The following is a 115,343-nucleotide window of genomic DNA, read 5'->3' on the forward strand; positions in this document are numbered from 1 at the left end:
TTGGCGCTGGACTAAACAAAGGCCCCCTTTTAGGGGGCTCACACAAAGCCACCTTCTTTAGAAGGTGGTAATTTACTATCTATTATTCACATTTGGAACGAAAATAGTTACATTGTCACATTGAGTTGAAATTAAAACAGAGTGAAATCGATTGCTTTTAAGCGGTTAGTTACGATTTTTATCGCAGAAACTTGATTGTAATTGTTTGTTTTATATTTGAAAATCTTATAAAGATATAGGTTTTTACTTATTACGTTCATTTTCATTGAATTACGATGAAAAACGGTAAATAATATTGTCCCGTTTATACGGGGCTTTTTTCTTTCGGAGGCACAATGCTTTACCGTCTAGCCAGAACTGGCTTTTTCCAACTCGATGCCGAGAAGGCACATGATCTTGCAATCAAGAACTTCCAACGCTTTAACGGCACACCACTTGATCTCTTTTACCGCCAACAGTTACCAACTCGTCCAGTTGAGTGTATGGGTCTAACATTCCGTAACCCTGTTGGTCTTGCGGCTGGTTTAGATAAAAACGGCGAATGTATTGAAGCATTTGATGCCATGGGCTTTGGCTTTGTCGAAGTCGGCACTGTAACGCCACGACCACAACCAGGTAATGATAAACCACGCCTATTCCGTTTAGTGGAAGCAGAAGGGATCATCAACCGCATGGGCTTTAATAACCTAGGCGTTGATAATTTGATCGAGAATGTTAAACGAGCAAAATTCAATTGTGTTCTCGGAATTAATATCGGTAAAAATAAAGATACGCCAATTGAGAAAGGGGCAGAGGACTACCTGATTTGTATGGAAAAAGTGTATGAGTATGCTGGCTATATTGCAGTAAACATCTCATCGCCAAACACTCCAGGTCTTCGTTCACTTCAATATGGTGAAGCCCTTGATGAACTGCTTTCCGAATTAAAGGCGAAACAAGCGGAGTTATCAGAGAAGTACAACAAGTACGTCCCGTTAGCATTAAAGATTGCGCCAGATTTAAGTGACGATGAAATCTGCCAAATTTGCGATTCTTTATTGAAAAACAATATAGATGGTGTGATCGCGACTAACACAACTTTGGATCGCACGATCGTAGAAGGGATGAAACACGCCAATGAGGCAGGTGGCTTGAGTGGTCGCCCTGTGCAATCACGCTCTACGGAGGTCGTACGTAAGCTTCATGAAGAGCTTGGAGACAAACTTCCAATTATCGGTGTTGGTGGTGTAGATTCCTATGTTGCAGCCAAAGAAAAGATCATGGCAGGCGCTAAGCTTGTTCAAGTCTACACTGGCTTTATTTACCACGGCCCAGGTCTCGTACGTGATATTGTTAAGAATCTTTAACATATACATCAAAAACTACTGAAAAATCAGTACCTGTTACATAAAAAAGAGGACTTTGTTTCCTCTTTTTTTTTATCCGTTCGTTTGTAGAATTTAAAAATCACGAGTAGGTAATTAAGCGTCTTACCTCTTTACCACTGATTTAACTAGTCAAGAGAGAACGGAATAATGCTTAAACCCAGCGACAAATGGAATTGGTATTTTGACGAGCAAAAAGCTTGCTTAATGCTGGATCTGGGGGAGGAAATGATTTTCCAAACCAATCTATCCCGAAAATTGTTGGTTAACTGTGCCTTCTCAAACAGTGAATTTACCGTTGATGACGCCAGCGCATTTCAAACGTTTAATGAGCGCATTCGCTGTCTCGATATCAGTGAATATCGCCAAGCTGAATTAACGCTGTATTGTGTTGCTGCAAAGCGTTTTCATAAACCTGTACAGCCTAAGAGCTGGTTCTTCGATGCACAGTCCTCTGATTATGAACCTCAAGAAGGGGACATGGTCTTTCTCACAAATCAATATTCTGATGGTATGTTCATCGTTCTAGAACCAGGCGAAACATCGAGCTTATGTGCTTATGTTAACCAAGAAGCCTTTGTTCTTGATGGCAATAAGGCGCTTCAATTTGGGCAGCCGATTAAAGTAATGCATGATCGCATGGCTTGTGCAAATCACCTCTTTGCAATGACCCCTATGGCAATGGTGGGTTAAAGCGGTTTAATTTTTCTTTATTTCGTTCCTTTGTTTGCCTTAATCGACCTTATTGGGTCGATTTTTTTTGTCCTTTCCTCTGACACTCCAATCCGAAAGACCATGAAACTGTTTGTTTTCTATGCATGCAAACATGAAGCTGGTCACTTTTATTTTACTTATTTCAATTTGATTACTCCTTTAATTAGGCAACCTAGCGCCTAAAACAACCCTATTTATTCCCCTATAAAGGGCATTTGTAAGTAATTTACATCAACCAATCACGACTGGTATATACCAAAATGCATGTAAATAAGTATTCACTTCTTCTAAAGGAAACAAAATACGTTCATGAATGAAAAACATTCAAACTAAAGATGTTGAAAGTTTTAGATCATTTGAGTGGTGATGATTTGAACTAACGGGTGGGAAAATACCTTTAAAAACGAGGCATTGATCGTAAAGTCAGGTATAATTGAAGCCATTTTTTATCAGCGAAAGAACACTATGAATCAATATCTCGCGGTAACTTCAAATGGCATGGAAAATTTGCTTGTTGAAGAACTGACTAAACTAGGCATTGAAAATGCGAAACCAGTACAGGCAGGCGTAAAATTTAAAGCGACAAACGAACAGGTTTATCGCTGTTGTTTGTGGAGCCGTTTAGCGTCTCGATTTGTACGTGTTTTATCTGAGTTCACGTGTAACAACGACATGGACTTGTATCTATCCACTTCCACTATTAACTGGGTTAACCAATTTCATAGCTCTAAACGCTTTGTTGTGGACTTTAACGGCACAAACCGTGAGATTAGAAATAGCCAATACGGAGCTATGAAGGTCAAAGATGGCATCGTAGATTGCTTTGAGAATAAAGACTTGCCACGTCCTAATATCAGCAAAGAACGCCCAGATATTCGTATTCACGTTCGTTTGCATAAAGATAAAGCGTTGCTTGGGATAGACATGGTAGGTAGTGGTCTTCATCAGCGTGGTTATCGACCAGAATCGGGTCGTGCGCCATTACGTGAAACGCTTGCTTCTGCGATTATCATGCGTTGTGGCTGGGATGGGCATCAACCATTACTCGATCCAATGTGTGGTTCTGGTACTTTGCTTATTGAAGCGGCAATGATGGCAGCCAACATGGCACCTGGCGTTAAGCGCAAACAATGGGGCTTCGAAGTTTTGGAAGATTTTGAACCGGAGACCTGGGCTGAGATTAAATCAGAGGCTAATGTTCAAGCTAGACGAGGTGTCAAGAAAGTTGACGCTAAGTTTTTTGGATTCGATAACGACTCCAAAGTATTAAAAGTTGCTCAAGAAAACGCCCGCAGAGCAGGTGTTGAAGAGTTGATTGAGTTTGCGCAAGGTGATGCTGCAACTATTACTCGTCCCGCAGGATTTGAACACGGTGTTATCGTTTCAAACCCACCTTACGGTGAGCGTCTAGGAACTGAGCCGGGGCTGATTGCGCTATATACCGCATTCGGTGGACAGCTAAAATCTGAGTTTGGCGGATGTAAAGCATCTATCTTCTCTAGCTCAGACGAGCTCTTGAGTTGCCTTCGTATGCGCGCTGATAAACAGTTTAAATTGAACAACGGTGCGTTACCGTGTCACCAAAAGAACTACAGCATTGCCGAGCGCAGCGCTGATGAAGTTAAAGGTGCAGATACTAACGTTCAAATCGCACCAGACTTCTCAAACCGTTTGAAGAAAAACATTGGCAAGATTGGCAAGTGGGCGCGTAAAGAGAAACTAGACTGCTATCGTATCTACGATGCAGACCTTCCAGAATACAACGTAGCGATCGACGTGTACGGCGATCAAATTGTGATTCAAGAGTACGCAGCACCTAAGAACATCCCTGAAGAAAAAGCCAAGCGTCGTCTAACGGACATTATCCGTGCGACGATTCAGGTGACCGGTGTCGAAGCGAACAAAGTTGTACTGAAAGTTCGTGAGAAGCAGAAAGGTCGAAGCCAGTACCAAAAATTAGGTCAGGTATCAGAGACGCTCGAAGTAAACGAGTACGGTGTGAAGCTGATCGTGAACCTCCATGACTACCTAGACACAGGCCTGTTCTTGGATCATAAGATCACTCGTCGTCGTCTTGGCGAAATGGCACAGGGTAAAGATTTCCTTAACTTGTTTGCTTACACTGGTAGTGCAACAGTGCACGCTGCAGTTGGTGGTGCGCGGTCCACTACAACTGTCGATATGTCAAACACCTACTTGAATTGGGCGAAAGACAATATGCAGCTTAATGGCTGTGTAGGGCGCCAACATAAATATGAACAAGCGGACTGTTTGCAATGGCTAGAAAACGCAGAAGGTGAGTACGACTTGATCTTTATTGACCCACCTACGTTCTCTAACTCTAAGCGTATGGAAACATCATTCGATGTACAACGTGACCACATTAAGCTGATGAAGAATCTCAAACGTTTACTGAGAAGTGAAGGCACAATCGTATTTTCAAATAACAAACGTCATTTCAAGATGGATGAAGAATCACTCGCTGAATTGGGTTTGAAGGCTCAGAATATTTCTTCTCAAACGTTACCATTAGATTTTACGCGTAATAAACAGATTCATAACTGTTGGCTAGTAACGCACGCGTAGTATAAACAAAAGGATTAATACGTGCTGATATTGTATAGCACGGAGGGATGCCATCTTTGTGAGATGGCATTTGCTCTAGTAGACCAAGTCGGTTTGGCCGAGCAAACAGATATCATCGATATTGCGTTCGATGATGTACTATTTTCTCGTTACGGCGTCACAATACCCGTATTAAAATATCAAGATTCTGAGTTGAACTGGCCGTTTGACTTAGAACAACTCACACATTGGTTGGATAATAATGGCATTACTTACCATTCATAACGCACAACTTGCATTTGGTGACCACCCATTGCTAGACAAAGCGGAGTTCGCTCTTCAAGAAAACGAACGCGTTTGTTTAGTTGGTCGTAACGGAGCAGGTAAGTCCACGTTAATGAAAGTGCTTGCCGGCGACATTTTGTTGGATGATGGCAAGATTCAAATAACTCAAGACGTAGTAGTTTCTCGGCTTGAACAAGATCCACCGCGCAATCAAGAGGGTACGGTTTACGAATACGTATCTGGCGGTTTGGCTGAAATCGGCGAACAATTGAAGATCTATCACGATTTTCTCGATCTTGTTGCTCAAGACCCAAGTGAGAAGAACATTAACCGTTTGGCGAAAGTTCAAGAGCAACTTGATCATTCTAACGCTTGGCGCTTTGATGACCGTGTTAAGAACGTACTTGGCGCTTTAAAACTAAGCCCAGAAACCAAACTGACCGATCTATCCGGTGGCTGGCAACGTAAAGCTGCTTTAGCTCGTGCGCTGGTTTGTGATCCTGATGTATTGCTTCTTGATGAACCAACAAACCATCTCGATGTGACAACGATCGAATGGTTAGAGAACTTCTTAAAAGACTTCAAAGGCTCGATCATCTTTATTTCTCACGACCGTGCATTCATCAAGTCGATGGCGACACGCATCGTTGACTTAGATCGCGGTCAATTAGCTTCTTTCCCTGGTAATTACGAACAGTATTTGAATGACAAAGAAGAAATGCTTCGCGTCGAAGAAATGCAAAATGCTGAGTTCGATAAGAAACTAGCTCAGGAAGAAGTGTGGATTCGTCAAGGCATTAAAGCACGTCGTACTCGTAATGAAGGCCGTGTTCGAGCCCTTAAAAAACTTCGTGAAGAGCGTCGTGACCGTCGTGAAGTTCAAGGTAAAGTTAACCTAAATATCGATGATGCTTCTCGTTCAGGTAAGATTGTATTTGAAGCAGAAAATGTATCTTTTGCTTACGAAGGTAAGACAATTGTCGACGACTTTAGCTTTAACATCATGCGTGGTGACCGTATTGCACTTATCGGACCAAATGGCTGCGGTAAGAGTACGGTACTTAAATTGCTACTAGGGCAATTGGAAGCGCAGTCTGGTCGTTTACACTGCGGAACAAAATTAGAAGTCGCGTACTTTGATCAGTACCGAGAGATTTTGGATCCAGAAAAGACAGTGATCGATAACTTAGCGGATGGGAAACAAGAAGTAATGGTTGGGGGGCGTCAGCGTCATGCGCTGAGTTACCTTCAAGACTTCTTATTTGCACCTAAGCGCGCCAGAACCCCGGTTAAGGCACTTTCTGGTGGTGAGAAAAACCGATTATTGCTAGCCCGTATCTTGTTGAAACCAAACAACTTACTTATTCTTGATGAACCAACTAACGATTTGGATATCGAAACGTTGGAACTTTTAGAAGAAATGCTTGCCAATTATCAGGGTACATTATTGTTAGTGAGTCACGACCGTGAGTTCGTAGACAACACAGTGACAACCAGCTGGATTTTTGAGGGTAACGGTATAATCGAAGAGTTCGTTGGTGGTTATCATGATGCTAAACAGCAGCGTGACCAAGTTCTTGCTTCGCGCAGTCAGGTTGAAAAGCCAACGAAGAAAGAGAAAGTGGTTGAGGAAACTCCCAAAACTACGCAACCTAAGAACAATTCGAAGAAGTTATCGTATAAGCTGCAAAGAGAATTAGAGGCTCTACCAGCTAAACTTGAACAATTAGAGTCGGATATCGAGAGCCTTCAGGAGCAAGTGAACGATCCAGAGTTCTTTGCTAAACCTGTAGAGCAAACTCAGCCGGTATTGGAACAGCTTGCTGCACTAGAGCAGGAGTTGGAAATCGCATTCGAGAGATGGGAAGAACTCGAAGCAATGCAACAGGATAGTTAAGAATTCAATGAATTGTAGTAATAAATTCAAATTGACCGCCATTGCAATGATGGTTGGTACCACAATGAACGCACAGGCGGCATTGTATCAAGTTGTTGAGGTTTCACCTCAGGATCATGGTTCAAACGGTGACTACCAAACGGCTTACGGGGTTGCAATTCAACAGGGCGATGCAGGTACAGATCCTTCAACAGGTTCACCTTTCGCTTTAGGCTGCTTTGATGCAGCAGCAAACTGCACGCCAGAGCAGTTTAAACTTGCAATGGAAACTCGCACTACACCGATTTCAGCGACACAAGCCGTGGATGGGAACAGCTATCGTGAAGAAATCCCATTCGGATTAGACGCTGGCTTTTATTACATCCAAGAACTCAAAGACTTTGAGCGTTACTGTTACAACCAGCTTCGCTATTCCACCTGTGACTCTTGGGCTTCAGTAAACTGGACGCCGTGGAATAAAGAACGTAGTAAAGACTTTACTTCTAATGCGTTAGCGTTCATAGAAGAAGATTCTGCTGCTTATAAAAATGAATATAACAATGTTATCAACCAGCTTACCGAGGATGGTGCAGCTGTCGGTAATCAGAGTAAAGTTAGCACAGAAAATGCTTCTACATTAGAAACACGAAATACCGTAGTTGCACCAGTAGAGCCAAATATTCTTACTGGCGATAATGACGCAAGTGTTGTGCAAAGCCATGCTTGGAGCACAGACGGCATTTTTACTGTTGGCAGTGTTTCTCGAACAGCAAGCAATACCAATGGATCTCACCACACATCAAAAGCAGCGATTTGGGATCAAAGCGGAACCGTCAGTGAATTGGCTTGGCCTAGTGGCACATCTAAAGATGGAGAAAGGTTAGCTCAAGGGAGCATGCGTGACCTTGTCACTGATGGAACAACGGTCTATGGCGTAGGTTACAACACTTACAGTGATGATAACTACCTGAATGCGACCGTCTTTGTCGGAACTCTAGAAGCCGAAGGTAGCGTTGAAAACGCAACTTGGAAAAATAAAGTTGTTGTAGGAGCTAGACAGCGCGAAGGTGATGATACGGTTCATACAAACTCACGCTTAACCGACGTTAACTCTAATTTTGTTGCTATTGGTGAAGCGAAACGTTCGGGCGGATACTTAATGCCAACGGGCTCTGCTCCGAATCGTCTCTTTATCGTAGATGATGTTCGTAAGGATTCTATTAGCGCTTTTTACCCAACTACTGGCATTTTCTTTAGCGGTGCGGGCGGTAAGATGGGCGGTATCAACTCTTACAATGAGATCGTCGGGCAACTTGATGCAGAAACGACTCGTGAAGACGATGGCAAGCCACGTCGTAAGCGCGGTTTTATCTATCCATATAGCCTAGGTGGCGAGACTAGTGAACGTGCTGCAACATTGTTTAATGGAAAAGCTTGGTTCCTAGACAGTTTGACTAATGGCGGTGATTACTCTGAACAAAACAATCAGTTTCGTATTATCGACGCAACTGATATCAATGATGCAGGTGTGATCTCTGGTACTGCTATGAAATGTGCAGGTGGTTATAGCACAACAGCAAACAATGCGACATGTAGCTCTGAAGAGCAAATTGTAGCCGTCAAACTAGTACCTATTGCTGACGCAACGAAGGACGACATCGTATCTCGAAGCATTGACTCAACGACGACAGAGCGTCAAGGTGCAGGTCTTGGTTGGTTAGCTTTGACCATGCTTGGATTGTTTGGGTTCCGTAGAAAATAGTTAAAAATCGTCAGTAATTTTTAAATCAAGCAGAGGCTCACACATTTGAGTCTCTGCTTTTTTTATGCCTTGAGAAATTGCCTACTTTGATCGATTCTTATAAGTGGAGTCATAAAAACTCCATCAAAGTTTCACAATAACAGCTGTACGTTAGTAAATGGACCTGTATGAGGAATTAACTATGAAGAGACAAAAGCGTGATCGCCTAGAACGAGCTCAATCTCAAGGCTACAAAGCTGGGTTGAATGGAAGGTCTCAAGAGGCTTGCCCATATCAACAAGTTGATGCTCGGTCGTATTGGTTAGGTGGTTGGCGTGATGCCAGAGATGAAAGACAATCTGGTCTCTACAAATAAACTCTCCACATACAAAAAGAAGGATTCGAAAGGGCTCTACGGAGCCTTTTCTACATTATAGGGACATAGGGAAGTAGGTTAACACTCGATAACAAAAAGGCTCCTAACTAGGAGCCTTAATAAATCGATTAAAATCGTGATTAGAAGCTTGAAGTATCTTGGAACAAGCCAACTTTCAAATCTTTTGCTACGTAGATTTCTTTGCCGTCCACACATACACGACCGTCAGCCAAACCCATCACAAGCTTACGGTTTACAACGCGTTTCATGTGGATTTCGTACGTCACTTTTTTCGCTGTTGGCAGGATCTGACCTGTAAACTTCACTTCGCCAACACCCAGAGCACGACCTTTTCCTTTGCCACCAACCCAGCCAAGGAAGAAACCAACAAGTTGCCACATCGCATCAAGGCCAAGACAACCCGGCATTACAGGGTCGCCAGGGAAGTGGCAGTCAAAGAACCACAAATCTGGAGTAATATCCAATTCCGCCAAGATCAAACCTTTACCAAAATCGCCTTCAGTCTCAGACATTTTAGTAACACGATCCATCATTAGCATGTTTGGCGCAGGAAGCTGAGGGTAACCAGGCCCAAACAGTTCGCCTTGGCTAGAAGCAAGTAGATCGTCACGGTTATAAGAATCACGTTTGTTTTGCATTATCAATTACTCCAATTTTTGATAGCTGCATCTTAGTGAACACGTGTACGCTAAACAACTCCGATCAGTACTAGACAAACCAGTTTTTGATGCGCTGCACAATTCCTTCTGGATGCTCATGTCTTTCAAAGTTTTCAATACGTTCCGCTATTTTGCCAATAATGCTATCGTCTTCACCTCTAAAAGGTTTATTCATTACAATCGGAATAGCTTCATCTACGGTAGAAACGGACCAAATATGGAACTCACCATTTTTAATGCTTTCTATTACATCTTTATGTAATGCAAGGTGTTTAAGGTTTGATTTTGGCATCACAACACCTTGATTTCCTGTAAAACCTTGATGTTTACAAACCTGATAAAAGCCTTCAATTTTTTCGTTCAAGCCACCGACGGCTTGCACTCGACCAAACTGATCAACAGCTCCTGTAACAGCAACTTGTTGATTAATTGGAGATTCAGATAAAGCACTCACCAAGCAACAAAGTTCTGCAAGAGATGCGCTGTCACCATCAACTTCACTATAAGACTGTTCAAATACGATGGAGGCAGAGTAAGGCAGTGGTTCATCCAGTTTCAGAGCAGAGCTCAAGAAAGCTTGCATAATCATCATGCCTTTTGCATGTAGATTGCCTCCAAGCTCAGCTTTGCGCTCAACATCGGAAACATCGCCATCACCAAAATGAATCACACAAGATATTCGTGCAGGCTCACCATAGCTGACAGGGTGCCCAGCCATATCAATAACGGTTAGGCCATTGATTTGACCAACTTGTTCCCCAGTTGTCTCAATGATGACTTGGCCATCTAAAATATCGTACACGGCACGCTGAGGAAGGTAAGATTCTCGGTAATACTTGTCGTCAATCGCTTTATCTAACGACTTGTAATCTAATGCGTGACCATCACTGAACTGGCTGGCAAGCGTTAGAAGTTGAGAGTGCCACATTACTCCTAAAGGCAGATAATGTTGATCTTCAGTAAATCTCATACCGGCTAGCAACAATCTTCTAAAACCACATTCAGTTAAGTGAGGCAGCTGATATTGAGAACATATCCAGTTCACTAAACCAAAGTAATCTGTCAAATTCTGCTCTGACAGATGAATATCTTCTTCAACTTCCGTATACATGGCAAAGCCAGAACAGAAGTCTTCATCGATGTATTCTAGCTCTGCTAACTGACTTCTTTCTCCTGTTACAATCAGTTTTACTTCATAAGCTTTAGCTTGCGGTACTGAAGTAGGTAAACGAGTAGGGCTTAGGTTCAGTGGCTCGATAAGGTTTTGTTGAATTGCAGACTTTATATTTGGCCAAAACCCTGGGTTAGCCAAAATTAGATTAGCCGGTACAATTAAGTAACCGTTATCTGCCTGTGAAATTAAACCAGGTTGGAAGGCAATATCACCACTTACATCAACACTGTAACGGTCAAATAAACGTTTGGCATCAAGTGATTCCGAAAAAACTATCGCAGCGTTAGACTGGCTCTGAAGAGCTTTACTGATGAACTCTCTATATACAGAATTATCTACGCAGTTAATGAGTAGTACTCGCGTCAATCCGGAAATTTTTGAAAAACGAGATATCGTTGCCGACATTCTCGGTTGGAGATCAGTAAAAGACTTCTTTGGTAACGAAGGTGCAGACTTTAAAAGTGCTTCGTACTGCTCAAGTGAAGGTGTTACGTCTTGCCAATTAAGTTGGTTCATTAAAATTCATCGTAATTCAATCTTGCCGACATTATAACGAAACGGACTATAACACCCTAGCACCAATTTGGTTTGCTCTCGGCATTCATCTCTCAATGAACAATACTTAGACAAATGAGTGATCAACATCGATACTTCTAAGAGTTTTATTTGCCCAAGTAAACCATCTGGGTTACGCTGTCACTAGGTTATGTTTATGGGTCGGAACAAATGAAATATCAGCAGCTTGAGAATCTAGAATGTGGGTGGAAATGGAAGTATCTCATCAAAAAATGGAAAGATGGTGAAGCGATTACCCGACATATTGATACAAGCGAAGCAGATGCAGCGGTCGCAGAACTAAAACGCCTTGAACACGAGCCTACACTTGTCTTAGCTTGGATAGAAAACCACATGTCAGAAGAGTTAGATAATAAACTCAAGCAGGCTATCCGAGCGAAACGGAAACGTCACTTCAATGCAGAGCAAGTCCATACAAAGAAGAAATCCATTGATTTAGATTACCGAGTTTGGGAAAAGCTTTCTAGTAGAGCGAATGAACTTGGTTGTACGTTATCTGACGCAATTGAATATTTGCTTTCCGAAGCGTCGAGAAGTGAAAAAGCGAGTCAAAAAGTTACCTCAATTAAAGAGGATTTGAGTAAATTGCTATCTAGCTAGGATAGGGAGTGCCAAATGTTATATGTAATCTTAATTGCAGCCATCGTGATCTTTTGGTTGATCGCAGTCGATAGGCCGGTGTTAAAAGTAAAGTTCGATAATGGCCATATTAGTAACGTAAAAGGGCATCTACCTCCTTCTTTCAAACACAACTTACAGGATATTAGTGAGCATAACCCGTTTACTGGTGAAATGAAGGTGTATAGCCAACGAACAGGAATGCGCTTAAGCTTTTCCAAAGGCATTCCCAAAAAAGTTCAACAGAGGATTCGTAACGTTTTTCCGCACCAGGGCTTCAAAGCAAACAAAGGCAAGAAGCGCGCTTAATTACATATCAGTTACTTCATCATGTTAAATGGGACGCAATGTGGCGTCCCATTTTCGTATCTACAGAAAAATTACTTATCATCGAACAATCAACAACATAAACGGACCAAAACGATGAGATACGTTGTAACTTTAATGGTATTGATCTTTGCAAGTAATTCAGTTTTTGCTGACGATTCAGAAACGAACCTGTTGGCTAAAAAGATTAAGACTAAGCTTCAAAAGAAAGTAGACAATAAGTTTGATGGCTATCAAGGTTATTGTGACGTCATGATAGAAATGGAGCACAAAAGTAAAAACGCAGTAATAAAAAGAGTAACCAGCAGTGGTGACCAAAAAGTGTGTAGGTACGTTAAGTCCAACTTGAAGAAAGGAAAACGCTATCGTTACAAATACCCCGAAAAGTACATTCGCCTCCATATAACCACAGGCTTATAAATGTTTCAGAACGCAACTGAGCTCGTGATTTTTGGCAGATTTCGTTGCGGAGCGATTAGAGCGTTTAGCTGATTTTTGCTGTTGTACGAGGCGAGTATGAAAGGCTTTTTTGTTTGGTAGCGCTTAAGTTAGTAATCGTGATGCCATTGAATGGCAAATTCAGTGAGTTGGCCATCATCACCATACATAGATTGATTCAGGTGCTTACGGAAGGACACGCCAGTAAGTCGGGGACTAAGCGCGCATCAATTTTCAATAAGAGATTTGATTTGCTTCGTAAGCATAACCACAAACCAAACTAGCGATTGCAAGTCCACAGGAACCTCGGTTAAAGCCTCAAAAGCAAACAATGTTGTTAATCTTAGGAGGACATTTTAAAGTAGCTAAAACCGGACATTATTGCTTTGAGATCTTACTCCTTGATGCGCATTATATGTGTTATGTTAAATTATGTATTGCTGTACGCTAAATGTTGTCTGAGTATGCTCCTATTCCCTTGCAGATTTTAAATTTAAGGGCTTTAGCATTAAACATAATGGTTATTTACCATAAAATACTTAATATAGATCTTAATAATCTATCGATTGTTAAGATCTATATTAACGCCTTTTTACTTATTGAAATGACTGTATAGCTTCAAAGATATCTTGTCTTCTAACTGGCTTGGAAATGAATCCGTCCATACCAGCATCCAGGCATTTATCTCTATCGCTTTCTAGCGCATGTGCAGTTAACGCTATAATTGGGGTCCTGAGACCTTTATCTCGAATAAGTCTTGTTGCGGTAATTCCATCCATCACTGGCATCGAGACATCCATGAGAATCAAATCGATTAAAGCCTCATTCTCTTCTAAAAATGTTAATGCCTCTGCTCCATGGCTTGCGATATGAACATTATGGCCAAGCTTATTTAAGATAAGCTTTATTACGAACTGATTCGATTCGGTATCTTCTACGACGAGAAGTTCCATTGCTTTTGTCGGTTGATTGGTTTCGATTCTAACTGGACGATTTTGATTACAACGAGTCAAAACTGGAATCGAAATCGTAAAGGTTGAACCAACATGCTCATCACTTTTAACGGCAATCTTTCCACGCATCATTTCGACTAAATGCTTGGTTATTGCGAGCCCCAGTCCTGTACCACCGAAGCGTCTCGTGATGGAACGGTCTCCTTGATGAAATGCCGTAAACAAGTGCTCTTGCTTTGCTTTAGATATACCAATTCCAGTGTCAGATATTGAGATCACAAGTTCAGCATCTTGCTCAGATACAGAAACTTTTACTTCACCTTCGTCTGTAAACTTTATTGCATTCCCTATTAGATTAAACAGAATTTGAGATAACCGCGTGGAGTCAATCCAAAATTGTTTGTCATTAGTGACAGTACAGTTGAGCTTGAATTTAAGATTTTTCTTCTTAGCTATTTGTTTTTGCTGAGAAATAACAAAAGTGACAGTGTCTCTTAAGTTAATCCATTGTTCATTGAGCTGAAAGCGACCTGACTCGATTTTAGAAAGATCAAGAATGTCACTGATTATCGCGAGAAGTAACTCTGCAGAGCACTCCATTTGGCTCAAAGCATCAATTTGTTCTTCTGACAAGGTTGATTGCTTCAGTATATCTAGCATTCCAAGAACGGAATTTAAAGGGGTTCTTATTTCATGACTCATCATCGCTAAGAACTCCGACTTAGACCGGTTCGCAAGCTCTGCTTCTTCTCTTGCTTTAGCGAGCTGAGTTGTTCTTACTTCAACGATACGTTGTAACTTCTCTTTGGTCTCGATATCAATGACCGCCCTTTCAATTAAGGGACGAAACCGCCTCAAGGTTTCCTTATTCTCTATGCTAAAGTGCCCTTTCTGAGCTCCAATAAGTAGGATTACGGTTTGCGTTACTTCTGAACGTATACCAGTTAAAACGACCGAGTTTACATGGCTTTTTATAAAGCTGTTTAAGTTAACAAACTCAGCGAGTTTATCTGGCTCGAACAGTAGAATGCATTCACCATTGAGAGCTCTTTGATAGGTGTTACCGTGTAACCAGGATACATTATCAAATACGCTATTAGTTGATATCAATGTCTTGAAGGGATATCGTTCACCATCACGAGTCAGTACAATAAAATCATCGAAGTTGATGTACTTTTTGAGGACATTGTTTAATCCCGTAAATATCTCATGCCGATTCTTTGCCTCACTCATCGCAGATATCGCGGAAAGAATGGCCTTGTTTTCATCGGCGAGTAGTCGTTCTCTTTGTCTAGCCTGCTTTAGCTCAACTAACGCTTCTTGAAGCGCTTCCTGTTGATATATGTCTAAGTATTTATCTTTCATAAGGTTTATGGAATATAGCCGATGAAATCATCAGGTTTCCATGTCCATTCTCACCACCAATAAATCTACCTTGCTCGCCGAAAGTAAAAGGGCAAATAAAAGGCAAATGTTCTAGTTCTTGGTTAATTTGTTCACAAACGCTATTCATGTCTTGCATTAAGTGCAACATGGGACCTGCGCAAAAGATATTTATCACTCCAATTTTTCGAGACTCTTCTAATTTTTGGTTAAAAGCGGCATTGACGACTTTTGCAGCGCGCGCAACGAGATGCTCACGACTTCCTTTCATTAATGTGAGCTCGTCACCCTCTTCTATTCGTGTAAACAACTCGATTCCACCATCTGGCGTCTCACGGATCGGATGGGATAACTTGTAATATGGGCGATCATAGAGATGACCTGCGATCCGCCCTAATGGATAAGCACTCGAGTTTGTAAACAGCATATTATCTTTACCTACTTGGTTATCCTGGTGATTTGTCCACCTTCTATAAACATTGAGCGCAGGTTCATTATCAATTTCAAGTAAGCATCTATCGTTGGTCTTGGTTGCAACACCTTTGATATTAGTTGGTGTATGCCCAGCGCTAAAAGCGATATCAACAGGTTGAGAGGAGTAAAAGAGAGTTAAGCTTAAACCTGAAGTTTGAGAGCCTTGGGCGGTTATCACAGACCATTTCCCAGCGATGTTATTATCAGCGGCCGAACCACCAATAATTGGAATTAGAGTTCCAAATCTTTCATCTATAGACGCAATGATTGATTCCTCTTGCCCTGGTGTAGCATGAAGTAGAATTAAGTTTGGTACCTCTCCTACACGGTTTGCGTTCTCAAGGGCCATATCCAAAGCCTTGGTGACGCTGTCACCTGAGTTGTGATTAGAAATACCAGTACCATAAGCATGAGGACCTGTATCATAAACAGCAAGTGCCGCAATTACTGGTCCTGTATGAAAGCCCTGATCTGTCATTACGGCTTGACATGAACTGGCGCCATGAAAAGGCACACCAGGAAAATGCGCAAGAAACGCTTCTCGAATCAACTCGAAATTGTATTCTTCCGTGTAGTAACACATCACGTAAGACAAGTTCTGTTGTGTCAATTCGGACCTGAGCGTTTTTATCGCTGAGTCTTCATCTTTAATATGAGTAAAAACTGATTGGCAATGCATACGATTTTATAATTGGATATCACTCTGCTGTTATACCATTCCAACCAATTTTCTCTAGGTAAGAAGGTGTTAATTTCATTAATAAGTTACGATTATCTCGTGATAGATCGTATTTATAATTGAACTACAACAATGTTTTCACCTTTTTTAAAGGTGATTTTTTTCGATTCAGGCATGATGTCCCATTCTACTGACTTATGCTTTTCGTTGAGATTGATAAAATTACCAGATTGATTTAGATCAATTTTTAGAGTGCTACTTTCTGTCGTTTCGAGCGAAATTCCCATTGAGTCACGATTAATCGTGATTATTTCTCCTTCAATTGTTACATCGCATCGTTCTTTTTGTGAACAGTCAACGCTATTAACACTCTCGTGTGTAAAGGTACGCCAGAAAAATGCGCCTATTAAAACACTGAGCATGATTAAGATTTGTGCAAGTCGCGCCTTTGTTAACTTTTGTGCAGGCATAATTACTAATATCCTTGTTACAAACTTCAAACTTTTTAAATAAAAAATGATTTCCAGAGGTCCAGTAAGGTTACTACCCTGTCATTGAATTGTTAATTCAAGTATAGTGTCACGCTGAAAATGCCACTTTTTATTAAAGTCAGCAATGGAAATAAGGTGATGATAACACTTGAATTCTAGAGTTTACTTGGGTGGTGTTACGACGCAAGTCGTGTTGGAAGTAAAAGTGTAGTTAATTAGAAATTGGAAGCATGCAAATGAGCCAAGTAAAGCAGCTTGAACAAAACTACAACTATACAGTCGTTCGCCAATTTACCCTTGTGACCATTTTATGGGGCATAGTTGGTATGGCTGTTGGTGTTTTGATTGCCGCTCAATTAGTTTGGCCACAGCTAAACTTTGATACGCCGTGGTTGACGTACAGTCGCTTACGTCCACTGCATACTAATGCGGTAATTTTTGCGTTTGGTACCAGTGCTCTGTTCGCAACGTCTTATTATGTTGTACAGCGCACATGTCAAACACGTCTTTTTGGTGGCCCACTCGTTGCCTTCACCTTTTGGGGTTGGCAAGCAATCATCCTGGCAGCAGCCATTACTTTGCCTCTCGGTTTAACATCGGGTAAAGAGTATGCTGAGCTAGAATGGCCTATTGATATCGCAATTGCGCTAGTATGGGTATCATATGCGGTGGTGTTCTTCGGCACACTAGTGAAGCGAAACACGTCACATATTTATGTGGCAAACTGGTTCTTCGGTGCCTTTATTATCACAGTAGCAGTACTTCACATCGTGAACAGCATGGCTATTCCTGTGTCACTTGGTAAATCTTACTCGATTTACTCGGGCGCAGTGGATGCGATGGTTCAGTGGTGGTATGGACACAATGCGGTAGGTTTCCTACTGACCGCTGGTTTCCTAGGTATGATGTACTACTTCGTTCCTAAACAAGCTGAACGTCCTGTTTATTCTTACCGTCTATCTATCGTTCACTTCTGGGCACTTATTTCTCTATATATTTGGGCAGGCCCTCACCACCTTCATTATACAGCGCTACCAGACTGGACTCAGTCTCTAGGTATGGTTATGTCGCTGGTTCTATTTGCTCCTTCTTGGGGTGGTATGATCAACGGTATTATGACGTTATCTGGTGCATGGCATAAGCTTCGTTATGACCCTATCCTACGTTTCCTAATCGTTTCACTGTCGTTCTACGGTATGTCTACCTTTGAAGGCCCGATGATGTCGATTAAGACGGTTAACGCACTTTCTCACTACACAGACTGGACCATTGGTCACGTTCACTCTGGTGCGTTAGGTTGGGTTGCGATGGTTTCTATCGGCTCTGTATATCACTTGGTACCTCGCCTATTTGGCCAAGAGCGTATGTACTCTGTTGGTCTAGTTAATGTGCATTTCTGGCTAGCAACAATCGGTACCGTTCTTTACATCGTTGCGATGTGGATCTCTGGTGTAATGCAAGGTCTTATGTGGCGCGCGGTTAACTCTGACGGTACGCTAACTTACAGTTTTGTTGAATCTGTAGAAGCGTCTTATCCGTTCTACTTTGTACGTTTCCTAGGCGGATTTATCTTCCTATCTGGTATGTTCCTAATGGCATACAACACGTACAAAACGGTAAGTGCACCTAAAGAAAGCCTAAAAGCTATCCCACATCCGGCATAAGGAGATTTAAGAATGAGTAATAATTCTAATAATCGCCATGAAATCTTAGAACGTAATGTCGGTTTGTTGGCTATTTTTATCGTGTTTGCTATCAGTTGGGGTGCTCTTGTAGAGATCACTCCTCTGATTTTCCAAAAGCAAACGACTGAACCTGTAGAAAATCTGCGTGCTTACACTCCTTTGGAGATGGAAGGCCGTGATATCTACATCCGTGAAGGTTGTAACGTTTGTCACAGCCAGATGGTTCGTCCTTTCCGCTCAGAGACTGAACGTTACGGTCACTACTCTGTTGCTGGTGAGAGTGTTTGGGAACACCCATTCCTTTGGGGCTCTAAGCGTACAGGCCCGGATTTAGCTCGTGTTGGTGGTCGTTATTCTGACGAATGGCACCGTGTTCACCTGTTAGATCCTCGTGAGCTTGTACCTGAGTCAAACATGCCAGGTTTCCCGTGGCTAGCTGAAAACGTTTTAGACGGTAAGTTAACTCAGAAGAAACTTGAGCTATTTCGTGATCAGTTCGGCGTTCCATACACTGATGAAGAGATCGCGAATTCGGCTAAAGAAGTAGAAGGTAAAACAGAGATGGATGCAATCATCGCTTACCTTCAGTCTCTTGGTCATGCAATGAAGTAAGGGGATCATATGGATTTCGGTACAATTCATAGTATTTATACCGTTGTACTCTTCGCTAGTTTTATTGGCATCGTATGGTGGGCATTTAGTAAAAAGCGTAAAGCACGCTTTGAAGAAGATGCCAACTTGGTGTTTGCTGACGAAGAACAAAAGACCCCTAATAACCAAGGAGTGAAGAAGTAATGACTACATTCTGGAGTCTCTGGATTATCGTGATTACTGTCGGTACGCTAGTAGGCTGTGCGATTCTCCTGACTTGGTGCGCTAAAGATAAAATGGGCGTCGAGGAAGGGGAAGACATGGGCCACGAGTACGATGGTATTCGCGAGCTAAACAACCCTCTACCAAAGTGGTGGACTTACCTGTTTGTAAGCACATTTGTGTTCGCAGCAGTTTACCTTGCCCTATTCCCAGGTCTAGGTAGCTTCAAGGGCTTTTTAAACTGGCAGAGTTCGGCTCAAACCGTTCGCTCACTAGAAGAGTCAAAAGAAGCCATCGCTGCAGCACAAGAGAACAAGCAACTAAACCAATATGCAAAAGAACTGGATGATGCCGACGCTTACTTCGGCGAAGCATTCCGTAAACTTGCGCACAATGACAGTGGTCTACGCCCAATTCCTGAAATTGCGCAAGATCCTGAAGCATTAAAAGTTGGTCAGCGTTTGTTTTTGCAAAACTGTTCTCAATGCCATGGCTCTGATGCACGTGGTCAGAAAGGCTTCCCTAACCTGACTGATGATGCATGGCTATATGGTGGCGAGCCAGCAGCGATCGTTACAACCATCATGCACGGCCGTATTGGTCAAATGCCAGCATGGAAAGATGCCCTTGGTGAGCAAGGTGTTCAAGAAGTTGTAAGTTACACACTTAGTCTATCTGGTCGTAAAGTAAATGCTCGTGAAGCCGCGGCAGGTAAAGCACGCTTCGTAGTGTGTGCAGCTTGTCATGGTACCGATGGTAAGGGTAACCCTGCAGTCGGTGCGCCTGACCTTACAGACCAAGACTGGTTGTTTGGTGACTCTCGTGCAGCTGTAACAGAAACCGTAATGAACGGACGCTCAGGCGTAATGCCTGCGTGGAAAGACATTTTGGGTGAAGATAAAGTTCAGCTTGTTGCCTCATATGTCTGGAGTTTAAGTAACTCAGAGAGTAAGTAACTGAGATATTACGTAACATAGCAATAACAGCCCCTTTCATAGGGGCTGTCTTTCCTTTAAATTTAACGCCTTACATTTTTTCATTTAGCTGTTGAGAACTTTTTTATGGTAAAGCCTTGGTATAAACAATTTTGGCCGTGGTTCCTAATCATCCTTCCTCTTACTGTCGTAGTTTGGACTGTGATTACTGTGGTCGTTTTCTCGAACAACTCTGTTTCTTTAGTCGCCGAGGATTACTATAAAAAAGGCAAAGGCATTAATATCGACATTAGTAAAATGAATGTCGCTCGTGACCTAGGTCTTAACGCTGAGATTTCCTCTGAAAATAACAATGTTGTGATTGTTTTCGCTAAAGGGAAGCTACCTCATTACCCTGCTCTAACGGCCACTTTCACTCATCGTACTCTTCCTGATCGTGACTTCACAAAGCTTGTAACAGCGGATGCATCTGGTAATTACCGACTAAAAGCTGAGGAATCTATTCAAGGACCATGGTTTGTTGAACTACAACCACACGACAAGCAATGGATGATCCAAGGTAAAGTTGAGTTTCCTGCCTCTTCAACACCGTTAATGAAGTAAGCATATGTGTAAATCCTGTTATCACTGCGGTGAAGATGTACCAGCCAACACGGATTTCAAAGTAGAAATATTGGGTGAAATTCGCGACATGTGTTGTCCGGGCTGCGAAACTGTGGCGCAGACTATTGTCGATAGTGGTCTTGTATCATATTACCAATACCGCACTGCGCCTGCAGAAAAGGCAGATCTAATACCAGAGCAACTCCAAGCTTTAATTCATTATGACAATGCGGATGTACAATCTGAATTCGTACGAAATCGCGAAAATGTTTCTGAAGTAACCCTTTCTTTGGAAGGCGTTTCATGTGCCGCTTGTGCGTGGTTAATCGAAAAGCAAGTTTCTAATACGGCCGGGTTGGTATCTATCCGTGTTAATACAACCACCAATCGAGCGTTACTAGCCTGGGATAAAACTCAGGTACGGTTAAGCGAGCTCCTTTCCGTTATTCATAAACTTGGTTACAAAGCTGCACCTTTTGAAGCAGATAAGCAAGAAGCCTCTTACCATCGAATGATGAAGCAATATCTATATCGGCTAGGTATTGCAGGTTTAGCAACCATGCAGGTCATGATGCTCGCCGTTGCACTGTATCTCGAAGTCTTTGGTGATTTAGAGCCAGAGTTTAAAAGTTACTTTCGTTGGGTAAGTTTGATTTTTGCTACTCCTGTTTTGCTTTATTCCGCTCTTCCATTTTACTTAAACGCATGGCGCAGTATCAAAGGCCGAACCCTTGGTATGGATGTCCCGGTTTCTATCGCGTTGATCTTTGCCTATGTTGCAAGTTTAGTTGCAACAGTAACTGAACAAGGCGAAGTCTTCTTTGAATCTATCTCGATGTTTACCTTCTTTTTGTTAGTAGGTCGATTCTTAGAGATGCGCGCTCGTCGCAAAGCTGCTGCAGCGAGTGGTAACCTTCTTAAGTTGATTCCTGCAATTGCTACAACGCTGGACGGTGATCAGATACCCGTGAAGACGCTAAAAGTTGGCGATCGTATTCGCGTTCTACCTGGTGAACATATCCCCGCTGACGGTAAAGTTATTTCAGGCCGTATTCATATTGATGAATCCATGTTAACGGGTGAGTCAGTGCACGTTGTGAAACGAGAAGGCGATGTCGTCTATGCGGGAACGCTAAACGGAGACGAATCATTTGAACTTGAGGTAGTAAGCTCAAAGGCCGATTCAATGATTTCTAACATCGTGCGTTTACAAGATGAAGCTCAACACTCCAAACCTAAAATTGCGGAAATTGCAGACATTGTCGCCCGTTACTTTGTTGGTGTGATTCTTATTATCTCTGCTGGTACTTGGTTTTACTGGCATCAAACAAAACCAGATGATGCGTTTTGGATCATGCTGTCTGTGTTAGTCGCTACATGCCCATGTGCGCTATCTCTGGCTACTCCGACCGCTCTCACTTGTGCTACCTCTAGAATGGGTAATTTTGGCATTTTGCTTCGTAAAGGCCATGTGTTTGAGACACTATGTAAGATCAACCACTTAGTTGTAGATAAAACAGGCACTCTAACGAAAGGTGATATTGAGATCTGTGAAACAAAGGTACTTAGTGATCTCCCACAGAAAGATTGTCTATCACTAGCTGCAGCTTTAGAGGCTCATGCAAACCACCCTATCGCTCGTTCTTTTGCAACTTACACCAATGATGACTTTATCGTGTCTGACGTGCAAAACGTGATTGGTTCAGGGATTGAGGGTATGTGGAATGGCAAAATCGTTAAGATAGGTAGTGCTGCTTTTGTTCAAGGCAAAGAAAGTGGTGAAAGCCAGGCGGTCTATCTGTCGGTTGATGGCAAGCATGTCGCTAGCTTTTACTACCGCGACCCTATCCGAAAAGAAAGCAAAGCCTTTATTCAACGTTTTGCTGACGCTGGAATTAAGACAACCCTGCTAACTGGTGATTCTCTCTCAAACGCCCAACCAGTGGCGAATGAAATTGGTATCGATCACATCGTCGCGTCAGCAAAGCCAGAAGATAAGCTTGCATACCTTAATAGCTTGGACGAAAACAGTATCACTATGATGGTTGGTGATGGAATCAATGACGCGCCGACTCTCGCCGGAGCTCACCTTTCTGTCGCAATGGGCGGTGGTACAGATGTCGCTAAAGCTTCTGCAGATATGACGTTACTTGGGGATAATCTCGAAAAGCTACTAGAAGCACGTTTGCTTGCACTGCGTACAAGAAAGATTATTCGAGAAAACTTGGCTTGGTCTTTGGGTTACAACCTGTTAATTTTGCCTTTGGCGGTCGCAGGTTTAGTGGCTCCCTACATTGCAGTAGTTGGCATGTCTGCAAGCTCAATTATCGTTGTATCTAACTCTTTGCGCCTGCTCAAAGAGAAATAAGTAGAGAAAGCAAACATGGAAAGTCTTTATATATTGATTCCCATCGCTATCGTTCTCGTTTGTGTTGCTGTCGCCGTTTTTCTTTGGGCGGTAAGAAGCGATCAGTTTGAAGATCTTGAACGGCAAGGGCACAACATTCTTCTCGACGAAGAAGACCAACCTAATAGTGATAAAAAGTAGCGACCTTTATGACTCCTGATTTTATCGGTGCGTTGATGATCGGCTTAGTAGGAGCCGGTCATTGTATGGGTATGTGTGGTGGTATCGCGTCTCTACTTACCATGGGCTCTTCTGCTAAAAATAAAACTACCCCTCTTATCCCCCTCTTCTACAACCTCGGACGATTGATCAGTTATACCTTAATAGGTGCATTAGTGGGTGGTGCTATATCAGGTTTATCTGAGCTTAGTGGGTTAACGCACTCTCTTGCTTGGTTAAGGCTGATTGCTGCGTTATTCATGATCCTGGTCGCGCTGTATATTGCTAAATGGTGGCAAGGCTTACTTTTAATAGAAAAGCTAGGGCAGTATATCTGGCGCTTTATCTCGCCGGCAGGGAAGAATCTGTTGCCACTAAAGCATCCTCTTCACGCGTTGCCATTTGGCTTTATTTGGGGTTGGTTACCATGTGGCTTAGTTTATTCAGCGCTTACTTGGTCGGCGGTTTCTGGTAGTGCGATGAACGGCGGCCTAATTATGCTTGCGTTTGGGCTTGGAACGCTACCTGCAATGCTTATTATTGGATATGGTGCCAATCATTTTCAGAAATTACAAAAATCATTAATATTTAGAAATATTTCAGCATTAATCCTTATTGGGTATGGTACGTATACCGCTGTAGGAGCCTTAGCGTTACTCGGTTTCATATAACGTTAAACTCTATTGAGGTGACATTTTTGCTACCCTTTAGGATTAAGCGATGCTAAAATATTGATGTATATCAAATAGTGAAAGGTTGTTATGATTTCTGAAAAACCTGCAACAAAGCGTATCCAATCAGGCGGTTGCGCCATTCATTGCCAAGATTGTAGCATTAGTCAACTGTGTATCCCGTTCACTCTAAATGAGGCAGAACTTGATCAGCTTGACCAAATCATCGAACGTAAGAAGCCTATTCAAAAAGGACAAGAGCTTTTTAAGGCCGGTGATGAGCTAAAATCGCTATACGCTATCCGCTCTGGTACCATCAAGAGCTATACGATCACAGAGCAAGGTGATGAGCAAATCACAGCGTTTCACTTAGCTGGAGACTTAGTCGGTTTCGATGCTATCACTGGTGACTCCCACCCTAGCTTTGCTCAAGCACTCGAAACGTCGATGGTATGTGAAATCCCATACGAAATTTTAGACGATCTATCGGGTAAGATGCCTAAGCTTCGCCAGCAAATCATGCGTTTGATGAGTAACGAAATTAAAGGTGATCAGGAAATGATTTTGCTTCTTTCTAAAAAGAATGCAGAAGAGCGACTAGCTGCTTTCCTTTACAACCTATCAACGCGTTTTTCTCAGCGTGGCTTCAGCCCTAGAGAGTTTCGTTTAACTATGACTCGTGGTGATATTGGCAACTACCTTGGTCTTACAGTCGAAACGATCAGTCGTTTGTTAGGTCGTTTCCAGAAATCAGAGATCCTAAGCGTAAAAGGTAAATATATCACTATCTTAGACCACGATGCATTGATGGAACTTGCTGGTGTAACTAAAGAATAATACACCCTAATTATTGATGTAGCTCGAAAATGAGCTACATCATATTTCTCATAAATTCCTTTCGAAAGTCCTCAAAAAGTTCTCCAAACTAAGCTACAGTAAAAATGTACGGTGAGTACTCCAAAATACTGATTTAATTTACATTCAGTATCTGGTTTTGCAATAGAAGTGGGCTTAGTTATGAGTATATACAGTAAGATCCTTGTTGTCGCTGACATCAATAATGATGAGCAGCCCGCACTTGCAAGAGCTGTTCAATTAGCTCAGAAAAGTGTATCTAGAAGCCGAATCACTTTCTTTTTATCCATTTACGATTTCTCGTATGACATGACGTCAATGCTGTCAGTGGATGAAAGAGATGCTATGCGTCGAGGTGTCATTCATCAGCGTGAGCAGTGGATGCGTAAAATTGCTCAACCATACCTAAACGATGGCTTCGACTTTGATGTTTGTGTTGTCTGGCACAACCGCCCTTATGAGGCGATTATTGCTGAAGTCTATGCAGGCAATCATGACCTAGTCATCAAAGGCACACGTAAGCATGATGTTTTAGAGTCTGTCATTTTCACACCGACAGATTGGCACTTGTTGCGAAAATGCCCTATTCCAGTGCTTCTTATTAAGAATGCTGCTTGGCCGGAACAAGCAAGTATCCTTGCCTCAGTACATGTGGGCTCAGAAAACCCGACTCATATTGATCTCAACGATACGATGGTCGAGCGATTAAAAGAAATCACCACTCGGCTTGAGGCCAAGCCATATCTTGTTAACGCCTACCCCGTTACACCGGCGAACATTACGATTGAACTTCCTGAATTTGACCCAACGACTTATACCGATGCGGTGCGAGGTCATCATTTAACGGCTATGAAAGCACTACGCCAAAAACATGGTCTTGATGAAGAACAAACGATAGTTGAGCAAGGTTTACCTGAAGATGTCATTCCGGCAGCTGCAGAGCGCTTGAACGCAGCAATGGTTATTTTAGGTACCACAGGGCGAACAGGGCTTTCTGCTGTCTTTATTGGTAATACAGCGGAGCACGTAATTGATAAAATAAATTGCGATGTGTTGGCTCTAAAACCAAAAGGCTACATTAGTCCTCTAGATCCAAATACAGCAACCTAATCTCTCTTTAGTATTGTTATGTATTGAGCGCTTTCAAATAAGCGCTAATAAATCCCCCCAATACAGGGGGATTTTTGTTTGGGAACAGTTAAAGCATTGGGTACAAAAAAGGAGGTCTAATTGACCTCCTTTTTTACGAGTTAGATGTTCGTAACATCGATGAACATTGATTCATCAATATTCGTCGAAGAAACGACAGCCTCATTAAATTCATACTCTTCGCGGTTACCTTCACGATCTAGCGGTAAGTTAACAAAGTCGAACAATTCGCGGTCTGCTAGTTGGCTTGGGCTTACGTTTTGAATTGATTTAAAAATTGCTTCCACACGCCCTGGCGTCTTCTTATCCCATTCAATCAACATTGCTTTTATAGATTGACGCTGAAGGTTCTCTTGAGAGCCACAAAGGTTACACGGAATTATTGGGAAATCCTTGTGCTCAGCGTATTTGATCAAATCTTTTTCACGACAGTAAGTCAATGGACGAATGACCACGTTACGACCATCATCAGAGCGTAGCTTTGGTGGCATCGCTTTAAGGCGAGAGCCGTGGAACATATTCAAGAACATTGTTTCGACGATGTCATCCATGTGATGACCTAGCGCAAGCTTAGTTGCACCAATCTTCTCTGCAAATGAATACAGCGTACCACGTCGCAGGCGTGAACACAGACCACAAGTGGTTTTGCCTTCTGGTACCTTCTCTTTTACGACGGAATACGTGTCCTTATCGACGATATAGTAAGGGATATTCAGTGTTTCGAAATACTCTGGCAGAATGTGCTCAGGGAAGCCCGGTTGTTTTTGGTCTAGGTTTACCGCAACCACTTCAAATTTGATCGGTGCGGCTTTTTGAAGATTCAGCAGGATATCAAGCATCGCGAATGAATCTTTACCACCGCTAATACATGCCATTACAACATCGCCTTCTTCGATCATGTTGTAATCAGTAATGGCATTTCCAACATGTCTTCTTAGGCGTTTCTGAAGCTTGTTGAATTCTAGGGTTTCTTTTCTTGTATCTATTTGGTTCATTGCGGGCTCTCACATCGCCGATAAATCGACTAGGACTTCCTAACATGGGTTTCTTTGGGGCGTGGATTATACGAGCTTTTTACGCAGGATTAAATGTTTGTCTTATTGAGTCTTTAAGAAAAGAGTGTGAAAGATACTTTAGTTACGGTCAAAATTAAAAAAGAGCTGCGATTGCAGCCCTTTCTAAACGTTCAGTGTTCATTTCTTTGCGTTAGGTAGATAAGGTAACACTCGCATCGTCGGTTCTGGTAGTGTCATTGTGCCACCTTGCCCTATTTCACTTAGTGCGACTTGTATCTTGCCATTGACAATTGGCTTTTCGGTTCCGTTTGAGAAAATCACTTTATCATTCAGTTGATTTGCAAACTCCATCGTCACACCTTGAACCTCCGGTGTAAACCAACCCGCAAACATACCGCCTAAATCTTCCAGCATCGTCTGCATTTGAGGTAAAAGAGGCTTAAGTTGGTCGTAAGAAACGTTACCCTGTAATGGTTCTTTGGTCATCACAACAAGTGAGTAATCGCAACGTGTATCTTTTGGGGTATCGACAAAAACCAACGGATTCGCTGACTTTAAGTTTTTATCAACAGGTAAAGGCAACTCTTGTGAAGCAGGGATAACAAACTCTTCATAGTGCTCTTCTTTTTCCATCCAAGCTTTTTCTATCATACAAATTTGTTTAGTTTTTGCGTCCACAAAAAAGACACCAACTTTCACATCGTCATGCCCTTCTTTATTGTTGTTTTTTAGTTGAGTATATAACTTTGAGTACGTGAACATGTACTCTTGAGCTTGGGTTATCGGCGATGCAAGAATTAGCGCCGCACTTCCCAACAGACTTAGGCTTAACTTTTTCATTTTATCCGTTATTTTATTGCGTCCAGTAGGCGTTGTTATGACGAATCATAGCGCGAAGATCGTGTACATAGGCGATGCCACGTTCAGAATAGGCTAGCAACCCATGCGTTAACTCTGACGCGGTTGCGACCGTTAACAAGCCCTTGTTCTTTTCAGCCAGAGATGTTCTGATTTCACGCAGGTCTGCATACGCTGGGTTTCGATTAACGTTCATAAAGTAGCCATGAACAGACTGTTGTACAGAATCGAATTTTTCAACTTCATGAACTTTGTTAGCGCCACGTTGCGCTGGAACAATTCCACAGCCCTTTTTATAACACCATTGGCCGAACAAGTTGTTTGCTTGAGTAGCAAAACGAGAAGTGCCCCACGCAGATTCATTTGCCGCTTGAGTTAGAACCAAGGCTTCAGGTAAGACGTTCACTCGCACAAGCATCTCGTCTAGCCATGCTTGATCAATCTTATCGTTACTCAAGGGCAACGAATACAGAGATGATAACCGCTGAGCATACTCTTGTTGTTCTTGCGTCATTTGTCCCACCTTTAAAGAGGTAAGAAAGGCCCGCTCATGACGAATTCGTTGATTCTCAAGAGCAATTTTAGGCCTTAAAAAATCAAAAAAAGCAGCTTTTTTCTCTTTCGTATCTTTTATTGAATTGAAGTCTGGGATATCACCGATGTATGGCAAGTGTGATAAATCGACATGCTTAATCTTGCCAGAGAGTACGTCAGGATTTTCCACATATTTAAACTGTTTCTCGTAGTGTAAATATGGGCCTATAGAAATAAAAGTGGCGGCTATACAGGTTGCCGCCACTCGTAAACTTATTGATTTCAAAGAATTAGGCATCAAACACCTGTGAGTTACCATCGTGATCATTATCGTTTTTCTGTGTTGTAACGATCTTAAGCTTAATTCCAAACATTTCGCGGTAGAGTATGCCTTTCAAATGGAAGAAGAATGGCAGCACAAAAATCAAGCCAATACCGTAGAACATTGCTGCAATAATAAACATTAACATCACGCCTAAGTAAAGCCCCGCGACCACAAAAATCTTCTTGTTGATTGCGCGAAGTGATAACAGCAACGCTTGCATTGGTGGCACCCTTTTCTCACAAATCAACAAAATAGAGTGACTAAATGCCAAGGAAAGATACAGCGACAGTAAAGGAAAAATCATACCAACCACACCTTGTAGCATTAAGCTCATGAGCGTTGCTAGAATAACAGGAATGGTGAACTGCAACCCCTTTCCAACATGGCGCAACTTAGTCTTCAGGCCGGCGACATGGCTCATAGCCATCAAGCTGATCCCCGCATAAATTGGTGCGCTAATCACCTCATAACTGAAATTCGCGACATAAATAGAAGACACAATATCGTTTGTGAACGACTCTGGGTTCTCAAATGCATCAAGAATAACGCTCAAATCGCCCAACTGCAGTTTTAATGCAATATAGAAAATACCTAACTGGACAAAAAGCAATACAATAATGGCAGGAGAAAATGATAAAAAGTGCTGGATGGTTGCTCGCCAAGCTTCGTTAAAAACCGCGCCAGCTTTAAGCTCGTAGTTGCCAGACAAAGCTCGCTCTACACTCCCCCCAAGATTGAAATCTTTCTCAAAATCGTCGTTCATAGTTTATCCAAGACTAACTTGTAAAATTTTGACTGGAATTCCAGTCAATTAATGTAATCGTCATTATAAAGAAATCTTTCCACATCTAACATCACAACTCACCTACAATCCTTGCAATCTCAACTGTATGGTTGATAATTAACCACTTTCAAGGTCATGAAATTGAAACAATTGTTGAACAAAGTTTAGTGCTATCAAACTGTGTCTAGATGCCAATTAATCTCATAAAAACAGTATGGTAAGGAATGATGGCTTTTTCCTGCAAAATTATTTCTGTTTCAAGATAAGAAAATGCTTTAATTTCACACTTTTGGTGATTATGATGCGCGCCTCAAAAGTGAATGGTTAGTGTCACATCAGCTGGGATAATCCCGGCTTGAACGTGGGGGAAATACAGACGTTGAACGCAAAACCGCAAGCAGGAAAGCCAGTTATTCGTTTATCTGGTATTAGTAAAAGTTTCGATGGTAAGGAAATCATCGGTAATTTAAATCTGGATGTTAATCATGGTGAATTTCTGACGATTCTCGGGCCTTCTGGTTGTGGTAAGACAACAGTTTTACGCATGATTGCAGGTTTTGAAACGGCAGATAACGGTCAAATTATTTTGGATGACCAGGATGTAACACAGGTTCCTGCAGAGCAAAGGCACGTCAACACGGTATTTCAAAGTTACGCATTGTTTCCACACATGACCGTATATGAGAATGTCGCTTTTGGTCTTCGTATGCAGAAAACGCCTACTGCGGACATTGAACCACGAGTAATGGAAGCGCTACGCATGGTGCGCCTAGAAAAAATGGCTCAGCGTAAGCCTCATCAGCTTTCTGGCGGTCAGCAACAACGTATCGCCATTGCGCGTGCGGTTGTTAACAAACCAAAAGTACTGCTGCTAGATGAATCTCTATCTGCACTTGATTACAAACTGCGTAAGCAAATGCAAATCGAGCTTAAACAGCTTCAGCGTCAACTTGGTATTACCTTTATCTTCGTTACGCACGATCAGGAAGAGGCCCTATCGATGTCTGACCGCATTATTGTTATGCGCGACGGTGTTATCGAGCAGGATGGTTCTCCACGTGAGATTTACGAAGAGCCGAAGAACCTATTTGTTGCTCGCTTTATCGGTGAGATCAACGTATTCAACGCAACCATGCTAGAGCGTATCGACGAGAAACGTATCCGTGCAGAAATCGAAGGTGTCGAGTCTGTTGTTTACTACGATCAGGAAGCGCAAGCAGGTGAAAAACTGCAAGTACTACTTCGCCCAGAAGACTTACGTATCGAAGAGATCAAAGAGTCTGAAGAAAAAGGCATCGTAGGTCACGTAACAGAGCGTACCTATAAAGGTATGACGCTTGATTCCGTTATCCAATTGGATTCAGGCATGCGTGTAATGGTTAGCGAATTCTTTAACGAAGATGATCCTGATGTGGACCACTCACTTGGCCAGAAAGTCGCTATCACTTGGGTTGAGAGTTGGGAGGTAGTCCTCAATGATAAGCAAGAAGATTAATCTTCAAAACGCGATCATTACCTTAATCGTCGGTTGGTTAACACTTTTCGTGTTGGTACCAAATGTGATGATTATCGGTACGAGTTTCTTAACGCGTGATGAAGCAAACTTAATCGAAATGACATTTACTTTCGACAACTACTTACGTCTACTCGACCCCTTGTATGCGAAAGTGCTGATGCACTCGTTCTACATGGCGATTGTGGCGACGTTGTTGTGTTTAGTAATTGGTTACCCATTTGCTTACATCATAGCGAAAATGCCAGAGAAATGGCGCCCATTCATGTTGTTCTTAGTTATCGTACCTTTTTGGACAAACTCTCTTATCCGTACTTACGGCCTGAAGATTGTTCTGGGTACACAAGGTATTTTGAACAAATCATTAATGGCGATGGAAATCATCGATAAGCCATTACGTATTATGTACACCGAAACAGCAGTAATGATTGGTCTTGTGTACATCCTGCTTCCATTTATGATTCTGCCGCTTTACTCGGCAATCGAGAAGTTGGACAACACTTATATCGAGGCGGCGAAAGATCTTGGTGCGAACAAGTTCCAAACCATTACGAAAGTGATTCTACCTCTTACAATGCCTGGCATTATCGGTGGTTGTTTGTTGGTTCTGCTACCAGCACTAGGTATGTTCTACATCTCTGACCTTCTTGGTGGTGCGAAGAACCTACTGATTGGTAACGTTATTAAGAGCCAAGTATTGAACGCTCGTGACTGGCCATTTGGTGCTGCGACCAGTATCGCCCTCACCTTCGCAATGGCTGTGATGCTTTACGCTTACTACAGAGCAGGCAAACTATTGAATAAGAAAGTGGAGCTAGACTAATGGGACGCACAGTTAGATTTAGCTTTATGGCGCTGGTGTATGCATTTTTGTATCTGCCAATCATCGTCTTAATTGTTAACTCATTTAATGCCAACAAATTTGGTATGAAATGGGGTGGTTTCACCACGAAATGGTACGAAACCTTAGTAAATAACGACAGCCTAATGCAAGCTGCATGGCATTCATTGAACGTAGCGGTATTCTCAGCGACAGCAGCAACCATCATTGGTAGCTTAACGGCCGTTGCCCTATTCCGTTACTCGTTCAAAGGTAAAGGTGCGGTAAACGGCATGCTGTTTGTCGTGATGATGTCTCCAGATATTGTTATGGCGATTTCATTGCTTGCTCTGTTCCTAGTATTAGGCGCGCAGCTTGGCTTCTTTACTCTATTGATTGCTCACATCACCTTCTGTCTACCATTCGTTGTGGTAACAGTGTACAGCCGCTTAAATGGCTTTGATGTGAAAATGTTGGAAGCTGCAAAAGACCTTGGTGCAAGCGAATGGGTAATCTTGAAACAGATCATCCTTCCTCTTGCTAAACCAGCGGTTGCTGCAGGTTGGCTACTGAGCTTTACCCTGTCTTTGGACGATGTGATCATCAGCTCGTTTGTAACGGGTCCAACATACGAAATCTTACCATTGAAGATTTACTCCATGGTTAAGGTGGGCATTTCACCGGAAGTGAACGCCCTAGCAACGGTGATGTTGATTGTTTCTTTGGTCTTGGTAGTAATTTCTCAGTTGCTAGCAAGAGAAAAAGTGAAGTAGAATCCGCACCTGTTAACATCACGAAACAGAATGGTTACATGCCATTCTGTTTTTCTATCTATCGTCCAAAATTGGACAACGTTTGGTTTGGAGCTAACGTCAATGAAAAAATGGGCTACTCTATTAGCTGGTAGTGCATGTGCGCTTTCTCTGTTCTCTGGTACAGCGACAGCGGATGATAAAGAACTAGTATTTATGAACTGGGGTCCTTACATCAACAGTAATATCCTAGAGCAATTTACTAAAGAAACTGGCATCAAAGTGATCTACTCGACTTACGAGTCGAACGAAACTTTGTATGCAAAGCTAAAAACCCATAACCAAGGTTATGACCTAGTAGTACCTTCAACGTACTTCGTGGCGAAGATGCGTGACGAAGGCATGCTACAAAAGATCGATAAGACTAAGCTGAAAAACTTCGGCAACCTAGATAAAAACTACCTAGACAAGCCTTACGATCCAAGTAACGACTACTCTATCCCACACGTTGTTGCGATTACAGGCCTAGCGGTTAACGCAGATATGTACGATCCAAACGACTTCCAAAGCTGGGCTGACCTATGGAAGCCTGAGCTTGAAGGTCAAGTAATGTTGATGGACGACACTCGTGAAGTGTTCCATATCGCTCTGCGTAAACTTGGCTACTCAGGTAACTCAAAAGACCTTAAGCAAATCGATGAAGCGTACGCTGAGCTACAAAAGTTGATGCCTAACGTTTTAGTTTTCAACTCTGACAACCCTGGCGCACCTTACATGTCTGGTGAAGTGGGCGTTGGTATGCTTTGGAACGGTAGCGCCGCAGCGGCACAAAGTGAAGGCCTGAACCTTAAACTCGTTTTTCCTAAAGAAGGCGGTATCGGCTGGGTTGATAACTTCGCTATCTCTTCCGGTGCGAAGAACGTAGAAGCCGCTCACAAGATGATTGACTTCCTACTGCGCCCAGAAATCGCAGAGCAAATCTCTCGTGATACTGGCTACCTAACGGCGGTGGAAGAATCGAATGCTAAGTTTAAAGACGTTGCCCCACTGTTCCCTTCTCAAGAAGACCTTGACCGCGTTGAATGGCAAGATGCGGTTGGTGATCTAACCGTTAAGTACGAAGATTATTTCCTCAAGCTGAAAGCGGGACAATAATCTAGCTTGTGTAACAAGTCATCAACCATAGGAAAATAGGCAGCAATACGCTGCCTATTTTTGTCTTAGGCTGATATAATCGCGCGTTGCTAGGTTTATTTGTCTTGGTATCATAGATTTATCGTCTCATAACAAGGAGACAACGATATTCAAGCTAAATGAACATATTTGTGCTTACTGCGATTTGGCTCAAATTGATAACTCCAACTAGTATTGACTTGTCCAATCGCGAAACAAAACGGAAAACAAATGAAAAGTAAATTCTACGCAAGCGCTCTATGTGCAGCGACGCTCATCGCTACCCCTGCAATGGCTGCTGATCAAGAACTGTATTTCTACAACTGGTCGGAATACATTCCAAACGAAGTTCTTGAAGACTTTACAAAAGAAACTGGAATCAAAGTTATTTACTCTACATACGAATCTAACGAGAGTATGTATGCAAAACTAAAAACTCAAGGTTCTGGTTACGACTTGGTAGTACCGTCTACCTATTTCGTCTCTAAAATGCGTAAAGAAGGCATGCTACAACAGATCGACAAAGAGAAATTATCTCATTTTGCCGATCTTGATACTAACTTCCTAAACAAACCGTTCGATCCGAACAACAACTACTCTATCCCATACATTTGGGGGGCGACCGGTATTGGTATCAATGCTGACATGCTAGACAAGTCATCGGTTTCTAAATGGGATGATTTCTGGGATAGCAAGTGGGAAGGTCAACTAATGCTGATGGATGATTCTCGCGAAGTATTCCACATTGCATTGACTAAGCTTGGTTACTCACCAAACACGACTAACCCAGAAGAAATCAAAGCCGCTTACGAAGAACTGAAAAAGCTAATGCCAAACGTATTAGTATTTAACTCAGACTTTCCTGCAAACCCTTACCTTGCGGGTGAAGTTTCACTAGGCATGCTTTGGAACGGTTCTGCATACATGGCTCGTCAAGAAGGCGCGAACATCGACATCATCTGGCCAGAAAAAGGCACTATCTTCTGGATGGACAGCCTAGCAATTCCAACTGGCGCAAAGAACGTTGACGCCGCTCATAAGATGATCGATTTCCTACTACGTCCTGAGAATGCAGCTAAAATCGCACTAGAGATTGGTTACCCTACTCCAGTTAAAACGGCACACGATCTGCTACCGAAAGAATTTGCTAATGATCCAAGCATCTTCCCACCACAAGAAGTGATGGACAGCGGTACTTGGCAAGATGAAGTTGGCGAAGCGAGCGTAATGTACGATGAGTACTTCCAAAAGCTAAAAGTGAACAACTAATTCGTTAGTTTTAAAGATATGAAAAAGCGGCTCATGAGCCGCTTTTTTGCTCTTAATGACAAGACAAAAACTCTTCCTGTTGAAGTTATTACGCTCTTTCTTTTCCTTCTAGAGCCAGTATCTCGTCAACTAATTTTGGAACCTCAACGCTTGCTTTTCCGTAGCGTTTTTCCTCAAATTCACTTTCTACCGCACTAGGTTCTAGGTTAATTTCAATGGTATGTGCGCCGTGCATTTTTGCATCATGAACAAAACCTGCTGCGGGATACACAACGCCAGAAGTCCCAATCGAAATAAACAAATCTGCTTCTTCTAATGACGCGTAGATATCACCCATTCGCAGTGGCATTTCACCAAACCAAACAATATGTGGTCGCATTTGTGAAGGGATCTGACAACAATGACAAAGCTCGCCGGTCTTAATGTCCTCATTGTGCTCTACTACTTGGTTAGATTCACTACAGCGGGCCTTGAGCAACTCACCATGCATGTGAATCACATTCTGACTGCCTCCTCTTTCGTGAAGGTTGTCTATATTTTGAGTGATGACCGTCACTTTACCTTCTAACTCAGCCTCTAAACGACCCAATGCTTCATGCGCTGCATTAGGCTTTATCGCATTATCTTGAAGTTTCTTGCGGCGTTGGTTGTAAAAATCTTGAACAAGGTCCGGATCGCGAGCAAACCCTTCAGGCGTTGCTACATCTTCGATACGGTGATTCTCCCATAGGCCATCTTGCGCACGAAATGTTTGAATACCAGATTCGGCCGAGATACCTGCACCAGTAAGTACTACAATATTTCTATAAGGGAAATTCATAACTCATCCTTGCTGTTTTTTCATTAGCTTAACACTGAAAGAATAGCAACAGTAGTAATATGGATTAGACCATAGTCGTAATGGTCACTATTAGAATTACAATTTAAGAGGAACAGCAATGAGACAAGTATCTCTAGCGTTTATATTGCTTATGACTTTGGCAGGCTGTCAACTTACCAATGTTGAAGGCGAAGTCGATGATGTAAAGGTAAGAGTCAGCTCCAATGATGATGACCATCGAGGTAATGGTAATTTCTGTCCTCCAGGCCAAGCCAAGAAAGGCAATTGCTAAAAGAGCGGCTTTATGCCGCTCCCATATTGGCCTCAATCCTCGTTGGTCGAAGATATTTTATGAATGGCTAGGTCAGCGCCATTGAATTCGTCTTCTTCTGAAAGCCTTAGTCCCATACTGGTATTAATCGCGCCGTAGACTGCAAGTGCCCCAAGCACAGCGATGGAAATGCCCAAAAGCGTTCCTAGAAACTGAACGATAATGCTCACGCCCCCTAGCCCACCCAACGAGCTTTGGCCAAAGATCCCCGCAGCAATACCACCCCAAGCGCCACATACACCGTGTAAAGGCCAGACACCCAGCACATCATCAATCTTGGTTTTGTTTTGTAGGTGGGTAAAAAGATAAACAAATAGCACGCCAGCAATCGCACCTGTCACTAAAGCACCGATAGGATGCATTAAGTCTGAGCCCGCACATACAGCAACTAAGCCAGCCAGTGGGCCGTTATGAATAAAGCCAGGGTCATTCTTACTAGCCAACAATGACGCAACAATGCCTCCGACCATTGCCATCAATGAGTTCATAGCCACCAAGCCACTTATGCCTGACACAGTTTGAGCTGACATGACGTTGAAGCCAAACCACCCCACACATAAGATCCAAGCTCCCAAGGCCAAAAAAGGAATATTCGAAGGTGCAAAGTTGGTGTGCTTTCCTGCTCGAACTCTGCCTTTTCTCATGCCCAAAAACACGACGGCAACAAGCGCTATCCAGCCGCCAACACCATGTACAACGACTGAACCTGCAAAATCGTGGAAGCCATAACCAAAGGTATTTTCAAACCAAGCTTGAACACCAAAGTTTCCGTTCCAGATCATTCCCTCAAATAACGGGTATACGATGCCGACAGTGAAAAATGTTGCGATTAGAATCGGATAAAAACGAGCTCGTTCTGCGATACCACCTGAAACAATAGCGGGAATCGCTGCAGCGAAGGTCAGCAAGAAAAAGAACTTCACTAACTCGTAACCATTGCCTTGAGATAATGTCTCAGCATCAGCAAAGAAGGTGCCGCCATAAGCGACCCAGTATCCAATAAAAAAATACGCGATGGCGGATATACCGAAATCAACCAATATCTTAACTAAAGCATTAACTTGGTTCTTTTGGCGCACGGTTCCTACTTCAAGAAAAGCGAAACCAGCATGCATCAAAAAAACCATGATTGCGCCAAGTAGTAAGAAAAGTGTGTCGGAACTTTGCGTGAGAGTTTGTACAGCGCCGTGTACCTGATTGGCAGTTACACTCATTATAATTGTCTCCATTGATCTGTAGCGCACTTATCCTGTGCATCAAAGTTAGGCTCATCACCAATTTGGTGAACTTGATTTATAGAGCGTCTAACAGAGCAATTCTCATTCCATAATTTATATTTCTAACACTTACGCTTTAATTTATTGTTTTGTATGAACTTTAATAAAATTAGGTATTCTTGAAATGGTGTTTAACATGCTAATAAATGCACCAATGTGGTTTTAGTGCACCAACATAATGCGCACCATATAGCTCAACAAACAGCAAACTTTATACGATAAACGTAAAAGCCACCCCATGAGAGGTGGCTTATATACGGAATTGCTAACTAAAGGAGTTTATCGAGTGATCTTCCCTGCTTTTACTTCTTCTAACCAACGTCCTTCGACAAGATAGGGAGGGAGCCAACCAGTTTCAACAGATATACGGTTACCTTTGTCATACCACATGCAAGCCATGCCAAGCAGAGGGAAAGAGATGAAAGTTTCTATAGAAATCAAGTCCTCTGACTTATCGAGCCTCATTTGGTATTTCTCTTGGAACTGAAGGTTCTTAATAAGTACTTCTTCAAAGTCATAACCGATGTCAGTTGTCAGGGCAGCAAAAGTTTCCAAAATACCCATGGCGATTTCTAACGCCCAATTATCACCCTGAGCAACTGCCGCGTCCATCGCGGCCACCAGTTTATCAGGGTAGTCCGATGTGCGGTTATGGAACGACTGGATGACATCTACTAGCATATAAGACAACTTACCCGCCCTAGTGGCACTTTGTTTCATCAGAGAAATGGGAAAGTTCGCCAATACATCCATACTTGGCCTGTCACGCACAATTGCCGATATAAAATAAGCATCCAGCCACATTGAAGGACAAATGAAGCCCATTTCTAAGATACCTTCACCATCCCATGTTACTTCTGGATAATCTAGTATCTGAACAGTTAATGGCTCATTAGGAAACATAGCCAGCCGATGATAACAAGCCCCCATTAATGAAGTTTCATAAAGGCGTAATGTACAAATTTGTTCGTCTTCATGTGAGGTTTGAAACCATGTATACCAGCGAACCTGGTCGATGGCAAAATCACCAAGACTGACTAGGTTTTCCCGCCTGACTTTAAGACCTTCTTTTCTGTTATCTAGGACTCTATTTATAAATTTTTTTTTACTCACAATTGCTTGTGTGTCAAGTTCAGGATTTGCTTTGCGTTCTACAACCTTGCTCGATTCATTACTTTGCATTTTTACTTTAATCCTTTGGAATTAATTTTAAACTCTGCCACTTCTAGCTTTAAGTCCGAGGCCTTTCCACTTTCAGGGATGCTTGCTTGCGTATGTATATATCGAATAGGTCTACCGGATAAAGCGGCGTATTGAATTTCGTCGGCAGCTACTTTTTCTGTTGTTCCTTCTAAATTTTTCGACATTAGCTTAACTATTTCCGCCGTATATTTACTTGTCCCTTGCTGATACGCCTCGTTTCCAATCTTACGGCTGCCCAGCGGGCTGCTACCCCCTTTGGCCTCAACAATTATAATTTCACCTGGTGGCGGCTCTTCCACCTCGTAAACCATATCAAAATCGCCCGGCTTCGAAATTGAGGTTCCAATATCTTTGGGATGAAGCAGCTTAGCATTAGGACGTTTACTCCGGACAAAGTCATCCGCGGCTAACTCACCAATTTTTGCGGACTGTTGGTTAATATTGCCAATTTGAGCGTTATATCCCTCTTCGCCAGTTCGAGCGTCCATTGCCTCTTGACGCTGTTTCAAGCATTCGTCAATTTTTGCTTTGTTTCTTTCTGTTAGCTCATAATCACTCGTATTGAGTTCAGAGTTTTCTTTATACTCTGCTTTATTCAGCACAAGATCTTCAGTGAAGATCGTACAACCTTCCTCTCCACCAACTTTCTCTGAGTCAAAAACATGCGCATTTACAAACTCCTCAATCCCAACAACATACTGCACTTCGTGTCTGGTGCCATCTGAGTGATTGATATGACGGTAAAAAGTAATCTCGTTTCTCTCGCAATCAATATGGTCTAAATCGTATTCATATCGAATATGATTTTTACCTTTGGGTTTGCGGATTTTGACTTGCGAGCGAACGCCATCTTCTCCGACGGATGACTCTTTTGCTGCTTCTAAAATCTGATCGCAAACCTCTTGGGGAACATCGCTTTGCGCCTGATACTCTGCCAACATTTGACCCAAGCGTTTTAGCCCTTCTTCACATAGGAAACCTGTTGGGTCAATCCATTGGATAGGGTTGACTGCATATTGGTAATGATTAATACCACCAGCAATAGATATCGGATCTTGTTGGATAAAACGTCCTAGCTTAGGGTCGTAATACCGAGCGAGGTTGTAATGTAAGTTGGTTTCTTGATCGAAATACTGTCCTTGAAAACGCAATGGATTTACTACTTTTTCAATATGTACATGAGCAAAGCCGTGAGCATCGTAGCTGGCACTCCATACAACATTCCCTTCGCAATCGATCAGTCGCTCTGGTTTACCAACTTGATCGCACTGGTACCAATAAATAACGTCATTTTCTAGCAGTGCCACTGGCGTGTAGGTTTCTGGTTGATATAGGTACCAACGGAAAGCACCTGAAGAACGTTCACCAATTAAACGTTCACCTTCCCACAGGAACTCTGTAACGCCTTGTTGTGTAATTTTCTTCGTTCTGCGCCCTAATGCATCATATTCATATTGACTGATACCATCGTCGGTGTGAACTTCAATGAGCTGATTTAACGCATCAAATACGCGAGTCTGAACGTGTCCTTGCCCTTCACGTTTTGTCTGGTTTCCTTGCGCGTCATATTTGAACCGGACATCATCGTGTACTTCAATACGATCAGCGAATACCTCTGAAGATGGCAAAGTAGGATTGCCAAAACTATCGTATTCAAACTTAGTCACTTCTCCGGAAGCATTGACTCGTTTCAGTTGCCCTAAGGTATCGTACTGATAGTGCGTTGCTCCTGCCATATTATTAATGATTGATGAAATACGGTTTTGCGCATTGTAAACGTACTTTTTCTCTCTATCCGGCCAATGTTGTTCGACCAAACGACCAACACCATCATAAATGATGCGCTCATTAAAATGTGCCGTTTCAATTTGGGAAACTCGTCCCATTTCATCGTAATGAAATTTGATTTGAGGTAAATCTAGGTTTCCAAACCGAATCGCTGAAAAACGCCCATATCGATCATAAGAGAAGTTCAGCTCCGTATTATCTGGCAGTACCTGAGATACGCGTTGGCCAACTCTGTTAAACTCCTGCGCTATCTCAAACTGGCCTTGAATGCGCTTTGTTAAATGCCCGAATGAAGAGTATTGGTATTGCAATGTGTGATGGCGATTGGATGCGAAAGTAAGTCGCCCACCAAGCGTATAATTGAAGTGGTTCTCTACAATACTGCTACCATTTCCTGCTTTGACGTGCTTGAGATAACCCGCAGCGTCATAGCGATACAGCACCGTCCTATCTGCGACTTGCTTACGATGGATTCGCCCCATATGATCATAATCAAATTGGCTTTGTAGATTATCAAACCCGACAGTTCCTGACAGCTGGCCTTCATCGTCATACAGGAATTCGAATTCTAAGCCGTCACTCCGAACTAATTTAGTCAGGTTACGTTGTTGATCGTATTCGTAAGAAATATGGCTGCCATCGGGAAAGATGACTGCTTCTTGTTGCGCGAGTGCTCCCCATTGATACGAGGTAATGCCTGCTGGCGTTCGAATCTGAGCAACACGGCTGTGCTCATCGTAAGAATATTCTTCGCTATAACCGACTTTGTCTTCGTCGTTAAAATAACGAACTGATGTACGCCTGCCAAATTGATCATAAGCGAGTTGAGCAATACACCCATCGGGATAAGCAACGCCATTCACTAAATCTTCTTCATTGTAGCTATAACGAAGTAATGTACCGTCTATTTCATTCGCGATAAGTCTTTGTTGTTCATCCCACCACCACTGACTTTTCTTACCATCTTCAGACTCTTTTTTGACGACTTGACCGTGTTTATCGTAATCATATTCCGTGACACAGCCGAACTGATCGGTATCCCAAACTCTTTGACCGAGGCTATTGTAGTAAGCCTTCTCGATATCCCCGTCAGGTGAAACCGTTTTAACTAACTTACCTAAGCCGTCATAACCATATTGAATTTCTTTGCCAGAGGAATGAAACTTAGAAACTAATTGACCATGCTGATTATATTGATAATTGACCGTTGACTGATCAGGATAGATAGCTTGCGCTTTTCGCCCTAATTCATCATATTGCCATCGCCAAGTTCTACCTGTGGGGCTTATTTTCTCGAGTAAGTTACCCTGCTCGTCATGCAAGAAAGACCATTGATGATCTAACGAGTCAGAATAAGAAGAGTGATTTCCTTGATAATGGAAGCGATAGTCATAAATTCCTGCGTCCCCAACGTTTCTGATGCATTTCGCTTTTGCACCTTCGCCATCCCATTCAAAATAATGAGTAAAGCCAGTTGGTCGTACACGTTTAACAATTAAATGGCCGCGGTATTGATACTGTTCCTTTAAGCCTAAATGATTAGTTGCACTGACCAAATCATCGTGCTCATCATAGGTATAAGTTGTCAGAACTTTTTGGGACTTTGCATTAAGCAGTTCTACAAGGCGTCCTTGCTTATCATATTGACATTCAAGAACCGGACGCTTGTTATATGCGATCTCGATCAATCGATGGTTTCGAGAATACTGCAATTGAAACGTTGAAAACGTGCCATTTCTAACTTGTTTAACAAGCCAGCGATCATCTTTTTGCTCAAACCGATATTGATGCCCATTAGCGAGCGTTACAATCCGAGTTGTTGAGCTCAGGAAATAACAGCTCGCACCAGCGTATATTTGATAACTTGTTGCTCCAATATCTACTGGCTCAAATTCTGTGATATCGGCCTTATCGTCAACAAACTCCCAAGCGATAACATTGTCTTTCTCGTTCGTCTTTTCGCGTAATTCAAACTGAAATGCATGTCGCCAACCAAAGCCCATTCCATGATTTACATCCGACTGCGAAGAGCGGTAAGTACGCTGCCAAGTAGTACCTTGTTGTAGCTCGATATCATAGAGTTCGAGAATTTCTTCACCCGTCACAAGTGATACAGGATCACCGGCTTTCTCATGTTTTTCGCTGCTTTGTTGCTGAGGCTTGGCGGATGCGGCACTTCTGCCACTCTTTTTATTCGACTTCCCCTTTCCCTTCGATGGTTTTGCATTGACGGTATTTTGAGTCGGTGGAGGCGTAACCGCCGACGAGAGTGCGTAGTTTTCGCCGGTAGGTACAATTCGAGCGACATGCAAGTCACCGTTCACCAAAGCATTGGCAAACGTTGAATTATAGTGTTGGGAAGTAAGCTCACCGTCAGGTATGTTTGGCTTGAATTGACCAATCGCATAGAACAAATCCTCGACATAGCGAAGGTCAAGCTCACCAAAGCTCTCAAGAAACTCTATTGCCTCTTGTTTGGTCACGAATGTTTTAGGTTCGCCGCTAGTAAGTAACTGACCAGAGAAGTGATAACTTTCGCCAAAGCGATTCGTGATAGGAATGACGAATTGAGGGATCATAGCCGTAACGTGTTTGTCCTTTTCTTACCTTGCCGCATCATTTAATGCTCGTTTCGCTCTTTTTATTTGTGAGAGCAAGATGCCTTAATCAAACATCCTCCGATAGAGATTCCTCTGTATGCGTAGACTGAATGTATTGATGGCAATTTTCACGTATGCAACTCTTTGAATTTCTGAGCGCAGCGTACTTTAACGGGACGATGAATCCTGAGTAAATGAACAATAGCGTGAGTGAGACTAATGTCTCATCGTGACGCGATTTTTTTACATGTTTCTTACTTAACTATGATTTTCTGCCCAGTTACGTAAATTCACTCAATAAGTTGCATCAAGTATCACCACTGCGACTCAACGCTTCATATTTGAGACAAAACAGCAACAAAAAAACCGCCTATTACGGCGGTTTTGCTTAAAGAATACTGATTAAAGGTTTGGACCTGTCGATGGTCTGTGTGGTTGGTTATTGAGCAGTTGCTGCATCCCTTGAAACATTCGCATAAACCACACCAAGATGGCTAATGCAGCAAACACCATCCCTACCCAAGGAATAAAGTAAGCGATGGTTTCAAGCAAAGTACTATGCAACCAATAATCACTCACGCCAACGAGTACACCGTTAGAAGTCGCGACGGTGACGATCAACACAACAAAAAACGTCAGGTAGAGAAAGAAGGTGCGAATTAAACCGTAGTAATGAGAAATCACTACGTCGCTGTCTTCTCCCTTATCTAATCGGTAACCCGCATAGATAATTGCGATAACGCCTGAGATCAGAAACGTAAACGGGGTCAGACAGCTCAGGATGTACGCAACCCAAATCCCGTTATGAGGTTTGTTCATTCGCTTTCGCTCCTTTTACTTCCGTTTGTGCCGTATCTGTTTCACCCATCGCTTCTTTGGACTTCACTTCCTCATACCAAAGATCGTGATGCTCTTTCGCCCATGTTTCATCAACTTCACCTGTCACCATGCCTTCTAGCGCACCTTCCATACCGAATAGACCAATATAGATGTGGAAGATAAAGCCACAGATTAGAATCAGCGCCGAAATCGCATGAACTAAGTTAGAAAGCTCCATGTCACGGCGAGTTTGGCCAAAGATAGGAAAGTCCAGAACTAAGCCACTCACTGCCGCGATAGCACCAAAGAAGATTAACAACCAATAGATTGCCTTCTCACCACCGTTTGAGAAACCAGCTGACGGATGTGTGCCTTTGTGTTTACCAACCATGCCGCCCATTTTCATAAACCAACGAACATCTGTCATGTTTGGAATCGACTTGCGCCACCATTTAAAGAGCACGAGCATCAGTAAAATGAAGAACAATGGTCCCATGTAATTGTGGTACTGCTTCGCCAACATGACGATAAAGCCCCAGAACTCAGTAGGAACGTACGGTTTTAAGAAGTGCTTACCGTAAACCAGCATCAAACCACTGAATGCCAGCGTTAAGAATGTAAACGCCATACTCCAGTGAAGCGCGCGGTCTAAACGAGACCAACGCTTCATTTTTTTACCAGTACGCGGCTTGCTAAGCATCAAAGGACCAACGAATACGTAAGCCATGATTACCATTGCAATACTGCCGAAAATCGCGACAGCACCCGCTGGAGACATCCATTTCTCTTTTAGAATGTACCAAGTCTCACCAGGTTTACTGATCAATACGCCATGTTCTGGCGATTGAGACGTGGTGTAGCCTTCTTGCCCCTCTCTGACTTCGCGCCAATAGTCTGCCCCGGCGAGTTGCGTGATCTCCTGTTGAATAACTTTAGAAGATTGTTCCTCTGCTGAAGCAGGCATTGCGAAAGTCAGCAGCAATGCTGTCATCATTGACAGCATTGCTAAAGATGCACGTTTAAGCGTGTTTAACATGTACCTCTCCTTACTTAGCTTTTCGTCGCATCGTAAGAAAGATCGTTTCCGTCTGTCCAACCTGCGTTTTTCGCGCCGCGTTCTACCACACGTTGACGGAAAATGTCAGATACTTTCTCTGCGTCACCCGCAAGCAGCGCTTTAGTTGAACAAAGCGATGCACACATCGGTAACTTGCCTTCTGCGATACGGTTCGCACCGTATTTTTGACGTTCTTCCTCAGAGCCAGGCTCTGTTTCTGGGCCGCCCGCGCAGAAAGTACATTTATCCATTTTGCCACGTTCACCAAACGCTTCTTGTTTAGGAAATTGAGGTGCGCCAAACGGACAAGCAAACAAACAGTAACCACAACCGATACACAGATCTTTATTGTGAAGAACGATGCCGTCTTCGGTATGTTCGAAACAGTCTGCTGGACAAACTGCCATACAAGGTGCATCGGTACAGTGCATACAAGCAACAGAGATAGAGTTTTCACCAGCTTCACCGTCGTTTAGTGTTACCACGCGGCGACGTTGAATGCCCCATTCAAGCGCATCGTCGTTTTCGTTCTTACATGCAGTAACACAGCCGTTACACTCGATACAGCGTTTGGTGTCACATAGAAATTTCATTCGTGCCATTGTCAGACTCCTTACGCTTTACGAATGTTACATAGGGTTACTTTGGTTTCCTGCATCAAGGTAACCGGGTCGTAACCGTAAGTGGTTGCCGTGTTAGCCGATTCGCCAACAACGTAAGGTTGTGTACCTTCTGGGTATTTAGGGCGTAGGTCTTCACCTTCGAACTTACCGCCAAAGTGGAACGGAATGAACGCCAAACCAGGTTTCACACGACGTGTTACCATCGCTTTCACCTTGATTCGTCCTTTCTCTGCACCTTCAACCCAAACATCATCACCATCTCTAAAGCCAAGATCGTTCGCGTCTTTCGGGTTCACTTCAACAAACATTTCTTGTTGAAGCTCGGCAAGCCAAGGGTTTGAACGCGTCTCTTCACCACCACCTTCGTATTCAACCAGACGGCCAGAAGTCAGAACGATTGGGTACTCGCCCGATTTGTCTTGCTCTTGAATGGATTTATACAACGTAGGAACACGGAAGATTGCATCTTTGTCTTCCCAAGTTGGGTAATCCGTTACAAGGTCACGACGTGGTGTGTAAAGTGGTTCACGATGCAGTGGCACACGGTCTGGGAACGTCCAAACAATCGCACGCGCTTTCGCGTTACCAAATGGAATACAACCGTGCTTGATCGCGACACGCTGAATACCGCCAGAAAGGTCAGTCTTCCAGTTTTTACCCTCTGCTGCCACTTTCTCTTCAGCAGTTAAGTCGTCCCACCAACCAAGTTGTTTCAACAACTTGTCAGTGAACTCTGGGTAACCGTCTTTGATTTCACAGCCTTTCGAATAACTGTCTTCTGCAAGAAGGCTCTTGCCTTCAAATTCCACACCAAAGCGCGTACGGAAGTTACCGCCACCTTCTGCAACCGTCTTAGACGTATCGTACAGAATGTGTGTACCTGGGTGTTTCATTTCTGGTGTGCCCCAGCATGGCCAAGGTAGACCATAGGTTTCACCGTTGACAGGGCCACCTTCCGCTTCCAATGTGGTTTTGTGGAACGTATGCCAGTTTTGTTGGTGCGCTTTCAAACGCTCTGGGCTTTGGCCTGTGTAACCAATCGTCCACATGCCTTTGTTGAATTCACGCGTTAGGTCTTCAATCACCGGCTGGTTGTTTTCAACACGGATGTTTTTGAACAGAAGATCGGAATAGCCCAGTTTCTTCGAAAGCAGGTACATGATTTCGTGGTCTGGTTTTGATTCAAACAAAGGTTCAATCACCTGATCACGCCATTGTAGAGAGCGGTTAGATGCGGTAACGCTGCCGTGTGTTTCAAACTGTGTTGTTGCAGGAAGCAGGTAAACGCCGTCGGTACGGTCGTTCATTACCGCAGCAACCGTTGGGTATGGGTCCACAATCACCATCATGTCCAACTTCTGCATCGCTTTTTTCATCTCAACACCACGTGTTTGAGAGTTCACTGCGTGTCCCCAGTAGAACATTGCACGGATGTTTTCGCGTTGACGAATGTTGTCTTTGTTTTCCAGTACACCATCAACCCAACGAGATACAGGAATACCTGCACTGTGCATTGGTTTCTGACCGCTATAAGCGTTGTCATCGAAACGACCTTTGATCCATTCGTAATCGATTTCCCACACTTTTGACCAATGACGCCAAGCGCCTTCAGAAAGGCCGTAGTAGCCCGGTAGCGTGTCAGAGAGCACGCCAAGGTCGGTTGCGCCTTGTACGTTATCGTGACCACGGAAGATGTTTGCACCGCCGCCTGATTTACCAATGTTTCCAAGCGCTAGCTCAAGCACACAGTAAGCACGTGTGTTGTTGTTACCAGTAGTATGCTGAGTACCACCCATACACCAAACAATACAGCCCGGGCGATTTTCAGAAAGCAGTTTTGCTGTTTGGTAAACGTCTTCTTCGCTTACGCCTGTTACGCGCTCAACTTCTGCTGGCGTCCATTTCGCCACTTCAGCACGGATCTCATCCATACCGAATACACGTTGACGGATGAACTCTTTATCTTCCCATTGGTTTTCGAAGATGTGCCACAACACACCCCAAATGAATGCTACGTCAGAACCAGGACGAAGTGAGACATAGTGATCCGATTTTGCTGCCGTACGTGTACGACGAGGATCCGCTACGACGATCTTACAGTTGTTCTTCTCTTTTGCGATCAGAATGTGCTGCATCGCTACTGGGTGTGCTTCAGCTGGGTTTGAACCAATGAATAGCATCGACTTACAGTTGTGCATGTCATTGAAAGAGTTGGTCATCGCACCGTAACCCCAAGTATTCGCTACACCCGCCACGGTTGTTGAGTGACAAATACGCGCTTGGTGGTCAACGTTGTTCGTACCCCAAAGTGATGCCATTTTTCGGAACAAATACGCTTGTTCGTTGCTGTGCTTTGCGCTTCCCAAGAAGTAAACCGAATCAGGGCCGGACTCTTTACGGATGTCCATCACCTTGTTACCGATTTCTTCGATCGCTTGATCCCAAGAAAGCTTTTTCCACTTACCGTTTTCAAGCTTCATTGGGTATTTAAGACGGCGCTCACCGTGGCCATGTTCACGCAGTGCTGCACCTTTTGCACAGTGACCACCGGCGTTAAATGGGTGGTCGAATGCAGGCTCTTGACCCGTCCAAACACCATTTTGAACTTCTGCGTAAATACCACAACCCACTGAACAGTGAGAACAGATAGTACGTTTTACTTCTGTTTTCGCTTCTGGATCGACTGATTTTGCTTGCGCTTTTTTCATCATTCCCGGTGCGAATAGACTAGCACCAACCACTGCGCCACCAGCGGCAAGCGAAGTGTTTTTCATGAATGCACGACGAGATACGCCAAGCTGGTTCGTTTCTTTGCTCACACTGTCGGAGCGTTTGACAAGTTTCATCCGTTATCTCCTAAAGTGTGTCGTAGTAATCGCGAATGTGTTGAGTTTCACGATACCCTTTCTTCTTCACGTCGTTTTCAGAAGGCTCAACCGTTTCTGAAGCAACGGCCACTTTCGTGGTTCCCGCAACAACAGCACCGGCAACGGCAGCGGTTGTGAAGCCTTTTAGGAGATCCCTACGGCTTGTGTTTATTTCTTTATTATCTTTCATCATTGCTTCCTTACCTTACGGTAGATCTTTGGAGACTCATGCCTCTCTATCGATATGACCAAGTACTGCTCGATTACTCGTAATCAGTGACGTTTTTCACATCAATTTTTAATTTGTTCTTACTGCTTTTGGTGTTCACGCTAAAGCGGACTTGCTCTAACGTTAAAAATGCATCGCAAAGCTGTGCAGCTGGCTTGTAGAAGTTCACGCTTTCGGCGCTCTCTAGTTGGCGCGTAAAAGATTGGAACCAAGGAGCAATGTGTTTGTTAAACACCGCTTGTTGAAGTTCTTCCTCTTCACCTGTCAGCATTGCCATCACTTCGCACAGTGCAGAAATATGGTCTTCAGGCTCTTTCACGTTCTCTTCTCGTTCGATGCCTAAAAGATCCAAATCGCGACGAATTTCCGCTAACGGTTTTTCCATCATCGAGCCAGTGCGATGCCAAGATCCGAATGGCACAACTTCACCACGTCCAATGCCAATAAACAGATCTTGATATTCTTCTTCTAACGCTTCTCGCTGCGCTTCGTTCGCGGCTTGTTGCAGTGCGAGCCAAGCTTTTTGCATCGCGCTCTCAGACGGTTCAATTTCTAGCGATTTCAGGAACGCCAGCATTTCATCACTAGGCGCACTACGAAAAAGTGCAGATAGAACGAGATAAATGTCTGTTCTCAGTGTTTGTTCTTGTTGTGTGTCCACTGCGAGCTCCTAGTATTTTAATTGTTTCATTGGGTCTTCTGCCATCGACTCAAACATGTCGATCACACGGCAGTCTTCACACATCGCGATACGATTGATCGCCGCTTCATCAGAGAAATGAGAGTGACCGCGTAACTTGTTTTGTAGCATGTCGATCATCGATTGCGGAGCAAAGGGCTTGTGACAACGAATGCACTCGGCTGCCTTTTCTTCATGAATCACAACCGCTTTCTGGCGTTCTTCTTTCACCCAGTTCATACGAGGAGTAAGCGTCAGCACTTTCTCTGGACACGCTTTCTCGCACAGCCCACATTGAATGCAGTCTTGCTCGACGAATTTAAGCGACGGAGATCGACCGTCCGTATGCAATGCACGTGTTGGACACACCGCCACACAGCTCATACACAACGTACAACCTTTACTTTCACAAGAGACTGTGCCGTAAGGTGCGTTCGCTGGAAGTTCAACAATGTTCTCAACTGGAATACGTGATGCGGACAACGCATCCAACGCCGTAAATAGACGCTGACGTTTGTTGCCTTGCAAGTCTCCTAATGCCAAATCAAAAGACTCGGTACAAAGTGTCGGAGCACCTTCACGTAGTGACTCTAGATACAGAATGTCGATGGTTTCTTTGGCGATACCAAGCTGACCGAGCAGCTCTTGAGCAATACCTACTTCGCTATTAAGCACACGAATAATGGTTTGAGGCATAAAACGTGAAGCCGCAAACAGCACCTGAGTAGCACCATTCACAAGCGCGGCGAACCAAGTATCAATACCAACCGAAGGCAGTTCTTCCACCACAATTGGAATCACATTATCTGGCAGTGCTTTTAGTGCCATCACGTTGTAGCTCTCGTGGCGAGAACTGCAAATCAATACGATAGGATCTAAACCACCCGCTTGCTCATAGTTGGCGAGCGTACGTTCAATAAACTTTTGCGTATCTTCAGGGTTTGGCAGTGCGTAATGAATCGCTTCTGTCGGACACGCTGTAGCACAAGTACCCACGCCTTGACATAGGTATGGGTTGATCTCGATGCGATGGCCCGTTTTGTCGCTGCCTTCACTCGATAGTGCCCCTGCCGGACAAGCATCCACACACCGTTCGCAACCTTTTACGCCACGAGAGCTGTGTGCACATAAATCGGTATCTAAACGGAAGAATTTCGGTTTATCGAACGTCCCCATTAAGGTTGGAATCTCTTCCAACGCTTCAGCCAGTTTCGGATAGCCACGACCTACTGGGTAGTAGCCCGGTACTGGGACTTCTTCCGACATGCAGCTGTTAAGGCAAAGATCGAGTACGATATCGAAACAATCGCTATTGATCGCGACCTTGGTAAGATTGTTGGTCGAACCATGATTTTCAATCAGAACTTCAAACGTACCTAAGAACCCTGAAACCTGAACCGAATTGGCGTAATAAAGCTCGGGATTTGTGCCCTTTTCGCCATCGGTAGAAAGCAGCGTTAGGCTGTTCATTTGCGACAATTGCGCTGCCGCACTTTCGATGATTGCTGTTGGGCCCACAATCAAAGTATTACCACCGCTTTCATAGCTTACGGTTGGTGGAATAAGATTGGTCAACTCTACGGTATTTTCGAAAGCGTACAGCCTCGCTTTACCGTTATTGGAAGTTGCTTGTTCTAATAATTGTTTCAGCATTGCTCAATTCCATTTATGAACATGGATAGTCTTTTCCATCTCTTAGTGTAGTTAGCGCCGGAGATTCTGCTGATTAACTTATCAATGAGCATTCTTATTCCGCCATCTATAGGCGATGAATACTACGCAGTGCGTCCGTACTAACTTCAACCAGATTGGTATTGAGCAACAGATAGCAAGTGTCATGCCAATAAAATATCAACTAAAAATCAATAGGTTATCAATTTTACTGACAAATAGTAGGGATAAAAAAACCGGTTGAGACATTTTGTCTCAGCCGGCTCATTGAGTGTTTAGTCAAAATGTACCTATTCTTTGTGTGGTATATTTTGTCTCACCTCGTTAGGCTGTGATTCTTCAGCAAAAGTATCACTTTCGCCAGGAACTGTATTTATATACAGTTCATTTTCATATTGAGTAATTTGGCCACTTTTGTCGGTGTTTGACTCTGCGTCTTCAACTACCCCAGATGCGATATCGTTAACGTTAAGCTCAGACCCTTGCGCAGTTTCAGCGTCTGGTTCGTCTTCCACTTTGTCTTTAACCCAATCACGCAGCGTCTCAGCGACGTCTTGAGAAAGTGACTTTAAGTTACTGTAATCATCATCGTAATCGTCTAGGCCGTCACGCACGTTAAATTCTTCGGACAAGAACATTTTGCGCAGCGCAGCTTTCTTGACGCTTTCTGAGGCTTCAGAAACCAGCAGTTGCGCCACAGACATTTCTTCGGTTTTTTCAGTCTCTACACTCGCGGTAATGTCTGGAGCCTGACTATCCTCATTGACGTTCAAAGCATCTGAGCTTTCGTCAGCGTTTGAAAGCGCTGTGACACTATCTTCGGATTGCGCCGTCTCTGCTATCGGCGTGATCTCTTCAGCATGTTGGGAAGATTCTTCTAGTTTACGTTTCGACCAACGGCTTAAAAAACTAGTTGCCATTTGCTCTGCCTGCTCCTTTGCGTTTCTTGCGTCTTACTTCTAACAACTCACCGTGACGACCAATAAAGGCTTCCATCCAAGCCTGAACGGCTAACGGCATATCGTTAGATAGTACAAGGTTATCACCATCCATATATTGCGCCGCAACAGATTGTGAAGCCGTCAGTAACTGTATCGCTGGTTTTTCACCAGACTCGACGTTATCCATCACTAAAAAGAGTTTAGGTTGCTGAGAGCTTAAGTTAAAGCGGTAGTCTGTACGTTCATCTTTATGTAATTGCAACGGACAAACATCTGGAGTCTCTTCCGTCGGATTCAGCGCAAATCCTGTCAACTGCCATTGGGTTGTCACCCAAATCCCTGTACTGATCTCATGCTCAACAAGCTCTACGCCGATTGGCCATGTATCCTCAGTCTTTTCGTAATTTTTTTCGAAATCTTTCTTATCCGACATAACTCACCCAGTCTTTCTATTTTTGGTCTGAAAACACACAGGAGATTTTGCCCCGTTTTCGACCATTTTTATTGTCTTCGAAGCAATAAACGCGCCAAGCTGATATAACTTAGTCTATATACTCCCTCAGGCTATAAGTACCAAACTAGACGAAACTCAAATGTATTGATGTGTCATTACTGCGAACTCGCAGTTTTAATGCATTGTTGACATAAAACCTCGCAATTTCTGTGGGAACCGCTATTTTGGAATGAGATTTGCTAGCCACTTAACAAGCTAAAATGCGTAGCAACCTAACGCTCTTAATCACTAGGACACGACTGTGCTGAAACCAAATATTATTAAAACCAGTGAAAATCCCCTGCAAACCATTGAAGTCGATGTGTACGACGAGTACGGCGAAAAGCTCACGAAGCAAATCGCTTGCGAGCGTCCTCTTACGGTCATGCTGAACTGGAAAGAAGTGGTCACGCTCATGACGCTAGGTTCGCGTCCAGAAGCACTAGTACTGGGTTATTTAAAAAACCAAAGCTTCCTGTCCGATCCAGCCGCGATTGAATCCGTTATTATTGACTGGGAAACGCATTCCGCAGCGGTGATTACTAAAGAAAACACTGAACACTTAGAAGGCGCCCTGAAAAAGAAAACCGTCACCTCAGGTTGTGGCCAAGGCACTATGTATGGCAACGTGATGAAGCAGCTTGAAAATTATCAAGTGCCTCAAGTTTCTCTTAAGCAGTCAGAAATTTATTCTGCGCTGGAAGCGTTAACTCATTACAACGACACCTACAAAAAAGCGGGCGCAGTACACGGCTGTGCGGTTTGCAAAGGTAATGAAGTGTTGTCATTTGTGGAAGATGTCGGCCGTCACAACGCAGTGGATACACTTGCAGGTGAGATGTGGCTCAAAGAAGAAACAGGTGAAGATAAAATTTTCTACACAACTGGTCGCCTTACATCAGAGATGGTGATTAAAGTGGCTCAAATGGGCATTCCTGTTCTGCTTTCTCGCTCTGGCGTTACTCAAATGGGGTTAGATCTAGCGAAGCAATTTGGTATTACGACCATTGCGCGTGCGAAAGGTTTGCGCTTCCAAGTGTTTACAGGAGCCGACAAGGTTGAATTTGATGTAAAAGGCAACCAATAACACCTTTTCAGTGTAAACTAAAACCAATAATGCGGATTCACAGAGGATGTGGACTATGAATAATGACCAATTGTGGAATTTTCTGCTTACGCCCAGCGGTATCATGCTTTCTATGATTATTACCTTTGGCGTGGTCGGGCTCTATGCGTATATAACAGGTCAGTTTAAGGATTAAGGCCAAATATCAAAAAAGCCTCGCTAAATAGCGAGGCTTTTGCTTTTTAAACGCTTTGCGAGTAATTACGCGTCAACACCACGAGATTTTAGGAACTCAGAGTACGTGCCTTTAAAGTCTGTGATTTTACCATCGCGGATTTCGATAATACGCGTTGCTAGCGAGTCTACGAATACACGGTCGTGAGAGACGAAGAACAACGTGCCTTTGTATTGCTCAAGCGCCGTGTTCAAAGATTCAATTGATTCCATATCCATGTGGTTGGTAGGTTCGTCCATTAGCAGCATGTTTGGCTTGTGCATCATTAGCTTACCAAGCAGCATACGACCTTGCTCACCACCAGACAGTACTTTTACTGACTTTTTAATGTCGTCTTGACCAAACAGCATACGACCAAGGAAACCACGAACGACTTGCTCGTCATCACCTTCTTGACGCCATTGACCCATCCAATCCGTTAGGTTCATGTCTTCTGCAAAGTCATGCGCGTGGTCTTGCGCGTAGTAACCGATGTTTGCATTTTCAGACCATTTGTACTCACCCGCACGCGGTTCAAGCACACTAGCAAGCGTGTTTAGAAGTGTTGTTTTACCCACACCGTTCTCACCGATGATCGCAACGCGCTCACCCACTTCAAAAATTGCATTGAAGTCTGAGAACAAGTCCTCTTCGAATCCTTGGCTTAGGTTTTCAACAATCAGAGCGTTACGGAACAGCTCTTTCGACTGTTCGAAACGAATGAATGGGTTTTGACGGCTAGACGCTTTAACTTCATCCAGTTTGATCTTGTCGATTTGCTTAGCACGAGATGTCGCTTGTTTTGCTTTTGATGCGTTTGCAGAGAAACGAGCAACGAACGTTTGTAGCTCAGCGATTTGTGCTTTCTTCTTCGCGTTGTCGTTTAGTAGACGTTCGCGAGCTTGAGAAGCCGCAGTCATGTACTCATCGTAGTTACCTGGGTAAACACGTAGCTCACCGTAATCCAAATCAGCCATGTGCGTACATACTGAGTTTAGGAAGTGACGGTCGTGCGAGATGATGATCATTGTGCAGTTACGTGCGTTTAGCGTGTCTTCCAACCAACGGATAGTGTCCATATCCAAGTTGTTGGTTGGTTCGTCAAGAAGCATCACATCTGGGTCTGCGAATAGAACCTGAGCTAGAAGCACACGAAGTTTCCAACCCGGTGCAACTTCACTCATTAGACCGAAGTGTTGCTCCATTGGGATACCTACAGCAAGAAGAAGCTCGCCCGCTTTGGCTTCTGCCATGTAGCCGTCCATTTCAGCAAACTGAACTTCTAAGTCAGCCACTTTCATGCCGTCTTCTTCGCTCATTTCAGCAAGTGAGTAGATGCGGTCACGCTCTTTCTTCACTTCCCATAGCTCTTTATGACCCATGATAACGGTATCGATTACCGTAAATTCTTCGTAAGCGAACTGGTCCTGGTTCAGTTTTGCAACGCGCTCGTTTGGATCGTAGCTTACGTTACCGCTGGTTTGCTCAAGCTCGCCGCTGAGGATCTTCATAAAGGTTGATTTACCACAACCGTTAGCTCCAATTAAGCCGTAGCGATTGCCTTCGCCGAACTTAACTGAAATGTTTTCGAATAGCGGCTTAGCGCCGAATTGTTGAGTAATATTCGCTGTGGAGATCAAAACCTTTACCTTAGCAATTGGGGTGTATTTAGAAAAACCGGGCAACGGTACTTGTTCATGCTACATACTGCAAGTGTTGTTTTTATTAATTCACTCCAAGTGAAATCATTGTAAGGTTTCTAAGAAGCAAAAGCGTAAACATAAATGCGTCATTAAATACAAAAAAGAGCCACTATCGTCAGTGGCTCTTTTTCCATTAATACTTCAAAAAAGTGACTAAGCGATGTTCGTCACCTCTAGGATCAGTTCGGCTTTTTTAGGTAAATAAATACTGAATTTACTGCCTTTTCCCCATTCAGACTCTGCTTTTAACTCACCACCCGTTTGGCTGAGAATACTTTGGGAGACCGATAGCCCTAACCCTGTGCCTTCTCGTTTCGTTGTGTAAAATGGCGAGAAGATTCGACTCAAGTTTTCTGGTTTAATACCGCAGCCCTCATCGATAACATGAATCGCGGCTCCTTTCACTTCGCCCTCTTCAATCCAGTCTTCACTGACTACTGTTAATGTTCCTTTACCGCTCATTGCGTGAATGGCGTTCATTTGCAGGTTAACTAAGATTTGTAGCAAATGATGGCGGTTTATCTCAACTGACGTATGCGCTTGTAGATCAGTCACAAACTCGACGTCGCGTTTCTTGGTGCCCGTTTTAACCAAGGTGATGCTTTCATCAATGATAGGATTGACATGTTGCCAAGTGATTTCATCTTGAACACCACCTTGGCGACTGTATTGCAATAAACTGCGCGTGATATTGCGGATACGATCAATTTGCGCGTGAATCGCATCAATCTCCTCTTGTACTCGACTTGCATCGTCACCCAATTCAAAATGGATCAATTCTACGTTGCCAAGAATCACGGCGGTTGGGTTATTAATTTCGTGAGCAATCCCCGCGGTGAGTTCTCCCAATGCTGCCAGTTTTTCATGAACAACGAGTTTGTCGCGAGTTTGGTTGAGCAATTGAATATGCAGTTCAAGATCTTGGGTTTTTTCTCTCAGGCTTGCCGTACGCTCTTGAACTTTGCATTCAAGTTGAGCTGCGGAGTTTTTCAGTTCAATTTTGCGCTCTTCTAGCGCGTCTAACATATCATCAAACTGTCTGGCTAACTGCGCAAGTTCATGATCGGCATCTAATCCTAACGGGCCAATCCGTTTTTCTTTACCTTGTTGGACCTGCTTCACCACTTTATGAATGCGTTCGATCGGTCGAAACAGATCATAAGAACCGCGATATACCATCACGCCAGAAACCAGCAATAACATAACCGTAATCAAGCTGATTTCGGCAATGTTGGTCATGTAGGCTTTAACGAATGGCCACATTAGGTAACCGGTATAAAGCATACCAATGACGTTGTCGTATTGGTCTTTGATCGGTTGATACGCCGTAATATACCAAGCGTCATACACATAAGCGCGATCAACCCACTGTTCACCCTTCGAAAGTACTTGGTTATACACTTCTGCACTCACGCGAGTTCCTATGGCGCGCCCTAGCTTATGATCGCTGTCTAAAGGAACGTTGGTGCTCACACGCAAATCATCGAGAAATACCGTCAACGTACCCACAGGGCGAAGGCGGTCATTATCACTTAAGTATATGAGATCGCGGATTTGATCCACCAGCACTGTACTATTGTTAAGGAGCAAACCACCATCCAGAAAGCCGATCAAATCGTTCGCTTGGCTGTATACCGGAATCACGGTTCGACTGACTAACCCACGCGCCTCCCTGTCACCATCAGCAAGAATAGGCACTTCTGCTCGTTTGGCGAGTTCAGGATCGAGGCGTTCGAGTTCTTCTTTATTGAGTACATCAAAAAACGATTCGCGCTTGGTGAGATCCATAAAGCGGAATTTGTTTTCCATGGAATTAACGCGTTGGAAAGAGAGAAAATCTAAAGCATATCTTTTCTTCTGCTCTGTGACCCACTTTTGCAGGTCACCTTGTGGCGTTCCTTTATTAATGCGAATACGGAAATCGTACGAATCGGCAAACGCCCGCACGTAATTGGCTTGCTTTTGCTGTAACAACGTTACACTGTTATTTGCAACACCAAGACGTTCCGAGACATCAAGCAGCGCATTTTGCCACGTGTAATGAATAGACCAATAAATGGTAATGCCGATCAGAGCTAACAACGTGAGGAAAATCGGCGCAGAGGTTAAGAATAACAAACGATAACGCACCATGGTTTTAAAACGGTGCGTCCATTTTGACAATCCTTTGTGCTGTGGGCCGTTAGTCGGCATATTCCTCATCCTCAGAATCCCATTCTTTGTATTTACGTTCTAAGGTCTTGCGAGCTACGCCCAAGTCGCGAGCAGCGGCTGATTTGTTGCCTTCGTGCAAGTTAACGACTTGTTTAATATGTGCTTTCTCGACTTCTTTTAACGTCCAGCTGTTTGGATAGCCCTCGCCAGTAAATTCTTTGCCTTCTTTAAAGGTTGGTAACTCAGCTGAGTGAGAAACAGTAATCGATACATTAGGCAGTGAATGCCCGCCATTCAGCTCTCGCCAATAGTGTGCAGGTGGTTTGCCAAGCAAGATACAACGCTCAATCAAGTTTTTCAGCTCACGAATGTTTCCCGGCCAATCGTACTCACTCATGGCTTCCATGTCCTCGTGCGCCCATTTGGGCGCAGGCATACCGAGCTCGCGCGTCAGCATGTTGCTGAAAAATGGCACCAACTCAAATAAGTCGGTTTTGCGCTCTCGCAGCGGACACACTTCAATTTTCAGAACGTTTAAACGGTAATAGAGGTCACTGCGGAAATTACCTTGATTGACCTCTTCTTGCAGGTTTCGGTTGGTTGCCGCTACGATACGGACATCAATACTGATCTCTCTTTCTGAACCGACAGGGCGAATCGTACGCTGCTCTAACACACGTAATAATGATGCCTGCATTGCAAGTGGCATCTCCCCGATTTCGTCAAGAAATAAGGTGCCACCGTTAGCAACACGGAACAAACCTTCACGCGATTTTTTTGCACCGGTAAACGCGCCCGATGTATGACCAAACAACTCACTCTCTAAAAGCTCAGGTGCAATCGCGCCGCAGTTGATTGGCACAAACGGGCCCGTTCGCCCACTCGCCTGGTGGATACCTCGTGCAACTAGCTCTTTACCCGTACCCGACTCACCTTCCACCAAAACAGAAGCGCGTGATGGTGCAAATTGGTTAATAAGTTGCTTAAGCAGGCGCGTTTTTTCTGAGCCGCCGATGATCTCTGAGGTATTGTGACGTTGGTAATCGCGTGTCATGGCGTACTGCATGCGTTCGTTCAAACGGCGATCCATACAGCGACTGACCGCTTTTAACATCTGCTCAAGGTTGAATGGTTTGAGGATAAAGTCGGAAGCACCGAGCTGTAGCGCTCGAATGGCAATTTCTAAATCCGCATAACCCGTCATAAAAATCACATCGGCACGTTTGTCATCATCTTCAAACGCTTCTTCCCACTCAATTCCAGAACGCCCTGGCAGATTAATATCCAGTAAGATCAGATCATAATGTCGAGAATTACGCAGTTGTTCTGCTTCTTCGATGCTACCAGCTGTATCGACATGTGAAAAAAGCTTACCCAATGCCTTTTTCAAGATGGCTTGCATGCCTAATTCATCATCGACGACCAGTACGGAAAAGGCGCTATATTGTTGGTTTGTACTAAGATGGGATTGAGTAGACATATTTACCCCAGATGGATTTCGATGGGACAGAGTGTACCAAGTTTAAACAGAGATACCCTACAAAAAGTGCGACATTTTGTACCAACGCAAACTTTTATGCAAATAACCCCATGATTTAGTGCATAAACCAAGCACTTTAAGCTTGTAAAAGGTTGGCATCTTGTTTGCTATAAGGTGGATACGGAGCGCATTTAAGTGATCTCAGGATGTTGATGTTTGCTTATTCCAACACCCTGAGACAACTTGCGTATTACGCTAATCGCTCTCGTCCAAAAAGGCTTCTCCCTAAAACCTGGAGAGATTCCAAAGAATCATTGGAAAGGAACACATAAAAATGAAAAAAATTGCGCTAACTCTGGCTGCAACGTCAATCACGCTTGTAAGTTACTCTGCGTTTTCTGCTCAAGACGGAGAACACGTTCGCCTTGCAACCACAACCAGTACTTACCATTCAGGTTTACTTGATTACCTGCTTCCACAATTTGAAAAAGACACGGGCTACAAAGTCGATGTTATTGCTGCAGGTACTGGTAAAGCCTTAAAAATGGGCGAAAACGGTGACGTAGATTTGGTGATGACACATGCACCAAAAGCTGAAGGCGCATTTGTTGAGAAAGGCTACGGCGTTTTACCTCGCAAGCTAATGTACAACGACTTTGTGATTGTAGGCCCGAAAGCTGACCCAGCAACAATCAAAAATGACGAAGGCGTGTTAGATGTATTCAAAGAGATCGCAAACAAAAACGCAACGTTCATCTCTCGCGGCGATGATTCTGGTACACACAAAAAAGAAATGGGCTTCTGGGCTCAAACTAAAATCGAACCGAACTTTGGTGGCTACCGTAGCGTAGGTCAAGGTATGGGCCCAACTCTAAACATGGCGTCTGAAATGCAAGGCTACACCATGACGGACCGCGGCACATGGCTGGCTTACCAAAACAAATTGGATCTAGAAATTCTGTTCCAAGGCGATGAAAAACTGTTTAACCCGTACCAAGTTATTCTTGTTAACCCTGAGCGTTACCCAACGATCAACTATCAAGGTGCGAAGGCATTCAGTGATTGGTTGGTAAACCCTCGCGGACAGGAACTTATCAATGGTTTCCGCCTAAACGGTAAACAACTGTTTGTTGCGAATGCTGAGAGCAAATAACGCAATATGAATCTTGCTGATACAACACTGGAAGCGCTTCGCTTACTGGTGAATTTTGATGCAGACCTATGGGAGATCGTTGCGGTCTCCTTTAGTGTTTCTATCACGGCAATATCCCTAGTGGTATTGCCGGCTATTTTGATGTCCTTTGTACTGGCGTATACCGACTTTCGCGGTAAATGGTTTTTGTTGTCGATCGTAAATACGCTGCAAGCGGTCCCTACCGTGGTGATTGGCCTGTTGCTGTACATGTTGCTGTCGCGTGCTGGCCCTTGGGGAGACTGGCAAATGCTGTTCACTCAGAAGGCAATGATCTTCGGCCAAATGGTGATCTGCTTCCCTGTTTTGGTATCGATGATGCATGGTGCATTACAATCTAGCGACCGTCGTGCAGTGGAAACTGCCATCACGCTGGGCGTCTCCATTCCGCGCTTGGCAGCTACGATGATTTGGGAAACCCGCTTTCCTCTACTTGCGGCTATCATTGCAGGGTTTTCACGTATCGTGACCGAGGTGGGCTGCTCAATGATGGTTGGTGGGAACATTATGGGCGTGACGCGAAATATTCCCACGGCTATCGCAATGGAAAGCAGTAAAGGTGCTTTTGCGCAAGGAGTTGCATTAGGAATTGTATTACTATCTTTAGCGTTGGCTCTAAACTTCTTCTTATCAAGTATGAGAGGCAAAGGCTACCTCAGAACATAGAACATGAAGCAAACAAACGACTCACCATTAACCCCATGTCGAGGCGAATTATGACTATAAAAATCACCGCCGAACAGTTATCCATGCGCTTTAAAGAGCGTGTGCTTTTCCACATCCCTGAGTTAGCCATCGGCCCAAATGATGCCATTTATCTCAAGGGTGACAATGGTGTGGGCAAAACTACCCTACTCAAAATCCTTGCTGGCTTGCTCAAACCCTCTACTGGCGATGTTGTTGCGCCAAAAGATACGTGGCTGAAAAGACTGACGCGTCGCAATGGTCGTGTCGATGTGATTTATCTCCATCAATCCCCTTACCTTTTTGACGGCACTGTATATGAAAACGTAGTCTATGGAGTGAAATATCAACAAGACACGCAAAAAGATAAGCGAGCTCAAGTTATTCACGCGCTGCGCATGGTAGGTTTAGAAACCTTAGCGGACGAACATATTTCCGTGTTGTCCGGCGGTGAAAAACAGCGCGTTGCCATGGCAAGGGCTTGGATCTTAAAGCCGTCGATTTTATTGATGGATGAGCCAAGTGCGTCTTTAGACCAAGAATCCATTGAACGATTGGTGGTGATGGCGAAAGATCTTTTGGATCGTGGTTCCAGTATCGTGGTGACAAGTCATCAGGCCAACGCACTGACCGACTTATGTAAAAAACAGTGGTGGATTAAAGACAAGACTTTGATAGAGTCTCCTCTGTTGTATGTCATACCAAAAGAAACATCCCAAGAGAATGCATATGCTTCAACCAACACAAACTAGTTGGGTCATTTTGGCTGGTGGCCAAGCCAGCCGTATGGGTGGAAAAGATAAAGGTCTGATTGAATTAAATCAGAAGCCACTCATCGAACACGTTATTGAACGTTTATCTCCACAAACTCCACGCATTTTAATTAATGCCAACCGAAACCAAGATGCGTACAGCAAATTTGGTTTCGTATTTAGTGATCAATTCAAAGATTTCCCTGGGCCTATGGGCGGTATTCACGCGGGTTTGATGCATGCTGAAACCGACTGGGTCGGATTTGTACCTTGCGATAGTCCACAAATTAACACCGACCTTGTCGAGCGTTTCTGCCAGTCCGTCAAAGAAGACAGCGATATTTTGGTCGCGCATGATGGTGACCATCAGCAACCTGTTTTTACGCTCTACCACAAGCGCGTACTGCCAAAACTCACCGCGTTTTTAGAACGTGGCGACCGCAAAATCATTCTGCTCTACAAAGAGTGCAACACCAGTTACGTTGACTTTAGCGACTCACCAAACTGTTTCGTCAACTTGAACACTCCGGAAGAACTGACGCAATTTGGACAATTAGAATCATGAAACACACGCTAAACATTCCTATTCTTGGTTTTGCAGCTTATTCAGGCACAGGCAAAACCACGCTACTTGAAGCCCTATTGCCAAAGCTGACCGAAGCAGGTTTACGCATTGGCATGCTAAAACATGCGCACCACAACTTCGATGTCGATAAGCCGGGTAAAGACAGCTACCGTTTACGCAAAGCTGGCGCATCTCAAATGCTGATTGCTTCTCGCAACCGTTTTGCGTTAATGACAGAAACGCCAGAAGCCGAAGCGGAGTTTGAATTCCTATTAACACGTTTTGATGAAGACATGCTTGATGTGGTTTTGGTCGAAGGCTGCAAAAACATCGCGTTTCCTAAAATCGAATTGCACCGTGAAGAAGTCGGCAAGCCTTGGCTTTATCCAAACGATGAAAACATCATCGCTATCGCTTCAGACGGCGGCGAGTTGGACTCTGAACTGCCACAAATGAACATCAATGATCTTGAAGCGATTGCTCAGTTCGTTATTCAGTATGTTCAAGAAGCGAAAGCACCAAAAAACAAAGAGAAAGAAGCCGCATGTTGCGACACACTTTCTCCGGCGTTCCTTTCTGTGGTTCAAGGCCAAGAGAAAATCCTTTCTTTGGTGAACACGGTTTCGGAAATAGAAGCATGCAAGATTGAAAACGCCTATGGCCGCGTTCTTGCGGAACATATCGTTTCACCAGTAAATGTGCCGCAATACACCAACTCCGCGATGGACGGTTATGCCATCCGCAGTGATGATGTTGACCGTGATAGCTACCAAGTGGTTGCTGAAGTGATGGCGGGCCATGCTTACGATCAACCTCTGGACGTTGGTCAAGCGGTGAAGATCATGACTGGCGCACCAACACCACGTAACGGCGACACAGTGGTCATGCGTGAGCAAGCCTCTCAAGAAGGTGACAAGGTCACCTTTAACGGTGCGAATATCAAAGCAGGCCAAAACGTTCGTCAAGCAGGTGAAGATCTCGCTATCGGCAGTGACGTCTTTACCGCAGGCACTCGCCTAGCCTCTCCAGAAATGGGCATGATCGCTTCGCTTGGTTTTGGTGAAGCGAATGTGTTCCGCAAAGTGAAAGTTGCCGTGTTCTCCACCGGTGACGAAGTACAAGCGCCGGGAACAGAGCAAAAAGCGAATTCTATCTACGATTCCAACCGTTTTACCATCATGGGCATGCTTGAAAAGCTCGGCTGCGAGATCTTGGATTTCGGTATTCTGGAAGACAACGAACAGTTAATGATTGAAGCGTTGGAAAACGCATCGGCGCAAGCGGACGTGGTTATGACTTCTGGTGGCGTATCCGTTGGTGATGCGGATTACATCAAACTTGCCTTGGATAAACTTGGTCAAATCGATTTTTGGCGAATCAACATGCGTCCGGGACGTCCATTAGCGTTTGGTCAAATCAACAACAAGCCGTTCTTTGGTCTGCCGGGCAACCCCGTTGCCGTGATGGTTTCATTCATCAACTTTGTTGAGCCTGCACTGCGTAAGATGCAAGGCGAACAAGGCTGGAAGCCTCTGAAAGTGAATGCCATCGCGACTGAGAATCTTCGCTCTCGCCAAGGTCGTACCGAGTTTAGCCGTGGCGTCTATGAGCTGGATGAAACTGGCCGTTTAACCGTTCGTACAACAGGCAAGCAAGGTTCTGGTATTCTGCGTTCAATGAGTGAGGCGAACTGTTTGATCGAAATCTCCCCAGCTATTGATACAGTAAAAGCGGGAGAAAGCGTGACAATTATCCCACTTCAAGGCAGAATCTAGCTCAAACTAGAAATTCAAAGGTCAGCGAGTCTGGCCTTTTTGTTTAATACAGAAACCTTTTCAGAGAGACAGCTATGGCTCGCACCATTCTTTACACTTACAAAGACCAAGACAAAGAACTGACGTTCTCATACCAGCAGCACCGCAACATTCAAGAAGCAGTTGCAGAAGCCGAAGGTATCGATATCACTGAGTTCCTAAAGATGGAGCAACAAATCGAAGCAGTGTCTGACACTAAAGCGGTGCGAAACTACCGCGACAACTACTTCAGAAAATTAGGCTTTAGCAAAATCACCCTAGCTCAAAAAGAAAACCTGGGCGTAGGCAAAAAGAACAAATAAGCTTAGCTGCAAACAGAAAACTCACGATTCGTCGTGAGTTTTTTATGCATGCTACTTTTGTTCATGATCTATACCCGAGCATACCGAAATTACTTAGGTATATAAGTAAAAGCCCCGTTTAACCTTGAAAGTCTAAACGGGGCTTTAAATTTCTTCTTACTTTATATCGAGTAAGGTTTAAGTCATTACTTGATGTTTAAGAACGCAGCGCCGCGTACACCACCTGAATCACCGTGTTTTGCTTTGATGATCTTAGGACACTTAGCCACAGACAATAAGTGTTTAGGGATGCGTTTTGGCATCTCTTCGTAAATCAATTCGAAGTTAGATAAGCCGCCACCAAGTACAACGGTGTGTGGGTCTGTTGCAGTAAACAGGTTTGCAAAGCAGATCGCTAGCAGCTCCATAAAGCGCTCGACGTGCTCTACTGCTTTCTCCTCACCCTCTGCGTGCGCTTTAATAATGTCGATCGCTTTCTTCTCTTCGCCGTAGTAATGCGCGTAAAGAAGCTCGAAACCACGACCAGATAGGTAACTATCTAAACAGCCTTTGTTGCCACAGCCACAACCCAGTAATGGTGCGTTTTCGCCTAGGTGGAACCATGCGTCGATAGGAAGACGTGTGTGACCCACCTCACCCGCTACGTGGTTGCGGCCAGAGAATACTTTGCCTTCGTAGATAAAGCCGCCACCAAAACCAGTACCAAGGATCAAACCTAGTACAGATGGTTCATCTTGAAGATCTTCGTCCCAGGCTTCAGAAAGCGCGAAACAGTTTGCATCGTTTTCAATTTTTACGCTGCGACCGATTTTAGCTTCTAGATCAGCACGAAGTGGTTTGCCTTTTGCCGCAGGAACGTTAACTGTTAGTACCGTTGCATCATCGGCGTCTTCCATACCTGGTAGGCCAAGACCAATCGTACCTTCACAGCCAAACTCTGTATCGTATTTATTCACCAATTCCGCAATGGTATCAACCAGCAGCTCGTAGTTGTCTGTTGGTGTAGGTACACGTTCCGTCGCTACACGCTCAAGCTTCTCGTTAAATGCACCAAATTCAATTTTAGTGCCACCGACATCAAAGCCGTAATACATGTATTTCTCTCCTAAAAAATGCTTCAAACGACTCTCAAAATGGCTAGAGTCAAAAGTATAAACTGATGGCATTATCCATATCTGTACGCCTGCAAACCGTGACCGAATGCAGATTTATCCCCTCACCGAAGCCAGTTGAACAACATACCATCAACAAAAGCTCATTCCTTAGAGTCAGCTCTCGGTTTTCATCCACTCTTTGAAACGTTTCAAGTGTGGCTGGTTAGGGTCGTTTTTGACTCGAGTCTTGCTCAGCATGTAAGTTTCTCTGAAGGCTTCAAACCACAATTGAAGGCATTCCGCAGCTTTCGGCTCACCAGCTTGTTTTAAAACTAATGTCGCGACTTCGGCGGTTGAAAGATGCTGCTCATTCTCGGAGCGGCGCATGATGTATTCAGACAGAGATTCCGGCTCAATGGAAAGCACAGGCAAAGATTTAAGAAAATCAGAACGACGGAATATCTTTCGTGCCTCACGCCAGCTACCATCAATAAAGATCAGCAACCATTTTTTGTTCTCGACATCTTCTTTTACCAATCGCCCTGGCTCTAGATCTTCAATTAAACGAGAGGGATCATCCACATAGTCTGCAGGAAATACAATCACCGGTTGGTAACTGTCATCCTGTAGTAGCGCTAGCATCTCTTCAGACGGTTCTGTTCGGTTCCATTGATACACGTAAGTCTCTTGAATCGTATCAGCGATTAGACGACCGGTATTACTTGGCTTAAACACTTCGTTTTCAGAAACAATCAACATACATGCAATATTGGCCTTGATGTTTGGCTGAAGGTCGCACAAACAGTGTTGCTCAGAAACCTGGCAATATTGGCAACGAACCACTTTACATCCACGCGCGTTGAAAGGCTTGGTTGAGATAGATTGTCGGTACTGATATAAACGGTGGAAAGCGTGAATTCTCATGGTAAGTAATGCCAAGTAAAAAGTAGAGCGCGATTCTACTGATATTATGGTTTCGCCTCAAGATAAGCCCATCAGCAGTGTGTTGAAATAATTTCACTCTTATCTCGGTCATAGATAAAGAAATAAATAAGGGAATGACAGTGACAGAAACGACATTTCAAGAACCCTCATGGCTCAGATTAGGCTTTTTCCTTGGCGTATTATTGCTTTGTGCCATTTGGGAGAACAAATTGCCTAGAAAAACACTGACCGCTTCGCGCAGGTTTCGCTGGGTCAATAACTTGTCATTGGTTGCTTTTAACAGCCTAGTTATTGCTTTAATCATGCCTATCGCCGCCTTTCAAGCTGCGGTCATAGCTCAGGAGCAACAATGGGGGCTGCTGAATATTCTGTCCCTCCCCGCTTGGTTAAATATTTTTCTAACCGTCATTTTGCTTGATTTCGTCATTTACGCTCAGCATGTTGTCTTTCATCATGTAAAGCCGCTGTGGAAGATTCACCGAATGCATCACGCCGATCTCGACATAGACGTCACCACAGGCGCACGCTTTCATACCTTCGAAATAATCATTTCAATGGGAGTAAAAATTGCAGCCGTGTTTATCTTAGGTGTTTCACCTATCGGAATTGTGGTATTTGAAATTGTGCTTAATGCGAGCGCGATGTTTAATCACAGTAATGCAAAACTGGCTTTATCTATGGACCAAAAACTGCGAAACGTCATCGTTACACCAGACATGCATCGCGTGCACCATTCAGTGATAGTAAAAGAGACCCACTCAAACTTTGGTTTTTTCCTTTCAGTTTGGGACCGCTTTTTTGGGACATACCGAGCTCAGCCTAAGTTGGGTCATGAAGATGTTGTTATTGGTGTGCCGGAAATTAGAGACGAAGAAGAGCAAAGATTAGATAAGCTGTTAACGCAGCCCTTTCGCTACAATAAAGAGAAGAAGTAATGGTTGAAAAAATATTGTTGGATGAAGTATGTCAACAAAACGAATAGACCAAGCCTAAACCCCTGTTAAACACTACTTCATCCTCATGATGTGTAAGAACAGATTAGTTTTCTGCTAGCTGACGCTTTTTGTTTAACTGAGTAATACCAACAAATAAACCAACAACACCAAGCACTGCACATGCCAAAGCATTGGTGTTCATTACTTGCTGTGCCTCTATTGAGCTGTATAGAAAAGCAAGGCTGAAGAAAGTGGTGGCAAAGCTCAAACCTGTCAGTACGCTGAAACCAGCAAAACTGGCCAAGTCTTTAAAATCGTTCATAACGAGTCCCTGTTTACAATCCTTAATCGAGTGTTGTGAAAATAATAATTAACGAAATATTTGGCGCGATTGACTATGTTTTCGCGCATTCCATAACCAGATAGATACCCCAAATGAGAACCCTAAAAACAGTGTCTTCATTTGTAGGGCGACGTTGTTATCTAATATTTCTAATGTATAGTGAGCGTGGGAACTAAAGATAACATTGGTTATAAGAATCAATAACATAACCACTAGGCCAGAGCGGCGATGCTTGACCAATAGATACGCTGCTAATAAGTCTAACAGCCCCAACGAGCTCCAATACATATTCAACCAGCGTGGCGCAAAATCGTAAGGTAAAAAGCCACCAACAATGTTGTCATAAAGATGAACCACTCCGCCAACTGTCATAAAAAGGCATAAGAGAAACACGACGAATTTTTCCATTACCGTTTCCTTATCTGAATGAATGAGCAAAGCATATAGAAGTCACTTAAACATTTGTAATCCCATCGCCATTTTTGAGATCGACAGTGCCATTATCAACACGATGAGAACAGTAACGGCTGCTCTACCTTCTTTATTTAGCATAGTGTTTGCTTTGTCATTGTCCCAAATCCGCCAATGCAACGACAGAATCCTCCTTTAAATCACGCCTTGGTTTATCAACTCTCGTACCTTTTCCAGCCCGCGCTGAAACACAGTATGTGCATTCGCGGGAAGGCCGCTCTCGACATCGTGCCAGAAGAACGCGAAATCATGTCCACCATCGTCTTGCGTATGAAACAGCCATGAATTAGCGAGGTCAGCACACTCACACAAAACAAAATGCCATACTTGATTTTGAAAGCCACTGTCCCATGAGCATAAATATCGTGCGGAACGAACATGTGTGATACCAGACTCCTCAGCGAGCTCCCGCTTGGCTGCTATGATGTAACTTTCATCAAACACTTCAACAGTGCCCTTGACGAGCTGAACACCCGCCAACGGATGTTTAAAAAGTAGGATCTCTTGATTTTGATTACGTAGAACAACGGGGCAAACTTTATCGATCACAAAACCACTCCTTATGCTTCAAGCAAAAGGCTTTAGCTTTCTCTGGATATAAAGAAATCGCATGAAGCTGCATGATTCATTCCTTTGAATTCTAGCGACATTCTAGTCAACGAGTCCCTCGAACAAAGCATTAACATCACGTTGTGATAACTAAACCCTTTAGAAATGAACGAGATGAGATGTAACTCACTCTTGCAATGCAAATAGGAGCCATTGAATGGGTAGCCGTAACAAAAAAGCAGAACCGAGGTTCTGCTTTTAGTCGGTAGAAACATCTCATTTACTTGGTCTGATGAAGCTCATACTTGTGCAGCATTGCTTGCTGGTGCCCGGCAATTTCCGCCACTTGCTCAGAACTCTCAACCATAGACTCAAGCTGCAGCTTTGTGCGTTCGCCAAGATCAGAAATATGCGTGATGGATTGAGATACATCTGCCGTCGCTCGTTCTTGTTCTTCTGTAGCAACTGAGATTTGTTCAACACGTTCTTGAATGTGCTTAACCGCGAGGTTGATATCAGAAAATGTCGATTTCACTTCATTGCTGGACTGTAGCGCGTGGGTCATTTCTTCTCTTGAATCATTAACTGCTTGGCGCGAACGCTCTGCGGCAGTAATAAGCTCGCTCATCATTTCTCGGATGTTCGTAGTTTGTTGAGAGGTATCACTTGCAAGTTTGCGAACTTCATCAGCGACAACCGCAAATCCACGCCCTTGCTCACCAGCACGGGCAGCCTCTATTGCTGCGTTGAGAGCAAGTAAGTTGGTGTTGTCCGCGATCCCACTGATCATATCGACCATTTCACGAATCTGTTTTACACGCTGGTCTAGCTCTAACATTGACTGTTCATTTACATCCAAAGAGCTTTCTAATGACTCCAAACGTTCGCGGTTTTGTTCCACGACTTGAACCCCTTTTTCAGTGTGCTGGGTTGCAAGGAGCGAGTCCTGTGAAGATGCATTTGTCACCATTGCTATTTCACGAATAGAGGCTTCAAGCTGCGTTATGGTCGTGATCATACTAGACAACGCTTCATTTTGTGTTGCCAACCCATCACTTGTTTGTTCGGCTGCACTGTGACTTACTTCTGCCGTCTGATAAAGCGTTTCACAATTGCGCGTCACCGTTTGAATGGAGTCGTGTGTGGAATCGATTACTTGATTCAACTTTCGTGCTACTTCTTTCAGCTCATAAGGGCCGACTTCTTCTGCCTTGTCACGAAAATCATGTTCGGTAAGTGCTGAAAGACGCGTTAGTACATTCCTTAACCCTCGGTTTGTCCATGACTTGAGACTAAACCAAGTAACCAGAATAATAAAAGAAATCACACACGCCGCAAACACGAGCACAACGCTCACCGATTCAATGGTCTCGTTGACCACCCGCTCTTTTTCATCGATCAACTGACCAGCGGTTTGGGAGATTTGATCAAGTAACCGGCATGGTTTCATCCGCAAGCATCGAAGCCTGTTTAAACTCTGAACGTTGCAATTCCCCTTGTTCTAGTTTGGCGAGGATCAAACGCAGCACGCCCTTTTCACTAAAGCCTTGTTTCACCATCTCATATGGTGCGGTTAAGCTTGCATATTCACTTACTTCAGGATGAAAAGATTGGAAGTCTTCATAGGCGAGTTTAATACCTGCTATGCGATTTCGCATTTCTCGGTATTCTTTTTCGGCTTTGTTTAATTCTGAGTGCATCATCATGACTAAGAACGTACTTTCCATTGAGCTTGCAGAAGCAATGAAACGGTTAGCGGCATCGCTCGACTCAGGATTATCAGCACTAAGGAACGAACTGATTCGATTCATTTCCGGGCCGATAGAGCTAAGCCCATAGCGAAAACCACCAACAGCGGCATCAATATCCATTTGAATTTGTATCACCGAAGATTGCTTCAACAAAATGGACTGCGTGATGTTATGTAAACGCGCTAGTTTGGTGTCTAACTCCTCCGAGAGTTGCTGAGCTACACCAGACGCTTTCACAACCAAAGTTGTGCTTTGAGTTGCAAGAGAGTCGATTTGCTCTTTTATGAGAGGCAACTCTTTCGGCTCAGTAATCTGCATACCATGGTTGAGTAGCTTAACCATCTCCAATACATTCCTGGTTAACTTTGCGTTTGCCATCGCGATTGGTAATGCTTTTTGCGACAAGTCTTCAAATTGTTCCCCTACCTGTTCCATTCCTTTGAAACTTGAGACAGAAAGGGCTATAACAAGAGCAATGATAGTTAAAAATGTTGCACTGACAGCCTGAATCAGTGAAAGTGATGTGCGTGAGCGTTTTCGCTTTGCCATAATCAATTTTTATTCTTTCTTAAGGTTGAATCGGTTCTGCAGTGATTCCGTCACATTTGTGAGACAAAACCGTGATTTGCAGCCCATACTATGGATTGGTTATGACACTAATATTTCAGTTGTGGGTCATAGAGATGACAGGTGGTGATTTGCGTCGAGTATATTTTCCTTTGATAATCAGTGTGCTACTAAGCGCCTGCTCTTCTGGGCCTGAGCCTAGTGAGCAAGCACAGGTGACAACACCTACAAATCAGCTATTGTCGGACAACCCTGACTTGTTCGACTTTTACTCAGAGTGGCACGGCACGCCTTATCGCTTAGGCGGGACACAGAAATCTGGAATTGATTGCTCAGCATTTGTACAAAAAGCGTTTATTGAGGCTTATCAGCTCTCGTTACCAAGGACAACGAAGCAGCAATCAAAGCAAGGTGTGGAGTTAAGTTGGACGGATGCCAAGCAAGGGGATCTAGTGTTTTTTAAAACAAGACGTACAACTTATCATGTCGGAATTTACTTGGGTAACAAGCAGTTCATGCATGCATCGACGTCTAGAGGTGTGATTATTTCAAGAATCGACAACCCATACTGGGCATCTAAGTTTTGGCAAATAAGAAGAGTTACAATGTAACTCCTCTCACTCTTTAACCGGACATTGCTGTAAGTTAAAACAATATCAGTCGTAAGTCGCAACAGCATTATCGAACAGATTTTTGACCAGAGCGATGTATTCATCAAGGAACGTGATCTGTTCATTGGTCGCTTTTTTATGCCATACCCCAGCCAATATCTCACCAAGATCTTCAACAACTGCATCAGCCTCTTTCAATAATTTGAAGCGTACGCTCGAGTGAAGTTCTGGATTTTGCTCAAAAATCGCCATGATGTTTGAAGCCACCATATCGGTGACAACATCTTCGATGCTTTCGGATCCAGTGTCGCCAATTTCGGTCGTAAAAATATCTAGATTTAGAGACAAGTGCTCGATAAGAGCGAGATATCCATCGGTTTCTAAAACCACTGTTTTTCTCCGTTTATTGCAAGCCTTCGAAGCTGAAAGCAGAATAGTTTCAATAGTAAGACATGCCGAGAAAATTTCATTAACTTATTTCATATTAACAAACATTCACGAACCAACTGGATGATTTTCAAACAATTGAGCTTTGCTTCACTGAATTCGGATACAGGGTTTCTTCAAACCTTTTTATATTTCAGTCATTTTCATGCAAACAGGTTTGGTTACGACCATTTTCTTTTGCACGATACAGCGCAGCATCGGCACTCTTTAACCATTGAGTGTGAGTTTCAAAATAAGGCTTATACTCGCAAACACCAATACTTATCGTGTAATTAATCAAAAAATCTTCCACTTTCACGATCTCTTGCTCAATTCTTTTGCGCAAACGCTCTGCGAAATAGCAAGCTTGCTCCTGGTTTGTGTGAGGAAGTAGTACGGTAAACTCTTCACCACCAAAACGACCGCAGATGTCACTGCTCCTTGCTGTTTTTCTCAACAAGGCAGAGGTTCGACGAATGACTTCGTCCCCTGTCGGGTGACCATAAGTATCATTCACCTTCTTAAAGTGGTCGATATCGAATATTACTAATGAGCATGGTCCGTCGATAACTTTTAAGTGAGCAAACTCATCTTTCAATGATTGCTCCCAATAAGCGCGATTAAATAAACCTGTTAAACCATCTTTGCGACTGATTTCCGACAAATGTTGATTTGTTTCTTTCAAATGAATGCGATTTCTCGCAGTTTCAGAAACATCATTGACTTGAATCGCTATGTGGCTGACCTCTCCTGAAAGCCCAATTAACGGCGTGATCACGATATCTTGATACATAAAATCACTGCTGTTTGAAACCGGAGAAAAATTGTTGAACTTAAAAAGGTACGGTCGGTTTTCCCAGCTAGAAAAAGAACGAGTTTCCAGATCGGCGGCAGCTTTTATCTTGGTTTCTAGCCAAGTTCTTGGCAGCTCTTCAAAATGCTCAAATAAACATTCACCAAGAATTTCTTGTGATAGAACGCCACTGTATGACTGCATAAAACTGTTCCACACACACACTTTATACTCTTGATCCAAAACAATAAGCCCTGAATCCATCGTATCGAGAATTTGTGTGACCCAATGAAAGTCTGCTATGTCCAGCGTGATATCGGACATTAGATTAGCTCCATGATTTCATAGATTATTTCTACGGATGGCTTATCAATTAAAAACAGTACCTCGCACTCGAAATCGAGCGCTTCTGCCATGTAGGTGTATTCGATAGTAAAGAGCTCACCCAACTCGCCTTGCTCTTCACAATAAGGTGTTAAGGTATCCACAATGCCTGGCTGACGAAGTGAGAACTGCTTGTCGAGTTGATCGCCCAATGATGTGAGAAATGACGAGACCAGTAGGTTAGAGATATTCAAGATGATTTCATTATGAGGCGTAAACTCAAGGAGGTAACCTAATTTTTCCCCAATCTGATTGATATCCCTACCACGTAAGCACACCAGTGCCTCTCCGTGAATACCACCACCGACAAACCTCTGCGCTACCGCAACGGAACTGTCACGCCCAACCACATCAACCAGTGTCATATGAAGCTCGCCGTAGGACAACGGTCCAACATGAGGAACAGGAAGTTGGATGAACTCATGTAAATGGTCAGCCATAATCGCAGCCCCTTTACCAAGGGCAATGTTCGCAATTTCACGGAATTTGGCTAGTAAGGAAAGCTCTTCGCAACCCTGGTTTTTAGAATCAACCGAATGACTAGGTTTGAACGCATAATGCAGCCCTAATTGTTCGTATAGTGGGAGCACCTGCTCTTCTGTCAGAGGCTTAGCGATAAAAGCTTGAGCACCAAGATCGAGACAGCGCTGTTTTGCCTCTTGTTGAACATCTCCAGAAATAATGACGATTTTGGTCGGGTACTGACTAACAGGTAATGATTCGAGGACCTCAAAACCATCCATTATGGGCATCGTTAAATCGAGAAACAAAATATCGATATTTTGCTCAGCAAGAATATTAAGCGCCTCATAACCATCTTGCGCTTCAATAAGATGCAATGATGTATCTTGTACGATAGAACGCGCAATAAGCTTTCTTGCAACAGCTGAGTCATCACATATCAGTATTTTCATGCCACCAATGGAACTAACGTCAAAAAAATCATAATACCTGTTGTAAACGTCCATCTCCATATGCTAAGCCAACAAATCAGAGGCTTATAAGCGATTTGATTCACATTTATACAAATTGACTACACTAAGAGGAAGGTTTCTTTACTAAGTATGCTCAACATAGCGCCAACTCCCTGCTATTTATCCTAAACTATTGGTGGTCAAATAGATTCGCGAGGTTTTGTATGTGGCAAGCAATATCGCAACAGCTTTCTGATACTTTATTGTTCGATTACCAGATCACGGAAAAAGTAAGGCTGTCTGGTGGGGATATCAGTGAAAGCTACATGATCAATGATGGCGAGCAACGTTATTTTGTGAAAATTAACGATCGCGAGTTTTTGTCGAAATTTGAGGTAGAAGCTGAAAGCCTGCATCTTTTGCGTGAAACATCCACCCTATTTGTACCTGAGGTGGTATTGGTTGGTAAAACCAAAAATGCCTCATTCTTAATTCTTAACTACCTTCCAACGAAACCATTAGAAGATGGTCCCAACAGCTTTAAATTTGGGCAGCAATTAGCTCACCTACACCAGTGGGGCGAGCAAAAAGAGTTTGGTTTTGATACCGACAACTATCTCGGTTCGACTCTACAGCCCAACAAATGGCACAAGAAATGGTGTGTATTCTTTGCTGAGCAACGTATAGGATGGCAATTACAGCTCCTTAAAGAAAAAGGCGTCACCTTGGTTGATATCGATGACTTTATCGATGTCGTAAAACAGCGGCTAGCAAACCATGCTCCGGAACCTTCTTTGTTGCATGGCGATTTATGGAATGGAAATGCGGCACTCACTGCATTCGGTCCTATCTGTTACGATCCTGCGTGCTATTGGGGGGACAGGGAGTGTGATATTGCGATGACGGAGCTTTTTGGTGGATTTCAACCAGAATTTTATCAAGGCTACGAATCGGTTATGCCACTTTCTTCAAGCTATGAAGAGCGTAAAGATATCTATAACCTTTACCATGTTCTCAACCATTGTAATTTGTTTGGCGGCCATTACTTGGAACAGGCTCAACTGGTTATTAATAAAATCATTTCTTATTAATTTGGAAGCCACTGCATATTTCAATATGTAAAATCTCGAGGCACATCACTACAGAAGATCACCCTAAGCTCAAGGTTGAGTTTGGGGTCAAGTTTTGTACTTATTTCGACTCAATTAGCAACAACTCGACCTAATATCAAAGGAGACTTAACTTTGGATTGTGCCTATTTTCCTTGTAGGCAAAGTAAGTAAAGGGCTGTACTTCCTTGATGAATAGTGTGTTTAAAAGCCCTGCGAGATTAGGAGTTGTTGTATGAAAAATTATACCGAAAGGTATGTAAAGTGCCCGCATTGCGGACACTCTATCGGCATTACATTGGATGCAAGTAATGGTGACCAAGAGTTTTATGATGATTGCCCAGCTTGTTGCCACGCTATCCACCTAAATATGCGAGTGGATGAGTTACAAGATAAGGTCGAACTAATTATCGATGACAATTACGAATAACAGCTCGAGCATGTGAACATCAGAAATATAAAAACGCTTAAATGAAAAAGGAGCATTAGGCTCCTTTTTCTCATTCTAAAGCTGTTTTGCTGCAAGAACGCGCTCAACAGTATCAACAATTGCTTGAGTCTGAGGATCAAACTCAATATTAACACGCTCCCCTACTTGTCTCACTCCGAAAAGCGTTCGCTGCAAGGTTTCTGGAATTAGGTGTACCGAAAAACGACACGCTTCAACTTCACCAATAGTTAGCGAGCAGCCATCTAAACCAATGTAACCTTTCGCTAATACATATTTCATTGATTCTTGCGGCAGTTGAAACCAAATCGTGCGGTTATTGGGCGTATCGATGATATCGACAATATCTGCCGTCAAACTAATATGACCAGACATGCTATGCCCGCCTATTTCGTCACCAAACTTAGCCGCGCGCTCAATGTTTACGCTATCCCCTTCCACCAGCCGACCTAAATTAGTAAGAGCCAATGTCGCTTGCATTAAATCAAAACTGATAAGGTTGCCTTCGATCTTAGTCACAGTTAGACAACATCCGTTGTGTGCAACGGATGCACCAATTTCTAACCCTTTACAAAGTTCATCGCTTAACTCGACAACGTGCGTTTGAAAGCGTTCTTTTTTATCAATTTTAACGACCTTCGCCGTACCCTGAACTATTCCTGTAAACATTTCTTTTTACCTATTGATTTCATACCAACTGTAGTTGAAGACTAAGCCTTAAACACTGCGCTACGGGCCGGAAATAAAGACCGCAGACGATAAAGCAACGGCTTAATGAACACTGGTCTGCTCTCATGCATGTTTCAACATTACCATGATTCGCTGCTGTTCTCAGTAAAAGCGTATCCTTAGCGTGGAGAGCGTCCAGTCAGTGTTATCGACTATTCACTACCTAGCTATGGAATATAAACATACAATTGTTTATCATTTGCGCGGAGTTTCTCCGAGGCATTTTTTCACCTTATCGTGACTAAAATCAACCATCAGATCCGTTCACCACATCTTTTGCCCTCGAGTACTCTCATTCTTTCAACTTATTGTTCCGCTCTGGAGTATTTTTCGTGCATCGCTATAAAGAAGAAGCATCAAGTCTTATCAAATTGGCGACCCCGGTATTGATCGCATCTGTCGCTCAAACTGGTATGGGGTTTGTTGATACCGTAATGGCTGGCGGCGTTAGCGCCACCGACATGGCTGCGGTTTCTGTCGCTTCAAGTATTTGGCTACCATCCATTTTGTTTGGGGTGGGTTTATTAATGGCATTGGTCCCTGTTGTCGCACAGTTAAATGGCTCTGGTCGTCGAGTGAAAATACCGTTTGAAATTCAGCAAGGCGTCGTTTTGGCATTGCTGATCAGTGTGCCGATAATTGCAGTCCTGCTCCAAACCCAGTTTATTCTCGGGCTGATGGATGTTGAAGCACTGATGGCTGAAAAAACGGTGGGATACATTCATGCCGTTATATTAGCAGTACCCGCTTTTTTACTTTTCCAAACGCTTAGAAGCTTTACGGATGGTATGTCATTGACGAAACCGGCAATGGTTATTGGCTTTATCGGTTTGCTGCTCAACATTCCTCTAAACTGGATTTTCGTGTACGGCAAGTTTGGTGCACCTGAATTAGGCGGTGTTGGCTGTGGTGTAGCAACCACGATTGTTTACTGGGTCATGTTTGCCATGCTATTGCTGTATGTGATGACATCAGAGCGATTGAAAAGCATCAACCTATTTGGAGAATGGCATCGCCCACAATGGAAAGCGCAAGTTCGTCTATTCAAGCTCGGCTTTCCTGTTGCAGCAGCGCTGTTTTTTGAAGTGACATTGTTTGCTGTTGTTGCACTGCTCGTTTCACCACTGGGTCCTATCATTGTGGCAGCGCATCAAGTCGCGATTAACTTCTCCTCGTTGGTATTTATGCTACCAATGAGTATTGGTGCAGCAGTAAGCATTCGTGTCGGCCATCGACTTGGTGAAGAAAACGTAGATGGCGCGCGCGTAGCGTCACGAGTCGGCATTATGGTTGGTCTAGCATTGTCCGTTCTCACAGCGATTTTAACCGTCTTGTCTCGTGAGTGGATCGCCGAGCTTTATACTAGCAACCCAGAGGTAATCACTCTAGCGATGCACCTGCTCGTGTTTGCCGCTGTTTATCAATGTACGGATGCGGTTCAAGTGATCGCAGCTGGTGCATTACGCGGCTATAAAGACATGCGAGCCATCTTCAACCGTACTTTTATTGCTTATTGGATTCTTGGGCTCCCAATTGGTTACGTCCTTGGCCGTACAGACTGGATTGTTGAGCCAATGGGAGCACAAGGCTTCTGGCTTGGTTTTATCATCGGCCTATCTTCTGCTGCCTTTATGTTAGGCGTCAGAATGCGTTGGATGCATCGCCAAGAGCCAGAAGTGCAATTGAACTTTTCAGTTCAATAAAAAGTAAAAAAGCCAGCTTCCGCTGGCTTTTTTGATCGAATAATCACACGGTTGAGTATACTTATAACAAGATTACGAAGCGGTTGATTTTGCTCTCTAGACAACGGATACGAAGTTATAAAAAAGGATATTTGTGCGGTCTATTTTATTGTTCTTAATCTTGATTCTTAATGGTTGTGATAACTGGTTCAATCCAGAGAACGCCATGTTTGATAAGTATCATCAACGTGTAGCCAATGTATTGGAAGCTCCTGCTATTCCAATAACATTACAGTCTACGGTAACGATTCCTGCGAAACGCGTTTTGTTCGAGCCATTGCCAAGGCTATCTATTGGCCTGCTAGAGAGCTATCAATTACGACAGTGCGGACTCTTCAATTTACTTGCTGAGAAAAACTCGCAACTTGGAAAGGTGCAGGATGCCTTTCATGATTTTGATTATCAAACTGCCCTTTTAAGAGTCATGCATCGATGTTTATCCGAATTTCCACTTAGCGATGAAGAACGCGCGACATTGGCAGAGCTTTACTCAACCAAGTGGCAACATTTAGACATTCATCTCGACAACTTACTACTCGTAAGTGATGCCATGCAGAAGCAACTAACTGCCTCTGATTGGCTATCTCAAGACACGACGAATGATATTGCACGCATTAACGATGTCTATCGTATTTTCAGCGAAATGTATGATTTACCCCACCGCGCGGTCTCACGTCTACCCGATGTGGAAGTTACGCAACATCAAGAAGAGTTAGAGAAATCTCGTTTACTCGGACGACTTTACTATTCAATGGTAAACACATCCCTTTGGTTAAAAGCGACAACTCAGCTACTTGAGCAGAACCAGAGCAATGTATTGTGCGGGCCGAACAGAGACACCACCCAGTTCCGCTACTTAAGAAATGTCTTTCAATCCATTTACGTTGAAGAAGTGCAACCTTATTTGGCTTATTTAGACAGTACCTATCAACAACTTAATGATGGTGCCACTTTGGTGGAGAACCGTATGCAACTCCATGGTCACCAGTATGGCATAATTGAGGCACATAGGACATTTAGGCAAGAAACCCTAAACCACGTTCAGTTTTGGCAGGGTCTCTTCAAACGATGTGGCGTAACCGTTGGCAACTAGTAAGTGCAGAGCGTTCTATTCCTTCAGCCTTTCACGCAAGAATCGAGCAAAACGTGGTTTACCAGTATGTGTAAAACCGTTATATCTAAATGTAATGGTTGAACCAATTTTCGGAGGCTGGCGACGCACTTCATCGGTAAATCCGCTACCGATGTAAAACTCAATGCCATTTGGTAAGCGAACTAACATTGCTCCCATCATACCTAATAAGCGCCCTGTTCCTGGCTTATAACCCACAACTAACGCTTCATCATCTGCGTATCGTTTTAGTTTAAGCAAATCACTACCGCGTCCAGCCTGATAGCGGCTTGATACCTTCCGCAACATCACCCCTTCACCGTCGGATATTGAAATTTTATCCAACTGTGTAAACAGATGAGCTTCATTTTGAATGGCTCGGTGCTCGACATATTTGATATGAGGCTGGTCGACTTCAAGCACTAAGGCTTTGATGTTGTAATAACGCTTCCGATAATCACCAGCGGAATATGGCATATCAAAGATCATAAAGTCGATATGTCGCCAAGCAGACTCTACAGGAGTTTTATCTAATACCGTTTGCTGAACAAGATGGAAGTTACCTCTCCCAGCCCAAAGTTCACCGTCCAACGGATAATCAGGCAAAGGTCCTGTAAACCAATCTGGGGCGTAGATTCGATTACCATTTCTCGTCACGAGATGTTGCCCAGTCCAATAAGCGCGAACACCATCAAGTTTTTCGCTATACCAATATTCAGACACATCAATGCCATCCTGATAGCTTTGTGCAAGAGAAACTGGTGGTGCGAGAGAAGTATCCGCTTGAGGCTGTGAAGACGCAGCCATAACAGCCAACGCAATTAATGTCATTTTTAATGGCATAAGAAGACCTTGTACAAAAAATCGCCTTTATTGAAACGTAAGTCCTCTCGATGACCTATTTATTACTAGTTATTCTTCGACTCATAACAATCAACATTAGTAATAATTTGCAAAGGTAATCATAAACTTTAGACAGGTTTTGCATTTAGTCGTTACACATTATTCTCGTATGGCGGATGGTTCGTCAATCGAGTTGGAATCTAATCATGACGTGCCTCCCCCGCTCTAACGACTTCTTTCGGCTCAACACCTCTTATAAGCAAACCATTTCTGTGTGCGTTTTTGATTCTCAATTTGAGAATCAGTCCTTTCTCAAATTGAACAATATCATTAACAATATTTAACTATTTGATTTTTAATTAATTTCAAATTGGCACGTTACCTGCTCTATATCCAATTAGAAAAACAAACGGAGACAGAGTCATGGAATTACGCAAACTAGAAATCAATCAAGACAAGTTAGCCATTGAGTTTTTTGGTGACTTAGACGCAAGTGGCTGTCGACAAGCACAACATCACATTGATGAAGTAATTCACAACAATCATCACAAAGAAGTCGAAATTAACCTACAGCACGTCCAATTTCTTGATTCTTCAGGGATTGGTGCCATTGTTTACTTATATAAGCGTCTAGTTGAACGTGAAAGAAGCATGAGTATTGAAAACGTATCAGGCCAACCTTTAGAAATCATGAGCTTGCTTCGTATCAATCATGCCATTCCCGTTAACTCAAAAGGACACTAAAAATACCGGTTTAAACGGAGGTTGGCATGGTAAATCTTATACGACGATATGCAGTAAGCGGTCTTGTTGTCGGCATGTTTGGTTGTTCGTCGTTTGACTACCCAGAACACGGGAAAGGTGGCTTGGCGGAAAGCTATCAAGATATCTCGATCGAGAATTATCAGTTTTCCCCAGTGATGCCTGACGAGCCTTTAGGTCCAGAACATGGGTTAAGGTTTGATTGGCAACTGACCAAGTTACATCTAGACGCACTAATCCAAGAGGGCGCGCGCTGGTGTTTTCCTGCGGCAGTTGTTCAGGCCCTTGAAAAACAAAATAGAATTGCGCGCGAGTTAGAAGGTGGGCTTTTACTCGACGCTGCCAACGACCTTGTGATTCAGCGTCGACGCTTAAACCAGCTCGAACAACAACTCGACTACGTACTGAGCCAAACCATTTGCACACCGCCCGATGATATTGAAGCTCTACGTAGCGACCTAAACATAGTCTCGGATATCTATGCACTACTTAATATCGACAACCAGTTTGCTGTCGATTCAGCAGAAATCAACCCGAAGTACATGGGACATTTGGCAGAAGCAGCCTACATTTTACGTGACCACCCCAACCTATCTCTTGTAGTAACGGGGCATGCGGATGCAACTGGAACACCCGATTACAACCAGAAACTTGCTCAAGCGCGTGCGGAACAAGTAAAGCGTTACCTAACCGTATTTGGTATCACTTCAGAGAGAGTCACTACCAAATCTGTCGGAGATAACCTGCCACTCTATGAAGGTGAAACATCCGCCGTGCGTTTAACTAATCGTCGAGTAAGCATCGAGGTTATTAGCCCTAATTCAGATAGCGATAGCTCAATAAACCGCAACCCAACGGCAGGAGGCGCGCTATGAACACGATGAAACCATTTATCCTCTTAATGTTGTTGTGTCTGGTCGCGTGGGTACCTTCTTCCATAGCGGATGAGAGCAATACTGTTAAGGTCGGTGATTTAATACAGATTAACTTACCTGGAGAGGCGTCGTTAAACCAAGGGTTTCAGGTTGATCGTCGTGGACGAATTAATTTACCAGAAGTCGGCCCTGTATTAGTGGCCGGCTACAATGAAAAACAACTCCAAGACGTGATTATCGACAGGCTAAAGACCGTGTATCGTGACGTTAACAACGCTCGAGTTTTTATTAAACAGCAACAGTTGTTAGTGTCCGTTCAAGGCTACGTGGTCAAACCCGGTGAATATACCTTACCTTCTGGGTCCAACATTCAAATGTTTGTGTACGAAGCTGGCGGCCTGCGCGCTGGGGCTCAGCTTGATAAAATGATCGTGAAACGTGGAAATAAAAACATTGAATTTGACTACAAACGCTTCCTTGATACGGGTGACAATAGCCAACTGCCAAAACTAGAATCACTGGATGTCTTATTTGTCCCCGCTTCCCCACTCGTAGGGAATATTGAGCAAGAGTTTGATGCAGCAAAACTCGCGAATTCAGGTGACAGCGCAGATTCCGCTCGTGCAATCAAAGTCTTTGGTGAAGTCAACGCACCTGGCTCGTTCTCATACAAGCCAAACACCACGCTAGTTGATGTCGTAATGCGAGCTGGCGGCGTGACACGATATGCCAGTGTTGAGCAAATTCGCGTGATAACAAACAATAACCCAACCATGTTTAACCTGAAAAAGTACCTTGATACTGGAGACCAAAGCCTACTGCCAGAGATCCTGCCAGGTGCCACCATCTTTGTCCCAAAACAGGAAGAAGAAATCAAAGCAGGTGCAAATGTGGTTTACGTGATGGGTGAAGTCGCCCATCCTGGGGCATACGAAGGCAAGCAAGGCGCTAGCTTCATGGATATCCTCGCCAACGCTGGCGGGCCCACTCGCTACGCAGAATCTCGCCAAATTCGCGTTATAAAAGCCGATGGCAAAGTCATCAAATTCGATCTTACCGCGCATACAGAAGGACTATCTTCAGCCAGACCACCAAATGTTGGACCAGGAGATGCGATTTTCGTGCCGGAGAAAACCGATTTCAATGAGAAGTCTTGGTTAAAAGTAGCACCTAGTCGAGCGGTCGCAGTGATGGGAGAAGTTGTTCGCCCTGGACGCATCGAGTGGTCAGACGAAATGGATTTGATTGATCTGCTTGCACACGTTGGTGGCCCAACTCGACGAGCTGATACCACCAAAATTGAAGTCGCCAATAACGGTCAAATGACACAATTTGACTTAGACCAATACATTCTGGATGGCTCACCAACATCAAGCCTACCTCGAGTTTCCGCTGGTACAGTCGTAAGGGTACATGCATTGCCTGACGACCCATCCGATAATAAGTCGCAATGGGTAAGCCAAAGCTCTGACGCATCGATATACGTTTTCGGGCAAATCAATGCACCTGGGCGCTATCGTTTCACCGAAGATATGCATTTTCTGGATATTTTGTCTGCCGCCGATGGACCGACAATGGATGCAGATATTCACAACATTCGTGTCACACACCGAGGCCTAGGTTATGCCAAAGTGAGTAAATTGAATTTATCGATGTACTTTGAAACAGGCGATGAGTCAATTCTGCCCCACGTTCGTCCTGGTGATACCATTTACATTCCAGAAAAAAACAAAAACTGGTTAGATCGTTCAAAAGAATCCACGGTACGCGTATTAGGTGAAGTAAGAGACCCGGGGCGGTACGTATTCAATGACAACATGACTGTGCTTGATCTCTTAGCGGAAGCAGGAGGACCAACTGATAATGCCTACCTTGAAAAGATCAGTGTGGTCAATATGTCTTGCTGCCAGGGCCAAGCCCGAACATTTGATTTGGTGAACTTTAGTAAAACAGCCAACATTTATGAACTGCCAGTCATTCGCGCAGGCGACACGATTTACATTCCCCATAAAGACGAAAGCTTTGTTGAAAAAGCGAGGGCCGGATTAAGAGATATTTTACAAATCACCACAACCATCGTGTTAATAGGAGCGTTGTAATGACTATTCCTGCAACTCACGCTGAGATTGAGCAAATTTATCTTCAGAGTGAACAGAAAGGCCACAAAACGATTTGTGTTGTGGGTTGTAAATCTGAAGATGGTGTCACTTCCGTGGCGTCATCTCTTGCAGAGCGCTTGGTTTTAGCAGGCCACAATACTTTGTATGTAGACCTTAACTTATTCAAACCCGCTTATCACACTGTTCACGAATTTGATGATGACGAGAAGGTTGGCCATTTGATCACACGAGAGAATACACATCAAACTTTAGTCGGCCTCCCTGCTCCGTCTCTCGCCAGCACTCAGTTAGCGTACCGAGACCCAACAACGCTGAAACAAAACATTGCACAATGGTTAACGCAGTACGAGCGCGTCGTGATAGATACATCGCCACTTCTTAGTGTCAACCGAAGCAATATTGCGCCTCAAGTGATTGCTGGCGTATGTGATGCTACTTTGTTAGTAGCGCATTATGGCTCTACGACTGCAACCCAGCTCGAGCAAGCCAAAAAGCTACTCGATGCTAGCGATGCGAACTTGATTGGTTCTGTACTGAACATGAAGCACACTCCAAGCCTGAAAGATGAGTTAATCCGCCAAGTTTCCAAGCTGCGTTTCTTACCAAAAAAGTGGAAAGAAAAACTGTCTCAGCAAATTAAAAAAAGCGAACTGTTTATGTTATAGGGAGCGCTATTATGACGATAAATAACACATTGACTATCGAGCAAGAATTAGTGGATGAGCATATTCTTCAGCAAATGATCAAAGATACGTGCGCCGAAATCATCCCTACCTTGATTGATCACTATGTCGAAGAGTCACGCGATCGCATGGAGAAAATAGAGCAAGCATTAAGCACAAAAGACCTTCAAACATTAGAGTTCGAGGTTCACACACTGGGCAGTTCTGCTCTCGCTCTAGGCAATCGAACGCTTTCAAGACAAGTAAGAATGATTGAGAAGTACTGTGTCGAAGGAAAAATACCAAAAGCATTGGAGCTTTGTGAAACACTTCCTCAACTCGCCAATGAATCGTTTGATGCGTTAGAAAAGCGAAAAGCTCAAGGGTTTGAGTAGTATCAGTGTCTTACTCCCTAGCAAAGCATCGCGTTTGATAAAGCGCGATGCCGACATCATCTCAGAAATTTAGGCTCCAAATTCAGTCACCCTCGCCAAGCCACACACCTTGAAATTATTTGGGTATAACTTAATCAATTAAAAAGTATGGATTTTTCGCAAATTTCCTACCTTGTGCTAATACTTAAATAACGCTTTTCTCAAATTGAGAATTTTCAGCACTAGAGAGCTATAAACCACTCATAATGCCAAATAGTAGTGCTGACAAAAATCATAAAAAATGAAACAAACTACGTTGGGATGGGACTATGAGACCAAGGGTGTTACTGGTAGAGGACTCTACTTCACTAGCCATACTTTATAAGCAGTATGTGAAAGACGAACCTTATGACATTTTTCATGTCGAGACAGGTCGCGAAGCGATTCAATTTATTGAAAGAAGCAAACCTCAGCTCATCATTCTCGATTTGAAACTGCCCGACATGTCTGGCGAAGACGTGTTGGATTGGATCAACCAGAATGACATTCCTACGTCCGTTATTATTGCTACGGCACACGGCAGCGTCGACTTAGCCGTTAATCTAATTCAAAAAGGTGCGGAAGATTTCTTAGAAAAGCCCATAAACGCTGATCGCCTAAAAACATCAGTCGCATTGCACCTTAAACGCGCCAAATTGGAAGATTTGGTGGAAAATATTCAGTCCAAGTTTGATCGCCACAACTATCACGGATTCATCGGTTCAAGCCTCCCGATGCAGGCGGTATACAAGACCATTGATGCTGTTGCGCCAACTTCTGCCAGTGTGTTTATTGTGGGAGAAAGCGGCACAGGTAAAGAAGTTTGTGCTGAAGCCGTCCACCGCCAGAGCGACCGTAAAGACAAGCCTTTTATTGCAATTAACTGTGGGGCTATTCCACGAGATTTGATGGAAAGTGAGATTTTTGGTCACGTTAAAGGGGCCTTTACTGGAGCAACAACAGATCGAAAAGGTGCGGCGACGCTGGCACATGGTGGTACGCTTTTTCTTGATGAGCTGTGTGAAATGGAACTTGAGATGCAAAAGAAGTTGCTCCGTTTTCTACAAACGGGCACTTACACCCCTCTTGGTGGCACTAGAGAAATGAAAGTAGATGTGAGAATCATTTGTGCCACTAACCGAGATCCATTAACAGAAGTAGAAGAAGGTCGTTTTCGTGAAGACTTATACTACCGTGTGCACGTTATACCTATCGATATGCCCCCATTACGTGAACGAGGAAGTGACATCGTCACGCTTGCCAAGCACTTCTTGACCACTTACGCCAAACAGGACAAAAAGAAATTCTCAACAATCGACAGTGAAGCTCAACATATCATCAAGCATTACGAATGGCCGGGTAATGTAAGGCAACTACAAAACATCATACGTAACATTGTGGTGCTTAATAACGACGAAAAAGTCACGGTGAGCCACCTACCCGCTCAACTTACTAAAAAGTCTAAAGTGACGAAAACAACGACGCCTGCGCATGTTGCTCAAGAGTCAACAAACATTGCACCAATCACACCACCACCTGTTTATACTGAGGAACCTTCACCTTCTGCGGTCGAACCGTCGATTACCGCAGCAGAGCAGCCTGGTACACCGGCCTCTGCTGCTACCTCACCGTACTTTAACTCTGATGGAACCATTCGCCCTATGTGGCAAGTAGAGCGTGAAGCAATTCAAAACGCAATTGCGTACTGTGATGGCAACGTCCTCAACGCCGCTGTCATGCTGGAGTTAAGCCCATCTACGGTTTACCGAAAAAAACAAGCGTGGGAAGCGGATGAAATTAATCTCGAACAATCTTGATAAACCTGCCATTGGTGAAATTTGGATCTTGCTTGATAGCCGTCTATTCGGCGGCATTGAAAGTCACGTTATCGAGCTAGCTCGGGGATTAATCGCCTTTGGAAACAAAGCTCGAGTTGTGCTAACCACTGAGTATTCGCCAGCCGCTCAAATTGTACAGAAGGCAAAAGAAGCCGCGATCCCTGTGAGTTACTTAAACTATTTGTCTGGCGAGCCCAATAAAGCTTTAAAAATTAAACACCTAACAAGCGCTATCGCCAATCACCAACCCTCAGTGGTTCACTCCCATGGTTATAAAGCGTCGATTTTGTCGCGCTGCGCCAAACTGCTCACCCGTACGTTTCCTCGTTTGATTTCAACTTATCATGCTGGTGAATCGTCCTCAGGGAAGCTATGGCTATACGATTGGCTTGATAGAAGCTCAGGCAGCCTATCTGACTATTGCTTTGCTGTCAGTCCAAGTATTCAGCGCAAAGTTTTTTGTTCTTCAGAACTGCTGAATAACTTTGTTTCGATTCCCAACAGTCAACTCAACTATCAGGAGATCGCTTTTGTCGGCCGATTGAGTCAGGAAAAAGGCGCCGATCAATTTATTGAGGTAGCGAGGCTCTGTCCAACATTACAGTTTAGTGTGTACGGTGATGGCCCAGAAAAAGAATCGCTTAATCAAACTGCCCCTCCAAATGTGACTTTCTTCGGCCATCAAACCGATATGGAAGGTGTTTGGGAAAATATCAGCGTACTTATCATCTCTTCTCGTTATGAGGGTCTTCCAATGGCGGCGCTTGAAGCCATGTCGAGAGGCATTGCCGTGATGAGCTTACGTGTAGGTCGTCTTCCAGATATTATCCAAACGGGTAAAAATGGTTTTATCGTCGAAGACATTCCCTCTCTTGCTAAATGTCTTCATGACTGGATGTCGATTGGTGAAGCGCAACAATCACTCATTCGCCAGAATGCTCGACAAACCATCATTGATGATTTCTCAGCGCAAAGTGTGATTCCCGTATTGCTACAAAAATATCAAATTGAAACGGATCACTAATCCATATTGGTTCTCAATATGAGAATGATGAGTTCCAAACATAAATATCACATAAGATTCAATCACATAAACTAATGGCATATTTTGGCATCTCTATTGCAGCTCAGCAGTTAACGCAGATTAATGATGAGACAGAGGTGACTTATGACTACGCCAAAACGCATTCTATATGTTCATTATGGTGATAATTGGATTCGCGGCAGTGAAGTGGTGCTTCTGGATCTCATTTCAGGAATCGACCGCGATAAGTTTGAGCCATTCGTATGGTCCAACTGCCAACCATTAATCGATAAGTGCCAATCGCTCGGAATTGAAGCGGAACATTCAGCCTTCAATTTGGTGGGTGGTTGGAGCGCTCCGCGCTGGGATATTAGCGGGTGGAATAGCCTTATCAAACAAGGCTCAGCATTGATCGAAAAGCACAACATCGACTTGGTACACGTCAATAGCGGCGGCCCTTGTCAATGGATGTGTTTGGCTGCTCGCATGAATCATATACCACTTGTCACGCAACTTCATTGCCATTATACATTGCGCGATCGCTTCTCTCTCGGACTTCACCTCTCTCCAAAATTGATTTGCGTTAGCAAAGATGTTGGACGCGAAATTCTTCAGGACGGCTACCCACAAAACCAACTTCATGTCGTACACAACGGCGTGTCACTTCAAGGCGTGGATACACCCATCGACATTAAAGATCGCCTCGGAATCCCATCACAGGCCTTTACCTTTCTGTCGGTGGGTTCGCTGATTAAGCGCAAAGGGTTCGACCGCCTTATTCGCGCAATGCGCATGCACAACTACCACCACAACAACCCTCACCTTGTTATTGTTGGTGACGGCGAAGAAAGAGAAGCATTGCAACAGCTTGCATCGGATCTTGGTATCCAAGAGCGAGTGCACTTTGTCGGGGAGCAACACAATGCCGGAGAGTGGATGTGTGGTAATGCAGACGCTTTTATTAGCGGCGCCTATGAAGAGGCCTTTGGTCTCGTGCTCGGGGAAGCGGCTTTAGCTCAACTGCCTATCGTGGCTCCTAAAACGGGAGGCATTCCTGAGTTGTTCGAGCATAATCACTCTGCATTGCTGTACCAGAACAGTGGAATGGCGAGCCTGTTAAACGCGATTCAACAAGTCATGCAAGACGCGGCATTAAGAAACAAGCTGGCGGAAAACGCTTACCTACATGCTAGCCAGCACTTAACGACGACTGCATCTATCAACGCTATTGAACGTATTTACGAAGGTGAACTTAATAATAACGCCATTACACCAATGCCAATGACTCACTGCATGAAGCCTCTTTCACGCTGGTTGAGCATCAATTGAGGAGCCCGGTCATGAAACGTGTATTGATGTTCGACGCCATCCCAATGCAAGGTGGATCCAAAATCGCGAATGCAGAGCTCCTTAAGCAGTGCGATAAGCTGAACGTGATTGGTTATCTACTCACTACAAATCCAGAGCATTGGGCGTCACTGCTTAGTGATACACCGCGTGTGCAAGTTATAAAAATAAAACCATCACCATTTAACTCGACTCATGGCCTGACCTACTGGTTGATGAACGCTTACTACTTTCTCCAACTTCTCTACGCGTGCATGAAGCTGCCAAAAATAGATAGCTTTTTGGGCCTATCTTGCCCAAGTAATGATATGCCTTTGTACTTACTACGATTAATTAGCAAAAAGCCTGTGGTACAGATGGTTCATGGCCCTATCGGACGATCGAGATCTGCTGGCTACTGCTTAGTAAAAGCATCGGCAATTTACTACTTGGCAAACACCCGCGAATCAATGGTAGAAGCATTACAGGCCTACCTCAAAACAGAGAAGCCAGCCACCGAACGCTATTGGTGTGGTTTGAATACATCTACGTTTGTTAATGGATTATCGAAAGATCGCTGGCCAAAACAAGCGAATCCGATTTCAAGCCGCGTTTTCTGGGCAGCTAGCTTACTAAAATGGAAGAACATCGATCTTTTGCTTGATGCTTTAACACTTGATGAGTCGAAAAAGATCAAATCCACCGTGTGTTACATCAAACCTAACGTGGCAGGTGTGGAATATTCAACACCGGACTTCAACACACAAGGTGTTGAATGGCATGAGTGCCCAAACAACTTAGATGAATTGCGTTCACAGTGTGGTGTGTTTGTTTCCACCAGTCTCAACGAACCTTTTGGGTTATCTATTTTGGAAGCGCTCGCTGCAGGTATGTGTGTCGTCATTCCACATGATGATAGTTATTGGGACCGCGTGTTAACTCACGGCCGAAATTGTATTAAATACTCGCCTAACAATGTGGCTTCGTTACACAACGCAATTCGCCTTTTGAATGAATCGCCGTGGATGAAAGTAACGATGGGTATCGAAGCACTCAATGTTTCTCAACTATACACAGCCGAACGTTGTTATTTGCCAATCGCCCAGCACCTTGCTGCCGAAATTGCTACCAACAATGATTGCACACTCAAGACACCGCGAGACATCAAAGGATATGATCATGTCTAAAGCAATGACCAACATGACGCTATTTGCTATCGCCTTAGTGATCAATAAAAGCATCAGCCTAATCATGCTGCCTGTATTGCCCCACTTTCTCTCACCAGAACAAATGGGCAAGCTTGAGCTTCTAACAACCTTTGGTGTTGTTACGACCTTGTTTGTCAGTTTCGCTTTGCATGAAGCGCTTTATCGATTCGTCGGCGTTGAAAAGGATAAAAATACGCGCACAAGCCTACTAAACCAGCTGTACTCACTTGCTTTACTCATCGCTGGCGTCGTCGCTCTTAGCTTGCTCACTATCATTTTAATCGCCCCCATTCCCGCGCCTTTTACGCGAGTCGAATTTGCTATTGTTATGTTTGCCATCGTTCTAGAAGGCAGTATTGCAATCGGCACTGCCTGGTTAAGAACACAAGACGACAAAGCAAGAACTCTGCTTAACGTCATGGTCACTACCACCATTTTTCAGGTCATTTTTATCGTCGCGGCGCTGTCTGTTCATCCCCATGTTATTTCTGTTTTGTGGGGTGGCTTGTTGGCTGCTATTACTCAATTTTTTTGGCTGCACATCGTTAACCGTTACAATGTCACCCTGCCTAAGCTGACATTGGCAAAACAATACCTAAACTACTGCCTACCAATGATGATGGCCGGTTTAGTAGCATTTTGTCTCAATGGCGCTGAACGCTGGTTCATTGGTGCCAACACTTCTCTTGCGACGTTAGGGATTTACGCGATAGCGGTAAAATTTGCAGTGGGCATGTGTATTTTAGTGCAGCCGTTTGGCATGTGGTGGATGCCACGTCGATTTAACTACTTAGAAGGGCGCAAGAACACTGAAGCAGTGCGCATCACACACTTAGGTATGATTTACATTACAGGTTTGAGTGTAGTGGTCGGTACATTAGCAATGGTGATGATCACCTACTTACTGCCAGAAACCTATCATGAGGCGGTACTATTCAGCTTATTCTTGCTACCTATCGCCATGTTAAAAGAATGGAGTGAGTTGATTAACATCTCCATTTTGTACAAGCGTCGTACTCGCTGGCTACTGGGTATAAATGTCGTCTCTGCGTGCGTTGCGATTGCTTTGCTGTTTGGCTTATCTTCTCTGGGTATTTATGGTGTGTTCATTGCGCTTTATTACGCACAACTGTGTAAGCTGGGCCTGACTTATGTAGTAGGCCAACAATGTATGACGTTGCCTTTTCACCTAAGTCTGATGGTTTTATTACAGATTATATCCGGTGTGGCACTGTTCCTGCTTCACTCTTCACAATCAATAGGAATCGCCATCGCAATTTGCATTTTGACATGCAGTTTGCTGGCAGGGATAGCCACTCGCTACATGACTAAAGAGACGCTCAATGCTCTCACTCGATACATAGTGAAACGGCGTGGACAGGTGAAGAGATACTCGTTATGAATGAAACCAAGGTGAGAACAAAACAGTCCATCGCAGCACTGACGATCACTGTCGGTATCGGCCTGCTTTGGGTTGTTATGCCTCATCCCATTTTGATTGTTGCGTTGTGTTTCGCACCACTCGCGTTACTGTTTGTTCTCAATCAAACGTTTTGGCTTGTCACACTGTTCGTTATTTTTTCATTCTTTCGTATTCACGAAGCCTTTCCTGTTATCTATAACTTCAAGATCCCATTACTGTTATCATTGGGGGCACTCGCCGCACTCGCTTTTCACCTTCTTATAAGCCGCCAGATTACAGCTTTTTGGCACCCTTCATTAAAGTGGCTGTGTATATTTTGGGGTCTGGTGATCATCGGAATCATATTCGCTTCCAGTCGTGATATCGCAATAACGGTGTTCAAAAACACCTATTGGAAAATCATCATTATGACGTTGGCCATCACCTGGCTTATTACTAAACCTTCACAGCTCGCTCAGATGTCAAAAGCAATTATTTTCGCCGGATTATTGATTGGTCTAGTGGCATTACAAAACGCTGCGAATGGCATTGATTTGGTTGAAGGGACGCGCGTGTCGATAGGACGATCCATAGGTTCCGTACTTGGTGATCCTAACGATTTGGCACTAGTGCTGATGTTTCCCCTTGCCTTTACCGTTAGTCAATTGATGGAGAAACATTCCCCCAAGCATCTCAGACTCTTTGCCCTTATCACCTGTTTGGTTTTGTTCTTTGCGATCATCGAGACGCAGAGCCGCGGGGGGTTACTAGGTTCACTGTCTGTATTTGCCTACTTTGCTTTTAAACACATCAAAAGCAAAACATTAGTCTTGGTATTAGGCGCTATCGCAGCGATCGTACTCTACGCATTCGCTGGTATTTCAGGACGAGAATCGGGGGGAGCCGCTGAGGATGGTATAGATGCCTCTGCGATGGGGCGACTTTATGCGTGGGAAGCGGCATTTAAAATGGCGCTGCATCACCCGTTGACTGGCGTAGGTCTAGATAACTTCTACTTTAATTACTATTTCTATAGCCCACACTGGGATGGTATCAACCACGCCGTCCATAGTACTTGGTTTGGCGTGTTAGCAGAAACGGGTTTTGTCGGGCTCGCGGTGTTCATTACTTTAATTGTGTCATTGATCCGCACCTCTTTGCATTCCATCTCATTGCTGACACCAAAATCAGATTACACCCTCTCTGTAGGAGCAAACGCCGTGTTAAGTGGGCTTATCGGTACCATCGTATCAGGTACGTTTCTGACTCAAGGTTTCACTTGGCCAATTTACATTCTAGCGGCGTTAACGGTTGTCGTTAGCCGAATCGTTCAAAGTGATTGTCAAAATGAGAAATCCTAGTTTCAAACATAAACAAAACCCATAACTCACTGTTTTAAAATGGCTAATTCCTTGGCACGCATTGTGATTACTCACTTAATTAGTAATCAAATAACCAAGACTCAAGGAGAGCCACATGACGGACATCGTAGTATTTGGAGAAGATTTTGGTGGGTTACCCTCTTCCACTCAGCATATTGTCAAGCAACTAGCAGCGAACCATCGAATCCTTTGGGTGAACTCCATTGGCCTTCGTCAACCTAAGCTGGATTCTAAAGACATACAGCGTGCGTTAAACAAACTCACTCGTGTATTTCATAACGTAGGCTCACACAAGCCAACATTGGACTCTGAAACAAACCCAAACATTCACATCATCAACTTGCTCACCATTCCTGCCCCTAGTTCTGCATTAGCAAGAAAAGTGGCCGCTAAGATGATGAAACACCAACTCAATAAACAATTACAAGCTCTTGGTTTTGATAAGCCTGTATTTTGGACGTCGCTCCCGACTGCTGCCGATCTTTGTGCAGAAATGAACCCACGTGGACTGATTTACTATTGTGGCGATGACTTTAGCGCTTTAGCTGGTGTTGACCACGACACGGTGGCCAAGCACGAACGTACTCTTGTTAATGCGGCCAGCGTTATCTTTACGGCAAGCGAAACACTCTCCACCAGATTTCCATCTGGTAAAACCGTCACTTTGCCTCACGGTGTCGACTTTAGTCTGTTTTCTGAGCCAGCACCTAAGGCTGAAGATTTTCCTAATAATGGTCGCAAAGTGCTGGGCTTTTATGGCAGTTTGTCTGAATGGTTAGACTACGACTTAATTGCCCAAGTCGCAGACCAAGCGCCTGACTGGGATCTCGTGTTCATCGGCCCTAACGAGTTCAGTGATAATCCACTTCCACAAAGATGCAACGTATACTACCTGGGCCCGAGAGCGCATCACACTCTGCCACGTTACTCCCAACACTGGGATGCCAGTTGGTTGCCCTTTGTTGATAACGCTCAAATCAAGGCATGTAATCCGCTTAAACTTCTTGAGTACTTGGCAACAGGAACCCCTGTTATCAGCACACCGTTTCCTGCATTAATGCCCTACAAGCATATGCTCCATGTAGTTCAAAATTTAGAAGACGTATGTGCCAGTCTCGATCACTTGCTCCCACCCCCAGCAAACTCAAAGCAATATGTTCAACAGCAAAGCTGGGAAGCAAGAGCCAACCAAGTTGAGAAATTAGTGAGGACGCTATGAACGATTTGAGAGAGAACCTTAGTGTATTACTACATGGCGCTTGGCGACGTCGTTACATGATCGTTATCCCTATGCTTGTCTTGCCGGTGCTGGGTTTCATCGTAAGTAAGCTGGTTCCGACGACTTATGTTGCTCACACCAGCATGCTTATTCAAGAAACAGCGAAAATGAACCCGTTCCTTCAAGACCTTGCCGTCTCAACAATGCTTAAAGACCGATTGAGCGCACTCAGTACTCTGCTAAAAAGCCGACACGTTTTGTATTCTGTCGCAAAAGAACAATCGCTGATCAATGACGAGATGAGTGCAAAAGAGCAAGAGTTCATCATAAAAGATCTTGCGTCGCGCCTGTCTGTTCAGCCACTCGGTAAAGACTTCATTCAAATTCAATTGCAAAGTGGTAAATCAGAAGGAATGGAGTCGATGCTGCTCTCTGTCAGAGAGCATTTTGTCGAACAGCTTTTGGCTCCTGAGCGTTCTTCGATTAAAGATTCGAGTCATTTTTTGACTATCCATATCAACAAACGCAGGGAAGAACTAGACAAGGCTGAACAAGCTTTTGCAGAGTATAAAAATACTTACTCAGACGCGACGCCCGAAATGCAAGCTCAAAGCCTTACTCGCCTTGCTAGCCTCAAACAAACGCTAGCCGAAAAGGAGGCGGAGCTTGCTGGTGTTTCACGAAGTCTAGGCAGTTTGGATCAACAACTATCCAAAACGAACCCGGTTATCGGTAAACTGGAAGAGCAAATCATCGACATTCGTAGTGAACTTACCCTGCTTCGCGCTAAATACACAGAGGCGCATAGTTTGGTGCAAGGTAAGTTGCGAGAATTAAACCGGTTGGAGCAGGAACGCTCGGTACTCTTGAACTCTAAACAACCAGAACTAAACAGTGCTCAACTATGGGATATCGCGAGCAATACCACAGTAAACAGTCTTGGCGAAGCACAGCCTCTACTTGTCTCCCAACTACATCAATTACAAATGATGCGCGGACGTTTTGAAGCACTTACGGAAGAAACCAACAGCTTGCGAGACATGATCCAAGAATTAGAGCGAAATGCGCACCAATTTGGGAGCACAGCAACAGAAATCAACCGCTTAGCTCGTGACGTCGCAGTGAAGAGAGAAATGTATGATGAACTCGTCGAACGCTATGAGATGGCCCAACTAACGGGTTCTTTGGGAGAGTTTGAAGAGAATAAGCGCGTAAAAATCATTGATGAACCGTTCACGCCAACGATTCCAACTAACTTACCTAGTTTTGTATTTGTCATTTTAGGATTTATTGGTGGCGCTGGTTTAGGCATTGGATTAGCGACGATACTTGAGTTAGCCGATAACTCTATCCGCTCAAAAAGAGCATTAGAAAAACACCTTGGTGTTCCTGTCATCACCACTTTACCTAACGTAGTGTACGGAAACTAACCGCCATAAGAACTCATTTACAAGCACTCGGTCGGCGAGTGCTTTTCTTTTACTACTGCCTTATACAGCCTCATAGCATGTCCACTAATATGAATCTCAAATTGAGAATAAACATAGAACCTCACAAGAACTGAAGCTAACTTATTGTTTTTAAATGTTTAATTTCTTGGCACGTTGTCTGCAATTCCTAAATAAACAAAGAACTCAACGAGGGTTTGAAAATGGAAGTCAGACAAAAGCACAATAACACTAAGCACAGCAAAAAAGTGATATTACACGTCGTGCAGCACTTAGCTCCTGGCGGCTTAGAAACGCTCGTACTAGAAATGCTTCGTTTTGCGCAGCCAAACCATTCCGTTTTTGTCGTAAGTTTAGAGGGAAGCAAAGCGCAAGCACTGCAATGCTGGCAAAAACTATTGCCCTACCAAGGCCAACTGCACTTTCTTAATAAAAGACCTGGATTCAGCGGGAAGACCATCGCTACACTGACTTCAATGATAAAAAGAATGCGACCAGACGTGGTCCACACTCACCATATCGGCCCACTTCTGTATGGTGGTATTGCTGCACGTTTAGCGCACGTACCTGTAGTGATTCATACCGAGCACGACGCATGGCACCTTAATAACAAAAAATCAGCTCAACTACAGTCCCTTTTGCTAACGATGATTCGCCCGCAAGTGGTTGCCGATGCTAACTTCGTCGCCCATCAAATACAGACCAAGTTAAAGTATCGCAAAGTTTGTACTATCCATAACGGGATTGACTGTCAGAAGTTTAAAAGCGGTGACCAAACGGCAACAAGACACTTGTTTGAACTTCCAACCGACAAAATCGTGATTGGCGTTGCCGGGCGTCTAGAAGCAGTTAAAGGCCATAAAGTGCTTATCGAAGCATTCTCTCATCTTACGCCAAACACACACCTAGCCATTGCTGGAGATGGTTCTCAGCGAGCTCAATTGGAAGCACAAGTTAGAACGTTAAAACTTGAAGATCGAGTAACCTTTTTAGGCTTGGTCGACGATATGCCCAGCTTTTACCAAAGCCTAGACTTGTTTTGCTTACCATCACTTCAAGAGGGATTTCCTCTCTCAACCCTCGAGGCTCAAGCATGTGACATTCCTTGCGTCGCGACGGATGTTGGCGGCGTGAAAGAGACGCTCTGTCCGAACAACAGCACACTGGTTGAAGCAAATCGCGTGTTTTCGTTGGCCGAAGCGTTATCACAGCAACTGGAATCATCACACCATTCTCCTCGAACTTTTATTCTCAAACACTTTGATATCAGAGACATGGTGAGTCGCTACTCACGTTTGGCCAAGGAGGCTAGCTATGAATGATTTACTTTGGATTATAGGGTTTGGTTTATCCGCGTTTTTGATTGTCTATCATCACGTTGGGTATCCACTGCTCCTTAAGTGGCTTCCTTTAAAACAGCAAGACGAAACCAAAGCACCATTTGTAGAGCGAGCTTACAAAGCCTCCAAAACAGACAGCCAGCTACCCTCTATTACTGTCATCGTGCCCGCCTACAATGAAGAACAATGGATAGCAGAGAAGATCCGTAACCTTGCGAGCCTAGATTACCCAAGGGATAAGTTAAGAGTAGTGATCGCATGTGATGGCTGCACAGATAACACAGCCGAGATTGCTCAAGCGACAATTCAAGAAGCAATCTGCTCTGATACTCTGTTCATTATTAATGATCACCAAATCAATCGCGGTAAAGTTGCCCTACTCAACGAAGAAATGCGTCATGTTAGCTCGGACATTACCGCACTGAGTGACACGTCGGCATTGATTTCTTGCGATTCTCTGTTGCTAGCTAGTCAGCATTATCAAAATGAGAACGTTGGAGTGGTTAACGCAACATATCAAATAATGAGCACTAATAACCAAGGTGAAGCGGCGTATTGGCAATACCAGTCTCGAGTAAAGCACCAAGAATCCTTGTTAGGTTCAACGATTGGTTCCCACGGTGCGTTTTACACTTTCAGAACTCACTTATTTGAACCACTGGAAGTTAGCACCATTAATGACGACTTTATTCTCCCTATGAGAATCGTTTTGCGAGGCTATAGCGCTATTTACGAGCCAAACATGCTGGCTCTTGAGCTCGAACAAAGCTCAGACGACGCAGATTTCAAACGACGCCTAAGAATTTCAGCGGGTAACATGCAGCAGCTCATGCAATTAAAGAAATTACTGCTACCTCGTTATCGTGGCACTGCCTTTGCATTTCTATCGGGAAAGGTTCTGCGCTTAGCAACACCCTATTTGATGATTGTTTGCTTTATTTGCTCACTACTACTGGCACACAGTCCGCTGTTTCAAGTAATGCTGTTCGCACAAGTTGGTATTTACAGCATCGCGCTTATTACTTACTTAATGCCAGCACTTAACACTATTAAACCTTTTAAGCTGATTAGCTACATCGTCATTGGTCATCTCGCCAACTTTATCGGCGGTATGAAGTATTTGCTCGGAATGGAAAATGGACGTTGGAAACGCGTCAACCAATAAGGAAAGCATCATGAAAAACTCACGCTACGATTCAAATGTATGCCACGCAAAAAGAACGTTTGATGTACTGGTTGCAATGCTTATTTTGGTCGTCACTGCACCACTATTCCCATTTATCGCGCTAGCGATCAAAACCACATCGAAAGGCCCTGTGATTTATCGCCAATTGCGAGTAGGACGCTGCACACCAGAAAAAATGGATCTTTTTCAAATCATGAAGTTTCGCACCATGTATATTGATGCAGAGCAACGCTCTGGCGCAGTATGGGCAACTGAAAATGATCCCCGCATCACGCCAGTAGGACGCTTTTTACGCAAAACGCGTTTAGATGAACTACCTCAACTGTTTAATGTGTTGAGAGGTGAAATGTCGATGATTGGGCCGCGCCCAGAACGCCCAGCTTTCTACCAGAAATTAGAAGATGAAATCCCCTATTTTGTAGAGCGCACATATGGCGTGTTACCGGGTATCACAGGCTTAGCTCAGGTTAACCAAGGCTATGATGCATGCATTGAAGATGTAAGACGCAAAGTTGGGTTTGACCACAGTTACGCACTAAGCTTAGGTTCGTTTTACTCTTGGATTTCAATGGACCTTTCAATCATGAGCAAAACATTCGTTGTGATGATTGACGGACGAGGTCAATAACTTCCGGTTCTGGTAACGGTCACTCTTGCCACTGGCGGCGCATCTTTTCTATCGTCGCTGGTGGCACGTCATGAATGCTTTGATACGCTCCGTGACACACTTTAATTTCCACCTCGATGCGCTTCTTCATGCAGTAGTCCATGTAACGCTTCATCTCCCAATGTCGAACAAACGTATTGCTCACAATCACGACTCTCCCTTTGTTCAACCACTTTCTAGTTTGCTGAAAACACCACTCATGCGCTTGAGGTAATTGAACCGGTTCAAAGTGATAATCACCTTCATCATTTTCAAAATACATGTCAGCTTCAAAATGCTTAGCACCAAGCTCTATTGCCAGTTGTTTTGCTAAGGTTGTTTTACCTGAACCCGGAAGTCCACGAATAAGAATGAGTTTAGCCAGTGACATAATGCAGTTTAATGAGGTGGAAATAAGCCTAAACTGTAACGAAATTATTGGAAAAGAAAAGTAGAAATAAAAAATGCCGAGCACATTAGGCTCGGCATTTAAACTCAATCATGGATCGCGTTGTATTTATTTGTAAGCTGGCAGTTCAGTTCTTAACCCTTTCACCAAACTGACACACATCAACAGCAGAACAAAAGTAAACGGTAATCCTGTTGCAACAACGCCTGATTGCAATGCTTGCAGGGCTTCTTTACCACCAACCCAAAGCATTACGGCTGCAATTGCACCTTCAATACACGCCCAGAAAATGCGTTGCGGTACTGGTGCATCAATCTTACCACCGGCGGTAATACTATCGATAACCAGCGAGCCAGAGTCTGACGATGTAATAAAGAATACCAGAATCAGCACGATAGAAAGCATTGAAATCACTGAGCTGTACGGAAGCGCATCGTAAACATGGAACAGAGTCAATGAAATATCAGTTAGGCCATTTGCACCTAGCTCACCAACTTTATTCACCACTTGGTCAAGCGCGATACCACCAAACACAGACATCCAAATCAAAGTAACAACTGTAGGAATAACGATGACTGCGAATAAGAATTCTCGAACCGTACGACCTTTAGACACACGCGCGATAAACATACCAACAAACGGTGACCAAGATACCCACCAAGCCCAGTAGAATACCGTCCAGCCGTGCATCCAAGTTTCATCTTCACGACCGTGAGGGTTACTCAATGGAATAATATTTTCAATGTAAGCCATTGTTGTGTCGCGTAGCGAGCTCCACGCCGTATCAAACGTGATGAAGGTAATGAAAATAAGCAGCGCAAACGCAACCACCATATTGACGTTACTCAGTAGCTTAACACCACCATCAATGCCACGAATCACTGATAACACCGCGATAAAGGTAACGAAGGTGATCACAATCATTTGTGTACCAATGCCGCCTTCTAGACCAAAGACATGGTTAATACCACTGGTCGCCTGCTGAGCACCTAGACCTAGCGACGTTGCAAGACCAAATAGCGTCGACAAAACGGCAAGGATATCAATAACGTGACCTAACCAACCCCATGCACGGTCACCAAAAATTGGATAGAACGCCGCGCGCAATGAAAGTGGTAAACCTTTGTTAAAGGCAAAAAACGCTAATGCTAGTGCAACGAGTGCGTAAATACTCCAACCATGCACACCCCAGTGGAACATAGTGGCACCCATCGCAAGGGATTTTGCTTCTTCGGTGTATGGTACTGCGTTAAGTGGCATTCCCCACCAATCAGTGAAATACGCGGTCGGCTCAGCCACACTCCAGAACAGAAGACCAATACCCATACCCGCGGCGAAAAGCATCGACAACCAAGAAACGGTTGAGTGATCCGGCGTTACTTCTTTGCCACCTAAGCGGATTTTACCTAGCGGAGAAAAAAGAAGAGCAACGGCGAACAATAAGAAGAAGTTTGTCGACCACATAAAAAACGCATCAAACTGTTCGATAATTCCGTTTTTTAGACCGTTTAATACGTCACGAGCAGTGGTTGGCTCAACAAGAAGAAGTGAAATCAGACAGAAAACAACGAGCCCCGCACTAATGCCAAAAACCGGGTTATGTATATCGAATCCCCACTTTTGAACGTTATCCTGTCCAACCTGATAATCGGTTGTATCAATACTATATTTTTTAAATGCATTATCCATAAATACAAATTTAACGTGAATTTGAAACGCCCCTCAGGTGAGAAGAACTCCAATACCGCCCTCCATTAATTTGAACTCTAAAGTTTTAAAGCGGGACAAATTTTAGCAGCAATCACATATTTTTGCAAAAAGTCGTGATTTATTGCATTTTAAGCTCAATTCGAGACAGATGAAGGGGAAATAATATCAACACAAAAATTATGAGGTCTAACGATTGATTTTGTCGTAGGTTGTAGACTAGAAAAGACACAAGAAAGACTTAAGTTCATAGCCAGTCACAGCGCAAATAGAGAAGACCTGCGCTGATTTGGTTTCACAATTAACGACGAAACCAAATCAGCAAACCTTTCATCCAGCGAGCGTTATAAGAAATGGAAGGTGATGTTCCCTGTTACGCTGCTAACGGTATCGCTATCGCCTTCAATATCCACGCCAAACGCTTGATAACTCGCGCCCACAGACACATTGTCAAGCAAGAAGTATTCGGCACCAACACCATACATGTAAGAGACGCCATCATCTTTGTCTAAGTTTCTCAGTCCGCCGTCATAATCAACGTTGAATGCATTGATGCCGCCTTTTGCGTAAACGTGTAACGGGCCGAAGTCGATACTAGGTTTCGCCGCTAAATAGAATGAATCAAAATCAGCACTACCCCTGCTGCCACTCAAAGATAAATCCACTTTGCCGTGGTTAAAGTAGCCTGCTTCAATGCCAATGAATGGCAAAATACCAGTACCGACATGAATATCATAAGTTGTATCATTTTCGCTGTCGATATCGGACTGACCAATTTGACCACCAGCGTAAATCCAAGAGTCAGCCATTGCTGACGTTGAGCACAACGTTAGAGCGAATAACGAGAGTGTTTTTTTCATACTATCCCTTCCTGATCGATTCCTAAGCGAAACATTACGCAAATATGCGCATTTAATCGCCACTATATATTGGAAAGCATAGGCATTTTAAGACTCTAAAAGTGAATAATTTATGTTCAACTTTTGTTTTGTGACTTCCAGACAAAAAAACACCGACATAAAGCCGGTGTGTTTCATATGGTGTTAGAAAGCTTGACGCTTATAGGAAATGTAGTGTTGCGTTAACAGAGAACGTGCTGATATCGTCTTTACCAGCAGTGTAGTTCATGTAGCTAGCACCAACAGACATTGGGCCAAAAATGAAGTACTCAGCACCCACACCGTACATTAGGTCCAAATCGTCATCGTCTTTGCCGCCTTTCACTTTTTTGTCCCACTGATGGAAACCACCTTTTGCGTACACGTGTAGCGGACCGAAGTCGATGCTTGGCTTAAGTGCTGCGTAGTAAGAAGTTAGCTTAGTGTCTTGACCATTTACGTTGAACTCACCGTGTTGTGTTACACCAGCTTCAACACCAATGATAGGTAGAATGCCTGTACCAACGTGAACAGAGTATGATGTGTCCGTTTCACCTTTGTAGTCAGACTGACCTACTGTTGCACCACCGTAAATCCAAGAATCCGCCATTGCCGCAGAAGATGCGCCAAGTAGCGCCACTGCTAATAGAGTTTTTTTCATCATCTACCTTTACTCTTTATTATTCCCACGTCTGCATAACTCAGTCGTTGGTACTACAAATAAAGGGAGGCGAACTATTGCCTCCCGGAACTAAAAAATAATGCTTATTGAGTTACTAGCAATTAGTGTACCAGCAACTTCTTAAGCGATAATTACAAATCTGACACTATTTTACTGGTTGATTAGCAAGCATCAATCGCGTTTTTGACTCGTTTATCAGAAACAGGATAAGGAGTGCCTAATTGTTGAGCAAAGTAACTCACGCGAAGTTCTTCAATCATCCAACGCACTTCTTTTACATTTTCAGGAATGGCCACACCTTTCGGGATCTTGTTCAGCAACTCTTTATAGTCTTGAGTCACAGATTCAATCTTCAGCATATGTAAACGATCTTTGTTTGGATCGATTGGCAACTTCTCCATACGGCGCTCTATCGCGCGCATGTAGCGAAGAATATCCGGCAAGCGCTTCCAGCCACATTCCGTTGCAAAGCCTTTGAAGATCAAGCCTTCAATTTGTGCTTTGATATCGGACAGAGCAAACGCCATTGTGAAGTCGATCTTGCCTTTTAGCTTCTTATTGATGCTAAACGCCGTGGTCAGAATAGTCTCAACCTGTTGAGCGATCTCTACAACGGTGTCACCCAATTCAGCACGAACGTGTTCTTTCAACGCTTCGAACTTCTCTGGCTCCCAAACTAAACCACCCTGCTCTTCAATAAGCTTATCGACACCGCAGGCAATGCAGTCATCTATCAGATCAAGCACCTTGCCGTAAGGGTTAAAATACAACCCCAACTTCGATTTGTTCGGTAAGTTAGCGTGCAAATATTTAATTGGAGACGGTACATTCAACAAAATCAAACGACGCTGGCCAGCGCGCATTGCGGTGATCTGCTCAAATTCGGTTTCGTAGAGTTTGATTTCAACGCTGTCTTTGCTATCAACAAGCGCCGGATACGCTTTTACATCGTAGCCGCCACGTTTTTGTTGATACACTTTCGGCAATTCGCCAAAACTCCACGTATGCAGACCTTGCTGTTCGATATCGTCATCCGCAACTTTGGAAAGCGTTTCTTGAACTTTGTCTTTCAAACTTTCTTTCAGTTCATGAAGGTCTTTATGTTCCTTCAGTTTACGATTTCGATGATCAACCGCGCGGAACGTGACTTTCAAGTGCTCAGGTACTTGTTCCAAGTTCCAGTCTTCACGCAGTACCTCTACGCCCGTCATGCGTCGCAACTCTTTCTCTAATGAATCTAGCAGCGGCGCTTCCATTGGCGTGACACGTGCTAAGAATGCATCGGCATAGTTTGGCGCAGGCACAAAGTTCTTACGAATTGTCTTTGGCAACGATTTAATCAAGCTAACCACAAGCTCATGGCGTAAACCTGGGATCTGCCAATCAAAACCCGCTGGTTCAACTTGGTTTAAAATCGGCAACGGCAAATGCACTGTGACACCGTCACTATCATCGCCTGGTTCAAATTGGTAACTCAATTTGAGCTTCAAACCATTTTGATGCCAGAAGTTCGGGTAATCCAAATCGGTCACATGGCTAGCATCACCCTTGAACAGCATCTCTTTTTCAAAGTTCAGCAGTTCCGGATTTTCTTTAGATGCCTTTTTCCACCACGTATCGAAGTGTTTGCCAGAAACGACTTCAGTACCAACACGTTGGTCATAGAAATCAAACAGCTCATCATCATCCACCAAGATGTCACGACGACGAGATTTATGCTCAAGCTCTTCCACTTCTTGCAGAAGCTTACGGTTTTGCTTAAAGAACGCGTGTTTGGTTTCCCATTCCCCCTCAACCAATGCACTACGAATGAAGATTTCGCGACTTACGGTCGAATCGATACTGCCGTAGTTGACCAAGCGTTTCGGTACGATTGGTACGCCGTAAAGCATCACTTTTTCGTGCGCCATCACCGCAGCGCGTTTCTTCGACCAATGTGGTTCGCTGTAACTACGTTTAATAAGGTGTTTAGCTAACGGTTCAATCCATTCTGGCTGAATCTTTGCGATGATACGACCCCAAAGTTTTGAGGTTTCCACCAACTCAGCAGACATGATCCACTTAGGCTGTTTCTTGAATAGACCTGATGCAGGGAAGATATGGAAACGAGCATTACGCGCGCCTTGATATTCATTCTTTTCTTGGTCTTTCATGCCGATGTGCGACAGCAAACCAACCAAAATGGCACTGTGTACGCCATGGTAAGAAGCGGGCTCATCGTTAAGCTTGAACTCCATCTCACGCATCGACTGATGAATTTGGAAGTACACGTCTTGCCACTCGCGAACGCGCAAGTAGTTCAAATAGTCTTGCTTACACTGTTTGCGGAACTGATTGCTAGACAAGGCTTTTTGCTGCTTTTGGATGTATTCCCACAAATTCACAAATGTCAGGAAGTCCGACTCTTCATGGAAGAAGCGACGATGTTTATCGTCTGACGATTGTTGTTTGTCGGAAGGACGCTCGCGTGGATCTTGAATCGACAAGGCCGCTGCAATGATCATCACTTCTTTAAGCGCACCATATTTTGGTGCTTCCAATACCATACGCGCCAAGCGCGGATCGATTGGCAAACGCGCTAATTGGCGACCAATGGAAGTCAGGCGTTTTTTCGGGTCTTTTACCTCAGAGTTAATCGCACCAAGCTCTTCCAGCAAACGTACGCCGTCTTGGATGTTACGTTTATCCGGTGCTTCCACAAATGGAAACGCTTGAATATCACCCAAACCAAGTGCCGTCATTTGCAAGATAACCGACGCTAGGTTGGTACGCAGGATTTCAGGATCAGTAAACTCTGGGCGCGACTCAAAATCTTCCTCTGAGTACAGACGAATACAGATACCCTCTTCCACACGACCACAACGACCTTTACGCTGGTTCGCACTCGCCTGAGAAACTGGCTCGATTGGAAGACGCTGAACCTTAGTACGGTAACTGTATCGACTGATACGCGCCGTACCCGGGTCGATAACGTATTTAATGCCCGGAACAGTTAGCGAGGTTTCTGCCACGTTGGTTGCCAGTACAATTCGGCGACCAGTGTGAGGTTGGAAAATCTTATTCTGCTCACCTGCCGACAAACGCGCGTAAAGCGGCACAATTTCCGTGCTCTTCAGATTACGTTTGGACAATGCATCTGCGGTATCACGGATTTCACGTTCACCGTTCATGAAAATCAGGATGTCACCTAAACCTTCATCGCACAGTTCATCTACCGCTTCGAAGATGCCTTCAAGCTGGTCACGATCATTGTCGTCATCACCGCTTAGTGGGCGGTAACGTGTTTCTACCGGGTAAGTACGACCCGATACTTCAATGATTGGTGCATTGTTGAAGTGTTTTGAGAAGCGTTCTGGGTCGATGGTTGCCGACGTGATGATCACTTTCAAATCAGGACGACGTGGCAGCAACTCTTTCAAGTAACCCAAGATGAAATCGATGTTGAGGCTGCGCTCGTGCGCTTCATCGATAATGATGGTGTCGTATTGATTCAAGAAACGGTCATGCTGAATTTCAGCTAGCAAGATACCGTCCGTCATCAATTTGATTTGGGTATTTTCAGAGATCTGATCGTTGAATCGAACCTTGTAACCAACAAACTCACCAAGCTTGGTTTCCATCTCTTCGGCAATACGGTTAGCAACCGAACGCGCTGCAAGACGACGAGGCTGAGTATGACCAATCAGACCAAATTTACCGCGACCAAGCTCAGCACAGATTTTGGGTAGCTGAGTGGTTTTACCTGAACCGGTTTCACCCGCGACGATAACCACTTGGTTTTCTTCGATCGCTTTCGCAATATCGTCGCGTTTTTGGCTGACTGGAAGAATTTCAGGGTATTCAATCGTTGGTTTGTAGCTACTACGTTGCTCCACAACCATCATGGATTGGGCGATGTCTAATGCGATTTCGTCGAACACAGCATTACGCGCTGCGTCCTTCTTAATTTTGCTTGCACCAGAAATACGTTTACTCAAGCGGAAACGGTCGCGCATCATGCACTGATTCAGCGCTTTACGCAGAGATGCAGCACTATTCACTTGAGCCTGAGGTGTTTGAGCTTGTTTCGCTGTCGCTTTTTGCGCACCATTTGACGGTGTCGCTTGCTCTTCAGCTAGATTCTTTTTTGGGGGCTGTGACGAAGTCAAAGCGTTTCCTATTCTTTTCATTACAAAAACTGCGCGGATTGTATCACACAAGATCTGTAACAAGATAACCGAAAGCTCATTCAATTTTTTCGAACATGTTCAGCGAATCGCTAGGCTTTTGAACTCACTTACGTTGCTTATAATAGCTCCCATAGTCGAAAGCACTTATTTAAGGAATAACCATTATGTCTCGTGTACTAGCTCTAAAATCAAGCATCCTTGGCGATTACTCTCAATCAAACAAATTGGTTGAAAACTTCATCAAAAATGTAGACCAAGACAAGCTTACTGTTCGTGATTTGGCTGCAAACCCTCTACCTGTTTTGGACTTCGCCGTTGCGACTGCACTGCGCGCTACGGAAGATCTTTCACAAGAACAGCAAGCGGTGGTCGACTTGTCTGACACCCTTATTGAAGAAGTAAAGGCCGCAGACACTTTGGTTATTGCCGCTCCAATGTACAACTTCACCATCCCGACTCAGCTTAAAAACTGGATTGATTTGATTGCTCGTGCAGGCGTGACATTCAAATACACAGAAAACGGCGTTCAAGGTTTGATTGAAGGTAAAAAGGCGATTGTAGTAACGACTCGCGGTGGTATCCATAAAGATTCACCAACTGACAACGTTACGCCATACCTACGCACTGTGCTGGGTTTTGTAGGAATCACTGATGTGGAATTTGTTTACGCAGAAGCGCTAAACATGGGTGAAGATGCGGCTGCAAAAGGCATTTCAGAAGCGCAAAGCCAACTTGCAACAATGGCGTAAGTTAGAATAAACCAGAATACAAAAGGGATTGGTTCGCGCCAATCCCTTTTTGGATCCTGATGCCTTAATCGTATTTATAGGGTCTCTTACATCGTCAAAAACGATTCACTTTCTCCAAGTTGCGTATTGCATCAAGGTAGACTTTTTCTAAAGACCGCTCAGCTTCGCTTATCATATTCTCGATCATCGCATTAAACGCGACATCGCTACGGATTTCTATATTGTCTCCCGCCTTAACGTCAAGAGAGTTGACGTACAACACCAACCATTCATCGCCCTCCAAGTGCCCTTCTCCGTGAATGGCAAAAAAGCGTTTGGCAAATTCAGCGTTGGTACAATTTATCGCTTCAATTTGAAGATTGAATGAGGAGTCGATACTCATGGTGCTCATCCCATCCGATTCATCAGATGCATCACAAACAGCCTTAACTCTGGCACGATATACGAAATTTCTCGTTGAAAGCAGCATAGTATTATTCATCATTACTCATAATGGGCGATAAATAAGTCAGTTGCAAATCCGACTTATATGCATCTCGCGATGCGCTAAAACTCGAACTGGAAATAAATAGTATTGTAGTTACTCCCACCTTTAATTCGCCCAAACTGGGAAGCGCTTTCAAAAATCGCCGAGCGGTGATGCAATGAATAGCCCACCCACATATTGTTCCAGCTCTTTTGGTTGAAGAGATCGCCTACATTGACATCAAACGAGAAATCTAAGTAGTTGAGCAACTTGCTTGGTGTATAACCCTTGTCTTCCATTTCTGTGCCTTCAATATAGGTAATGCTATCAATGTATGACACACCTTCCGCTACACCAAATCGCCAAGTCGTAGGCCAATTAACCGTATAATAAGACTTAATCGCCATGACGTATTCTGTGCTCGCAGACTGAACACTGGACGACCAGTGATGAACCAACCCTGGCGTTAAATAAATATCAAGAGGAAAACCAAACAGCTCATCCGTTAATGGATGCCCATAAAACAATGAAGTAAGTTGATTGTCGTATGGGTCTTTTTCTCTCTCAAAGCTAAATATTTCACCGATGTTCGAAGGCGTCGCCCAACCATGCGCAATACGTAGATATGCTTTATTGCTCAGTGTCGGTTTCGGAGCTTTGCTTTTATCGTTGAAAAAGCCAAAACCGACAAACACTTCTCCCTGATATCGATCTTCTACAAGCTGACTGTTGTAGGCGTTATCATCTAAGCGAGTAACACTCGTCTCACCCAATAAATACAAATTTGAAGTTACATGGTAACGCGCTTTAATACCAAGATTGGTGTCAAGCCCAGCTCCAATTCTCTCGCCAGTAATATCCTTAAAGGAATAATATTCACTATTGAAATCAGCGTCTTTGTATCGAATCGTAATCGATGGCTCTAATTCCCAATCACCAAATACATAATTGGCAGCAAGGCGGTAATTAGAGTGAAACTGGAGTTCGTCGTCCGTCATCAACTCTACTTCTGCGCGCCAAGTGTCGTTAATGCTATAACGCACTTGCCCACCGAAATCGACTCTGTCCCCTTCATTAGCATTTTGTAGCGACATGGGAATATCGACAAATCTCAATCGCATGAGTGCGCTCGCGCGCCAGTCGGAATCACTCTCGTTATACAAAAAAGCGCCACCTTCAATGCCATTGATATACACATGTTCGTTTTCAAAGAACATCATTGGTACAAATGTACTCACCGTAGAGTCATTATCGGCGGTGTAAAACGGAATCGATGCTGTGCGATACATCGCAGCAATCCCCCACGTTTGTTCGTCTGCACCATGCGCAGAAGAAACTGCCGCAGCTAAAGGTAAAGCGAGTGTTGTTAGAATTAATCTCTTCATGAGTTCGAAAAATGTTGGTTGAGAAGCAGGCAAACATCAATGATTTGCCATTAAAAGCTTATGTTCTGCTGATGATAGCCGTTACAATGGCAAATGTTGTCATCCTCGTGACAGTTTGAGTCCCAAGATCATATTAATATTGCACGACTAGGTGAGCTTGTTTGCGAATATTTTACCATTACAACAAGCGCTTAAACTCTAGCTTAGTTCTAAATCAAACATAATGAAGTAAAAAGTGAAAGCATCAGAACTCATCTCTACCTTGAATCATTTACCCGCAGACACAGACCCAGACATTGTGATGGGAGAAGCATGGCTGCCAGAGAGGTTGATAGGGACTCAACTCGATGGTGACATGTTGTTTTTGCACTTTGATAATGCACCAGAAGATGGTCAAGGTGACGAAGAAGGGCGTGGCTTCGTCGAACACGAAATCGACCTAATTAGAACTCGGCTTCAGCAAATTTTGGATGAAGACAGTAATAACGCGTCAAAAGCCGATGCGATGCTTGGTTTGTTCCTTATGGGACATGAACTTAGTAGCTCGCAAGTTATCGAAATATTAGAAGAAGAAGCTGACACATAAGGAGCCGTTTTGCCAGCATTGATGAACACGACTGAAATTTCTTCACTTCCTCTTGTCGTTGCAGGTCCGATCCTACGTAAAGTGACCGCAACTGAAATCAATATTTGGCTAGTCACCACCCAACGCTTGGAGGGTATGGTGCAAATTACGGATGAAAATGCCTCCATCCTTTATCAAGCCCCTTTAAGTGAACAAAAAGAACAGCTTCAAATCGGCCTCAATGCGTGGTGTTGCTTACTTAAATTAGAAGGCGAGTTTCCAACCCATCAAGCGTTACGCTATCAAATAAAAACGCAATATGGATTAGTGACGGAACTGCTCCCTCACCTGACTTATGAGCGAGATAATACGCCAAACTTGGGTATTGAGTTCCTCGTTAGTGAAAAAGCGGATTATCTCCTACATGGCTCTTGCCGTAATCCCCATCACTTCAGTGATGATACATTGGTCGCTGCGGATCATAAAATCGCGTCTCAATCCATTGAAGAAAGACCGGATATGCTCATCATGAGTGGTGATCAAATCTATGCAGACCATGTTGCAGGCCCCACTCTCGATGCCATTGAGCAAGTCATAGCTTTATTGGGTTTGCCAGGCGAAGAATTCGATCAAGCTCCGATAAAAAATACCAATGAGCTCTACCAACACCCTGCTTGCTATTATGGTCGAGATAAATTGTTGCCTCATTATGTGAGTGATGACAGTTTACTAAGTAAGTTTTTTCCACACCGAGGGACACCAATATTCAGCGCCAAAGAGTGTGAGAATCACCTAATAAGCTTTGCTGAGTGCTTTGCAATGTACTTATTGGTTTGGTCTCCGACCTTGTGGAAGCTTGTTCGAACGGATCGTTTGTTAGAAAACGAATTTACTGTCGGCGGAGAAGTTCTTGAACCCAAATGGCAGCAGCAATGGCGCGAAGAAAAAAAGCAAATTGATAAATTCGTCGCAGGTCTGGACAAGGTTCAACGCTTACTCGCTCACATTCCAACCTATATGATTTTTGATGATCACGATGTCACCGACGATTGGAATCTCACCATAGGCTGGGAACAAGCCGCATACAGCAACACGTTTGCAAAACGCATTATCGGTAATAGCTTGATTGCTTACTGGCTTTGCCAAGGTTGGGGAAATGCGCCAGAAAAATTCAATGATGAATTTATGAGCCTCGCTCAACGCTTTATCGATGAGCGAACCTCGCAAACCCAAGATGCATTTATTCAATATTTGTATCGCTTTGAGAATTGGCACTACACCATTCCTACGACACCAAAAGTTGTCGTGCTAGATACACGAACCAGACGCTGGCGTTCTGAGTCTAAAATGAACAAACCTTCTGGCTTAATGGACTGGGAAGCGATGATTGAGTTCCACCAAGAACTCGTGCACCAAGACAAAGTTGTTATTGTTTCTGCCGCGCCAATGTTTGGTGTGAAATTTATCGAAGCACTACAACGTGTGGTGACCATGCTTGGTAAACCATTGATGGTTGATGCTGAAAACTGGATGGCTCACCCCGGAAGTGCGAATACTCTTATTAGTATTTTCACACACACAAAGACACCAACTAACTTTGTTATTCTCTCTGGCGACGTACACTACTCTTTTGCATACGATATTAAGCTCCGCTATCGAAAAAACAGTCCGAATATCTATCAAATCACCTGTAGTGGAATTAAAAATCAGTTCCCTACACAACTGCTCAATATTTGTGATGGCCTAGATAGACTGCTATACAGCCCTCGCTCACCTTTAAACTGGTTCACAAAACGTAAACGACTCAAGATTTACAAACGCGCACCAAGTACGCACAACTTTTATCGCTTGGTTAACCATAGTGCCATTGGTGAGCTACGTCTTGATGATGAAGGCAAACCAAGTCAAATTAGTATTCTGACGAGTGATGGTGACGAAGTTCATTTTCCACCGACACGTGCTGAAAGCTGAGTATCAATCCCAAAATGACTTGCCCTTTGTAAGAGGCAAGTCACCTTGAACTAACTCAGGAGTTTAGGTTTTTTGGGGAGAAAGTGGCCGTGCTTAAATGTCAACGGCGTGCTAAATTTGGTATCGCACCTTGAGATCTTCCGTATTTATTACCATGTTAACCAAATAAACAATAGCTCGGTGTTCATTATGTTTAATTCTCTCACATCATTATTTAAACAACTCATTGATGGCTCTGATTTAAGCCAAACCAACACACTTTCCCCTAACATGGCTATCGCGTGTTTGCTTTGTGAAGTTTCTGGTGCAGACCATAGTGTCGATGATAGAGAACAAGAAACAAAGCGCTCTTTATTGATGAAACTGCTTTCGTTAAATGAAGAAGAATCAACAGAAAATAAAAGATTCCGCTTCGCTGTACGACTTTACCTCTCAACTAAGAGAACTGACTCAAGAAACTCGTTACAACTTAATCAAAAGCATGTGGGAAGTCGCTTACGCAGACGGCGAAATTGACCCGCTAGAAGACGCGGTGATCCGTAAAACAGCAGAGCTACTCTATGTTGATCACAGCGAGTTCATTCGAGCGAAGTTACAGTCTCAGTAAAGTGACGAGATGAGTATATAAGTCGCTGGCTAACTCTAAGCTACCCCTAGGATGACAACAGATATCGCTTCTGTAGCCATAAAAAAACGCGCACTCTGCGCGTTTTTCAATAAGCCAACGACATTGTTATTAAAATACTGGTCAAGGTATGTGTTTAGCTCTTTCCACACTAAACAGACTGCATGACAAAACAACAATGGTTGGATGATAATTTAATTACAAGCTAGCTAGGTTCGAATAACTAAAACATGGTCAAAGCAAGCTTAGCTAAGTTGTATGCATCTACATAGCCAGAGTGTTGACGCCCTTCCCAGTCTATTCCTTTTGCTTCTTGAGCGGCTCGATGGCCTATACGTTTATCTTTAAGACGATTTTGAATACGGTAGAGTGTCGCTAAGTTGATGAACTCTGTGAACGGTGCTTCAATACCTTTTTGCTTACACTCTTCTAGAAGAATGAGGTCATCTCGCCCCCAAGATGCAAAGATTTTGTTGCGACCACCGAAGTTCTTAACCATGGATTTAAGCACTTCTTCTAGTGGGCGTCCTTGTTTTTCAATCTTACGTGGTGTGATGCCCGTTAACTCAGCGCAGAACAGAGACACTTCATCGTGTTCTGGTTTCACGTAGTATTGAGCACGCTTGACTATCTCACCTTTAGACAAATCTATTTCAGCTAACCCCACTTCGATAATTTCACCCGTGCTGCCGACGCCATTTTCGTTCCAGCAACACATTTCTAAATCGAAGCATACAATACGGTTATGGTTCATAGTTTGCCTTGGTTCCTAACATAAAAATTTAAAGCGTGCGATTCTATCGTAACACGGCGTAAAACTCGAATTTGTGCGCCCATTTAATCGCCGATCGACACATTATTACGGCCGTTTTTTTTACTCAAATAGAGTTGACTGTCCATTTTGTGATACAAGCTCTCAGGATCTTCTTCTTTATGGATAACCGCACCGATACTCAACGTACAGATGATTGACGCATCACCATAATCAAAAGCCGTACTTGCCACAACACTCCGTAATTTTTCTAGGTAAGCTTCTAGCACTGCTCTATCAATGACTTTAGAAATAATACAAAACTCGTCACCACCAGCTCGGTAAAACTTATCTCCCGGTTTTAAATTAGCACTGACCAGCTTAGTGACATGTTGTAACGCTTCATCTCCACCTAAATGGCCGTGTTTGTCATTAATCACTTTGAAGTGGTCGATATCAAAACCAACCAAGGCGAAGTTAACACCTTTGTTTATCTGATTAAGCAAATGATCGTTGAATGCTCGGCGATTCAGTAGTTGAGTTAGAGGGTCTCGCTCTGCCATTCTTTTTAATTCAACGGTTTTGAGCTCCAACATGACCGCTAAGCGCTCTTTTTCTCGAGACTGTAAATTCACAATCCAACTGATCAAAAAGGCGATTACCAATCCGGCTAGCGTCGTGCCCGCTAAAATAGAACGCTCCCAAGCTGAGACTGCGTCAGAAAGCTTAAAGTCAATACGCCATTCACGGTTAGGCAGTTGAATGGTTCGGCTTATAACGGTTCCTCGAATGTTATCCCAGCTAGCACTTTGAAAGAGAACAGGGTCATCTGCTGCGTCGAATCCCAAGTCTTCTACGCGCACCGACATATCGAGCTCCGTCGCGGTTTTCGTAATCAAATCCTCAAAGTAAACCGTACTTCGGATAACGCCGGTCACTACTCCTAATAAATATTTGTTCTCGAAGTCGAACACTGGATGGAACACCAGCAACCCAGTCTTAGGTATGGACTTGTCATAACCATCTTGCAGTAAGCGAACTTTATCCGAGACATTCGCTCGCCCATTTTCGGAAATATCATCCAAGATTAAATCGAAGCGTTTGCGCGAAAAATAGAAACCCAATAGAGAAAGGTTTTCCGGTGTTCTTGGGTAGATATCCGACGCGATAAAAATTGGCTCATTGTGTTCAAAAATGTACCCGTAGGTTTTGGGACCATCTTTAGGAACGGTAAACGGTTGGAAGTTTGGAAATTTTTGACGGGTCTTTAAAATATGTTCATCAAGATCTTCGAATTCGACCTTTTGCATCCATTGAAGTCCAATAAGACTTCGTGAGCTATTAATCACTTGTTCCGCATACATGGGAAACGATGGCCAATAGCTTCGCTCAATCGAATGGAAAAAGTTTGCGCCCGCACCAATGAACTTTAGATCATTCTCGACGTTTGCTTTAAGTGATTCTGCTTGTCGGTCGGCTAAAGTATCAAACGTCGTCTGTGTATACCGTTGCTGCATTGTATAAGCAGCACCAACTACACCAGCAGTGACACATAAAGTCGCCAAAAAAGCTAAAATAGAGTCTGAATGTCGTTTTATAAAGCTCTTATGAGCGGTGCTTTGTGTCATATCGTAATTTTTGATACTTCCGTAAGTTAAACTTCGGGATCTATTGAAATACTGCGTTAGCAATGCACAAACATCAAGCAACAACCTATATTGGGGAGTCTGATCGTCGATTTTTCACGCTGTTCGTACGGTATAGTCACGAATTATTACAGCCTTAAGCCTTGAATATGCTACCATCCGTCATCATTTTAATGTCTAAACTTGGTGCAAGATCGCAAAGACGATCGTTTTAGTGAACAAATATGAGCCAATACTGAGCACCAATAAATCAATAGAAAGAGAAAAAACGTCATGAACATTGATTTGAACCTAATTCCTCAAACGTTCGATATGCTTCACGCTGGCCTAACCGCATCGAGCGTTTTGCTTCTTCTAGTTGCAGT

At 43.8% G+C, this 115,343-nt stretch carries 103 protein-coding genes and 2 pseudogenes (1 of these 105 running past the window's edge); 60 read left to right on the plus strand and 45 right to left on the minus strand.

Features of this window, described 5'->3' with window-relative positions; genetic code table 11:
- The first annotated feature begins 335 nt into the window (after window positions 1–335).
- The 7 genes from pyrD (at window position 336) to rmf (ending at window position 8,921) form a co-directional block, all read left to right on the plus strand.
- Window positions 336–1,346 carry a quinone-dependent dihydroorotate dehydrogenase gene (pyrD, locus tag R7Z49_RS10350; RefSeq protein ID WP_017634281.1) on the plus strand — a complete coding sequence of 337 codons (1,011 nt, stop codon included), beginning with the start codon at window positions 336–338 and terminating at the stop codon, window positions 1,344–1,346.
- A gap of 168 nt (window positions 1,347–1,514) precedes the next feature.
- Complete coding sequence (locus R7Z49_RS10355) at window positions 1,515–2,057, plus strand: cell division protein ZapC (RefSeq protein ID WP_005377444.1); 543 nt, start codon at window positions 1,515–1,517, stop codon at window positions 2,055–2,057.
- A 486-nt stretch (window positions 2,058–2,543) separates the two neighbouring features.
- A complete protein-coding gene (gene rlmKL / locus R7Z49_RS10360; RefSeq protein WP_318111623.1) occupies window positions 2,544–4,664 on the plus strand; it encodes a bifunctional 23S rRNA (guanine(2069)-N(7))-methyltransferase RlmK/23S rRNA (guanine(2445)-N(2))-methyltransferase RlmL in 2,121 nt (706 codons plus the stop codon).
- A 21-nt stretch (window positions 4,665–4,685) separates the two neighbouring features.
- Window positions 4,686–4,928 carry a glutaredoxin family protein gene (locus R7Z49_RS10365; protein ID WP_017821808.1) on the plus strand — a complete coding sequence of 81 codons (243 nt, stop codon included), beginning with the start codon at window positions 4,686–4,688 and terminating at the stop codon, window positions 4,926–4,928.
- Window positions 4,906–6,825, plus strand: coding sequence for an ABC transporter ATP-binding protein (locus R7Z49_RS10370; protein WP_186584247.1), 1,920 nt, complete (start codon window positions 4,906–4,908; stop codon window positions 6,823–6,825). Before R7Z49_RS10365 ends, R7Z49_RS10370 begins: the two co-directional genes overlap by 23 nt.
- Before the next feature lie 7 nt (window positions 6,826–6,832).
- Window positions 6,833–8,566 (plus strand): DUF3466 family protein, encoded by a 1,734-nt coding sequence (locus R7Z49_RS10375; RefSeq protein WP_186584249.1) that lies wholly within the window; start codon window positions 6,833–6,835, stop codon window positions 8,564–8,566.
- A gap of 181 nt (window positions 8,567–8,747) precedes the next feature.
- Window positions 8,748–8,921: a ribosome modulation factor gene (rmf, locus tag R7Z49_RS10380; RefSeq protein ID WP_005377453.1), complete on the plus strand. Its 174-nt coding sequence runs from the start codon at window positions 8,748–8,750 to the stop codon at window positions 8,919–8,921.
- A 140-nt stretch (window positions 8,922–9,061) separates the two neighbouring features.
- Here rmf and fabA read toward each other — a convergent pair whose 3' ends face one another.
- Together fabA and R7Z49_RS10390 are read right to left on the minus strand one after the other, a co-directional pair.
- Window positions 9,062–9,580 carry a bifunctional 3-hydroxydecanoyl-ACP dehydratase/trans-2-decenoyl-ACP isomerase gene (gene fabA, locus R7Z49_RS10385; RefSeq protein WP_005390081.1) on the minus strand — a complete coding sequence of 173 codons (519 nt, stop codon included), beginning with the start codon at window positions 9,578–9,580 and terminating at the stop codon, window positions 9,062–9,064.
- Window positions 9,581–9,650: 70 nt separating this feature from the next.
- Window positions 9,651–11,291: a Lon protease family protein gene (locus R7Z49_RS10390; protein ID WP_318111624.1), complete on the minus strand. Its 1,641-nt coding sequence runs from the start codon at window positions 11,289–11,291 to the stop codon at window positions 9,651–9,653.
- 210 nt (window positions 11,292–11,501) lie between these two features.
- Between R7Z49_RS10390 and matP the strand changes: the two genes are divergently transcribed.
- From matP to R7Z49_RS10405, 3 genes are all read left to right on the plus strand, one after another.
- On the plus strand, window positions 11,502–11,951 hold the full coding sequence (gene matP, locus R7Z49_RS10395; RefSeq protein WP_005396497.1) for a macrodomain Ter protein MatP: 450 nt from the start codon (window positions 11,502–11,504) through the stop codon (window positions 11,949–11,951).
- A gap of 15 nt (window positions 11,952–11,966) precedes the next feature.
- Window positions 11,967–12,278 carry a DUF3634 family protein gene (locus tag R7Z49_RS10400; protein ID WP_005377468.1) on the plus strand — a complete coding sequence of 104 codons (312 nt, stop codon included), beginning with the start codon at window positions 11,967–11,969 and terminating at the stop codon, window positions 12,276–12,278.
- Between the two features lie 114 nt (window positions 12,279–12,392).
- Window positions 12,393–12,716: a hypothetical protein gene (locus tag R7Z49_RS10405; RefSeq protein WP_025766620.1), complete on the plus strand. Its 324-nt coding sequence runs from the start codon at window positions 12,393–12,395 to the stop codon at window positions 12,714–12,716.
- Window positions 12,717–13,330: 614 nt separating this feature from the next.
- Here R7Z49_RS10405 and R7Z49_RS10410 read toward each other — a convergent pair.
- From R7Z49_RS10410 to R7Z49_RS10420, 3 genes are all read right to left on the minus strand, one after another.
- On the minus strand, window positions 13,331–15,052 hold the full coding sequence (locus R7Z49_RS10410) for an ATP-binding protein (RefSeq protein ID WP_132937252.1): 1,722 nt from the start codon (window positions 15,050–15,052) through the stop codon (window positions 13,331–13,333).
- Window positions 15,042–16,223 carry an FIST signal transduction protein gene (locus tag R7Z49_RS10415; RefSeq protein ID WP_017634895.1) on the minus strand — a complete coding sequence of 394 codons (1,182 nt, stop codon included), beginning with the start codon at window positions 16,221–16,223 and terminating at the stop codon, window positions 15,042–15,044. Before R7Z49_RS10415 ends, R7Z49_RS10410 begins: the two co-directional genes overlap by 11 nt.
- Before the next feature lie 113 nt (window positions 16,224–16,336).
- A complete protein-coding gene (locus tag R7Z49_RS10420; protein WP_005377473.1) occupies window positions 16,337–16,693 on the minus strand; it encodes a hypothetical protein in 357 nt (118 codons plus the stop codon).
- 257 nt (window positions 16,694–16,950) lie between these two features.
- Here R7Z49_RS10420 and ccoN point away from each other — a divergent pair, with 257 nt between their 5' ends.
- The 10 genes from ccoN (at window position 16,951) to uspE (ending at window position 25,952) form a co-directional block, all read left to right on the plus strand.
- Complete coding sequence (gene ccoN, locus R7Z49_RS10425; RefSeq protein WP_005396488.1) at window positions 16,951–18,378, plus strand: cytochrome-c oxidase, cbb3-type subunit I; 1,428 nt, start codon at window positions 16,951–16,953, stop codon at window positions 18,376–18,378.
- A 12-nt stretch (window positions 18,379–18,390) separates the two neighbouring features.
- Window positions 18,391–19,011 (plus strand): cytochrome-c oxidase, cbb3-type subunit II, encoded by a 621-nt coding sequence (gene ccoO, locus R7Z49_RS10430; RefSeq protein WP_005377475.1) that lies wholly within the window; start codon window positions 18,391–18,393, stop codon window positions 19,009–19,011.
- Window positions 19,012–19,020: 9 nt separating this feature from the next.
- Window positions 19,021–19,194, plus strand: a complete 174-nt coding sequence (locus R7Z49_RS10435; RefSeq protein ID WP_005377485.1) for a cbb3-type cytochrome oxidase subunit 3 — start codon at window positions 19,021–19,023, stop codon at window positions 19,192–19,194.
- Window positions 19,194–20,168 (plus strand): cytochrome-c oxidase, cbb3-type subunit III, encoded by a 975-nt coding sequence (ccoP, locus tag R7Z49_RS10440; protein ID WP_005377487.1) that lies wholly within the window; start codon window positions 19,194–19,196, stop codon window positions 20,166–20,168. Before R7Z49_RS10435 ends, ccoP begins: the two co-directional genes overlap by 1 nt.
- A 105-nt stretch (window positions 20,169–20,273) precedes the next feature.
- Window positions 20,274–20,750: a FixH family protein gene (locus R7Z49_RS10445; protein ID WP_005377489.1), complete on the plus strand. Its 477-nt coding sequence runs from the start codon at window positions 20,274–20,276 to the stop codon at window positions 20,748–20,750.
- 4 nt (window positions 20,751–20,754) lie between these two features.
- Entirely contained in the window at window positions 20,755–23,118 is a 2,364-nt protein-coding gene (locus tag R7Z49_RS10450; protein WP_186584252.1) for a heavy metal translocating P-type ATPase, read from the plus strand.
- Window positions 23,119–23,133: 15 nt separating this feature from the next.
- Complete coding sequence (gene ccoS, locus R7Z49_RS10455; protein ID WP_186584254.1) at window positions 23,134–23,298, plus strand: cbb3-type cytochrome oxidase assembly protein CcoS; 165 nt, start codon at window positions 23,134–23,136, stop codon at window positions 23,296–23,298.
- A gap of 8 nt (window positions 23,299–23,306) precedes the next feature.
- Window positions 23,307–23,987 (plus strand): sulfite exporter TauE/SafE family protein, encoded by a 681-nt coding sequence (locus tag R7Z49_RS10460; protein WP_017634899.1) that lies wholly within the window; start codon window positions 23,307–23,309, stop codon window positions 23,985–23,987.
- A gap of 90 nt (window positions 23,988–24,077) precedes the next feature.
- The gene (locus tag R7Z49_RS10465) at window positions 24,078–24,824 is read left to right on the plus strand and encodes an FNR family transcription factor (protein ID WP_005377497.1); all 747 of its coding nucleotides are present in this window, start codon (window positions 24,078–24,080) and stop codon (window positions 24,822–24,824) included.
- A 180-nt stretch (window positions 24,825–25,004) separates the two neighbouring features.
- Window positions 25,005–25,952, plus strand: coding sequence for a universal stress protein UspE (uspE, locus tag R7Z49_RS10470; protein ID WP_005377500.1), 948 nt, complete (start codon window positions 25,005–25,007; stop codon window positions 25,950–25,952).
- Window positions 25,953–26,092: 140 nt separating this feature from the next.
- Here uspE and ttcA read toward each other — a convergent pair whose 3' ends face one another.
- The 4 genes from ttcA to R7Z49_RS10490 form a co-directional block, all read right to left on the minus strand.
- On the minus strand, window positions 26,093–26,986 hold the full coding sequence (gene ttcA, locus R7Z49_RS10475) for a tRNA 2-thiocytidine(32) synthetase TtcA (protein WP_005377502.1): 894 nt from the start codon (window positions 26,984–26,986) through the stop codon (window positions 26,093–26,095).
- A 198-nt stretch (window positions 26,987–27,184) separates the two neighbouring features.
- On the minus strand, window positions 27,185–27,847 hold the full coding sequence (locus tag R7Z49_RS10480; RefSeq protein ID WP_025766641.1) for a DUF2987 domain-containing protein: 663 nt from the start codon (window positions 27,845–27,847) through the stop codon (window positions 27,185–27,187).
- Window positions 27,848–27,860: 13 nt separating this feature from the next.
- Window positions 27,861–28,697, minus strand: a complete 837-nt coding sequence (locus tag R7Z49_RS10485; RefSeq protein WP_186585044.1) for a glucosaminidase domain-containing protein — start codon at window positions 28,695–28,697, stop codon at window positions 27,861–27,863.
- Window positions 28,690–29,487: a hypothetical protein gene (locus R7Z49_RS10490; RefSeq protein WP_005389175.1), complete on the minus strand. Its 798-nt coding sequence runs from the start codon at window positions 29,485–29,487 to the stop codon at window positions 28,690–28,692. The genes R7Z49_RS10485 and R7Z49_RS10490 overlap by 8 nt, the downstream gene beginning before the upstream one ends.
- 400 nt (window positions 29,488–29,887) lie before the next feature.
- Between R7Z49_RS10490 and potA the strand changes: the two genes are divergently transcribed.
- From potA to R7Z49_RS10515, 5 genes are all read left to right on the plus strand, one after another.
- Window positions 29,888–31,003 (plus strand): spermidine/putrescine ABC transporter ATP-binding protein PotA, encoded by a 1,116-nt coding sequence (gene potA / locus R7Z49_RS10495; protein ID WP_017634901.1) that lies wholly within the window; start codon window positions 29,888–29,890, stop codon window positions 31,001–31,003.
- Window positions 30,984–31,844 (plus strand): spermidine/putrescine ABC transporter permease PotB, encoded by an 861-nt coding sequence (gene potB / locus R7Z49_RS10500; protein WP_005377512.1) that lies wholly within the window; start codon window positions 30,984–30,986, stop codon window positions 31,842–31,844. The genes potA and potB overlap by 20 nt, the downstream gene beginning before the upstream one ends.
- Window positions 31,844–32,614: a spermidine/putrescine ABC transporter permease PotC gene (potC, locus tag R7Z49_RS10505; RefSeq protein WP_005389180.1), complete on the plus strand. Its 771-nt coding sequence runs from the start codon at window positions 31,844–31,846 to the stop codon at window positions 32,612–32,614. Before potB ends, potC begins: the two co-directional genes overlap by 1 nt.
- A gap of 102 nt (window positions 32,615–32,716) precedes the next feature.
- Window positions 32,717–33,748: an extracellular solute-binding protein gene (locus R7Z49_RS10510; RefSeq protein WP_186584256.1), complete on the plus strand. Its 1,032-nt coding sequence runs from the start codon at window positions 32,717–32,719 to the stop codon at window positions 33,746–33,748.
- Between the two features lie 249 nt (window positions 33,749–33,997).
- Window positions 33,998–35,035 carry an extracellular solute-binding protein gene (locus R7Z49_RS10515; RefSeq protein WP_033905298.1) on the plus strand — a complete coding sequence of 346 codons (1,038 nt, stop codon included), beginning with the start codon at window positions 33,998–34,000 and terminating at the stop codon, window positions 35,033–35,035.
- 88 nt (window positions 35,036–35,123) lie between these two features.
- Here the strand turns inward: R7Z49_RS10515 and cobB are convergent, their stop codons facing one another.
- Window positions 35,124–35,855, minus strand: coding sequence for a Sir2 family NAD+-dependent deacetylase (cobB, locus tag R7Z49_RS10520; RefSeq protein WP_005377522.1), 732 nt, complete (start codon window positions 35,853–35,855; stop codon window positions 35,124–35,126).
- Between the two features lie 118 nt (window positions 35,856–35,973).
- Between cobB and R7Z49_RS10525 the strand changes: the two genes are divergently transcribed.
- A complete protein-coding gene (locus R7Z49_RS10525) occupies window positions 35,974–36,147 on the plus strand; it encodes a hypothetical protein (RefSeq protein WP_169628679.1) in 174 nt (57 codons plus the stop codon).
- A 32-nt stretch (window positions 36,148–36,179) separates the two neighbouring features.
- Here R7Z49_RS10525 and R7Z49_RS10530 read toward each other — a convergent pair whose 3' ends face one another.
- The 12 genes from R7Z49_RS10530 to R7Z49_RS10585 form a co-directional block, all read right to left on the minus strand.
- Entirely contained in the window at window positions 36,180–37,400 is a 1,221-nt protein-coding gene (locus R7Z49_RS10530; protein ID WP_033905297.1) for an ammonium transporter, read from the minus strand.
- Window positions 37,401–37,742: 342 nt separating this feature from the next.
- Complete coding sequence (locus R7Z49_RS10535; RefSeq protein ID WP_318111628.1) at window positions 37,743–38,645, minus strand: immunity 49 family protein; 903 nt, start codon at window positions 38,643–38,645, stop codon at window positions 37,743–37,745.
- 2 nt (window positions 38,646–38,647) lie between these two features.
- Window positions 38,648–43,033: an RHS repeat-associated core domain-containing protein gene (locus tag R7Z49_RS10540; RefSeq protein WP_318111629.1), complete on the minus strand. Its 4,386-nt coding sequence runs from the start codon at window positions 43,031–43,033 to the stop codon at window positions 38,648–38,650.
- A 423-nt stretch (window positions 43,034–43,456) separates the two neighbouring features.
- Window positions 43,457–43,873 (minus strand): membrane protein, encoded by a 417-nt coding sequence (locus R7Z49_RS10545; RefSeq protein WP_005377532.1) that lies wholly within the window; start codon window positions 43,871–43,873, stop codon window positions 43,457–43,459.
- Entirely contained in the window at window positions 43,857–44,909 is a 1,053-nt protein-coding gene (locus tag R7Z49_RS10550) for a formate dehydrogenase subunit gamma (RefSeq protein ID WP_005377534.1), read from the minus strand. Before R7Z49_RS10550 ends, R7Z49_RS10545 begins: the two co-directional genes overlap by 17 nt.
- Before the next feature lie 14 nt (window positions 44,910–44,923).
- Complete coding sequence (gene fdh3B / locus R7Z49_RS10555) at window positions 44,924–45,532, minus strand: formate dehydrogenase FDH3 subunit beta (RefSeq protein ID WP_005377536.1); 609 nt, start codon at window positions 45,530–45,532, stop codon at window positions 44,924–44,926.
- A gap of 11 nt (window positions 45,533–45,543) precedes the next feature.
- Window positions 45,544–48,399, minus strand: a complete 2,856-nt coding sequence (locus R7Z49_RS10560; protein WP_005377539.1) for a formate dehydrogenase subunit alpha — start codon at window positions 48,397–48,399, stop codon at window positions 45,544–45,546.
- 10 nt (window positions 48,400–48,409) lie between these two features.
- Window positions 48,410–48,610, minus strand: coding sequence for a twin-arginine translocation signal domain-containing protein (locus tag R7Z49_RS10565; protein ID WP_005377542.1), 201 nt, complete (start codon window positions 48,608–48,610; stop codon window positions 48,410–48,412).
- Between the two features lie 73 nt (window positions 48,611–48,683).
- Window positions 48,684–49,310 carry a molecular chaperone gene (locus R7Z49_RS10570; RefSeq protein ID WP_017820684.1) on the minus strand — a complete coding sequence of 209 codons (627 nt, stop codon included), beginning with the start codon at window positions 49,308–49,310 and terminating at the stop codon, window positions 48,684–48,686.
- A 9-nt stretch (window positions 49,311–49,319) separates the two neighbouring features.
- The gene (locus R7Z49_RS10575) at window positions 49,320–50,981 is read right to left on the minus strand and encodes a 4Fe-4S dicluster domain-containing protein (protein WP_318111630.1); all 1,662 of its coding nucleotides are present in this window, start codon (window positions 50,979–50,981) and stop codon (window positions 49,320–49,322) included.
- A 308-nt stretch (window positions 50,982–51,289) separates the two neighbouring features.
- Window positions 51,290–51,919, minus strand: a complete 630-nt coding sequence (locus R7Z49_RS10580) for a DUF3306 domain-containing protein (RefSeq protein ID WP_238952337.1) — start codon at window positions 51,917–51,919, stop codon at window positions 51,290–51,292.
- Window positions 51,909–52,373: a DUF3305 domain-containing protein gene (locus R7Z49_RS10585; protein WP_005377550.1), complete on the minus strand. Its 465-nt coding sequence runs from the start codon at window positions 52,371–52,373 to the stop codon at window positions 51,909–51,911. The genes R7Z49_RS10580 and R7Z49_RS10585 overlap by 11 nt, the downstream gene beginning before the upstream one ends.
- Before the next feature lie 322 nt (window positions 52,374–52,695).
- On the opposite strand from R7Z49_RS10585, the gene R7Z49_RS10590 reads away from it, so the two are divergent.
- Entirely contained in the window at window positions 52,696–53,520 is an 825-nt protein-coding gene (locus R7Z49_RS10590; RefSeq protein WP_005377552.1) for a formate dehydrogenase accessory sulfurtransferase FdhD, read from the plus strand.
- Between the two features lie 240 nt (window positions 53,521–53,760).
- On the opposite strand, the gene R7Z49_RS10595 is transcribed toward R7Z49_RS10590, so the two are convergent.
- The 3 genes from R7Z49_RS10595 to R7Z49_RS10605 form a co-directional block, all read right to left on the minus strand.
- Window positions 53,761–55,353, minus strand: coding sequence for an ABC-F family ATPase (locus R7Z49_RS10595; protein ID WP_318111631.1), 1,593 nt, complete (start codon window positions 55,351–55,353; stop codon window positions 53,761–53,763).
- 216 nt (window positions 55,354–55,569) lie between these two features.
- Window positions 55,570–57,609 carry a cache domain-containing protein gene (locus R7Z49_RS10600; protein ID WP_086046758.1) on the minus strand — a complete coding sequence of 680 codons (2,040 nt, stop codon included), beginning with the start codon at window positions 57,607–57,609 and terminating at the stop codon, window positions 55,570–55,572.
- On the minus strand, window positions 57,599–59,050 hold the full coding sequence (locus R7Z49_RS10605; protein WP_025766656.1) for a sigma-54-dependent transcriptional regulator: 1,452 nt from the start codon (window positions 59,048–59,050) through the stop codon (window positions 57,599–57,601). The genes R7Z49_RS10600 and R7Z49_RS10605 overlap by 11 nt, the downstream gene beginning before the upstream one ends.
- A gap of 334 nt (window positions 59,051–59,384) precedes the next feature.
- Between R7Z49_RS10605 and R7Z49_RS10610 the strand changes: the two genes are divergently transcribed.
- The 6 genes from R7Z49_RS10610 (at window position 59,385) to R7Z49_RS10635 (ending at window position 64,359) form a co-directional block, all read left to right on the plus strand.
- Entirely contained in the window at window positions 59,385–60,203 is an 819-nt protein-coding gene (locus tag R7Z49_RS10610; protein ID WP_005389522.1) for a substrate-binding domain-containing protein, read from the plus strand.
- 6 nt (window positions 60,204–60,209) lie between these two features.
- On the plus strand, window positions 60,210–60,908 hold the full coding sequence (locus R7Z49_RS10615; protein ID WP_005389524.1) for an ABC transporter permease: 699 nt from the start codon (window positions 60,210–60,212) through the stop codon (window positions 60,906–60,908).
- Window positions 60,909–60,958: 50 nt separating this feature from the next.
- Complete coding sequence (locus R7Z49_RS10620) at window positions 60,959–61,678, plus strand: energy-coupling factor ABC transporter ATP-binding protein (protein WP_025766658.1); 720 nt, start codon at window positions 60,959–60,961, stop codon at window positions 61,676–61,678.
- On the plus strand, window positions 61,656–62,243 hold the full coding sequence (gene mobA / locus R7Z49_RS10625) for a molybdenum cofactor guanylyltransferase MobA (RefSeq protein ID WP_318111632.1): 588 nt from the start codon (window positions 61,656–61,658) through the stop codon (window positions 62,241–62,243). Before R7Z49_RS10620 ends, mobA begins: the two co-directional genes overlap by 23 nt.
- Complete coding sequence (locus R7Z49_RS10630; protein WP_318111635.1) at window positions 62,240–64,018, plus strand: bifunctional molybdopterin-guanine dinucleotide biosynthesis adaptor protein MobB/molybdopterin molybdotransferase MoeA; 1,779 nt, start codon at window positions 62,240–62,242, stop codon at window positions 64,016–64,018. Before mobA ends, R7Z49_RS10630 begins: the two co-directional genes overlap by 4 nt.
- A 74-nt stretch (window positions 64,019–64,092) precedes the next feature.
- The gene (locus tag R7Z49_RS10635; protein ID WP_005377584.1) at window positions 64,093–64,359 is read left to right on the plus strand and encodes a DUF2960 domain-containing protein; all 267 of its coding nucleotides are present in this window, start codon (window positions 64,093–64,095) and stop codon (window positions 64,357–64,359) included.
- Between the two features lie 185 nt (window positions 64,360–64,544).
- On the opposite strand, the gene nagK is transcribed toward R7Z49_RS10635, so the two are convergent.
- Together nagK and R7Z49_RS10645 are read right to left on the minus strand one after the other, a co-directional pair.
- The gene (nagK, locus tag R7Z49_RS10640) at window positions 64,545–65,453 is read right to left on the minus strand and encodes an N-acetylglucosamine kinase (RefSeq protein ID WP_005377586.1); all 909 of its coding nucleotides are present in this window, start codon (window positions 65,451–65,453) and stop codon (window positions 64,545–64,547) included.
- Window positions 65,454–65,627: 174 nt separating this feature from the next.
- Window positions 65,628–66,377, minus strand: a complete 750-nt coding sequence (locus R7Z49_RS10645; protein WP_021033873.1) for a tRNA-uridine aminocarboxypropyltransferase — start codon at window positions 66,375–66,377, stop codon at window positions 65,628–65,630.
- A 140-nt stretch (window positions 66,378–66,517) separates the two neighbouring features.
- Between R7Z49_RS10645 and R7Z49_RS10650 the strand changes: the two genes are divergently transcribed.
- Entirely contained in the window at window positions 66,518–67,333 is an 816-nt protein-coding gene (locus tag R7Z49_RS10650; protein ID WP_318111637.1) for a sterol desaturase family protein, read from the plus strand.
- Between the two features lie 103 nt (window positions 67,334–67,436).
- Here R7Z49_RS10650 and R7Z49_RS10655 read toward each other — a convergent pair whose 3' ends face one another.
- The 4 genes and pseudogenes from R7Z49_RS10655 to R7Z49_RS10670 all read right to left on the minus strand — a co-directional run bounded on the left by R7Z49_RS10655 (window position 67,437) and on the right by R7Z49_RS10670 (window position 70,996).
- Window positions 67,437–67,655: a hypothetical protein gene (locus R7Z49_RS10655; RefSeq protein WP_005389537.1), complete on the minus strand. Its 219-nt coding sequence runs from the start codon at window positions 67,653–67,655 to the stop codon at window positions 67,437–67,439.
- A gap of 48 nt (window positions 67,656–67,703) precedes the next feature.
- The gene (locus R7Z49_RS10660) at window positions 67,704–68,084 is read right to left on the minus strand and encodes a hypothetical protein (RefSeq protein WP_170890626.1); all 381 of its coding nucleotides are present in this window, start codon (window positions 68,082–68,084) and stop codon (window positions 67,704–67,706) included.
- 198 nt (window positions 68,085–68,282) lie between these two features.
- Entirely contained in the window at window positions 68,283–68,696 is a 414-nt protein-coding gene (locus tag R7Z49_RS10665; RefSeq protein ID WP_053307087.1) for an NUDIX hydrolase, read from the minus strand.
- Between the two features lie 280 nt (window positions 68,697–68,976).
- Window positions 68,977–70,996 (minus strand): annotated as a pseudogene (locus tag R7Z49_RS10670) (methyl-accepting chemotaxis protein).
- 134 nt (window positions 70,997–71,130) lie between these two features.
- On the opposite strand from R7Z49_RS10670, the gene R7Z49_RS10675 reads away from it, so the two are divergent.
- Window positions 71,131–71,625, plus strand: a complete 495-nt coding sequence (locus R7Z49_RS10675; RefSeq protein WP_186584267.1) for an NlpC/P60 family protein — start codon at window positions 71,131–71,133, stop codon at window positions 71,623–71,625.
- 45 nt (window positions 71,626–71,670) lie between these two features.
- On the opposite strand, the gene R7Z49_RS10680 is transcribed toward R7Z49_RS10675, so the two are convergent.
- From R7Z49_RS10680 to R7Z49_RS10690, 3 genes are all read right to left on the minus strand, one after another.
- Window positions 71,671–72,015: a DUF3802 family protein gene (locus R7Z49_RS10680; protein ID WP_005377620.1), complete on the minus strand. Its 345-nt coding sequence runs from the start codon at window positions 72,013–72,015 to the stop codon at window positions 71,671–71,673.
- Window positions 72,016–72,205: 190 nt separating this feature from the next.
- On the minus strand, window positions 72,206–73,168 hold the full coding sequence (locus R7Z49_RS10685) for a GGDEF domain-containing protein (RefSeq protein ID WP_025766666.1): 963 nt from the start codon (window positions 73,166–73,168) through the stop codon (window positions 72,206–72,208).
- A complete protein-coding gene (locus R7Z49_RS10690) occupies window positions 73,168–74,142 on the minus strand; it encodes a response regulator (RefSeq protein WP_021033872.1) in 975 nt (324 codons plus the stop codon). The genes R7Z49_RS10685 and R7Z49_RS10690 overlap by 1 nt, the downstream gene beginning before the upstream one ends.
- Window positions 74,143–74,366: 224 nt before the next feature.
- Between R7Z49_RS10690 and R7Z49_RS10695 the strand changes: the two genes are divergently transcribed.
- Window positions 74,367–75,233 carry a fructosamine kinase family protein gene (locus tag R7Z49_RS10695; RefSeq protein ID WP_005377623.1) on the plus strand — a complete coding sequence of 289 codons (867 nt, stop codon included), beginning with the start codon at window positions 74,367–74,369 and terminating at the stop codon, window positions 75,231–75,233.
- Window positions 75,234–75,486: 253 nt separating this feature from the next.
- Entirely contained in the window at window positions 75,487–75,681 is a 195-nt protein-coding gene (locus tag R7Z49_RS10700; protein WP_005377624.1) for a CPXCG motif-containing cysteine-rich protein, read from the plus strand.
- 75 nt (window positions 75,682–75,756) lie between these two features.
- Here R7Z49_RS10700 and R7Z49_RS10705 read toward each other — a convergent pair whose 3' ends face one another.
- Window positions 75,757–76,368: a riboflavin synthase gene (locus R7Z49_RS10705; RefSeq protein ID WP_005377625.1), complete on the minus strand. Its 612-nt coding sequence runs from the start codon at window positions 76,366–76,368 to the stop codon at window positions 75,757–75,759.
- Between the two features lie 392 nt (window positions 76,369–76,760).
- Here R7Z49_RS10705 and R7Z49_RS10710 point away from each other — a divergent pair, with 392 nt between their 5' ends.
- The gene (locus tag R7Z49_RS10710; protein ID WP_005377626.1) at window positions 76,761–78,131 is read left to right on the plus strand and encodes an MATE family efflux transporter; all 1,371 of its coding nucleotides are present in this window, start codon (window positions 76,761–76,763) and stop codon (window positions 78,129–78,131) included.
- Between the two features lie 133 nt (window positions 78,132–78,264).
- A complete protein-coding gene (locus R7Z49_RS10715; RefSeq protein ID WP_318111639.1) occupies window positions 78,265–79,263 on the plus strand; it encodes a DUF3080 domain-containing protein in 999 nt (332 codons plus the stop codon).
- Between the two features lie 15 nt (window positions 79,264–79,278).
- Here R7Z49_RS10715 and R7Z49_RS10720 read toward each other — a convergent pair whose 3' ends face one another.
- A complete protein-coding gene (locus tag R7Z49_RS10720) occupies window positions 79,279–80,124 on the minus strand; it encodes a DNA ligase (RefSeq protein WP_191116136.1) in 846 nt (281 codons plus the stop codon).
- 423 nt (window positions 80,125–80,547) lie between these two features.
- On the opposite strand from R7Z49_RS10720, the gene R7Z49_RS10725 reads away from it, so the two are divergent.
- The 16 genes from R7Z49_RS10725 (at window position 80,548) to R7Z49_RS10800 (ending at window position 98,957) form a co-directional block, all read left to right on the plus strand.
- The gene (locus R7Z49_RS10725) at window positions 80,548–80,868 is read left to right on the plus strand and encodes an STAS domain-containing protein (RefSeq protein WP_017634929.1); all 321 of its coding nucleotides are present in this window, start codon (window positions 80,548–80,550) and stop codon (window positions 80,866–80,868) included.
- Window positions 80,869–80,894: 26 nt separating this feature from the next.
- Window positions 80,895–81,761 (plus strand): OmpA family protein, encoded by an 867-nt coding sequence (locus R7Z49_RS10730; RefSeq protein WP_318111641.1) that lies wholly within the window; start codon window positions 80,895–80,897, stop codon window positions 81,759–81,761.
- Window positions 81,758–83,860, plus strand: a complete 2,103-nt coding sequence (locus tag R7Z49_RS10735) for an SLBB domain-containing protein (protein WP_186584268.1) — start codon at window positions 81,758–81,760, stop codon at window positions 83,858–83,860. Before R7Z49_RS10730 ends, R7Z49_RS10735 begins: the two co-directional genes overlap by 4 nt.
- Window positions 83,860–84,546 carry an AAA family ATPase gene (locus tag R7Z49_RS10740; RefSeq protein WP_005377635.1) on the plus strand — a complete coding sequence of 229 codons (687 nt, stop codon included), beginning with the start codon at window positions 83,860–83,862 and terminating at the stop codon, window positions 84,544–84,546. The genes R7Z49_RS10735 and R7Z49_RS10740 overlap by 1 nt, the downstream gene beginning before the upstream one ends.
- Window positions 84,547–84,557: 11 nt before the next feature.
- A complete protein-coding gene (locus R7Z49_RS10745; protein ID WP_318111642.1) occupies window positions 84,558–84,938 on the plus strand; it encodes an Hpt domain-containing protein in 381 nt (126 codons plus the stop codon).
- Window positions 84,939–85,246: 308 nt separating this feature from the next.
- A complete protein-coding gene (locus R7Z49_RS10750; RefSeq protein ID WP_186584269.1) occupies window positions 85,247–86,773 on the plus strand; it encodes a sigma-54-dependent transcriptional regulator in 1,527 nt (508 codons plus the stop codon).
- The gene (locus tag R7Z49_RS10755) at window positions 86,748–87,818 is read left to right on the plus strand and encodes a glycosyltransferase family 4 protein (protein WP_318111643.1); all 1,071 of its coding nucleotides are present in this window, start codon (window positions 86,748–86,750) and stop codon (window positions 87,816–87,818) included. Before R7Z49_RS10750 ends, R7Z49_RS10755 begins: the two co-directional genes overlap by 26 nt.
- A gap of 144 nt (window positions 87,819–87,962) precedes the next feature.
- Window positions 87,963–89,147, plus strand: a complete 1,185-nt coding sequence (locus R7Z49_RS10760) for a glycosyltransferase (RefSeq protein ID WP_186584270.1) — start codon at window positions 87,963–87,965, stop codon at window positions 89,145–89,147.
- An 11-nt stretch (window positions 89,148–89,158) separates the two neighbouring features.
- Entirely contained in the window at window positions 89,159–90,331 is a 1,173-nt protein-coding gene (locus R7Z49_RS10765; RefSeq protein WP_186584272.1) for a glycosyltransferase, read from the plus strand.
- Window positions 90,324–91,754: a lipopolysaccharide biosynthesis protein gene (locus R7Z49_RS10770; RefSeq protein WP_318111644.1), complete on the plus strand. Its 1,431-nt coding sequence runs from the start codon at window positions 90,324–90,326 to the stop codon at window positions 91,752–91,754. The genes R7Z49_RS10765 and R7Z49_RS10770 overlap by 8 nt, the downstream gene beginning before the upstream one ends.
- Window positions 91,751–93,115: an O-antigen ligase family protein gene (locus tag R7Z49_RS10775; protein WP_162497020.1), complete on the plus strand. Its 1,365-nt coding sequence runs from the start codon at window positions 91,751–91,753 to the stop codon at window positions 93,113–93,115. Before R7Z49_RS10770 ends, R7Z49_RS10775 begins: the two co-directional genes overlap by 4 nt.
- A gap of 115 nt (window positions 93,116–93,230) precedes the next feature.
- Window positions 93,231–94,355, plus strand: a complete 1,125-nt coding sequence (locus tag R7Z49_RS10780) for a glycosyltransferase (RefSeq protein WP_258489955.1) — start codon at window positions 93,231–93,233, stop codon at window positions 94,353–94,355.
- Window positions 94,352–95,785, plus strand: coding sequence for a GumC family protein (locus R7Z49_RS10785; protein ID WP_005377649.1), 1,434 nt, complete (start codon window positions 94,352–94,354; stop codon window positions 95,783–95,785). Before R7Z49_RS10780 ends, R7Z49_RS10785 begins: the two co-directional genes overlap by 4 nt.
- A gap of 221 nt (window positions 95,786–96,006) precedes the next feature.
- Entirely contained in the window at window positions 96,007–97,125 is a 1,119-nt protein-coding gene (locus tag R7Z49_RS10790) for a glycosyltransferase (RefSeq protein ID WP_005377651.1), read from the plus strand.
- Entirely contained in the window at window positions 97,118–98,308 is a 1,191-nt protein-coding gene (locus R7Z49_RS10795; RefSeq protein WP_318111646.1) for a glycosyltransferase family 2 protein, read from the plus strand. Before R7Z49_RS10790 ends, R7Z49_RS10795 begins: the two co-directional genes overlap by 8 nt.
- Window positions 98,309–98,318: 10 nt before the next feature.
- Complete coding sequence (locus tag R7Z49_RS10800) at window positions 98,319–98,957, plus strand: sugar transferase (protein ID WP_005377654.1); 639 nt, start codon at window positions 98,319–98,321, stop codon at window positions 98,955–98,957.
- Between the two features lie 19 nt (window positions 98,958–98,976).
- Here R7Z49_RS10800 and R7Z49_RS10805 read toward each other — a convergent pair whose 3' ends face one another.
- The 5 genes from R7Z49_RS10805 to hrpA form a co-directional block, all read right to left on the minus strand.
- Complete coding sequence (locus tag R7Z49_RS10805) at window positions 98,977–99,366, minus strand: ATP-binding protein (protein ID WP_005377656.1); 390 nt, start codon at window positions 99,364–99,366, stop codon at window positions 98,977–98,979.
- Between the two features lie 126 nt (window positions 99,367–99,492).
- Window positions 99,493–101,073, minus strand: a complete 1,581-nt coding sequence (locus R7Z49_RS10810) for a BCCT family transporter (protein ID WP_318111647.1) — start codon at window positions 101,071–101,073, stop codon at window positions 99,493–99,495.
- A gap of 362 nt (window positions 101,074–101,435) precedes the next feature.
- Window positions 101,436–101,951: an outer membrane beta-barrel protein gene (locus tag R7Z49_RS10815; RefSeq protein WP_318111648.1), complete on the minus strand. Its 516-nt coding sequence runs from the start codon at window positions 101,949–101,951 to the stop codon at window positions 101,436–101,438.
- Window positions 101,952–102,150: 199 nt separating this feature from the next.
- On the minus strand, window positions 102,151–102,630 hold the full coding sequence (locus tag R7Z49_RS10820; protein WP_021033871.1) for an outer membrane beta-barrel protein: 480 nt from the start codon (window positions 102,628–102,630) through the stop codon (window positions 102,151–102,153).
- A gap of 182 nt (window positions 102,631–102,812) precedes the next feature.
- On the minus strand, window positions 102,813–106,799 hold the full coding sequence (gene hrpA, locus R7Z49_RS10825) for an ATP-dependent RNA helicase HrpA (protein ID WP_005377665.1): 3,987 nt from the start codon (window positions 106,797–106,799) through the stop codon (window positions 102,813–102,815).
- Window positions 106,800–106,984: 185 nt separating this feature from the next.
- On the opposite strand from hrpA, the gene R7Z49_RS10830 reads away from it, so the two are divergent.
- Window positions 106,985–107,569: an FMN-dependent NADH-azoreductase gene (locus R7Z49_RS10830; protein WP_017820648.1), complete on the plus strand. Its 585-nt coding sequence runs from the start codon at window positions 106,985–106,987 to the stop codon at window positions 107,567–107,569.
- A 94-nt stretch (window positions 107,570–107,663) separates the two neighbouring features.
- On the opposite strand, the gene R7Z49_RS10835 is transcribed toward R7Z49_RS10830, so the two are convergent.
- Together R7Z49_RS10835 and R7Z49_RS10840 are read right to left on the minus strand one after the other, a co-directional pair.
- Complete coding sequence (locus tag R7Z49_RS10835) at window positions 107,664–107,951, minus strand: hypothetical protein (protein WP_005389458.1); 288 nt, start codon at window positions 107,949–107,951, stop codon at window positions 107,664–107,666.
- 164 nt (window positions 107,952–108,115) lie between these two features.
- A complete protein-coding gene (locus R7Z49_RS10840) occupies window positions 108,116–109,420 on the minus strand; it encodes a MipA/OmpV family protein (RefSeq protein WP_318111650.1) in 1,305 nt (434 codons plus the stop codon).
- A gap of 235 nt (window positions 109,421–109,655) precedes the next feature.
- Between R7Z49_RS10840 and R7Z49_RS10845 the strand changes: the two genes are divergently transcribed.
- The 3 genes and pseudogenes from R7Z49_RS10845 (at window position 109,656) to R7Z49_RS10855 (ending at window position 112,563) form a co-directional block, all read left to right on the plus strand.
- Complete coding sequence (locus tag R7Z49_RS10845; RefSeq protein WP_017634942.1) at window positions 109,656–110,006, plus strand: hypothetical protein; 351 nt, start codon at window positions 109,656–109,658, stop codon at window positions 110,004–110,006.
- Window positions 110,007–110,015: 9 nt separating this feature from the next.
- Window positions 110,016–111,956, plus strand: a complete 1,941-nt coding sequence (locus R7Z49_RS10850; RefSeq protein ID WP_033905249.1) for an alkaline phosphatase D family protein — start codon at window positions 110,016–110,018, stop codon at window positions 111,954–111,956.
- Between the two features lie 189 nt (window positions 111,957–112,145).
- Window positions 112,146–112,563: pseudogene (locus R7Z49_RS10855) on the plus strand (TerB family tellurite resistance protein).
- Between the two features lie 241 nt (window positions 112,564–112,804).
- Here the strand turns inward: R7Z49_RS10855 and R7Z49_RS10860 are convergent.
- Window positions 112,805–113,335 carry a 3'-5' exonuclease gene (locus R7Z49_RS10860; RefSeq protein WP_005377684.1) on the minus strand — a complete coding sequence of 177 codons (531 nt, stop codon included), beginning with the start codon at window positions 113,333–113,335 and terminating at the stop codon, window positions 112,805–112,807.
- 83 nt (window positions 113,336–113,418) lie between these two features.
- On the minus strand, window positions 113,419–114,960 hold the full coding sequence (locus R7Z49_RS10865) for a sensor domain-containing diguanylate cyclase (protein ID WP_005377686.1): 1,542 nt from the start codon (window positions 114,958–114,960) through the stop codon (window positions 113,419–113,421).
- 291 nt (window positions 114,961–115,251) lie between these two features.
- Here R7Z49_RS10865 and R7Z49_RS10870 point away from each other — a divergent pair, with 291 nt between their 5' ends.
- A protein-coding gene (locus tag R7Z49_RS10870) for a DUF2760 domain-containing protein (RefSeq protein ID WP_017634945.1) crosses the window boundary here: on the plus strand, window positions 115,252–115,343 show its 5' end (the start). 541 nt of this gene lie beyond the right edge of the window; 92 of the gene's 633 nt are visible here — the first part of the coding sequence; it begins with the start codon at window positions 115,252–115,254; its stop codon lies off the right edge, out of view.

This window comes from Vibrio sp. 1562 (assembly GCF_033340155.1).
Lineage (GTDB): Bacteria > Pseudomonadota > Gammaproteobacteria > Enterobacterales > Vibrionaceae > Vibrio > Vibrio alginolyticus.

Coding starts and splice junctions, on each gene's coding strand:
- fdh3B (WP_005377536.1), bottom strand. CDS start 45,532: ATGGCACGAATGAAATTTCTATGTGACACCAAACGCTGTATCGAGTGT.
- R7Z49_RS10735 (WP_186584268.1), top strand. CDS start 81,758: ATGAACACGATGAAACCATTTATCCTCTTAATGTTGTTGTGTCTGGTC.
- R7Z49_RS10355 (WP_005377444.1), top strand. CDS start 1,515: ATGCTTAAACCCAGCGACAAATGGAATTGGTATTTTGACGAGCAAAAA.
- R7Z49_RS10550 (WP_005377534.1), bottom strand. CDS start 44,909: ATGTTAAACACGCTTAAACGTGCATCTTTAGCAATGCTGTCAATGATG.
- R7Z49_RS10840 (WP_318111650.1), bottom strand. CDS start 109,420: ATGAAGAGATTAATTCTAACAACACTCGCTTTACCTTTAGCTGCGGCA.
- R7Z49_RS10815 (WP_318111648.1), bottom strand. CDS start 101,951: ATGAAAAAAACACTCTCGTTATTCGCTCTAACGTTGTGCTCAACGTCA.
- R7Z49_RS10660 (WP_170890626.1), bottom strand. CDS start 68,084: ATGGAAAAATTCGTCGTGTTTCTCTTATGCCTTTTTATGACAGTTGGC.
- R7Z49_RS10540 (WP_318111629.1), bottom strand. CDS start 43,033: ATGATCCCTCAATTCGTCATTCCTATCACGAATCGCTTTGGCGAAAGT.
- pyrD (WP_017634281.1), top strand. CDS start 336: ATGCTTTACCGTCTAGCCAGAACTGGCTTTTTCCAACTCGATGCCGAG.
- R7Z49_RS10785 (WP_005377649.1), top strand. CDS start 94,352: ATGAACGATTTGAGAGAGAACCTTAGTGTATTACTACATGGCGCTTGG.
- R7Z49_RS10770 (WP_318111644.1), top strand. CDS start 90,324: ATGTCTAAAGCAATGACCAACATGACGCTATTTGCTATCGCCTTAGTG.
- R7Z49_RS10420 (WP_005377473.1), bottom strand. CDS start 16,693: ATGCCTGCACAAAAGTTAACAAAGGCGCGACTTGCACAAATCTTAATC.
- R7Z49_RS10435 (WP_005377485.1), top strand. CDS start 19,021: ATGGATTTCGGTACAATTCATAGTATTTATACCGTTGTACTCTTCGCT.
- ccoS (WP_186584254.1), top strand. CDS start 23,134: ATGGAAAGTCTTTATATATTGATTCCCATCGCTATCGTTCTCGTTTGT.
- R7Z49_RS10610 (WP_005389522.1), top strand. CDS start 59,385: ATGAAAAAAATTGCGCTAACTCTGGCTGCAACGTCAATCACGCTTGTA.
- R7Z49_RS10745 (WP_318111642.1), top strand. CDS start 84,558: ATGACGATAAATAACACATTGACTATCGAGCAAGAATTAGTGGATGAG.
- R7Z49_RS10775 (WP_162497020.1), top strand. CDS start 91,751: ATGAATGAAACCAAGGTGAGAACAAAACAGTCCATCGCAGCACTGACG.
- R7Z49_RS10675 (WP_186584267.1), top strand. CDS start 71,131: ATGACAGGTGGTGATTTGCGTCGAGTATATTTTCCTTTGATAATCAGT.
- R7Z49_RS10720 (WP_191116136.1), bottom strand. CDS start 80,124: ATGCCATTAAAAATGACATTAATTGCGTTGGCTGTTATGGCTGCGTCT.
- cobB (WP_005377522.1), bottom strand. CDS start 35,855: ATGAATTTCCCTTATAGAAATATTGTAGTACTTACTGGTGCAGGTATC.
- R7Z49_RS10790 (WP_005377651.1), top strand. CDS start 96,007: ATGGAAGTCAGACAAAAGCACAATAACACTAAGCACAGCAAAAAAGTG.
- R7Z49_RS10700 (WP_005377624.1), top strand. CDS start 75,487: ATGAAAAATTATACCGAAAGGTATGTAAAGTGCCCGCATTGCGGACAC.
- R7Z49_RS10585 (WP_005377550.1), bottom strand. CDS start 52,373: ATGTCGGATAAGAAAGATTTCGAAAAAAATTACGAAAAGACTGAGGAT.
- R7Z49_RS10835 (WP_005389458.1), bottom strand. CDS start 107,951: ATGAGTATCGACTCCTCATTCAATCTTCAAATTGAAGCGATAAATTGT.
- R7Z49_RS10530 (WP_033905297.1), bottom strand. CDS start 37,400: ATGAGTGTAACTGCCAATCAGGTACACGGCGCTGTACAAACTCTCACG.
- R7Z49_RS10580 (WP_238952337.1), bottom strand. CDS start 51,919: ATGGCAACTAGTTTTTTAAGCCGTTGGTCGAAACGTAAACTAGAAGAA.
- ccoN (WP_005396488.1), top strand. CDS start 16,951: ATGAGCCAAGTAAAGCAGCTTGAACAAAACTACAACTATACAGTCGTT.
- R7Z49_RS10575 (WP_318111630.1), bottom strand. CDS start 50,981: ATGCTGAAACAATTATTAGAACAAGCAACTTCCAATAACGGTAAAGCG.
- R7Z49_RS10515 (WP_033905298.1), top strand. CDS start 33,998: ATGAAAAGTAAATTCTACGCAAGCGCTCTATGTGCAGCGACGCTCATC.
- R7Z49_RS10810 (WP_318111647.1), bottom strand. CDS start 101,073: ATGGATAATGCATTTAAAAAATATAGTATTGATACAACCGATTATCAG.
- rmf (WP_005377453.1), top strand. CDS start 8,748: ATGAAGAGACAAAAGCGTGATCGCCTAGAACGAGCTCAATCTCAAGGC.
- R7Z49_RS10630 (WP_318111635.1), top strand. CDS start 62,240: ATGAAACACACGCTAAACATTCCTATTCTTGGTTTTGCAGCTTATTCA.
- R7Z49_RS10465 (WP_005377497.1), top strand. CDS start 24,078: ATGATTTCTGAAAAACCTGCAACAAAGCGTATCCAATCAGGCGGTTGC.
- R7Z49_RS10695 (WP_005377623.1), top strand. CDS start 74,367: ATGTGGCAAGCAATATCGCAACAGCTTTCTGATACTTTATTGTTCGAT.
- R7Z49_RS10795 (WP_318111646.1), top strand. CDS start 97,118: ATGAATGATTTACTTTGGATTATAGGGTTTGGTTTATCCGCGTTTTTG.
- potB (WP_005377512.1), top strand. CDS start 30,984: ATGATAAGCAAGAAGATTAATCTTCAAAACGCGATCATTACCTTAATC.
- R7Z49_RS10535 (WP_318111628.1), bottom strand. CDS start 38,645: ATGCAAAGTAATGAATCGAGCAAGGTTGTAGAACGCAAAGCAAATCCT.
- R7Z49_RS10860 (WP_005377684.1), bottom strand. CDS start 113,335: ATGAACCATAACCGTATTGTATGCTTCGATTTAGAAATGTGTTGCTGG.
- ttcA (WP_005377502.1), bottom strand. CDS start 26,986: ATGAACCAAATAGATACAAGAAAAGAAACCCTAGAATTCAACAAGCTT.
- R7Z49_RS10560 (WP_005377539.1), bottom strand. CDS start 48,399: ATGAAACTTGTCAAACGCTCCGACAGTGTGAGCAAAGAAACGAACCAG.
- R7Z49_RS10600 (WP_086046758.1), bottom strand. CDS start 57,609: ATGCCGACTAACGGCCCACAGCACAAAGGATTGTCAAAATGGACGCAC.
- R7Z49_RS10645 (WP_021033873.1), bottom strand. CDS start 66,377: ATGAGAATTCACGCTTTCCACCGTTTATATCAGTACCGACAATCTATC.
- R7Z49_RS10415 (WP_017634895.1), bottom strand. CDS start 16,223: ATGCATTGCCAATCAGTTTTTACTCATATTAAAGATGAAGACTCAGCG.
- nagK (WP_005377586.1), bottom strand. CDS start 65,453: ATGTATTACGGCTTTGATGTCGGTGGCACTAAAATTGAATTTGGTGCA.
- R7Z49_RS10865 (WP_005377686.1), bottom strand. CDS start 114,960: ATGACACAAAGCACCGCTCATAAGAGCTTTATAAAACGACATTCAGAC.
- R7Z49_RS10620 (WP_025766658.1), top strand. CDS start 60,959: ATGACTATAAAAATCACCGCCGAACAGTTATCCATGCGCTTTAAAGAG.
- R7Z49_RS10510 (WP_186584256.1), top strand. CDS start 32,717: ATGAAAAAATGGGCTACTCTATTAGCTGGTAGTGCATGTGCGCTTTCT.
- R7Z49_RS10485 (WP_186585044.1), bottom strand. CDS start 28,697: ATGCCTAATTCTTTGAAATCAATAAGTTTACGAGTGGCGGCAACCTGT.
- R7Z49_RS10730 (WP_318111641.1), top strand. CDS start 80,895: ATGGTAAATCTTATACGACGATATGCAGTAAGCGGTCTTGTTGTCGGC.
- mobA (WP_318111632.1), top strand. CDS start 61,656: ATGCTTCAACCAACACAAACTAGTTGGGTCATTTTGGCTGGTGGCCAA.
- R7Z49_RS10740 (WP_005377635.1), top strand. CDS start 83,860: ATGACTATTCCTGCAACTCACGCTGAGATTGAGCAAATTTATCTTCAG.
- R7Z49_RS10705 (WP_005377625.1), bottom strand. CDS start 76,368: ATGTTTACAGGAATAGTTCAGGGTACGGCGAAGGTCGTTAAAATTGAT.
- R7Z49_RS10400 (WP_005377468.1), top strand. CDS start 11,967: ATGTTATATGTAATCTTAATTGCAGCCATCGTGATCTTTTGGTTGATC.
- R7Z49_RS10805 (WP_005377656.1), bottom strand. CDS start 99,366: ATGTCACTGGCTAAACTCATTCTTATTCGTGGACTTCCGGGTTCAGGT.
- R7Z49_RS10760 (WP_186584270.1), top strand. CDS start 87,963: ATGACTACGCCAAAACGCATTCTATATGTTCATTATGGTGATAATTGG.
- R7Z49_RS10685 (WP_025766666.1), bottom strand. CDS start 73,168: ATGTCCGATATCACGCTGGACATAGCAGACTTTCATTGGGTCACACAA.
- ccoP (WP_005377487.1), top strand. CDS start 19,194: ATGACTACATTCTGGAGTCTCTGGATTATCGTGATTACTGTCGGTACG.
- R7Z49_RS10390 (WP_318111624.1), bottom strand. CDS start 11,291: ATGAACCAACTTAATTGGCAAGACGTAACACCTTCACTTGAGCAGTAC.
- R7Z49_RS10830 (WP_017820648.1), top strand. CDS start 106,985: ATGTCTCGTGTACTAGCTCTAAAATCAAGCATCCTTGGCGATTACTCT.
- uspE (WP_005377500.1), top strand. CDS start 25,005: ATGAGTATATACAGTAAGATCCTTGTTGTCGCTGACATCAATAATGAT.
- ccoO (WP_005377475.1), top strand. CDS start 18,391: ATGAGTAATAATTCTAATAATCGCCATGAAATCTTAGAACGTAATGTC.
- R7Z49_RS10635 (WP_005377584.1), top strand. CDS start 64,093: ATGGCTCGCACCATTCTTTACACTTACAAAGACCAAGACAAAGAACTG.
- R7Z49_RS10450 (WP_186584252.1), top strand. CDS start 20,755: ATGTGTAAATCCTGTTATCACTGCGGTGAAGATGTACCAGCCAACACG.
- rlmKL (WP_318111623.1), top strand. CDS start 2,544: ATGAATCAATATCTCGCGGTAACTTCAAATGGCATGGAAAATTTGCTT.
- R7Z49_RS10545 (WP_005377532.1), bottom strand. CDS start 43,873: ATGAACAAACCTCATAACGGGATTTGGGTTGCGTACATCCTGAGCTGT.
- matP (WP_005396497.1), top strand. CDS start 11,502: ATGAAATATCAGCAGCTTGAGAATCTAGAATGTGGGTGGAAATGGAAG.
- R7Z49_RS10820 (WP_021033871.1), bottom strand. CDS start 102,630: ATGAAAAAAACTCTATTAGCAGTGGCGCTACTTGGCGCATCTTCTGCG.
- R7Z49_RS10445 (WP_005377489.1), top strand. CDS start 20,274: ATGGTAAAGCCTTGGTATAAACAATTTTGGCCGTGGTTCCTAATCATC.
- R7Z49_RS10460 (WP_017634899.1), top strand. CDS start 23,307: ATGACTCCTGATTTTATCGGTGCGTTGATGATCGGCTTAGTAGGAGCC.
- R7Z49_RS10410 (WP_132937252.1), bottom strand. CDS start 15,052: ATGAAAGATAAATACTTAGACATATATCAACAGGAAGCGCTTCAAGAA.
- R7Z49_RS10780 (WP_258489955.1), top strand. CDS start 93,231: ATGACGGACATCGTAGTATTTGGAGAAGATTTTGGTGGGTTACCCTCT.
- R7Z49_RS10615 (WP_005389524.1), top strand. CDS start 60,210: ATGAATCTTGCTGATACAACACTGGAAGCGCTTCGCTTACTGGTGAAT.
- R7Z49_RS10480 (WP_025766641.1), bottom strand. CDS start 27,847: ATGAAAAAGTTAAGCCTAAGTCTGTTGGGAAGTGCGGCGCTAATTCTT.
- R7Z49_RS10765 (WP_186584272.1), top strand. CDS start 89,159: ATGAAACGTGTATTGATGTTCGACGCCATCCCAATGCAAGGTGGATCC.
- R7Z49_RS10655 (WP_005389537.1), bottom strand. CDS start 67,655: ATGAACGATTTTAAAGACTTGGCCAGTTTTGCTGGTTTCAGCGTACTG.
- R7Z49_RS10800 (WP_005377654.1), top strand. CDS start 98,319: ATGAAAAACTCACGCTACGATTCAAATGTATGCCACGCAAAAAGAACG.
- R7Z49_RS10375 (WP_186584249.1), top strand. CDS start 6,833: ATGAATTGTAGTAATAAATTCAAATTGACCGCCATTGCAATGATGGTT.
- R7Z49_RS10690 (WP_021033872.1), bottom strand. CDS start 74,142: ATGAAAATACTGATATGTGATGACTCAGCTGTTGCAAGAAAGCTTATT.
- fabA (WP_005390081.1), bottom strand. CDS start 9,580: ATGCAAAACAAACGTGATTCTTATAACCGTGACGATCTACTTGCTTCT.
- R7Z49_RS10370 (WP_186584247.1), top strand. CDS start 4,906: ATGGCATTACTTACCATTCATAACGCACAACTTGCATTTGGTGACCAC.
- R7Z49_RS10405 (WP_025766620.1), top strand. CDS start 12,393: ATGAGATACGTTGTAACTTTAATGGTATTGATCTTTGCAAGTAATTCA.
- potC (WP_005389180.1), top strand. CDS start 31,844: ATGGGACGCACAGTTAGATTTAGCTTTATGGCGCTGGTGTATGCATTT.
- R7Z49_RS10490 (WP_005389175.1), bottom strand. CDS start 29,487: ATGAACGACGATTTTGAGAAAGATTTCAATCTTGGGGGGAGTGTAGAG.
- R7Z49_RS10605 (WP_025766656.1), bottom strand. CDS start 59,050: ATGTCTACTCAATCCCATCTTAGTACAAACCAACAATATAGCGCCTTT.
- R7Z49_RS10525 (WP_169628679.1), top strand. CDS start 35,974: ATGAGACAAGTATCTCTAGCGTTTATATTGCTTATGACTTTGGCAGGC.
- R7Z49_RS10565 (WP_005377542.1), bottom strand. CDS start 48,610: ATGAAAGATAATAAAGAAATAAACACAAGCCGTAGGGATCTCCTAAAA.
- R7Z49_RS10725 (WP_017634929.1), top strand. CDS start 80,548: ATGGAATTACGCAAACTAGAAATCAATCAAGACAAGTTAGCCATTGAG.
- R7Z49_RS10755 (WP_318111643.1), top strand. CDS start 86,748: ATGAAATTAATCTCGAACAATCTTGATAAACCTGCCATTGGTGAAATT.
- R7Z49_RS10750 (WP_186584269.1), top strand. CDS start 85,247: ATGAGACCAAGGGTGTTACTGGTAGAGGACTCTACTTCACTAGCCATA.